The organism is Dinoroseobacter shibae DFL 12 = DSM 16493, from assembly GCF_000018145.1.
In the GTDB taxonomy this organism is placed as follows: domain Bacteria; phylum Pseudomonadota; class Alphaproteobacteria; order Rhodobacterales; family Rhodobacteraceae; genus Dinoroseobacter; species Dinoroseobacter shibae.
This window is the reverse complement of record NC_009952.1, coordinates 1,967,163-2,082,505: the sequence shown is the minus strand read 5'-3', so window position 1 is coordinate 2,082,505 and position 115,343 is coordinate 1,967,163. Positions and strand designations below refer to the sequence as shown.

Annotated in this window: 84 protein-coding genes, 2 tRNA genes and 1 pseudogene (2 of these 87 cut by a window edge); 49 read left to right on the top strand and 38 right to left on the bottom strand. The window is 66.2% G+C overall.

The window, feature by feature from the left end; genetic code table 11:
* The 16 genes from DSHI_RS10040 to DSHI_RS21375 all read left to right on the top strand — a co-directional run.
* Positions 1 to 663, top strand: the final stretch of a protein-coding gene (locus DSHI_RS10040; protein ID WP_012178640.1) for a TRAP transporter large permease subunit. Its footprint begins 1,404 nt before the window's first position; only the last 663 of its 2,067 coding nucleotides appear in the window; the start codon falls outside the window, past its left edge; it ends in the stop codon at positions 661 to 663.
* A gap of 14 nt (positions 664 to 677) precedes the next feature.
* Entirely contained in the window at positions 678 to 2,378 is a 1,701-nt protein-coding gene (gene dld / locus DSHI_RS10035) for a D-lactate dehydrogenase (protein WP_044027754.1), read from the top strand.
* 228 nt (positions 2,379 to 2,606) lie between these two features.
* The gene (gene aceE, locus DSHI_RS10030; protein WP_012178638.1) at positions 2,607 to 5,264 is read left to right on the top strand and encodes a pyruvate dehydrogenase (acetyl-transferring), homodimeric type; all 2,658 of its coding nucleotides are present in this window, start codon (positions 2,607 to 2,609) and stop codon (positions 5,262 to 5,264) included.
* An 81-nt stretch (positions 5,265 to 5,345) separates the two neighbouring features.
* Complete coding sequence (gene aceF, locus DSHI_RS10025; protein WP_044027752.1) at positions 5,346 to 6,620, top strand: dihydrolipoyllysine-residue acetyltransferase; 1,275 nt, start codon at positions 5,346 to 5,348, stop codon at positions 6,618 to 6,620.
* Positions 6,621 to 6,632: 12 nt separating this feature from the next.
* Positions 6,633 to 8,375 carry a dihydrolipoyl dehydrogenase gene (gene lpdA / locus DSHI_RS10020; protein ID WP_012178636.1) on the top strand — a complete coding sequence of 581 codons (1,743 nt, stop codon included), beginning with the start codon at positions 6,633 to 6,635 and terminating at the stop codon, positions 8,373 to 8,375.
* Positions 8,376 to 8,634: 259 nt separating this feature from the next.
* The gene (locus tag DSHI_RS10015) at positions 8,635 to 9,567 is read left to right on the top strand and encodes a sulfotransferase family protein (protein WP_012178635.1); all 933 of its coding nucleotides are present in this window, start codon (positions 8,635 to 8,637) and stop codon (positions 9,565 to 9,567) included.
* A gap of 105 nt (positions 9,568 to 9,672) precedes the next feature.
* A complete protein-coding gene (locus DSHI_RS21390) occupies positions 9,673 to 11,391 on the top strand; it encodes a hypothetical protein (protein WP_012178634.1) in 1,719 nt (572 codons plus the stop codon).
* A 566-nt stretch (positions 11,392 to 11,957) separates the two neighbouring features.
* Positions 11,958 to 19,625: a type I polyketide synthase gene (locus tag DSHI_RS10005; RefSeq protein ID WP_044027750.1), complete on the top strand. Its 7,668-nt coding sequence runs from the start codon at positions 11,958 to 11,960 to the stop codon at positions 19,623 to 19,625.
* Entirely contained in the window at positions 19,622 to 24,517 is a 4,896-nt protein-coding gene (locus DSHI_RS10000; protein ID WP_012178632.1) for a type I polyketide synthase, read from the top strand. Before DSHI_RS10005 ends, DSHI_RS10000 begins: the two co-directional genes overlap by 4 nt.
* Before the next feature lie 19 nt (positions 24,518 to 24,536).
* Positions 24,537 to 24,827 (top strand): acyl carrier protein, encoded by a 291-nt coding sequence (locus DSHI_RS09995; protein ID WP_012178631.1) that lies wholly within the window; start codon positions 24,537 to 24,539, stop codon positions 24,825 to 24,827.
* Between the two features lie 14 nt (positions 24,828 to 24,841).
* Complete coding sequence (locus tag DSHI_RS09990) at positions 24,842 to 26,446, top strand: alkaline phosphatase family protein (RefSeq protein ID WP_012178630.1); 1,605 nt, start codon at positions 24,842 to 24,844, stop codon at positions 26,444 to 26,446.
* A 3-nt stretch (positions 26,447 to 26,449) separates the two neighbouring features.
* Positions 26,450 to 27,367 (top strand): alpha/beta fold hydrolase, encoded by a 918-nt coding sequence (locus DSHI_RS21385; RefSeq protein WP_012178629.1) that lies wholly within the window; start codon positions 26,450 to 26,452, stop codon positions 27,365 to 27,367.
* Positions 27,364 to 30,015: an NAD-dependent epimerase/dehydratase family protein gene (locus DSHI_RS21380; protein ID WP_203426274.1), complete on the top strand. Its 2,652-nt coding sequence runs from the start codon at positions 27,364 to 27,366 to the stop codon at positions 30,013 to 30,015. Before DSHI_RS21385 ends, DSHI_RS21380 begins: the two co-directional genes overlap by 4 nt.
* Before the next feature lie 58 nt (positions 30,016 to 30,073).
* Entirely contained in the window at positions 30,074 to 31,501 is a 1,428-nt protein-coding gene (locus DSHI_RS09975; RefSeq protein WP_012178627.1) for a tetratricopeptide repeat protein, read from the top strand.
* 68 nt (positions 31,502 to 31,569) lie between these two features.
* Positions 31,570 to 32,532, top strand: a complete 963-nt coding sequence (locus DSHI_RS09970) for an NAD-dependent epimerase/dehydratase family protein (protein ID WP_012178626.1) — start codon at positions 31,570 to 31,572, stop codon at positions 32,530 to 32,532.
* A 25-nt stretch (positions 32,533 to 32,557) separates the two neighbouring features.
* A complete protein-coding gene (locus DSHI_RS21375) occupies positions 32,558 to 34,354 on the top strand; it encodes an NAD-dependent epimerase/dehydratase family protein (protein ID WP_012178625.1) in 1,797 nt (598 codons plus the stop codon).
* Positions 34,355 to 34,358: 4 nt separating this feature from the next.
* On the opposite strand, the gene DSHI_RS09960 is transcribed toward DSHI_RS21375, so the two are convergent.
* From DSHI_RS09960 to DSHI_RS09950, 3 genes are read right to left on the bottom strand one after another with little or no spacing between them, the layout of a single operon-like run.
* Positions 34,359 to 35,162, bottom strand: coding sequence for an SDR family NAD(P)-dependent oxidoreductase (locus tag DSHI_RS09960; RefSeq protein WP_012178624.1), 804 nt, complete (start codon positions 35,160 to 35,162; stop codon positions 34,359 to 34,361).
* 31 nt (positions 35,163 to 35,193) lie between these two features.
* Positions 35,194 to 36,120, bottom strand: coding sequence for a CE1 family esterase (locus tag DSHI_RS09955; protein WP_012178623.1), 927 nt, complete (start codon positions 36,118 to 36,120; stop codon positions 35,194 to 35,196).
* Positions 36,121 to 36,173: 53 nt separating this feature from the next.
* Complete coding sequence (locus tag DSHI_RS09950; RefSeq protein WP_012178622.1) at positions 36,174 to 36,905, bottom strand: hypothetical protein; 732 nt, start codon at positions 36,903 to 36,905, stop codon at positions 36,174 to 36,176.
* A 394-nt stretch (positions 36,906 to 37,299) separates the two neighbouring features.
* On the opposite strand from DSHI_RS09950, the gene DSHI_RS09945 reads away from it, so the two are divergent.
* Positions 37,300 to 40,593, top strand: a complete 3,294-nt coding sequence (locus DSHI_RS09945; protein ID WP_012178621.1) for an efflux RND transporter periplasmic adaptor subunit — start codon at positions 37,300 to 37,302, stop codon at positions 40,591 to 40,593.
* Between the two features lie 52 nt (positions 40,594 to 40,645).
* On the opposite strand, the gene DSHI_RS09940 is transcribed toward DSHI_RS09945, so the two are convergent.
* Complete coding sequence (locus tag DSHI_RS09940) at positions 40,646 to 41,224, bottom strand: sulfotransferase domain-containing protein (protein WP_044027747.1); 579 nt, start codon at positions 41,222 to 41,224, stop codon at positions 40,646 to 40,648.
* Positions 41,225 to 41,409: 185 nt separating this feature from the next.
* On the opposite strand from DSHI_RS09940, the gene DSHI_RS22305 reads away from it, so the two are divergent.
* From DSHI_RS22305 to DSHI_RS09885, 11 genes are all read left to right on the top strand, one after another.
* Complete coding sequence (locus DSHI_RS22305) at positions 41,410 to 42,993, top strand: hypothetical protein (protein ID WP_012178619.1); 1,584 nt, start codon at positions 41,410 to 41,412, stop codon at positions 42,991 to 42,993.
* A 225-nt stretch (positions 42,994 to 43,218) separates the two neighbouring features.
* The gene (locus DSHI_RS09930; protein ID WP_012178618.1) at positions 43,219 to 44,238 is read left to right on the top strand and encodes a BMP family protein; all 1,020 of its coding nucleotides are present in this window, start codon (positions 43,219 to 43,221) and stop codon (positions 44,236 to 44,238) included.
* Entirely contained in the window at positions 44,238 to 45,782 is a 1,545-nt protein-coding gene (locus DSHI_RS09925; RefSeq protein WP_012178617.1) for an ABC transporter ATP-binding protein, read from the top strand. Before DSHI_RS09930 ends, DSHI_RS09925 begins: the two co-directional genes overlap by 1 nt.
* The gene (locus tag DSHI_RS09920) at positions 45,772 to 46,821 is read left to right on the top strand and encodes an ABC transporter permease (RefSeq protein WP_012178616.1); all 1,050 of its coding nucleotides are present in this window, start codon (positions 45,772 to 45,774) and stop codon (positions 46,819 to 46,821) included. The genes DSHI_RS09925 and DSHI_RS09920 overlap by 11 nt, the downstream gene beginning before the upstream one ends.
* A 1-nt stretch (position 46,822) precedes the next feature.
* Positions 46,823 to 47,767 (top strand): ABC transporter permease, encoded by a 945-nt coding sequence (locus DSHI_RS09915; RefSeq protein ID WP_012178615.1) that lies wholly within the window; start codon positions 46,823 to 46,825, stop codon positions 47,765 to 47,767.
* 31 nt (positions 47,768 to 47,798) lie between these two features.
* A complete protein-coding gene (locus DSHI_RS09910) occupies positions 47,799 to 48,530 on the top strand; it encodes a class I SAM-dependent methyltransferase (protein WP_012178614.1) in 732 nt (243 codons plus the stop codon).
* 7 nt (positions 48,531 to 48,537) lie between these two features.
* Positions 48,538 to 49,806, top strand: coding sequence for an amidohydrolase family protein (locus DSHI_RS09905; RefSeq protein ID WP_012178613.1), 1,269 nt, complete (start codon positions 48,538 to 48,540; stop codon positions 49,804 to 49,806).
* A 47-nt stretch (positions 49,807 to 49,853) separates the two neighbouring features.
* Complete coding sequence (locus DSHI_RS21370) at positions 49,854 to 51,215, top strand: GSCFA domain-containing protein (RefSeq protein WP_012178612.1); 1,362 nt, start codon at positions 49,854 to 49,856, stop codon at positions 51,213 to 51,215.
* A gap of 155 nt (positions 51,216 to 51,370) precedes the next feature.
* Positions 51,371 to 52,384, top strand: coding sequence for an ABC transporter substrate-binding protein (locus DSHI_RS09895; RefSeq protein WP_012178611.1), 1,014 nt, complete (start codon positions 51,371 to 51,373; stop codon positions 52,382 to 52,384).
* A 50-nt stretch (positions 52,385 to 52,434) separates the two neighbouring features.
* Positions 52,435 to 53,235 carry an ABC transporter ATP-binding protein gene (locus tag DSHI_RS09890; protein WP_012178610.1) on the top strand — a complete coding sequence of 267 codons (801 nt, stop codon included), beginning with the start codon at positions 52,435 to 52,437 and terminating at the stop codon, positions 53,233 to 53,235.
* A gap of 39 nt (positions 53,236 to 53,274) precedes the next feature.
* Entirely contained in the window at positions 53,275 to 54,096 is an 822-nt protein-coding gene (locus DSHI_RS09885; RefSeq protein WP_012178609.1) for an ABC transporter permease, read from the top strand.
* 116 nt (positions 54,097 to 54,212) lie between these two features.
* Here the strand turns inward: DSHI_RS09885 and truA are convergent, their stop codons facing one another.
* Complete coding sequence (gene truA, locus DSHI_RS09880; RefSeq protein ID WP_012178608.1) at positions 54,213 to 54,986, bottom strand: tRNA pseudouridine(38-40) synthase TruA; 774 nt, start codon at positions 54,984 to 54,986, stop codon at positions 54,213 to 54,215.
* 116 nt (positions 54,987 to 55,102) lie between these two features.
* On the opposite strand from truA, the gene DSHI_RS09875 reads away from it, so the two are divergent.
* Genes DSHI_RS09875 through DSHI_RS09865 form a run of 3 tightly spaced genes read left to right on the top strand, consistent with a single transcriptional unit; the run spans position 55,103 to position 59,161 of the window.
* Positions 55,103 to 56,515, top strand: a complete 1,413-nt coding sequence (locus DSHI_RS09875) for a YcjX family GTP-binding protein (protein ID WP_012178607.1) — start codon at positions 55,103 to 55,105, stop codon at positions 56,513 to 56,515.
* Entirely contained in the window at positions 56,512 to 57,528 is a 1,017-nt protein-coding gene (locus DSHI_RS09870; protein ID WP_012178606.1) for a YcjF family protein, read from the top strand. Before DSHI_RS09875 ends, DSHI_RS09870 begins: the two co-directional genes overlap by 4 nt.
* Positions 57,529 to 57,541: 13 nt before the next feature.
* The gene (locus DSHI_RS09865; RefSeq protein ID WP_012178605.1) at positions 57,542 to 59,161 is read left to right on the top strand and encodes an FAD-dependent oxidoreductase; all 1,620 of its coding nucleotides are present in this window, start codon (positions 57,542 to 57,544) and stop codon (positions 59,159 to 59,161) included.
* A gap of 28 nt (positions 59,162 to 59,189) precedes the next feature.
* Here the strand turns inward: DSHI_RS09865 and DSHI_RS09860 are convergent, their stop codons facing one another.
* Positions 59,190 to 59,861: a hypothetical protein gene (locus DSHI_RS09860; RefSeq protein WP_012178604.1), complete on the bottom strand. Its 672-nt coding sequence runs from the start codon at positions 59,859 to 59,861 to the stop codon at positions 59,190 to 59,192.
* A gap of 351 nt (positions 59,862 to 60,212) precedes the next feature.
* Between DSHI_RS09860 and ileS the strand changes: the two genes are divergently transcribed.
* The 4 genes from ileS (at position 60,213) to DSHI_RS09840 (ending at position 65,307) form a co-directional block, all read left to right on the top strand.
* Complete coding sequence (gene ileS / locus DSHI_RS09855) at positions 60,213 to 63,188, top strand: isoleucine--tRNA ligase (protein ID WP_012178603.1); 2,976 nt, start codon at positions 60,213 to 60,215, stop codon at positions 63,186 to 63,188.
* A 99-nt stretch (positions 63,189 to 63,287) separates the two neighbouring features.
* Entirely contained in the window at positions 63,288 to 64,157 is an 870-nt protein-coding gene (yghU, locus tag DSHI_RS09850) for a glutathione-dependent disulfide-bond oxidoreductase (RefSeq protein ID WP_012178602.1), read from the top strand.
* Complete coding sequence (locus DSHI_RS09845; RefSeq protein ID WP_012178601.1) at positions 64,154 to 64,405, top strand: DUF3253 domain-containing protein; 252 nt, start codon at positions 64,154 to 64,156, stop codon at positions 64,403 to 64,405. Before yghU ends, DSHI_RS09845 begins: the two co-directional genes overlap by 4 nt.
* A 62-nt stretch (positions 64,406 to 64,467) precedes the next feature.
* Complete coding sequence (locus DSHI_RS09840) at positions 64,468 to 65,307, top strand: DMT family transporter (protein WP_012178600.1); 840 nt, start codon at positions 64,468 to 64,470, stop codon at positions 65,305 to 65,307.
* A gap of 19 nt (positions 65,308 to 65,326) precedes the next feature.
* Here DSHI_RS09840 and DSHI_RS09835 read toward each other — a convergent pair whose 3' ends face one another.
* Genes DSHI_RS09835 through fsa form a run of 3 tightly spaced genes read right to left on the bottom strand, consistent with a single transcriptional unit; the run spans position 65,327 to position 67,675 of the window.
* Positions 65,327 to 66,253: a tyrosine recombinase XerC gene (locus DSHI_RS09835; protein WP_012178599.1), complete on the bottom strand. Its 927-nt coding sequence runs from the start codon at positions 66,251 to 66,253 to the stop codon at positions 65,327 to 65,329.
* 3 nt (positions 66,254 to 66,256) lie between these two features.
* A complete protein-coding gene (locus tag DSHI_RS09830; protein WP_012178598.1) occupies positions 66,257 to 66,964 on the bottom strand; it encodes a DUF484 family protein in 708 nt (235 codons plus the stop codon).
* 57 nt (positions 66,965 to 67,021) lie between these two features.
* On the bottom strand, positions 67,022 to 67,675 hold the full coding sequence (gene fsa / locus DSHI_RS09825) for a fructose-6-phosphate aldolase (protein ID WP_012178597.1): 654 nt from the start codon (positions 67,673 to 67,675) through the stop codon (positions 67,022 to 67,024).
* 77 nt (positions 67,676 to 67,752) lie between these two features.
* Here fsa and DSHI_RS09820 point away from each other — a divergent pair, with 77 nt between their 5' ends.
* Positions 67,753 to 69,936 carry a primosomal protein N' gene (locus tag DSHI_RS09820; protein WP_012178596.1) on the top strand — a complete coding sequence of 728 codons (2,184 nt, stop codon included), beginning with the start codon at positions 67,753 to 67,755 and terminating at the stop codon, positions 69,934 to 69,936.
* A gap of 87 nt (positions 69,937 to 70,023) precedes the next feature.
* A complete protein-coding gene (locus DSHI_RS09815) occupies positions 70,024 to 72,273 on the top strand; it encodes an ExeA family protein (RefSeq protein WP_012178595.1) in 2,250 nt (749 codons plus the stop codon).
* Between the two features lie 29 nt (positions 72,274 to 72,302).
* On the opposite strand, the gene DSHI_RS09810 is transcribed toward DSHI_RS09815, so the two are convergent.
* Both DSHI_RS09810 and DSHI_RS09805 read right to left on the bottom strand, forming a co-directional pair.
* A complete protein-coding gene (locus DSHI_RS09810; protein WP_012178594.1) occupies positions 72,303 to 73,355 on the bottom strand; it encodes a TAXI family TRAP transporter solute-binding subunit in 1,053 nt (350 codons plus the stop codon).
* 34 nt (positions 73,356 to 73,389) lie between these two features.
* Complete coding sequence (locus DSHI_RS09805; RefSeq protein ID WP_157865312.1) at positions 73,390 to 74,559, bottom strand: coiled-coil domain-containing protein; 1,170 nt, start codon at positions 74,557 to 74,559, stop codon at positions 73,390 to 73,392.
* 410 nt (positions 74,560 to 74,969) lie between these two features.
* On the opposite strand from DSHI_RS09805, the gene DSHI_RS09800 reads away from it, so the two are divergent.
* On the top strand, positions 74,970 to 75,188 hold the full coding sequence (locus tag DSHI_RS09800; protein ID WP_157865311.1) for a hypothetical protein: 219 nt from the start codon (positions 74,970 to 74,972) through the stop codon (positions 75,186 to 75,188).
* Here DSHI_RS09800 and DSHI_RS09795 read toward each other — a convergent pair.
* Positions 75,160 to 76,479, bottom strand: a complete 1,320-nt coding sequence (locus DSHI_RS09795; RefSeq protein WP_012178591.1) for an ATP-binding protein — start codon at positions 76,477 to 76,479, stop codon at positions 75,160 to 75,162. The genes DSHI_RS09800 and DSHI_RS09795 overlap by 29 nt on opposite strands.
* Before the next feature lie 45 nt (positions 76,480 to 76,524).
* Between DSHI_RS09795 and DSHI_RS09790 the strand changes: the two genes are divergently transcribed.
* Positions 76,525 to 77,430: an MBL fold metallo-hydrolase gene (locus DSHI_RS09790; RefSeq protein WP_012178590.1), complete on the top strand. Its 906-nt coding sequence runs from the start codon at positions 76,525 to 76,527 to the stop codon at positions 77,428 to 77,430.
* A 69-nt stretch (positions 77,431 to 77,499) separates the two neighbouring features.
* Positions 77,500 to 77,574 (top strand) — tRNA-Asn (locus DSHI_RS09785).
* A gap of 510 nt (positions 77,575 to 78,084) precedes the next feature.
* Here the strand turns inward: DSHI_RS09785 and DSHI_RS21715 are convergent.
* The 6 genes from DSHI_RS21715 to DSHI_RS22290 form a co-directional block, all read right to left on the bottom strand.
* Positions 78,085 to 79,815, bottom strand: coding sequence for a protein NO VEIN domain-containing protein (locus DSHI_RS21715; RefSeq protein ID WP_012178589.1), 1,731 nt, complete (start codon positions 79,813 to 79,815; stop codon positions 78,085 to 78,087).
* A 70-nt stretch (positions 79,816 to 79,885) separates the two neighbouring features.
* Entirely contained in the window at positions 79,886 to 81,127 is a 1,242-nt protein-coding gene (locus tag DSHI_RS22300) for a site-specific DNA-methyltransferase (protein WP_157865310.1), read from the bottom strand.
* Complete coding sequence (locus DSHI_RS22295; RefSeq protein ID WP_157865308.1) at positions 81,128 to 82,474, bottom strand: hypothetical protein; 1,347 nt, start codon at positions 82,472 to 82,474, stop codon at positions 81,128 to 81,130.
* A gap of 177 nt (positions 82,475 to 82,651) precedes the next feature.
* Complete coding sequence (locus DSHI_RS09775; protein ID WP_012178586.1) at positions 82,652 to 83,383, bottom strand: hypothetical protein; 732 nt, start codon at positions 83,381 to 83,383, stop codon at positions 82,652 to 82,654.
* Entirely contained in the window at positions 83,368 to 84,150 is a 783-nt protein-coding gene (locus DSHI_RS09770; RefSeq protein WP_012178585.1) for a terminase large subunit domain-containing protein, read from the bottom strand. The genes DSHI_RS09775 and DSHI_RS09770 overlap by 16 nt, the downstream gene beginning before the upstream one ends.
* Positions 84,151 to 84,390: 240 nt before the next feature.
* A complete protein-coding gene (locus DSHI_RS22290) occupies positions 84,391 to 84,576 on the bottom strand; it encodes a hypothetical protein (protein WP_157865306.1) in 186 nt (61 codons plus the stop codon).
* 80 nt (positions 84,577 to 84,656) lie between these two features.
* On the opposite strand from DSHI_RS22290, the gene DSHI_RS09760 reads away from it, so the two are divergent.
* A protein-coding gene (locus DSHI_RS09760) for an IS3-like element ISDsh2 family transposase (protein WP_076611556.1) occupies positions 84,657 to 85,768 on the top strand; the annotation gives its coding sequence in 2 pieces (ribosomal slippage) (positions 84,657 to 84,912 and positions 84,912 to 85,768; 1,113 coding nt in all).
* On the opposite strand, the gene DSHI_RS09755 is transcribed toward DSHI_RS09760, so the two are convergent.
* From DSHI_RS09755 to DSHI_RS22785, 5 genes are all read right to left on the bottom strand, one after another.
* Positions 85,763 to 86,170 carry a hypothetical protein gene (locus DSHI_RS09755; protein ID WP_012178584.1) on the bottom strand — a complete coding sequence of 136 codons (408 nt, stop codon included), beginning with the start codon at positions 86,168 to 86,170 and terminating at the stop codon, positions 85,763 to 85,765. The genes DSHI_RS09760 and DSHI_RS09755 overlap by 6 nt on opposite strands.
* Positions 86,171 to 86,172: 2 nt before the next feature.
* Positions 86,173 to 86,568: a hypothetical protein gene (locus DSHI_RS09750; RefSeq protein WP_012178583.1), complete on the bottom strand. Its 396-nt coding sequence runs from the start codon at positions 86,566 to 86,568 to the stop codon at positions 86,173 to 86,175.
* On the bottom strand, positions 86,555 to 87,238 hold the full coding sequence (locus DSHI_RS09745) for a hypothetical protein (protein ID WP_012178582.1): 684 nt from the start codon (positions 87,236 to 87,238) through the stop codon (positions 86,555 to 86,557). Before DSHI_RS09745 ends, DSHI_RS09750 begins: the two co-directional genes overlap by 14 nt.
* A gap of 202 nt (positions 87,239 to 87,440) precedes the next feature.
* Positions 87,441 to 87,668: a hypothetical protein gene (locus DSHI_RS09740; protein ID WP_157865304.1), complete on the bottom strand. Its 228-nt coding sequence runs from the start codon at positions 87,666 to 87,668 to the stop codon at positions 87,441 to 87,443.
* A 113-nt stretch (positions 87,669 to 87,781) separates the two neighbouring features.
* The gene (locus DSHI_RS22785; protein WP_245532994.1) at positions 87,782 to 88,072 is read right to left on the bottom strand and encodes a hypothetical protein; all 291 of its coding nucleotides are present in this window, start codon (positions 88,070 to 88,072) and stop codon (positions 87,782 to 87,784) included.
* On the opposite strand from DSHI_RS22785, the gene DSHI_RS09735 reads away from it, so the two are divergent.
* A complete protein-coding gene (locus DSHI_RS09735) occupies positions 88,059 to 88,547 on the top strand; it encodes a hypothetical protein (RefSeq protein ID WP_245532993.1) in 489 nt (162 codons plus the stop codon). The two genes, DSHI_RS22785 and DSHI_RS09735, sit on opposite strands and share 14 nt — an antisense overlap.
* A gap of 674 nt (positions 88,548 to 89,221) precedes the next feature.
* On the opposite strand, the gene DSHI_RS09730 is transcribed toward DSHI_RS09735, so the two are convergent.
* From DSHI_RS09730 to DSHI_RS09685, 10 genes and pseudogenes are all read right to left on the bottom strand, one after another.
* Positions 89,222 to 89,866, bottom strand: coding sequence for a hypothetical protein (locus DSHI_RS09730; RefSeq protein ID WP_044027737.1), 645 nt, complete (start codon positions 89,864 to 89,866; stop codon positions 89,222 to 89,224).
* Positions 89,867 to 89,884: 18 nt separating this feature from the next.
* Positions 89,885 to 90,079 (bottom strand): annotated as a pseudogene (locus DSHI_RS23100) (primase-helicase family protein); the annotation flags it as partial.
* 12 nt (positions 90,080 to 90,091) lie between these two features.
* Positions 90,092 to 91,549 carry a TOTE conflict system archaeo-eukaryotic primase domain-containing protein gene (locus DSHI_RS09720; protein WP_012178579.1) on the bottom strand — a complete coding sequence of 486 codons (1,458 nt, stop codon included), beginning with the start codon at positions 91,547 to 91,549 and terminating at the stop codon, positions 90,092 to 90,094.
* Positions 91,550 to 91,664: 115 nt separating this feature from the next.
* Positions 91,665 to 91,943, bottom strand: a complete 279-nt coding sequence (locus tag DSHI_RS09715) for a helix-turn-helix transcriptional regulator (protein ID WP_044027735.1) — start codon at positions 91,941 to 91,943, stop codon at positions 91,665 to 91,667.
* A 190-nt stretch (positions 91,944 to 92,133) separates the two neighbouring features.
* Positions 92,134 to 93,291 carry a tyrosine-type recombinase/integrase gene (locus DSHI_RS09710; protein WP_044027734.1) on the bottom strand — a complete coding sequence of 386 codons (1,158 nt, stop codon included), beginning with the start codon at positions 93,289 to 93,291 and terminating at the stop codon, positions 92,134 to 92,136.
* A 551-nt stretch (positions 93,292 to 93,842) separates the two neighbouring features.
* Complete coding sequence (locus tag DSHI_RS09705) at positions 93,843 to 95,153, bottom strand: alginate O-acetyltransferase AlgX-related protein (protein ID WP_012178576.1); 1,311 nt, start codon at positions 95,151 to 95,153, stop codon at positions 93,843 to 93,845.
* Complete coding sequence (locus DSHI_RS09700; protein ID WP_012178575.1) at positions 95,150 to 96,163, bottom strand: alginate O-acetyltransferase AlgX-related protein; 1,014 nt, start codon at positions 96,161 to 96,163, stop codon at positions 95,150 to 95,152. Before DSHI_RS09700 ends, DSHI_RS09705 begins: the two co-directional genes overlap by 4 nt.
* Positions 96,164 to 96,174: 11 nt before the next feature.
* The gene (locus DSHI_RS09695) at positions 96,175 to 97,551 is read right to left on the bottom strand and encodes an MBOAT family O-acyltransferase (RefSeq protein ID WP_012178574.1); all 1,377 of its coding nucleotides are present in this window, start codon (positions 97,549 to 97,551) and stop codon (positions 96,175 to 96,177) included.
* 1 nt (position 97,552) lies between these two features.
* Positions 97,553 to 98,143 carry an alginate O-acetyltransferase AlgF gene (locus tag DSHI_RS09690; protein ID WP_012178573.1) on the bottom strand — a complete coding sequence of 197 codons (591 nt, stop codon included), beginning with the start codon at positions 98,141 to 98,143 and terminating at the stop codon, positions 97,553 to 97,555.
* Positions 98,144 to 98,317: 174 nt separating this feature from the next.
* On the bottom strand, positions 98,318 to 99,688 hold the full coding sequence (locus DSHI_RS09685; RefSeq protein ID WP_012178572.1) for a phosphomannomutase/phosphoglucomutase: 1,371 nt from the start codon (positions 99,686 to 99,688) through the stop codon (positions 98,318 to 98,320).
* 215 nt (positions 99,689 to 99,903) lie between these two features.
* Between DSHI_RS09685 and DSHI_RS09680 the strand changes: the two genes are divergently transcribed.
* From DSHI_RS09680 to DSHI_RS09660, 5 genes are all read left to right on the top strand, one after another.
* The gene (locus DSHI_RS09680) at positions 99,904 to 101,310 is read left to right on the top strand and encodes an HlyD family secretion protein (RefSeq protein ID WP_012178571.1); all 1,407 of its coding nucleotides are present in this window, start codon (positions 99,904 to 99,906) and stop codon (positions 101,308 to 101,310) included.
* Positions 101,297 to 102,889: a glycosyltransferase gene (locus tag DSHI_RS09675; protein ID WP_012178570.1), complete on the top strand. Its 1,593-nt coding sequence runs from the start codon at positions 101,297 to 101,299 to the stop codon at positions 102,887 to 102,889. Before DSHI_RS09680 ends, DSHI_RS09675 begins: the two co-directional genes overlap by 14 nt.
* A 118-nt stretch (positions 102,890 to 103,007) precedes the next feature.
* The gene (locus DSHI_RS09670) at positions 103,008 to 104,438 is read left to right on the top strand and encodes a mannose-1-phosphate guanylyltransferase/mannose-6-phosphate isomerase (RefSeq protein WP_012178569.1); all 1,431 of its coding nucleotides are present in this window, start codon (positions 103,008 to 103,010) and stop codon (positions 104,436 to 104,438) included.
* Positions 104,439 to 104,654: 216 nt separating this feature from the next.
* On the top strand, positions 104,655 to 106,064 hold the full coding sequence (locus DSHI_RS09665) for a nucleotide sugar dehydrogenase (protein WP_012178568.1): 1,410 nt from the start codon (positions 104,655 to 104,657) through the stop codon (positions 106,062 to 106,064).
* Between the two features lie 28 nt (positions 106,065 to 106,092).
* Positions 106,093 to 108,645 (top strand): calcium-binding protein, encoded by a 2,553-nt coding sequence (locus tag DSHI_RS09660; protein ID WP_012178567.1) that lies wholly within the window; start codon positions 106,093 to 106,095, stop codon positions 108,643 to 108,645.
* Between the two features lie 18 nt (positions 108,646 to 108,663).
* On the opposite strand, the gene DSHI_RS09655 is transcribed toward DSHI_RS09660, so the two are convergent.
* From DSHI_RS09655 to DSHI_RS09640, 4 genes are all read right to left on the bottom strand, one after another.
* A complete protein-coding gene (locus DSHI_RS09655) occupies positions 108,664 to 109,278 on the bottom strand; it encodes a response regulator (protein WP_012178566.1) in 615 nt (204 codons plus the stop codon).
* An 11-nt stretch (positions 109,279 to 109,289) separates the two neighbouring features.
* Positions 109,290 to 112,052: a PAS domain S-box protein gene (locus tag DSHI_RS09650; RefSeq protein ID WP_012178565.1), complete on the bottom strand. Its 2,763-nt coding sequence runs from the start codon at positions 112,050 to 112,052 to the stop codon at positions 109,290 to 109,292.
* Positions 112,053 to 112,073: 21 nt separating this feature from the next.
* Positions 112,074 to 113,222: an FIST signal transduction protein gene (locus tag DSHI_RS09645; protein WP_012178564.1), complete on the bottom strand. Its 1,149-nt coding sequence runs from the start codon at positions 113,220 to 113,222 to the stop codon at positions 112,074 to 112,076.
* A gap of 76 nt (positions 113,223 to 113,298) precedes the next feature.
* Complete coding sequence (locus DSHI_RS09640; RefSeq protein ID WP_012178563.1) at positions 113,299 to 113,727, bottom strand: globin family protein; 429 nt, start codon at positions 113,725 to 113,727, stop codon at positions 113,299 to 113,301.
* Positions 113,728 to 113,928: 201 nt separating this feature from the next.
* Between DSHI_RS09640 and DSHI_RS21710 the strand changes: the two genes are divergently transcribed.
* Complete coding sequence (locus DSHI_RS21710; RefSeq protein ID WP_012178562.1) at positions 113,929 to 115,050, top strand: SEL1-like repeat protein; 1,122 nt, start codon at positions 113,929 to 113,931, stop codon at positions 115,048 to 115,050.
* Here DSHI_RS21710 and DSHI_RS09630 read toward each other — a convergent pair.
* Positions 115,029 to 115,105 (bottom strand) — tRNA-Ile (locus DSHI_RS09630). The two genes, DSHI_RS21710 and DSHI_RS09630, sit on opposite strands and share 22 nt — an antisense overlap.
* A 112-nt stretch (positions 115,106 to 115,217) precedes the next feature.
* Between DSHI_RS09630 and purM the strand changes: the two genes are divergently transcribed.
* A protein-coding gene (gene purM / locus DSHI_RS09625; RefSeq protein ID WP_012178561.1) for a phosphoribosylformylglycinamidine cyclo-ligase crosses the window boundary here: on the top strand, positions 115,218 to 115,343 show its start. Its footprint extends 936 nt past the window's final position; 126 of the gene's 1,062 nt are visible here — the first part of the coding sequence; its start codon is at positions 115,218 to 115,220; the stop codon falls past the right edge of the window.

The window sequence follows — 115,343 nt, the reverse complement described above, 5'->3', positions numbered from 1 at the left end:
CCGACGCTGGGCCTGATCCTGGCGGTGTTGGGGTCGATTTTCGCAGGTATCTGCACGCCGACCGAAGCTTCGGGCATCGGCGCGCTGGGCGCGACCCTGCTGGCGCTGGGGTATCGGAAGCTGACCCTGCACAAGCTGGTCAATGTGCTGGTGTCGACCTTCAACACCACCGCCTATATCTTCGCGATCTTCCTCGGGGCGACGGTGTTCTCTTACGTCCTGCGCGAGCTGGGCGGGGACGCGTTGATCGAGCACATGATCGCGGCCACGGGGCTGGGCCCCAACGGCACGATCCTGTTCATCCTGTTCATCGTGTTCCTGTTGGGCTTCGTTCTGGACTGGATCGAGATCACGCTGATCGTGCTGCCGCTGATGCGGCCCATCGTGAACGCGCTGGGCATGGATATCCCCGGTTTCGGGGTGCTGGATGAGCCGACGCTGGTGTGGTTCGTCATTCTTGTCGCAGTCACCTTGCAGACATCATTCTTGACTCCGCCGGTCGGGTTTGCCCTGTTCTATCTCAAGGGAGTTTGCCCGCCGGAGATCAAGCTGCTGGACATCTACAAGGGGATCATCCCGTTTGTCCTGCTGCAGCTCACGGGGTTGGCGTTGGTGTTCCTGCTGCCTGCGCTCGCAACCTGGCTGCCGTCGGTGGCCTACTGATGGAGGCTGGACGCATGACCGACGCAGATCTGATCGAAACCCTGCGCGGGATCGTCGGGGCCCGGCACCTGATGACCGACCCGCGCAAGACCGAGCGGTTCCGCAAGGGGTTTCGATCGGGCGAGGGCGAGGCGCTGGCCGTGGTCCAGCCCGGCACCATCCTGGAGCAGTGGCGCGTCCTGCAGGCCTGCGTGAAGGCGGACAAGATCGTCATCATGCAGGCGGCCAATACCGGGCTGACCGAGGGGTCGACCCCCAATGGCGGGTATGACCGGGACGTGGTGCTGATCAACACCCGGCGGATGGACCAGCTGACGGTGCTGGACGGTGGGCGGCAGGTGGTGAGCCTGCCGGGTGCGACCCTGTTCGCGTTGGAGAAACTGCTGGCCCCCCTGGGCCGGCAGCCCCATTCGGTGATCGGGTCGTCCTGCATCGGGGCGTCGATCGTCGGCGGGGTGTGCAACAATTCGGGCGGCGCGCTGATCGAGCGGGGGCCGTCCTATACCGAGCTGTCGCTTTTTGCGCAGATCACGGCGGATGGGCAGCTGGAGCTGGTCAATCACCTCGGCATCAACCTCGGCGAGACGCCCGAAGAGATCCTGACGCGGTTGCAGGAGGGCAGGTTCGCCGACGCAGATGTGGAGTATTCCAACAAGCAGGCCTCGGATACCGAATACGCCACCCGCGTGCGCGATGTGGAGGCCGACACGCCCGCCCGGTTCAACGCCGACAAGCGGCGGCTTTACGAGGCGGCGGGATGCGCGGGCAAGCTGGCGGTGTTCGCCGTGCGGCTCGACACCTACCCCAAGAACGACGCCGAGCAGGTGTTCTATATCGGCACGAATGACCCCGATGAACTGACCGAGCTGCGCCGGCACATGCTGGCGGAGTTCAAATCCCTACCGGTGTCGGCCGAATACATGGCCAGAGAGATTTTCGACATCTCCGAGAAGTACGGGAAAGACACGGTGATGATGATCAACTGGCTCGGCACCGACAAGCTGCCGATGTTCTTTGCCATGAAGGGGGCGGTGGATGCGCGGCTGAACAAGTTCGCGTTGACGCGCGGGTTCACCGACAAGTTCATGCAGCTTGCCAGTGCCGTGGTGCCCCGGCTGATCCCCAAGCGGATGATGGCGTATCGCGACCGGTTCGAGCATCACCTGATTCTGAAGATGCGGGACGAGGGGATCGACGAGGCGCGCGATTTCCTGGGCGCGTTCTTCGCGGGGCGGGGTGGCGATTATTTCGAGTGCACGGCCAAGGAGGGCAAGATCGCCGGGCTGCACCGGTTTGCCGCCGCCGGTGCGGCGATCCGGTACCAAAACATCCATGCGGACCAGGTGGAGGATATCCTTGCGCTGGATATTGCCTTGAAGCGGAACGAGCGTGCCTGGCTCGAAGAACTGCCGCCGCATATCGCGGACAAGCTGGTGCACAAGCTCTATTACGGGCACTTCATGTGCCACGTTCTGCACCAGGATTACATCGTCAAGAAGGGCGTCGACGTGAAGGCGCTGAAGGCGGAAATGCTTGAATTGCTTGACAAACGGGGTGCGGAATACCCCGCCGAGCACAATGTCGGACATCTTTATGGAGCCAAACCGGACCTTGCTGCGTTCTACAAGAGCGTGGATCCGACGAATTCCATGAATCCCGGGATCGGGAAGATGTCGAAGTGCAAGCATTACGGCGCAAAACGGGAGGAAGTTTAATGTTGAACCATTGGTATGCATCAGCTGCGTAGCGCTATGCATCTGGCAGGGGTTCTGACCTAACGACCCCCGTGTTATCCACATATCATCACGCGGCATGCGTTGATCGCACGGCCCCGGTGGGGGTCGAGCGGGAGGGAGGAGGAAATTCCCATCCGGTTACAGCGATTAATTTAATGCTGAACGAAATGGCTGGGCCGCAGAGTCCGGACCAAGGGACAGAGGATCATGACGGACACCAAGCACGATATCGACCCGGTGGAATCCCAGGAATGGCAGGAAGCCATCGAGGATGTGATCGCCCGGGACGGCGCGGATCGCGCCCATTACCTTCTGGACAAGGCGGTGCAGCAGGCCCGCGCGGCGGGCGCGACCCTGCCGTTCTCGGCCACCACGCCCTACCAGAACACCATTCCCGCCGATGACCAGTACGACTTCCCCGGCGACCTGGAGATGGAATGGCGGATCCGCACCATCAACCGCTGGAACGCCATGGCCACGGTCGTGCGCCGCAACAAGGTCAGCTCGGAATATGGCGGGCATATCGCGTCCTTTGCGTCCTCGGCGGTGATGTATGACGTGGGTCTGAACCACTTCTGGCGCTCGAAATCGGCGATCCACGGTGGGGATCTCGTGTTCTTCCAGGGCCATGTGATCCCGGGGATCTATGCGCGGTCCTTCATGGAAGGCCGGATCAGCGAGGAGCAGCTGGAAAATTTCCGCTCCGAAGTCGACGGGTCCGGCCTGTCATCCTATCCGCACCCTTGGCTGATGCCGGACTACTGGCAGTTCCCGACCGTGTCGATGGGGCTCGGCCCGCTCATGGCGATCTACCAGGCGCGGTTCATGAAATACATGCACAGCCGGGGCCTCATCGACATGGCCGACCGCAAGGTGTGGTGTTTCCTGGGCGATGGCGAGATGGACGAGCCGGAAAGCCGGGGCGCCATTGACCTCGCGGTGCGCGAGGGGCTGGACAACCTGATCTTCGTGATCAACTGCAACTTGCAACGGCTCGACGGACCGGTGCGCGGCAATGGCAAGATCGTGCAGGAGCTGGAAGGCGACTTCCGCGGCGCGGGCTGGAACGTCATCAAGCTGCTCTGGGGCAAGGGTTGGGACGAATTGCTGGAGAAAGACGTCTCGGGCCGGTTGCGCCAGCTGATGGACGAGACCGTGGACGGCGATTACCAGACGTTCAAATCCAAGGACGGCGCCTATATCCGCAAGCATTTCTTTGGCAAGTATCCCGAGACCGCGGCGCTGGTCGAGGACTGGACCGATGAGCAGATCTGGGCGCTGCGCCGGGGCGGGCACGATCCGCAAAAGGTCTATACCGCGTTCAAGAAGGCGACCGAGACCAAGGGGCAGCCGAGCTGTCTGCTGGTCAAGACCGTGAAGGGTCACGGGATGGGCACGGCCGGCGAGGGCCAGAACACCACCCACCAGCAAAAGAAGATGAACGAGGAGCAGTTGCGCGCCTTCCGCGACCGGTTCAAGATCCCTGTCAGCGACGAGGATGTCGGCAAGGCCCCGTTCGTGGCGCTGAACAACGCGCAGAAGGCCTATATCCTGGAGCGGCGCAAGGAGCTGGGCGGCGAGTTCCCGAAGCGCGAATGGCGCGACACCCCCAAGCTGGAGATCCCTGCGCTGGAGGCGTTCGGCAAGGAGCTGAAATCCACCGGCACGCGTGAGATTTCGACCACCATGGCCTTCGTGCGGATACTGACGACGCTCTTGCGCGACAAGAACATCGGCAAGCAGGTCGTGCCGATCGTGCCGGACGAGAGCCGCACCTTCGGGATGGAAGGCTTGTTCCGCTCGGTGGGGATCTACAACCCGATGGGGCAGACCTACATCCCCGAAGACCGGGACCAGATGTCCTATTACAAGGAGAGCGAGACGGGACAGGTCCTGCAGGAGGGCATCAACGAGGCCGGGGCCATGGCCGACTGGATCGCGGCGGCCACGTCGTACTCCAACCACGGCGTGCCGATGATCCCGTTCTTCATCTACTACTCTATGTTCGGGTTCCAGCGGATCGGCGACCTGGCCTGGGCCGCGGGCGACAGCCGTGCGCGGGGCTTCATGCTGGGCGGCACCGCCGGGCGCACGACGCTGAACGGCGAGGGGCTGCAGCACGAGGACGGGCATTCCCACATCCTGGCGGGCACCATCCCGAACTGCATCAGCTACGATCCGACCTTCAGCTACGAGGTGGCGGTGATCGTCCATCACGGGCTCAAGCGGATGTATGTCGAGCAGGACGACGTGTATTTCTACCTGACGCTGATGAACGAGAACTACACCCATCCGGACATGCCGATGGGTGTAGAAGAGGACATCATCAAGGGGCTTTACCGGTTCTCGAAAACCGCCAAGCCGAACAAGAAGCATGTCAACCTGATGGGGTCGGGCACGATCCTGGTGCAGGCGATCAAGGCGGCCGAGATGCTGAAGGAAGACTTCGGCGTGACCTCGGACATCTGGTCGGCGACCTCGATGAACGAGCTGGCCCGCGACGGGCAGGATTGCGCACGGGCCAACCGGCTCGACCCCCTTGGAGATCAGAAGGTGCCGTTTGTCACGCAACAGCTTGAAGGGGTGACCGGACCGGTCATCGCGGCCACCGATTACATGAAGAACTATGCCGAACAGATCCGCGCGTTCGTGCCGCAGGACTTCACGGTCCTGGGCACCGACGGGTTCGGGCGGTCCGACAGCCGGGTCAACCTGCGCCGGTTCTTCGAGGTGGATTCCAACCACATCGCCGCCGCGGCCATGGTCGCGCTGCACAGGCAGGGGACCGTCACCGATGCGGTGCTGAAAAAGGCGCTCGCCCGGTACGAGATCGACAGCAACAAGCCGAACCCCCGTCTGGTGTGATCGGGACGCGTCCGTCCGGCCCGGCCTGCGCGCGGCGCGGGACAGGGCCGGCGGATGCCAGGGAATGAGAAGGACAAGACAATGGCAATCGAAGTAAACGTGCCCGATATCGGCGATTTCACCGATGTTCCGGTGGTCAGCATCCTGGTTTCGGTCGGCGATGTGGTCGCCGAAGAAGACCCCTTGCTGGAACTGGAGAGCGACAAGGCGACCATGGAAGTGCCCAGCCCCGTTGCGGGCAAGGTGGTCGAGATCAAGGTGGCCGAGGGCGATACCGTTTCCGAAGGTACGCTGATCATGATGATGGAGGCCGAAGATGGCGCGGCGGGCGCCTCGGAGCCGGCGCCTTCGGCACCAGCCGCCTCGGCGCCCGCGGCCCCGTCCGCTGCCGCGCCCGCGGCCCCCACCGACCCCAAGCCTGCGCCGGTGACCGATGCGGGCTTCGGCAAGGCCCATGCGAGCCCCTCGGTGCGGGCCTTCGCCCGGTCCCTGGAGATCGATCTGAGCAAGGTCAACGGCACCGGCCGCAAGGGGCGCATCCTGCGCGAGGATGTGACCGCCTATCTGAAATCCAGCACGGCGCCTGCACCCGCCAAGGGGGGGGCTGCGTCCGGGGGCATGGGTATTCCGCCGATCCCGGTGGTGGATTTCTCGAAATTCGGCCCGGTCGAGGACGTGGAGATGCCGCGGATCAAGAAGATTTCCGGCCCTGCGTTGCACCGGTCCTGGCTGAACATCCCGCACGTCACCCATAACGACGAGGCGGACATCACCGATCTCGACAAGTACCGCAAGGAGATGGACACCCAGGCCAAGGAAGACGGCTACCGGGTGACGCTTCTGTCTTTCGTGATCAAGGCGAGCGTCTCGGCATTGAAGACCCATTGGGAATTCAACAGCTCGATCCATCCCGACGGCGACAAGCTGATCAAGAAGGCGTTCTACAATATCGGCTTTGCGGCGGACACGCCCAACGGGCTGATGGTGCCGGTGATCAAGGATGCGGACCGCAAGGGGCTGGTGGAGATTTCCAAGGAGCTGATGGAGCTGTCGGCCAAGGCCCGTGCGGGTGAGTTGAAGGGGCCGGACATGCAGGGCGCGACCTTCACCATCTCGTCGCTCGGCGGGATTGGCGGGACGTCCTTCACGCCCATCGTCAACGCACCCGAGGTGGCGATCCTGGGCCTGACACGCTCGAAGATGGCGCCGGTCTGGAATGGCGAGGAGTTCGTGCCGCGCCTGATGCAGCCGCTCTCGCTGAGCTATGACCACCGGGCGGTGGACGGGGCCCTGGCGGCGCGGTTCTGCGTGACGCTCAAGACCCTGCTCGGCGATATGCGCAAGTTGATGTGGTAAGGAGACGGACCGATGGACATTAAAGTACCCGATATCGGGGATTTCACCGATGTGCCGGTCGTCTCGATCCTTGTGGCCGTGGGCGACACGGTGGCCGAGGAAGACCCGCTGATCGAGCTGGAGAGTGACAAGGCGACCATGGAGGTGCCGTCACCGGCCGCCGGTGTCGTCAAGGAGATCAAGGTGGCCGAGGGCGACAACGTCTCGGAAGGCACCGTGATCATGGTGTTCGAGAGTTCAGGCGCCGAAGAAGCCCCGAAAGGGGCTGATGAGGCCCCCGCAGCCGCCGCTGCCCCCGAGGCCGTGGCCGCGACCGGTACCGCGACCGGCCCGGGGGATGTGCATGGCGAGGTGGTGGTGCTGGGCTCCGGCCCCGGGGGCTACACCGCGGCGTTCCGGGCGGCGGATCTGGGCAAGAAGGTGGTTCTGATCGAGCGCTACCCGTCTCTGGGTGGGGTCTGCCTCAACGTCGGCTGTATTCCGTCCAAGGCGCTTCTGCATGTCGCCAAGGTCATCACCGAGGCTGAAGAGATGGGCGCGCACGGCGTCAGTTTCGGCAAGCCGAAGGTGGATCTGGACGAATTGCGCGCCTTCAAGGACAGCGTGATCGGTCAGTTGACCGGCGGCCTGAGCGGTTTGGCCAAGGGCCGCAAGGTCGAGGTCGTCACCGGCTATGGCAAGTTCACCGGGCCGAACATGATCGCGGTGGAAGGCGAGGATGGCGTCACGACGGTCAGCTTCGACCAGTGCATCATCGCGGCAGGCTCCGAGCCGGTGAACCTGCCGTTTCTGCCCGAGGATGACCGGATCATCGACAGCACCGGCGCGCTGGAGCTCAAGGACATCCCCAAGCGGATGCTGATCCTGGGCGGCGGTATCATCGGGCTGGAAATGGCCTGTGTCTATGATGCGCTGGGCTCGGACATCACCGTGGTCGAGTTCATGGATCAGCTGATGCCGGGGGCCGACAAGGACATCGTCAAGCCGCTGCACAAGCGGATCGAGGGCCGGTACGAGAACATCCTGCTCAAGACCAAGGTGACCGGGGTCGAGGCGCTCAAGAAGGGGCTGAAGGTCACTTTCGAGGACGCCAAGGGTGAGCTCACCACGGACACCTTCGACAAGGTGCTCGTGGCCGTGGGGCGCAAGCCGAACGGCGCGCTGATCGATGCCGAGAAGGCCGGGGTCGCCGTGGACGAGCGCGGCTTCATCGCCGTGGACAGCCAGCAGCGCACGGGTGTTGCGCATATCTTCGCCATCGGTGACCTGGTGGGCCAGCCGATGCTGGCGCACAAGGCGGTGCATGAGGGCAAGGTCGCGGCAGAGGTCTGCGCGGGTCACAACCGCCATTTCGATGCGCGGCTGATCCCCTCCGTGGCCTATACCGACCCTGAGGTCGCCTGGTGCGGCGTGACGGAGACCGACGCCAAGGCCAAGGGCATCGCCTACGAGAAGGGGGTCTTTCCCTGGGCGGCGTCGGGGCGGTCCCTTTCCAATGGCCGGTCCGAGGGGATTACGAAGCTGCTGTTCGACCCCGAGGACGACCGGGTGATCGGGGCCTGCATCGTGGGCACCAATGCGGGCGATCTGATCTCGGAGGTGGCGCTGGCCATCGAAATGGGCGCGGATGCGGTCGATCTGGGCCACACCATCCACCCGCACCCGACCCTGTCGGAGACGGTGAATTTCGCCGCCGAGATGTTCGAGGGCACGATCACCGACCTGATGCCGCCGAAGAAGAAAAAGGCCCACTAGGCTCTCTTAGGGTCAAGACCCGGACGCCGTGCCCCCCGGGGCGCGGCGTCTTGCGTTGGGGGTGCGGGGATTTGTTAACCGGGGCGTGCCAGAACCGGCAGTGCGGCGCGGTCCGGGCGCGCGGGGCTGCCACAGTTTGTCCCGTTTGCCGCGAATTCCGGTCCCGGCGCTTTGCGCAGCACGGGGGCTGTGGTTCTGTGCGTTTATCCAGGATTTTCGGTGCCCGGCCCCGGTGCGCCCCATTTCAGAGGTTGATTTCATGCCCGATCCCGTCGTTCTGCTTGGCCCCGGCCGCTCTTTCACGACCGTTGCCGCGGGGATGCTTGGCCAGCATCCGCAACATTACGGGATGCCGGAGCTGAACCTGGCCTTGGGCGACACGGTGGGGGAGTTTCTGGCCATGACCATGGGCGGTCGCAACGGGCTGGCCCACGGGATTGTGCGGGCCATGGCGCAGCTGGAGTTTGGCGAGGTCACCGCAAGGGGCGTGGAGGAGATGCGCGCCTTTCTGCACGCAAACCGGGACATGACCACGCGGGAGTTGATGGCGGCGCTCCAGGACATGGTGGCGCCGAAAGCGATCGTCGAGAAAAGCCCGGCAATCGCGGCGGATGCGCATTTTCCGTTCCGGCAGGAGCAGATCCTGCCCGGGGCGAAATACATCCACATCACCCGCCACCCGATGTCCGCCGGCCGGTCGATGATCGACGCGAAGTGGTACACGATGATCCTGCGCTCGCCCGTGGGCGACTCCTGGGACCGGCGCATGGACCCGCCGGTTCTGGATCCGCAGGTGCATTGGTTCGAGGCCCATGAGCGGCTGCTGAACTTCCTCGACACCATTCCGGCGGATCGGCAGATGCGGCTGCGCGGCGAGGACCTGCTGGCCGATCCCGACACCTGGCTGGCGCGGATCTGCGCCTGGCTCGGGGTGGATACGGGCCCTGCGGCGATCGAGGCGATGAAGCACCCCGAAACCTCGCCCTTCGCCCGGCCCGGGCCACAGAATGCCCAATGGGGGGGCGACCCGAGCTACCAGGACAACCCGGCCCTGCGGCCCTACACCATCAAGCCCGAGCGGCTGAGCGGGCCTTTGCCCTGGCGCGAGGATGGGGTCGGGTTCGCCGATCACGTGATCGAAATGGCGCAATTTTTCGGCTATGAGGATGGCGGGCCGGCGCAGGGGGGCTGAAACCCGCGTCGGGAAACCATTGGTTTGCAAATTCGTGTCAAACCGTGGTTGAGTTTGGCAGGCCCGGTCGGGACCTGACCACGCACGCATGAGAGGAACGGATCGGTGAGCACGGGATTCGAGGCGATAACGGCGCAGGTCAAGCTGGTGATCTGGGACCTGGACGAGACCTTCTGGCAGGGCACCTTGTCCGAAGGGGGCATTACGCCGATCCCGGCCCATGCAGAGATGATCAAGACGCTCGCGGATCGCGGGATCATGTCGTCGATCTGTTCCAAGAACGATTTCGACACCGCCAAGGCGGAGTTGGAGAGGCTCGGCGTCTGGGACTACATCGTGTTTCCCCATATCGACTGGACCCCGAAAGGCCAGGCGATCAAGACCATGCTGTCGGCCATGGGGTTGCGGGCGCCGAACGTGGTGTTTCTCGACGACAATCACATGAACCTCGAAGAGGCCGCGTTCTTCAACGAGGGGCTGATGTGCGTGGATGCGACCCAGCCGCTCGCCGGGCTGCTCGATCTGCCGCAGATGAAGGGCAAGGACGACCGCGCCCATTCCCGACTGGCCCAATACAAGATGCTGGAGACCAAGCAGGCCGCGCAAGCCGAGGGCGCGCTCGACAACATGGCGTTCCTGCGCCAATCGCAGATCCGGGTCGAGATCCTGACCGATCTGGAGCCGCATATGGACCGGGTTCTGGAGCTGATCAATCGCACGAACCAGCTGAACTTCACCAAGAATCGGGTGGAGACGCCGGAGGCGCGGGCGGAGTTGGACGCGCTCCTGGCAACCTCGGGGGTGCATGCGGGGCTGGTGCGGGTGACGGACCGCTACGGCGATTACGGGATCGTGGGCTTCTTTGCCGCGCGGGTGAAATACAGCGGCACAACCGTGCATCATTTCTGCTTTTCATGCCGGACGCTCAACATGGGGGTGGAGCAGTTCGTCTGGCAGCGGATCGGTGCGCCGGAATTCGACTTCAAAGGCCCGGTGGCAAGCCAGCTGGACGCAGGCGCGGAGGTGGACTGGATCGCGGAGGCGTCGTCGTCGGACCAGGTGTTTTCCGAGCAGGACGATCGGACCCTGTGCCTTGTCGGCGGGTGCGACCTGCTGCAGGTGTCGTTTTACTGCGGCACCAACCGGCATGAATTCGTCAACAAGGAGGATCGCGGATACCTCGTGCGCTATGACGATCCGGGGTTTTTCCTGAACCCGCGCAAGCCTTTGAAACATGATCAGACGTTGAAGAAGTTTCCCACCTGGTCCTGGCAGGACATGGAGGATCTTGATGTTGCCCTGGCGGACTCCGATGTCGTGCTGCTGTCGCTCTATTACGCGGTGCCGGGGGACACGTTCTTTACCTTCGGCGGCAAGGAGTGGGGCGGGGAATACCTGGTCAAGGTGCCGCCGCGCACGCTGAAGAAGTTCATCAAGTCCGACCAGGCGTTGTGGTTTGCCAAGTCCTTCTATCACCGGCGCTACACGCTGGAGGAGAGCCTTGAACTGACGCGCCGGAGCATGGAGCGGGCGATGAGCCTCGTGAAGCCGGACGCACAGGTCTTTGTGCTGACGGCGGCGACCAAGACCGGGATGCAGGCAGAGCGGACGGGCGAGATGCGCGCGGCCTATAACGCGATGTGCAAGGCGTTCTGCGCGGGCCACGCCCAGGCCCATCTGGTCGATCTGGACGAGGTCCTGCTGGAAGAGGATTTCCAGGACAGCGACCACTACACGCGCGCGGGCTATTTCAAGATCGCGAAATGCGTGAACGACTACATGGCCGACCAGTCGGGGGCCGCCGCGGATGTCGCGGCGGAGTAACACGCCTGTGCGGTCCGCTGCCGGGAAAGTGGCTCCCATGATGTGATTAATTCCTGGGCGCCTCGCGCAATTTGCTCGCTTCCTGTGCGCCCTCGGGGGGAGATTTCTTGACAAGGGTCAAGGCTATCCATCAAAGGGGGGCATGTGTGGGATCGAGTTTACGAATGCGTAACCTTTTACCGTCAGGCAGATCTGCAGAAGGAAAGGGGCCGCACGTGATCGGGACATGGGCGCGTTTTGGCCAAGTTGCAGCCTCTGTGCAGGTGCGAAACTTGATAGAATTGCGCCGAAGCGATAGGCTGTCAGGATTGGTTTTGCCAAGATATGCTGCATTGCAATATACGCGGGGCCTTCGGGCGCTGATGGAATTTGATCTTCGCGGGCGGTGGTCCGCTAACGTTGCGGTAACGCGCCGGTGGATAGACAGTCATGGTGCTGAAAGCGCGCAAGTGTGAGATGGGGGGTCTTCTGGCCCGTCCAAGGGTGTAGACAGAGCACGGTGGTTGCGCCCGACGAGCGGGGCAGAAGGCCGAGTATTTGTGAATTTCATTGTAGGAGTGACCTGTATGCCATTGACGAAGAGTGATTTTCTGATCTTCGCCAGTTCGGTTCCCAACAAGATCACTCCGGGGATTGCGATTTCCGCCAGCCGTGCGGGCCATTGGGGGATTCTCGACCTCGAGTTTGCGGATGCGGCTGCGCCAGCGGTTCGCCGGGCACTGACGGACGTCGCGGCCAAGGCCCGCGGACGCTGGGGGCTGAAGCTGTCCAGCGGATCCGCGGCGGAGTTTGTTGCAGGTGCAGCACAGTCCGTGTCGGAGCCCGCTTGTGTCATTCTCGTTCCCCAGGACGCGACCTCGCTCGCCTGCGCCGTGGACGCTGTGCGCGCCGCGGTTCCGGACGCAAGTGTTCTGGTGGAGCTCATCGATACCACCTTCCTCGCCGCGGCGGAGGCTGCCGGGGTCGACGGGGTCGTGGCCAAGGGGCACGAGGCGGGCGGACGGGTCGGGGACGAGACCACGTTCCTGCTGCTCCAGCGCTTGACGAAAGCAACCGATTTGCCGGTGATCGCGGCCGGCGGAGTGTCGGTCAACACGGCGGCCGCGCTGAAGGTGGCCGGGGCGCGGGGCATTCTGCTGGACTGGCCACTTTGCGCCTTCGAGGAGGCGGAGTTGCCCTCGCCGATGCTGCGCGCGATCACGCGGATGGATGGCAGCGAGACCAACTGTCTGGGCCAGGATTTCGGCGCCGGGCATCGGGTGTTCTGGCGGGCCGACCACAAGCCTGCGCGGGCGTTGGACATGCTCGACATTCCCGGCAGCGATCCGGTGGCGTTTCGCGCCGCGGTGAAGGCGGCGGTGAATGCCGACGATCCGGTCTGGCTCGTGGGGCAGGACGCGGCTTTTGCCGCCGGGCTCAAGGCGCGGTTCGGCACCTTGCCCGCGCTGCTCGACGGGCTCGCGGCGGGCGCCGAGGCGCTGGTGGCCCAGGCGCGCGCGACCACGCCGCTCGCCGAGGGCAGCCCCCTGACGGAGGTGACGGGCACGCGTTATCCCATCATCCAGGGTCCGATGACCCGGGTCAGCGATGTGGCGGAGTTTGCCGTGTCGGTGGCCGAGGGCGGGGCGCTGCCGTTTTTGGCGTTTGCGCTGATGCGCGAGGCGGAATGCGCTGCGCTGCTCGAAGAGACCAAGGCGCGGATCGGCGGCAAGCCCCTGGGCGTGGGGATCCTGGGGTTCGTGGACGACGCCTTGCGGGCCGAACAGACAGCGGTGATCGCCGCCCATAAACCCGATTTCGCCCTGATTGCGGGCGGACGGCCCGACCAGGCGCTGGCGCTGGAGGCCGAAGGCATCCCCACCTGGCTGCACGTGCCGTCGCCGGGGCTGCTGGCGCTGTTTCTCGAAAGCGGCGCGCGGCGGTTCATCTTCGAGGGGCGCGAATGCGGCAGCCATGTGGGCCCGCGGTCCAGCGCCGTTCTGTGGCAGCAGGCCATCGACGCGCTGGAGGCTTACTACGGCCCGGACGCGCCGATCGATTGCGAGCTTCTTTTCGCGGGCGGGGTGCATGACGCCACCTCCGGCGCGATGGTCTCGGCGCTCTCGGCGGGGCTGGCGGCGCGGGGGGCGAAGATCGGTGTCGTGGTCGGCACGGGCTATATCCTGACGCGCGAGGCGGTCGCCAGCGGCGCGGTGCTGCAGAAGTACCAGGAGCTGGCGCTGACCTCGGCCAAGACGATGCTGCTGGAATCCGCGCCGGGGCATGCGACCCGCGTGGTCGAAAGCCCGATCGTGGACGAGTTCTTCGCCGAAAAGGCGCGGCTGCGCTCGGAAAAGGTCGACCCGGACGAGATCAAGGACCGGTTGGAGCGGCTGAATGTCGGCCGGTCGCGGATCGCCTCCAAGGGGATCGACCGCAACCCGGATTACGGCAAGGTCGCGGGGGCGGAGAAATTCGTCGCCATGACGCCGGAGGCGCAGGAAAAGCTCGGCGTCTACATGATCGGGCAGGCGGCGAGCCTGCATTCCGAGCCCACGACGATTGCCGCGTTGCACGGCGCGATCTGCACCGACTCCGCGGCGCTGTTGCAGGCGGCCGCACCCGCGCCCGCGGCCCGGCCCATGACCCCGCCCGAGGAAGGCCCCGGCGCGCGGATCGCGATCACCGGGGTGGGCACGATCCTGCCCAAGGCGCGGGATTTCGCGGCCTATTGGGAGAACATCCTCGACGCGGTGGACGCGATCGAGGAGGTGCCGGAGCGACGCTGGGACTGGCGGCGGTATTTCGACGAGAACCGCGACGCGCCGGACAAGATCTATTCCAAATGGGGCGGTTTTCTCGACGAGATCGATTTCAACCCGGTCAAATACGGCATACCGCCCAAGACCATGCCGAGTATCGAGCCGCTGCAGCTTCTGGCGCTGGAGACGGTGCGCCAGGCCCTCGAGAACGCGGGCTTCAAGGACGGCGTGATCGAGGATGCGGAACTGCGGCGCAAGACCTCCGTCATCATCGGTGTGGGCGGCGGCGCGGGGCCCTTGGGCCAGCGTTACGCGGTGCGCTCGTCCATGCCCGCGATCAATGGCGCCATGACCGAGGTGGCCGATGCCCGGCTGCCGACCTGGACCGAGGACAGCTTCCCCGGGATCCTGCTGAACGTCATTGCCGGGCGCGTGGCGAACCGGTTCGATCTGGGCGGTGTGAACTTCACGGTGGACGCGGCTTGTGGCTCGTCGCTCGCCGCCGTGATGATGGCCTCGCGGGAGTTGGAGAACCATACCTCGGACATGGTGATCGTCGGCGGCGCCGACAGCTTCCAGAACCCCTTTGATTTTGTGGCGTTTTCCAAGACGCGGGCGCTGTCCCCCCGGGGCCGCTGCCGGACTTTCGATGCCAGCGCGGACGGGATCGCGATCTCCGAGGGCCTGGCGATGATGGTGCTGCGGCGTCTTGATGCGGCCGAGGCGGCGGGCGACCGGATCTACGCGGTGCTGCGCGGGGTTGCGGGGTCGTCGGACGGCAAGGATTTGTCCCTGACGGCGCCGCGGGCCGAGGGCCAGCAGGAAGCGCTGCGCCGGGCCTATGCCCATGCGGGGATCTCGCCGGGCACCGTGGGCGCGGTGGAGGCGCATGGCACCGGCACCGTGGTCGGCGACCGCACCGAGATCCAGAGCCTGTCTAAGGTCTTTGCCGAGGCCCGCGACGACCGGCAGTTCTGCGGCGTGGGGTCGGTCAAGTCGATGATCGGCCATACCAAAGCGGCGGCGGGTTGCGCAGGCATGATCAAGATGGCCATGGCGCTGCATCACCGGGTGCTGCCCGCGACCCTCAATGTCACCGAGCCGAACCCGTCGGCGGATTTTCCCAACAGCCCTTTCTACGTGCTGACCGAGACGCGGCCCTGGCTCAACCCGACCGACACGCCGCGCCGGGCGGGGGTGAGTGCCTTCGGCTTTGGCGGCACGAATTTCCACGTGGTGCTGGAGGAATATACCGGCGGCTACCTGCCCCGGCACCAGGCCCCGTTCCGGCGGGACTGGACCCATGAGCTGTTCGTGTTCTCGGCCGCCTCGCAGACGGATCTTGCCGACGCGCTGAAACGGGCCTCCGCGGCCATGGCGCAAGCCCCCAGCGGTGTGCGCGCGGCGGATGTTGCGGCGAGCCTGGCCAAGCGGTTCGACCCGAGCGCCAAGGCGCGGTTCGCGATCGTGGCGGGCTCGCTCGAGGATGCCAGCGCGCGCATTGCCCGGGCGGCCGAGGGGCTGCGCTCGGACGCGGGCGATCTGCGCTCGGTCGATCCCATGGGTGCGTTTTTCTCTGCCGAGGCGCCGGTGACGCCCGAGCAGGTGGCGTTCCTCTTCCCGGGGCAGGGGTCGCAGTATCCCGGCATGGCGGCGGACCTGACCATGACCTTCCCGCAGGTGCGCGAGGACCTGGAGGCGGCGACACGGACCCTGTCGGCGCGGCTGGACACGCCCCTGTCGGAGCGGATCTTCCCGCGGCCCACCCTCGATCCTGAGGAGCGTGACGCGCAGATCGAGGCATTGAAGCGCACGGACGTGGCCCAGCCCGCGATCGGGGCCGTGTCGCTCGCGCTGCTGAACCTGGTGCGGAGCTTCGGTCTGGAGGCCCACCGGATGGCCGGGCACAGTTTCGGGGAATACACCGCGCTCCACGCGGCGGGCAGTTTCGATGCGGCGACCCTGCTGGGGCTGGCCCATGCGCGCGGCGATGCCATCGTGCAGGCGGGCGGCGACGACCTGGGCACCATGGCGGCGGTCAATGCGGGGCCGGAGGCGGTGCGCGCGGCCCTGGGCGATGCGCCCGAGGTGACGCTGGCCAACATGAACGCGCCGGATCAGACGGTGATCGCCGGGCCGACCCAGGCGGTTCTGGCCGCCGAGCAGCGGCTGAGTGCCGCGGGGCTGAGTGCCAGGCTTTTGCCCGTGGCCTGCGGGTTCCATTCGGATTGTGTGGCCCCGGCCCGCGACCGGCTGGCCGCCGCGCTGGAGACCGCCGAGATCGCCGCACCCGGGCGCGTGGTCTATGCCAATGCCACCGCACAGGTGTATCCCGAGGTGCCGGAGGACGTGCGCGCGCAGCTGGCCCGGCACCTGGTCGATCCGGTGGATTTCCTCGGCAGCGTCCGCGCGATGCACGACGCGGGCGCGCGGCTTTTCCTTGAGATCGGGCCGGGGGCCGTCCTGTCGCGCCTGACCAACCGCATTCTGGAGGACAAGCCCCATCTCGCCCTGACCGCAGACATGAAGGGACGCTCCGGTATCCAGCAGTTCCTGTGCCTGTTGGGTGGCTCTGCCGCCGCGGGGCTGGAGATCGACCTCGCGCGGCTCTGGGACGGGCGGGAGACGCGCGATCTGGACGTGACCGGTTGGAACCTGAGCCTGCCCGAAGATCCGCAGCGCGCGATGCTTTGGAAGCTCGATGCCGCCAATGCCCGCCCCATCGATGGTGTGCCGCCGCGCAAGGGTTTTGCGGCGCGACTTGAAGAGGACCCCATGCCCCAGACTGCCCCCGTCCCGACGCCGCCCCCGGCTGCCGCCCCTGCGGCGAGCGCGGATCCTGCGCAACTAGACGCCCCTCGGCCCGCGCCCGTGGTGGCCCCGGCGGGGCCCGCGACGGCCCTTGGGGCCGCGTCGCAGCCGGTCTCCGCGGCCTTGGCCGACAGCGTGATGAAGCGTCACCAGGAGCTGATGGCGAAGTTCCTCGACAACAATCGCGCGGTGATGATGCAGTGGCTGGCCGCCGGTCAGGCCGCGCCGGGTGTTGCTGCGCCGATGCCCGTGCCGCATGCCGCCGCGCCGGTCGCACCTGTGCCGACCCCGCCTGCGGTGGCCCCAGCCCCCGCGCCGTCCCCCGCGCCAGCACCGCAAGCTGCCCCGGCGGCGGCGCAGCCCCAGCCCGTGGCGACGCCCGCACCCGTCCCGGTGCCGGAACCTGCGCTCTCCGAGACGGCGGTGACCGACGCCCTTCTGGCGCTGATCTCGGACCGCACGGGGTATCCGACGGACATGCTCGACCCGGACCTCAACCTCGAGGCCGATCTCGGGGTCGACTCGATCAAGCGGGTGGAAATCCTCGGCGCCCTGCGCGGCGACCTTCTGCCCGATGCGGGCGAGGCCGCGCGGGAGAAGATGGGCCCGGTCTCGCGCGAACGCACCGTGCGCGGGATCGTGGCGAAGTTCATGGAAGTGGTTGCGGAGTTCGCGACCCCGGCTACGGCCCCCGCGCCAGAGGTAGCCGCGTCTGCGCCCGCCACGCCGGCCCTGTCCGAGACGGCAGTGACAGACGCTCTCCTGGCGCTGATCTCGGACCGGACGGGGTATCCCACGGACATGCTCGATCCGGACCTGAATCTCGAGGCCGATCTCGGGGTCGACTCGATCAAGCGGGTGGAAATTCTGGGCGCCCTGCGCGGCGACCTTCTGCCCGATGCGGGCGAGGCCGCGCGGGAGAAGATGGGTCCGGTGTCGCGGGAACGCACCGTGCGCGGGATCGTCGCGAAGTTCATGGAAGTGGTCGCGGAGTTCACGGCGCCGGCTACAGCCCCCGCGCCCGCAGCGGCGGCGACCCCGGTGGCTGCGCAGGCCGAAGCCCCCCTCGCGGTCGATCCCGACAGTTGGCGTCCGCGCTTCATCATGTCCGCGCGCCCAGTGCCTGCGCCCGCGGCGGAAAACTGGATCGTGCCCGGGGCCACCTATATCCTGACCGATGATGAGGCTGGCGTGGCCGAGGCGGTCGCGGCCCATCTGCAATCCCAGGGTGCCGGTGTGCGGCTCCTGTCGCCCGCGACCCTCGACTTTTCCGACGACGCGCCCCTGCGTGCGGCGGTGCGGGAGATGGACGGGGCGGTGGCCGGGGTCTTCCATCTGGCCCCCCTGCGCCCAGAGCCGCTGTTCGAAGAGATGGACCGGGACGCCTGGCGGGCCTCGGTCGATCGCTGCACGCGGGCCTTCTACAGCTTGCTGAACGAGCTGGGCGAGGGGCTGAGCGCGCGGACGGACGCGGTCGTGGTCTGCGCCTCGGCCATGGGGGGCGCGTTCGGCTTCGATGGCACCGTGCCCGCGGCGCCGGCGGCGGGCGGGGCGCCCGGGCTGCTGAAGACCGTGGCGAAGGAATGGCTGGACGTGCAGTGCCGCGCGGTGGATTTCGCCCCGGCGCTGGAGGCCGCGCGCAAGGCCGAGCTGGTGCTGGCCGAGGCGGGGTTCCGGGACGCGCCGGTGGAGATCGGCTATCTCGACGAGGCGCGCCATGGTCTATTTGCCGAGCCTGCGCCGCTCGGGGCCGAGGATCCCGTGACGCTGGACTTGCCACCGGGGGCGGTCGTCCTCGTGACCGGGGGCGCGCGCGGCATCACCGCCAAGATCGCCCGGCATCTGGCCGAGCTGCACAAACCTCATTTCGTGCTGGCCGGATCGACGCCGCCGCCCGAGGGGCCCGAGGCGCCGGAGATCGCCGGGATCGCCGAGGACCGGGCGCTGAAGGCCGCGCTGATCGCGGCGGCCAAGGCGGCGGGACGGCCCATCACGCCCGCGGCTATCGAGGCGGACTATCGCGCGACCCTCAAGGCGCGTGACATCCGCAGCGCCATGGCGGCCATCGCGGCGGCGGGCGCGACGGCGGAATATGTCGCCTGTGATGTGCGCGACCAGGATGCGCTGGAGGCGATGGTGGCCGACATCTACGCGCGGCACGGTCGGATCGACGGGGTGCTGCACGGCGCCGGGGTGATCGAGGACAAGCTGGTGCTCGACAAGACCGTCGAGAGCTTCGACAACGTCACCCGCACCAAGACCGAGAGCGCCTTTGCCCTGAGCCGGGCGCTGCGGCCCGAGGGGCTGAAATTCCTGGTGTTCTTCACCTCTGTCGCGGGCCGGTTCGGCAATCGCGGGCAGGGGGATTACGGTGCGGCGAACGAGACCGTCTCCAAGCTCGCCCGCGTGCTCGACGCGCGCTGGCCGGGCCGGGTGACCGCGGTCAGCTGGGGTCCCTGGGACAGCGGCGGCATGGTCTCGGCCGAGATCAAGGCCCAGTTCGACGCCATGAACATCGAGCCCATCGATCCCCGCCTCGGGGTTCGGGCGCTGGAGTTCGAGATCACCCGCGGCAGGGCGAGCGCCCCGGAGGTGGTTTGGGGACGCGGCCCGTGGGAGACGGATGCGGAGACCTACGCCCGCACCTACGGCGCAGGCGGCACCAGAGAGGCGGCGGAATGACAGCAGACGGTGCCCACACGCGCCACGCTGACAACGAACCGATTGCAATCGTAGGCATCGCCTCGATCTATCCCGAGGCGCCGGACACGGCCACCTATTGGCGCAACATCACCGACAAGGTGGATGCGGTGGCCGATGCGCCGGCCGATTGGTGCGCGGATCTGTTCTTTGACCCCGAGAGCGCGGATAACGACCGGATCTACACCAAGCGCGGTGGGTTCCTGCGCGATCTCGCGGTGTTCGACCCGCTGCGCCACGGGGTCATGCCGACCTCCATCGACGGGGGGGAGCCGGACCAGTTCCTCGCGTTGCAGGTGGCCGCCGACGCGGTGGAGGATGCCGGTTTCGCCGCGCGCCCCGTCCCCGGCGAACGGGTGGCGGTGATCCTGGGCCGCGGCACCTATATCAACCGCGGCTTCACCAGCGTGGTGCAGCACGGGATCATGGTGGATCGCTTCCTGTCGATCCTGAAAAAGCTCCATCCCGACACCGACGCGGAAGAGCTGGCCGAGGTCAAGGCGCAGCTCAAGGCCTCCCTGCCGCCCTTCAATGCGGAAATGGCCCCGGCCCTGGTGCCGAACCTGGTGACGGGGCGGATCTCCAACCGGCTGGACTTCAAGGGCGCCAATTACATCGTGGACGCGGCCTGCGCCTCGTCGCTCATCGCCATGGATCGCGGGGTTGCGGACCTGCGGGCGGGGCGGTGCGACATGGCGGTGGTGGGCGGTGTGCATGCCTCCACCCCCGCACCGATCTACCAGATCTTCTGCCAGCTCGAAGCGCTGTCGCGGAAGGGGTCGATCAAACCGTTCTCGGCCAATGCCGATGGCACGCTTCTGGGCGAGGGCGTCGGGCTGATGTGCATCAAGCGGCTTTCCGATGCGGAGGCCGCGGGCGACCGGATCTACGCGCTGGTGCGCGGGGTCGGCGTGGCCAGCGACGGCAAGGGGCTGGGCATTCTCGCCCCCCGGATAGAGGGGGAGACACTCGCGCTCCAGCGCGCCTATGAGGATGCCGGGGTCGATCCGGCCACCGTGGGTCTGATCGAGGCCCATGGCACGGCGACCGCCCTGGGCGACGCGACGGAGGTCGAGGCGCTCGTGGGCCTGATGGGGACGCGCGACAGCGACGCGCCGTCCTGCGCGCTGGGCTCGGTGAAGTCGATGATCGGGCATTGCCTGCCCGCCTCGGGCTCGGCCGGAATCATCAAGACCGCGCTGGCGCTCTATCACAAGACCCTGCCGCCCACCTTGCTGGACGAGGCGAACCCTGAGTTGGGGATCGAAGGCTCGCCGCTCTACCTGAACACCGAAACCCGACCCTGGATCCACGGGCTGGACACGCCCCGGCGGGCGGGGGTGAACGCCTTCGGCTTCGGCGGGATCAATGCCCATACGGTGCTGGAAGAATATCGCGGCGGGGCGGAGCCTGCACCGAACCTCACCCGGTCGAGCGAGCTTCTGGTGGCGGGCGCGCCGGATGCGTCGGGACTGAGCGCACGGCTGGAGGCGCTGAAAACCGCGCTATCTGGCGACATGCCCCCGGCAGAGGTCGCGCGGGTCGAGAATGCCGCCCCGTGCCCCGGCCCCTGGCGCGCGGCCATCGTGGCCCGGGACGCGGGCGATGCCATGGCCAAGATCGACAAGATCCTCGGCCGGATCGCCAGCGGCAAGGACCGGCTCAGGGATCGCAAGGGGGCGTATCTGAACGCGGCACCGCTGGCCGCCACGGGCAAGGTCGCCTTCATGTTCCCCGGGGAGGGGAGCCAGCATCTGGGCATGCTGCGCGAGATCATGCTGCATTACCCCCGGATGCGGCAGTGGTTCGACCTGGTGGACGGGGCCTTCGCGGGCCATGGCCGCAACCTGCTGCCGAGCCAGGTGATCTTCCCGCCCCCCGGCACCGCCGAAGAGGGCGGCGCGCTGTGGCGGATGGATATCGGGCCAGAGGCGATTTTCGCCGCAAATCAATCGGTTGCGGCGCTGTATGAAAGCATCGGCTTGCGCCCGGACATGCTGGTCGGCCATTCCACGGGGGAATACTCGGCGCTCTTTGCCGCCGGGGTGACGCGGCGCGAAGATCCGGCCGTTCTCCAGGCGGAGATGCGCGCGCTCAACGCGGAATACGAGGCGATGGCGGCCGAGGGGCTGATCGCCGAGGGCGCGCTGGTGGCGCTCGGCGCGGTGGATGGCGCGGCGCTGGAGGACAAGCTGGCCGGGCGCGACGATGTTTATCTGGCCATGGACAACTGCCCCAACCAGAAGGTCGTGGCGGCGTTTTCCGACGCGGGCCGCGACTATGCCCTGAGCCTCGCGCCCGCGCTGGGCGGGTTCGACGAGCTCTTGCCGTTCTCGCGCGCCTATCACAGCCCGGCCTTCGCACCGTTCAGCGCGCGGCTCGAAGGGTTCCTCGCGGGGATGCAGGTCGCGGCCCCCGAACGCCCGGTCTATTCCTGCCTGAGCACCGCGCCCTTTCCAGACTCGCCCGACGCGATCCGCAAGCTGACCGCCGACCAATGGTCCGGGCGGGTGCGTTTCGTCGAGACGGTGGAGCGGATGTATGCGGACGGGGCGCGGGTCTTCGTCGAATGCGGGCCGCGCAACAACCTGTCGGCCTTCGTGAACGACATCCTGCGCGGGCGCGATCATGTGGCGGTGGCGGTGGACACGCCGTCCTTGCAGGGGCTCGACCAGCTGCACCACATGGCCGCCCAGCTGGTGGTGGAGGGGGTGACGCTCGACCTCGGCGCGCTGGCGGCCCCGGTGCGGGCGGTGGCGAAGCCGGCCGGTCCGAGCCGTCCGCAGGTGCTCAAGATGGGGGTGCAGCCCATGGATATCGCGTCGGTTCCCAAGCGGGCGCAGAGCGCGCCGTCCAAGGCACCGCCCGCGCCGAAACCCGCCCCCGCGGCACCGCCCCCCGCCGCGTCGCAAACCCGTCCCACCGCCAACTCGCCCGCCGCCCCGACACCGCCGAAGATGCCGGTGACGGTCGCCGCGGCACCCCGGCCGCAGCCCGCGCCCGCCGCGCCCCCGGCAGAGGCCGAAGCGGTGGTCGACGCCTATTTCGACACGCTGGAGGGCTTCCTCGCCTCCGAGACCGAGATCATGGCCGCCTATCTCGGCACGGTGCCGGGACAGGCGGACGCGGCCCCCACGCCCATGCCCACTCCACAGACCCAAGCGCCCCGGCGGTTCCCGATGCTCGGGGCGGTGACCCCGGCCCCCGACGGTCGCAGCCTGACCGCCCGGATCGAGATCGACCCGGCCCGCGCGCCCTACCTGCGCGATCACAGCTTCGGCCACGGCATTTCCCAGCGCGACCCGGAGCTGACCGGCCTGCCGGTGGTGCCGCTGACCTTCTCGATGGAGGCGCTGGCCGAGGCCGCCGCGGCCCTGCGCCCGGACCTGGTGGTGACGGGGATGCGGGAGGTGCGCGCCTCGCGCTGGTTCGCCCTGGATCGCCCGCCCCTGGTGGTGGAGGCTGCGGCGGAACTGCGCGAAGAGGGGCCCGTGACCGTGGTGCGCGTGCGGATCCGCGCCGCCGATGGCCCGGCGCTGCGCCCGACCCTGATCGAGGCGGATGTGACCCTGGCCCAAGCGCGCCCGGAGGCGCCCCTGGCCCAGCCCCAGAGCTATGGCGCCCTGCGCGACGCGCCCTGGTCGCTTGCGGATGTCTACGGCAAGATCATGTTCCACGGTCCCAAGCTGCAGGCGGTGGAGGCCATGGATGTGGTCGGCGCAGGCGGGGTGGAAGGCACCCTGATCGGGCTGCCCCATGACGCGCTCTATGCCGGGGTCGCCGACCCGGGCTTCGAGACCGACGCGATCACCCTTGACGCGGTGGGCCAGCTGGTCGGCGTCTGGTCGGCGGAAATGCTGCCCGAGGCGTTCCACATCTTCCCCTTCCGGGTCGAGGCGCTGGAGATCTTCCGCGACCGCCTCGCCCCCGGCGAGCGCGCGCGCTGCCGCGCGACCATCGATCTGGTGGGCGCGGACGAGATGCGCGCCGATATCGACGTGGTCTCGGCCGACGGGCGGCTGCAATGCCGGATCGCGGGCTGGTGGGACAAGCGGTTCAACCTGCCCGAGCGGTTCTTCCGGGCCCGGCTCGACCCGCCGCGCAATCCGCTCTCGGCGCCCATCGTGCTGCCGGGGGGCGCGCCGTTGCCCGAGGGCTGCGCGCTGCAGCTCTGTGACGAGATCGGTGACGATCTGCTGGACGGCTCCGGTGGGATCTGGGCCAAGGTGCTGGCGGGGCTTGTCCTGTCCCGGGCCGAGCGGGCGGAATTCGCCGCCATGGACGGGGCCACGGACAAGCGGCGCTGGGAATGGCTGCGCGGGCGCGCGGCGGCCAAGGATGCGGCCCGCGCGGTGCTGGGCCGCGCGCTCGCGCCCGCGGACATTCCCCTGGTCGTGCCGGGGGAGGATGCAGGCCCGGTGATCGACCCGACCCTGCCGCCCGCCTGGGGGCCTGCGCCGCTTATCTCGATCGCCCACAAGGGTGCGCGCGCCCTGGGCCTGGCGGCCGATCCGCGCCGCTATGCCGGGGTGGGCGTGGATCTCGAAGAGATCGCGCCGCGCACGCCCGCGTTCCTGCAGACCGCCTTCACCCCCGCCGAGCGCGCCTCGATCATGGCCCTGCCCGAAGGACAGCCGCGCGATACGGCAGCGACCCGCTATTGGTGCGCAAAGGAAGCAGTCGGCAAAAGCTTCGGGCTCGGCCTCGCCCAGGCCCTTGATCGTTTCGAGGTTCAGGGTGATGGAACGGACGCCCCGCCCGTGATTGTTCGGGATCTGTCAACACACACCGATATTGCGGTGACCGCGATGGCCGAGCTTGCGCCGGGCCTGATCGCCGCCGTCGTGCTCAGACCGCAGGACGCAGGAAATTGAAAGGCCAGAGGATAAAACCATGACACCCGTGAGCTATGATGACGCCTACAAGGTGATGCAGGAGATTTTCGAGGATCTTGCCGACGACCTGGGCGAGGACGAGATCGACCTGAAACCCGAGAGTAAGGTGCTCGACCTCGGGGTGGAATCCATCAGCCTCGTCTACCTGATTTCCGAGTTGCAACAGAATTACGGGCTGGGCGACCAGCTGTTTCGGAAGATGCGCGAAGAGGATCAGCTTCTCAAGGATATGACCGTAGACGATATCCTCAAAGCGGTGGTCGCGCTCAGCGCCCGGCAGAACGCCTGAGGAAGGACCCGGAGATGTCACAGACGAAAATTCAGACGGTTATCATTGGCCTTGATGGGGCGACCTACGACATGCTCGACCACCTGGTCGCGGAGGGGGTCATGCCCAATTTGGGGCGTATCATGGCCGAAGGCGCGCGCGGGATCCTGGCCTCGACGATCCACCCGCTGACCCCGCCGGCCTGGGCCACGCTGATGACCGGGCGCAGCCCCGGCAATCACGGTGTGTTCGACTTCATCCGGGTCGACCGCGAAGGGTCCAAGCCCAGCTACACGCTGGCGACCTCGGCGGATGTGAAGGTGCCGACCATCTGGCAGATCGCGAGCGCCGCCGGCAAGCGGGCGACGACCCTGAACTACCCGGTGATGTTCCCGGCCAAGCCGATCGACGGGGTGGTGATCCCGGGCTATGTGCCCTGGTCCTATCTCGGCCGCGCCATCCACCCGCGCGAGACCTTCAAGATGCTGAAGGCCAAGGGGGTCTTCAAGGCCTCCGAGATGTCCACCGACTGGCAGCATGAGCGCAAGGCCGTGCAGGGCCTGTCGGAGAACCAGCTGACCGATTGGGTGCAGTTCCACATCACGCGGGAACAGCGCTGGCAGGACATCCTGCTGACCCTGATGGAGGAAGAGCCGTCAGAGCTGACAGCCGTTCTGTTCGACGGCGTCGACCGGATCCAGCACCTCTGCTGGCACCTGATCGACCCGGTCAGCCGGGACGACTACACCACGCCGGAGTCGGTGGCGGCACGGGAGCTGGTGCTGCAATATTTCCGCAACGTGGACGACTACCTGGTGCAGATCATCGACAAGGCCGGGCCCCAGGCGCAGGTCTTCATCGTGTCCGATCACGGCTTTACCCGCTCGGGCACGCGGATCTTCTATGCCAATACCTTCCTGGAACATGCGGGGCTCCTGACCTGGAACGCGGGCGTGGCAATGGACGACCAGGGCCGCGTGGCGCTCGACGAGAATACCGAGGCCAGCACCCTGATCGACTGGGCCGAGACCAAGGCTTATTCGCTCAGTTCCTCCTCCAACGCGATCTTCATCCGCCGCGCGGCCAAGCCGGGCGATCCCGGCGTCACCGATGCGGCGTACGAGGCGTTCCGCGACGACCTGATCGCGCAGCTTCTGGCCTTCACCGACCCCGAGACCGGCAAGCCGGTGATCAAGTCGGTGTTCAAGCGCGAAGATGCCTTCCCCGGCACCCAGACCGAGCGCGCCCCGGACCTGACCCTGCAGCTCCATGATTACAGCTTCCTGTCGGTGCTGCGCGCGGACCAGCCGATCAAGGACCGGCGCGTGCCCTATGCCACCCACCACCCGGACGGCATCTTCGTGGCCACCGGGCCGGGGATCGCGGCGGGCACGGCGCTCGACCGGCTGCAGATCGCCGACGTGGCGCCCACGGCGCTCTATTCCTGCGGGGTCGAGGTGCCCTCGGAGATGGAGGGCAAGGTGGCCGAGCAGGCCTTCGCCGAGGCCTACAAGGCTGACAACCCGATCCGTTATACCGCGGGCGAGGGGGCGGCGGCGGGCGATACCGACGACGCGGCCCTGACCGGCGACGCCGAAGAGCAGATCCGCGAACGCCTGAAATCCCTCGGGTATCTCTGAGCCATGCCGAGAGCTTCCCTGCGCGGGCATACGATCCATTACCAGCAGATCGGGGACGGTCCCGATGTGGTGCTGATCCATGGGTTGTTCTGCAACATCGCCTTCTGGTGGTTCCGCGTGGCGCCCCAACTGGCCGAGCGGTTCCGCGTGACCGCGCTCGATTTGCGCGGGCACGGGTTCTCGGCGATGTCCGACGAAGGCTACCGCACGGTGGACCTGGCGGGCGACGTGGTCGCACTGATGGACCATCTCGGGATCGAGAAGGCCCATGTGATCGGGCACAGCTTCGGCGGGGCCGTGGCGCTCGCCGTGGCCACGATCGGCTCCGACAAGGTCCGGCGCCTGAGCCTCGTGGATGCCTGGGTGCCCTCGCTGCAGAAGATGCCGCCTTTGTCGGATACCAGCTCCTGGCCCGCCCTGCAAAAACGCCTGCGGGAGCGGGGCATCGTCATCGAGGGGGAGCTGCCCCGCGTCGCCCACGGGTTTTTCGAGGAACTGCTGGAGACCGATCGCGGCCCCTCGCGTGGGCAGGCCCGCGGCTTCGGCGATGCGGCGGTGCTGGCGGCCATGCCCGTGAGCGCGGGTCGGGACCGGCGCCCGTCCCGCGCCATGCGCCGCTGGCGCGAGTTGATGGCGCGCACCAACGCCCATGAGGAGCTGCACGATCCCACCGGGCTCGAAGAGGACCGCATCCGCAGCTTCACGCGCCGGGTCGACCTGGTTTACGGCGCGCGCTCGCGGTATCTCGATACGCGCGACGGGCTGGCGCGGTTGATGCCCGAGGCGCGCAGCATCACGGTGCCCAATGCGGGGCACTTCTTCCCGTTGCTGAACCCGGACGCGCTCCTGAGTGCGCTGGAGACACCGGACCCTCCGGCGCCCGGGCGGCGCTGGGCAAGGAATGAGCGAGCGAGTTTGTGACCGATTTGCGTAAAGAAGGCGGCTCAGACGGGGTCGATCCGCTGCGGGGTGTGCGGCCGCACCCGGAGGCGGGCCCGGCCCTGACCGCGGGCAATTTCCGGCGTCTGGCCAAGAACGGCATCGGCGATCCGGCCAATGCCTATGTCCACGGCATGGAGTATTTCGAGGGCCGTCTTTATTGTGGCATGACCCGCAACTCATTCAAACTGCTCAACCTTTTCCCGCCGATTGACCCGCCTGCGCTGGACCCCTGGCCGGTGGACGTGCCCCCCAATGTGCGCGATCTCGACATGCAGGGCCAGATCTGGCGCTGGACCCCCGAAGACGACAGTTGGGAAATGGCCTATCGCTCGCCGCTGATCGAGGGCAAGACCGGAGAGGAGGCGCCGCGCGACCTCGGCTACCGCGGCATGCGGGTGTTCCAGGGCAAGTCCGACCGCAAGCCGAACCTTTATGTCTCGACCATGTCCACGGTGCTGCGCGGCTGTGCGGCCCATGTCCTGCGCTCCGAGGACGGGCTGAATTTCGAGCCTGCCTGCGAGCCGGGCATCGGCAACGACAACATCTCGACCTTCCGGGAGCTGGTGGATTTCGACGGCTACCTCTACGCGCCCCCCGCGGGCGAGGGGATCCAGTTCAACTCCAACCGCACCGGCGTGCTGAAACGCTCCAACGACCCGCGCCCCGGCAACTGGGAGACCGCCTGCGACCTGGGCTTCGGCGACAAGACCAACAACGGCATCTTCATGATGGCCAAGGCCAACGACCAGCTCTATGCCGGGACGTTCAACAATTACGAAGGCTACCAGGTCTGGACCACGCCGCGGTGCGGCGACGGGCCCCTGCAATGGCGCCGGGTGATCGAGAAGGGCGCCTATCGCGGCCCGCTGTCGGAGATCGCCATGGGCATGGTGGAATTCAACGGCGCACTCTATGTCGGCTCCTCGATCCAGAACGGCGGCTATGACCGCACCAACCTGGTGGGTCCCGGCGCGGGGGAAATCATCCGCATCTGGCCCGATGACAGCTGGGATCTGCTGATCGGGATGCCGCGGGACACGCCGCAGGGGTTCAAATACCCGCTCTCGGGGATCGCACCGGGCTTCGACAACATCTTCTCGGGCTACACCTGGCGGATGTGCGTCCATGACGGCTGGCTTTATGTCACCACCTTCGACTGGTCGGTCTTCCTGCAATACGCCCACCGCCCGTCGCCCACGGCCAAACGACTGGTCGACGCGGTCAGCTTCGAGCAGCTGGCGGAGGTCGGCGGCGGCTTTGAGCTCTGGCGCACCAAGGACGGGGTGAACTGGCAGCCGGTGACGATCAACGGGCTCAACAACCCCTACAATTACGGCGGCCGCACCATGGTCTCCACCCCGCACGGCCTGGCGGTGGGCACCGCCAACGTGTTCGGCGGCAAGAGCCCGGCGCGCTTCGCCTCGGGCTGGCAATATGTCGAGAACCCCGATGGCGGCACCGAGATCCTGCTGGGCGATCACAACATCAAGCCCTACGAGACCCCCGCACCCGTGCGCAGCGCCGAGGTGGCCGATATCGCCGCCCCCAAACGCACCCGCCGCTGCGACATCGCGATCACCGGCTGCACCGGGTTCATCGGCACCAACCTGATCCCCAAGCTGTTGGCGAAGGGCTACACCATCCGGGCGCTGGTGCTGCCGGGCACGGGCGACGTGCTGCCCGACAGCCCGCAGATCGAGCTGATCGAGGGCGGGCTGGGGGATACCGACGCGCTGGCCCGGCTGGTGGAGGGCGCGCGGGTTGTCCTGCACATGGCCGCGCGGCTGGCGGGGTCCTGCACCCTGGTCGAGCTGCGCGAGACCAACGTGGAAGGCACCCACAACCTGATCCGGGCGGTCAACGCTGCGGGCGCCTGCGCGCGCTTTGTGTTCTGCTCCTCGGTCGCGGCCTACCAGAACCAGTTCGCCGAGGCGGAATGGCCGATCCACGAAAGCTCCGCCCTGCGTGTGGATGGCGGGCACGACCTGTCCGATTACGGCATGACCAAGATCGCGGGCGAGAACCTCGCGCGGTTCTACGGCCGCAAGTTCGGCTACGAGCACGCCATCCTGCGCTTTGCCCTTGTCTACGGCGTGGGCGATCCGCTGGTCGATCCCATGGTCAAGACCGAAGCGCCCAAGCCGGAGTTCGGCAAGGGCCAGCAGGGCGAGCAGCCGCGCCAGTTCGTCCATGTCACCGACGCGGTGGAGGCGATCCTGCGCGCCTGTTTCGAGCCCGGCGCCCGGAACGAGACCTTCACCGTGGCGGGGCCGGACGTGATCACCTATCGTGACATGGGGCGGATGACCCGCATCGCGATCGGCAAGGCCAGCAAGGATGACCTGGACCCGGACCGCACCCGCGTCTGGCGCCGCTACGTGCAACAATACGATATTTCGAAAGGGAAGAATAAACTCAAATTTTATCCCTCAGTCCCGTTTGCAGAGGGCTTGCGGGAGATTGTCGAGGCGGCCCAGGCCAAGGGGGAGCTTCCGCGCCCCGGCCAGGCGCCGCGCCTGGCCAGACCGGGTGTCGACCGTCCCCAGCGCGTCCTGACCGAGGGGCAGGGCGCGGATGCGGCGGACCTGCCACAAGAGACAAGGGGCGCTGCGATCAGCGCCGAGTAACACATTGAAAGAAGCGGGGTGCAGAATGCAGTCCGACAACAACAGAGGAGCAACGTCTATGTCCGATACTCAGGAATGGACACCGAACGTTCAGCAAGTTGGTGGCAATCAGAACGAAGCCATGAACTACGTCCGCAGTCTGCTGCGCGAGGGCCGCACGGACGAGGCGCGGGCCGAGTTGCAGATGATGATCGAGGCAGACCCCCAGGACACCCGGGCGATGATGGCCTTCGCGATGTCGCTGGTGCGCGAGCAGCGGCTCGAAGAGGCCGCGCCGTATGTCGAGCGCGCGCTCGAGGTCGAGCCGGGCAATACCACCGCCGCCCTGATGGGCGCCCAGATCGGCGTGCGCGGCGGCAATGCCGAATATGCCGAGGCGCATTACCACAAGGCGCTGCAGGCCGATCCGCGCAACATGCGCGCGCTGATGGGGTTGGCACGGCTGCACGGCCAGAACCAGAAGCCCGAGGCGGCGATCGAGGTGCTGCAGACCGCGCTGGAGGTGGATCCGCAATCCGCCCGTGTCCGGCGCCAGTTGGCCACACTGCTGCAGCGGACCGAGAAGACCGAAGAGGCCAAGGCGCAGCTGCGCGCGGCGCTCACCGCGAACCCGAACGACCAGGGCGCGTCGGTGCAGCTGGCCAATATCTGCATGCGCGCCGGGGATACCGCCGAGGCGATCCAGGTGCTCGAGACCGCGCTCGAAGCCCAGCCCGACAATCGTCGCCTGACCATGTCGCTGGGCCGGATGCGCCTGCGGGCGGAGGATTACGCCGGGGCCGAGGCGACCTTGCGGCCCCTGACCACCGGGCAGCGCGGCGGCATGGCGCGGATCGCGCTGGTCCAGGCGCTGATCCCGCAGGGCAAGCTGACCGAGGCGCGGACGCTGCTGGCAAGCTCCTCGCGCGGGGCGCGGACGCCCTCGCTGGTGCATCGTCTCTATGGCGACGCGTTCGTGGCCGAAGAGAAATGGAGCGCGGCGGAGAAATCCTATCGCGCGGCGGTCTCGGCCCTGCGCGAAGGCGGCGACGAGATGCTGGCCAGGATCGACGCCCAGAAGGCCGCCAACCCCAAGGCGACGGGCGCGGACCTGATGAAGATCTACACCGACGCGTTCGAGGCGCGCCGGGCCGAGCAGGTCGCGCAGCGCCAGGCCCAGGATCCGGCCGAGGCGCGCGAACGGCGCAGGGCCGCCCGGGCGGAGCGGCGCGACGGTCCCAATGCGGAGCGGCGTCGCCAGGTGTTGCAGCGGCTTGCCCAGCAGCGGCGCGCCAACAATGCGACCGGCACCGCGGCGGGGCCCCAGGCCGGCGGCGGATTGCGCGCCCGCATCCAGGAGCGGCGCGCCCAGCAAGCGGCCGGGACCGCCCCGGCGGCCGCCGGCGGCGTGACCGGGGAGGTGATCCCGCCGCGCGGTGGCGGGGGCGGCCGGTTGCGCAACCTGATCGCCCGGCGGCGGGGCACCCCCCCGGGCGCCCAGTCCTGACCGGAACCACCTGAGCCTCGAACCCGGGCGCAGCCGCGCCCGGGGCAGACTTTTGCGGAGAGATCCAAGTGCGCATTCTCGTGACCGGACCGACCGGCGCCATCGGGCAATATGTCCTCGAAGGACTGATGCAGACCGACCATGACGTGCGCGTGCTGTCCCTGCCGGACAGCCTGCACCGCATCAATTTCCGCGACCGGATCGAGATCGTGATGGGGGAGCTGTCGGACGACATCTCCCTCGCCGAGGCGGTGGAGGGGGTCGACATCATCTACCATTGCGCCCTGGTGGGCCCGCCCCCGGCGATGTCGGCCGATCACATGATGCATGTGAACGCCGAGGGCACCCGCAACCTGCTGCGCCATGCGGCGGGCCGGGTGCAGCGTGTCGTGCTGTGTAGCTCGAACAACGTCTACACCCCGCACCGCGCGCCCGCCATGTGGCCGCTGCTGGACGATGCCCTGCGCGAGGCCCATGGCAACCCGCAACAGGTGGCGCTGGGCGAGTCGCTGATCGCCGCCGAGGATGCGGTGTTCGAGGCCCAGGCCCGCGACGGCCAGGACTATGCCATCCTGCGCCCGACCGTGGTGGCGGGCCGCAAATGCCCCTTCGTGGAGCAGATGATCATCTCGATCCTGCAGCAACCCGAGACCATCGAGGTCCAGCGCCGGATGTGGGACACGATGCAATGGGCCCACGGCTCCGACATCGCGGCGGCGGCGTTGCTGGTCGGCGAGCATCCCGAGGCCGCGAACCAGTGCTTCCTCGTGGCCGGCAGCGAGCCGATCACGATCTACGACGTGCAGGCCCATATCTGGGACATCATGAATGTCGGCAAGAGCGACAATCCTCACCGGGACATCGCCGAGCGCAACAATCTCGGCCTGTGCAAGTTCGAGCCGCGCAAGCTGCGCGCGCTTGGCTGGGCACCCCGGGTGGACGTGAAATCCTGCATTACCGAGGTGCTCGGCCGGTTGGAGTTCTACTCCTCGGCCAGCATCAAGCTGCCGGCGCACATGGTCGGCGACTGATCGAGATGAACGGGGAAAACAGGCGATGAAATACCTTGTGACGGATGCGGCGGGCGCGGTCGGGCATCGCCTCGCCGCGACCCTTGTGGCCGCGGGGCACGAGGTGCTGGCCTTCTCGGACAGCCCCGTCAATGGGGTGGCCAGCCGGGCCTGGCCCACCCGTGCGGACGTGCTGGCCAGGGCGCTGGCGGGGGTGGACGTGATCTGCGCGGTGGACCTGGCGACGGTCGCGCCGGACGCGGCCCCGGCGCTGCTCAAACGTCTGGACAAGCTGCGGGTTGCGGCGGGCAAGGCCGGGTGCGGCCGGTTCGTCCTGCTGGGGCGCGCCGATATCTACGACCCCGCGCTTCTGGCCGACAAGACGCTGCTGGAACGCTCGGCCACCGCCGCGCCCGCCGACCTCGCCCCACCTGCGGCGGCGGCCCTCGCGCTGGAGGAGAGCCTGCGCGCCGGCGCGGGGCTCGACTGGACAATCCTGCGCGCGCCGATGATCCTCGCCCCCGACAGCGCCGAGGCCAAGGCCCTCTTCCGCCGCATCCTGATCGACGACGCCCCGTCGCCCGCCCGGTTCCACCCGGTCGATGCCCGGGACGTGGCCACGGCCCTGGCCACCCTCGGCACGCACGACCGCGCAGGGGGGCAGGTGTTCAACATCGCCGCCCCCGCGGCCCTCGCCGCCCGGACCCTGGACCAGGAGCTGGGCCGGCTCGCGCGGCTGCTGAACGACGAGGCCACGCCGCAGGACAAGCTCCGCCCGCCCCACCAGGTCGCGGACCCGGTGCTGGCCACGGACAAGCTCGCGCGCCTGACCGGCGTCACCCCGACGCGGCCGATCTGGGTCAGCCTCGCCGAGACGATGCAGCAGGTGATGAAGGACCTGCGCGCCGACGGCACCCTCCCGCCGCTGCCCGAGAAGATCAACCCGGTCGTCAAGGCAGTGGAGTTGGGGCAAAAACTGCTCGCCGGCAAGACCGCGGTGATCACCGGCGTGACCTCCGGCATCGGCCGCGCGACCAGCCTGCTGCTGTCGCGGCTCGGGGCCACGGTGGTGGGCATCGCCCGCAATGCCGAGGCCGGGGAAGCCTGGGAAGCGGCCCTGGCCGAAGGCCGCCACACCGTGCCCGGCCATTTCATCCAGGCCGACCTGATGTCCTTTGCCCGGATCCGCACCCTCGCCGCCGACCTCGCCACGCGCTTTCCGCGGATCGACATCCTGATCAACAATGCGGGCGCGAACTTCCCCACCCGGCGCCTGACCGAGGACGGGGTCGAGGCCACCCTGGCGATCAACCATTTCGCGCCCTTCTTGCTGACCAACCTGCTGGCGGGCCCGCTGAAGGCGGCCCCGGCGGCGCGGATCATCATGGTGAATTCCGACTGGCACCGCCGCTCCCTGCCGGACATGCACGACCTGCAGATGGAGAGCGGCTATCGCACGGGCGAGGCCTATTGCCGGGCCAAGTTCATGAATTTGCAGATCACCTACGCCATGGCCGCCCTGCTGGACGGCACCAACGTGACCGTGAACGCGATCCATCCCGGGGTGGTCCGCACGGGCATCTCGACCCGCAACACCGACGGCGCGCCCCAGGTCCCCGCCCAGGCCCGCGAACGCGCGCAACAGCGGATGATCTCGCCGGAGTTTTCCGCCGTCTACCTCGCCAGCCTCGCCACCGCACCGGACTACGAAGGCCAGAGCGGGCTCTACCTCGATACCGACGAGATCAAGCAGTCTCACGAGGCCACCTATGACGAGGATTGGGCCTGGCAGATCTGGGAATGGAGCGCGCAGATCACCGGGCTGACCCCGGCCTCCGCCTGACCGCTCAGGCGGTCAGGACCGGCGTGCCGATCTGGTAGCGCCCGAGGAAGTCCTGGAACGCCGCGCGGGTATTGGGGTGGTTCCAATAGATGAATTCGCCGGTCACATCCGCCGTCTCCGGCGCGCAGAGCCACAGCAGCAGCCGCGCCGCCACATCCGGGCTCTGCGGCGCGGTCTGCTGGTTCTGCGCGGTCAACTCGATCGAACTTGTCATCTCGCGATAGCTTTCCGTGTCGATCGGGCCGGGGTTGAAGACATTGGCCGTCACCCCGCGCGCGCCGACCTCCTCGACCAGGGTCTGCACCATGTGGTTGGCCACGGATTTGGCCGAGGCGTAGCAGGCGGTCTTCTCCTTCGGCACCAGCGTGGCCGAGGTCGTCAGGAACTGCATCCGCCCGTGACCCTGGTCGATCATCACCGGCGCCACGTGGCGGATCAGGTTCAGAACCCCGGTCGCATTGGCATGGAAGCTGGTCTCCCACTCCTCCGGCGTGATCTCCCACAGCAGCTTGCCCAGCCCGGCGATATTGCCGCCGCAATTGAGCAGGAAGTCGATGCGCCCGAACCGCTCCACCGCCGCGGCCACCGCCCAGGCCACATCGGCATCCGCGCCGAGATCGGCCGCCACCGCAAGGCAGGCGCCGCCATCCTCCGCAATGTCCCCCGCGACCGCGTCGAGCCCGGCCTGGCTGCGCGCAACCAGCACGACCGACGCCCCCGCACGGGCCAGAAGAAGGGCGGTCGACCGGCCAAGGCCGCTGCTCGCGCCGGTCACGATCGCGACGGTCCCGTCAAGAAATGGCGTCATCTGAAATCCTGCTTGTTGTCGCGTGGCCGCCTCAGAAATGAGAGCGGAAGAACCGGACCACCGCCGCCGACCCGTTCAGATCGCCCCGCGACGGTCCGAGGGCGCGTTCGCCCGCCCGCGATCCTTCATGGCCCGGCCACCAATGGCCCATCTCGGGGACCGGGCAGATCACCACCTCGGTGCCGCCGGTGCAGCCGGTATGGGTCGTGCAGCTGACACCGTCCAGGTTGGAGGTCGTGCGCGTCCCCGAACAGCGGTTCTGCCGCTGCCAGAAGGTCTCCACCGTCTGGACCGAGACGCGAAAACCCGCCCGCTCGATCTTGCTCTGGCCGCCGTCAAAGGGCGAATGCTCGTCGATCAGCCCGTGCATCACCATGACCGAGATCGGTTTGGGGTTGGCGCATTGCTTGCTGGTGTCCTTGACCCCGCCGCCGCCTGCAATGGCGGCGAAACTGTCGGGCAGGTTGCAGGCCAGGTGTTGGCTGAAGGCAAACCCGTTGGAAAACCCGGTGGCGAAATTGCGGTTGGGGCTGATATTGCCGAACCGCCTGAGATCTTCGAGCATCGCCTTGACGAAACTGATGTCGTCGATGCCGCGCCGCATGGCCGGACCGCAGCAATCGCCGCTGTTCCACGACCGCCGAAACCCCTCCGGATAGACCACGATGAAACTGTCGGCCCCCGGGGCGCGGTGGATGTTGATCTGACCGCTGAAGGCGTCGGCACTGCCGAAGCCCGGATGGAAGGCGAACAGCACCGGAACCTCCGCGGCCGAGCGCGCGCTGTCGGGCACATAGGCGATATAGGACCGCTCCATCCCGCCGACGGAGATCTTGCGCTCGACCTTCTGGGTGGCGGCCTCCGCGCCTGCCGCGCCCAGCACGAGGACCAGACCCGCCAGCAAAAGGCCGCCGCACCGGGTCAGCCAGCGGGACAGGGGGGTAGAAACGATCACCATTACAGAATCCTGCTCTTTTATGTGATGCCCGACAGATAGGGGCGGGTCGACTGCTAGACGATAGCAGCCTCCGGGTCGAGCGACAGCAGCTGATCCGTGGGCGTCGCGAAATCCCGCGCAAGCGTGCCGTCCCTCACCAGCTGCAACGCGATGTAGCGGTGCGAAGTTCCCGGCCGGGCGATGGCCCGGACATGGGGCAGGCGGGCGACGTGCAGGGTTTGCGTCGAATCCACCTCGTCATCGGGCGAGTAGTACATCTTCACCGCCGTGACCTTGTCGGCGTTCTTCTCGATCAGCGGCCAGGTATCGAGGTATTTCGGCTCCACCCCGCGGCTGGCGAACCAGTCGACGCCCCATTGCATCGACATCGGCACCCGCTCGCCCGCGCCGCCCTTGGCATCCCGGGTCGCCGGATCCACATAACTCACCGTCCCGGCGGTGATGATGTCGTCCACACCCAGAAGGAAGCCGTGCATGAGCGCGCCATACCCGCCGATCGATGTGCCGAACATGGTCACCCGCTTCGGCCCGATCTTGTCGATGAAATAGCGCAGGAATTCAACCGTTTCATCAGGATTGCTTGTCAGGCCATTGATTCCGTTGTGATATCCGGTCCGGACGTCATCATCGCGCAAGAACAGGATCGTCTGTGGCAGATCCTTCGAGAAATCCTTGAAATCGAAATCGCCGCGCCGAACCGCGGTCGTCGAGCTGAACATGATGATCAGGTGATCTGGATCTCCATAGGAGACAGCGGCGCAATCGGAGATGACTTCCAAACTCATGGGGGGACCTGTGTTTTGTTCTTGAAATACGCGTGGGTAGTAAACCCAGTATTCGCTGCGGCTGCAAGTTGCAGGTGATTTCGTTAAGGTTTCGCGAACACCCGGCGCATTTGGTCCTCTCGCAGGCAGCGCGCGACGGAGTGTGGCGCGAATTTGACCATGTCGCGAAGCCCGCGGGCGGTTTCGTGGCGGCGCGGGGCGGCGTGCGGGGCAGTGTCCCGGGGGCCGGGCCCGAGGGCTGTGACCGATGCGCACGGCCCGCGCCGGTCGCGGCATAACCCCAGGGGGAGCCGCGCAACACGGCGCAACTGCAAACTGTCCGTGAGTTGAAAATTTCTTAGCATTATGGGAGATATGGAAGATCGATATCGAGTAATTTTTCAGGCGGGACCAAATGCCCCCAAGCCATGCAGCGTTGGTGCCCGATGGCACGCCGCGCAAGCGTTACAGACTAAGCCCAGATGCAAAGCTCACCCGCGCGCCTGTCGAGGAGGGCAAGCCGCGCCACGGGTTTTACAAGGACGCGAAATCCGGGCGGCTGTTTCGTCTCGGGGCGGAGGAGTTCTTCCTGCTGACCCAGCTGGAGCGGGGCGAGGATTTCACCGCCGCCGGCAAGGCGTTCCGCGCCCGGTTCGGCACCGGCGTGCGCGAAGCCACGATCGCGGGGTTTGCGGCACAGATGGTCGCCGCCGGCGTGCTGGTGGAGGCAACCGGCACCGACCCCCGCGCCGAGGCCCCGTCCCCGAGGCCCGACCGGGCCGCGCCGCTGCGTCCCCCCATCGACCAAAGCCGGGCGCATAACGCCGACCGGGACGAGTTCGACGCGTTCGAGGACCTGCTGCCGGAGGCGGGCTCTGCCTTCGATGGCCCTCCCGAGGACGATATCGACGGGCTCGAAGAGCTGATCTTTTCCGACGCGCCGGACGACCGTGCCGATCCTCCCAAGCCCGCGCCGGAGCCCGCCTCCGGGGAGACGCCCGCCGCGCCCAGTTTCCGGGCGGCCGCCGCCGCCGCGCGCGTCGCCAAGGGGGCCGCAGGCACCGCGCGGCCCGACCCGGACCAACCCGCCGAAAGCCCCCCCAAAGACTCGCAGGCGCCTTCGACGGACAAGGCCGCGTCCCCCGCCGACACCCCCGCGCCCGACGGCAAGGCCGACACATCCGCGACCCCCGCCCCGGGCCCCGGTCCGCAACCGCGCCGAAAGCAGACCTTCTTTCGCAAGACCGGCCTGCATGACGGGGTGGCCCGCAAACCCGCCAAGAAAGACGACACCCGGGACGCCGCCGACACCGCCCCGCAAGACCCGCCCGACGCACCCGCCGATCGCGCCGCCCCGACCGCACCCGGCCCGGAGCCCGCCAGGGCCCGCGCCGAGGCGACGGCACCCCGGGCGGCCTTCGGCACCGGGCCCGACCCGAAGGACAAGGCCCCCGGCACCGGCATCATCAAGCTCTTCGCGCCCAACGGGCTTTTCGCGGTGCTCAACGCGCTCTTCGGCTGGATGGCCTGGTTCAAATGGCTGCTCTGGCCGCTGACGCTCTTTGCGTTCATGGCCGTCTTCACCCGGCTGTCGGAATACGGCACCAGCATCTCCAACGCCCGCGGGGCGATCGACCTGGTCTGGCGGCTGGTGATCTCGACCCTGACGGTCAATTTCTGCGCGGCCTTCTTCACCGGCTGGGCGATCCACCGCCAGGGGGCCAAGGTGCCCGCCTTCGGCATCCGCATGATCCTCTATGTCATCCCGCGCTTCGCCGTGGACGAGCAGGCGGTCTACAAGCTGCCGCGCGAAGCCAAGCTGGCGGTCTATTCCACCACCATGCGCGCGCGGCTCTTCCTGTTCGCGGCAGGCACCACCCTGTGGGCCTTCACGCGCCACTCCCAGACCGTGATCCCCGACATGACCCTGCTGGTGTCGCAGATCGCGCTCCTGACCCTGGTGTTCACGGCCTTCCCGCTGATGTCCGGAGACGGGTACAAGTGGCTCACGACCTTCTTCGGCCAGGAGATGCTGAAGCAGCGCGCCCATGCCTGGCTGTTCAGGAACAACCAGAGCAAGATGGGCTTCACCTATCCCGAGCCGAGCGCGGGCGAGAAACGCGCCTTCATCTTCTACACGGTCGGCTCGCTTCTGTTCATGGGGCTGGTGCTGTCGTTCCTCTTCGTGTGGGTGTCGGGCGCGCTGGTGGGCCGCTATGGCGGCTCGGGCGCGGCGCTCTTCTTCTTCCTGCTCGTGGCGATCGGCTTCTGGGTGATGTCGATGAAATCGAAGCAGCACAAAGCGATGGAGCATGGGGTCAAGACCATGATGGCCGAGAAGCAGGCCGCGCGCGCAGCCCAGGGCGGCGCGGGCGGCTTCGGCGGGGCCGAGGGCTTTGCCGCGCAGGGCGCGGGCGGCGGTTTCACACGCGGCGCCGGCGCCGGCGGCGGCTTCGGCGGCGGGCCGGGCGGCTTCGCTGCGGGCGGCGCAGGCGGCTTTGCCGCGCCGGCCGGGAGCAGGGCCGGGGCGGGCGTCGCGGCCGCGCCCGGTCAAAGCCGGGCCATGGTGCCGGTGCCGCAAACCGGCCGGGCCCTGGCGCTCGGCCAGTCGCGCGACCTGACCAGGCTCGGCTCCCGGCCCCTGCCGGGCGTCCTTGCCGAGCCTGCGCCGAAATCGCGCCGCTGGGCCTGGATCCGGCGGCTCACGCTGTTGGCGGCGGCGGGCGCGCTGATCTACGCGGCCTTCCAGCCCTATGCGTTCGAGGTGGGGGGCGATTTCACCATCCTGCCGGACACCCGGATCGAGGTGGGCGCGCGCGTGGCGGGCGAGCTGGTCGAGATCCATATCGACGAGGGTGACGTGGTCAGCGAGGGCGACCTGCTGGCGCGCATGTCCGACTGGGAACCGCGGCTCGAGGTGGATGTGCGCGTGGCCAAGCTCGCCCAGGCAGAGGCCCGGCTGCAGGACCTGCTCGACGGCGCCACCGCCGAAGAGATCGCCATCGCCGAGGAAAACGTCGCCCGGGCCGAGGCGGAGCTGCCCTTCCTGCGCTCCCAGGCGGAGCGCGCGGATGAGCTTTTTGCCCGCAACGCGATCTCCCAGGTGGAATACGAACGCCTGCGGCTGGAATACCAGACCGGCCAGATCGACCTGCGCTCGGCCCAGGCGGTGCTGGCGGATGTGACCGCGCCGCCCTCGGCGCCGGACGTGGCCGTGGCCGAGGCGGAGATCGAGCGGCTCAATGCCGAGCTGGCTTTCTACCGCGACCAGCTCGACAAGGTCGAGCTGCGCGCCACCGCCGACGGCCGGATCGTGACCGAGAACGTGCAGCTTCTGCGCGGGAAATACCTCCAGGTGGGCGAGCTGTTCGTCGAGATCGAGGACCACGAGATCGCCCGGGCGGAGGTGCTGGTGTCGGAAACCGATATCGGGCTGGTCGAGGTCAACGACCGCGTCCGGCTCAAGGCCTGGGCCATCCCCGACGAGGAACGGATCGGCACCGTGGTCTCCATCGCGCCCTCGGCGGAGGCCGAGGAGTTCGGCCGCGTGGTCCGCGTCAAGACCCAGTTTCCCAACGAAGAGGGCTTCTTCCGTCCCGAGATGACCGGGTTCGCCAAGATCGAAGGGGCCGAGATGAAGACCTGGGAGGCGTTCTCCCGCCTGATCGTGCGGTTCTTCCAGATCGAGGTCTGGGGCTGGATCCCCTGAGCGGGCCGGGCCCAGGCCAGGCCGCCTGGCCGGACCCCGCGGCAGAGCGCGCTCAGGCGCGGTTGCGGTAGAGCGTCGGGTCCACGGCCTCGGCCATGGCGCGCACATCGAGACCGCAATCGAAGAACTCCGCGATCTTCTGCGCCGCCGCCTCGGGCTCGGTGACGATGGCGCTGTAATCCACGAACAGGATCTCGATATTGCGCTGCGCCCTGGCCCAGGTCTGGAAATCCAGCACCTCGCCCTGGAACAGCTTGATCATCAAGTCGCGGTCCACCGCATGGGGGTCGCGCCCCTCGCGCTCCAGCATCTTTTCCTGGCTGGCCACCACCTCGCCCAGGTCGCGCTGCAAGAACACGATCCGGTAGGGCACGTCGATGGGCAGGTCATAGACCAGCTTGTAGATCACCTTGACCACCTGGCCCTTCGATTTCGCGACCCAGCTGTCGTCCTCCTTGAGCGCCTTGACCGGCTCGAACTCGAAATATCCATGGGGGTTGTCGTCATTGGCGGTGCGTTCGTGGTCCACCACCGGGGGCAGCCCACCGGCCACCAGCATGCGCATCATCATCGATGTGCCCGATCGGGGCAGGCCCGACACCACGGCAACGAAATCTCTTTGTTCAATCATCTGTCGTCCTTCAGGAGGCATCCCGGGCCCCAGGGGCCCGTCAGGGGGCGGAAACGCTCAATTTCTGTTTACACGCAAAGCCCGCACGCGGCATACCCTTCGGCAGGGACCGTGCGTTTCTGCGCGCTCGTGTCACATCAAACCAGCTTTGGATTATAAAAACGCATTCCCAGGGAGCATTCCGCATGACAAAACGCCCGACCCGCAAATCCACCAAAGGTGCGGCCGGTTCTGCACCCGACACCGCGACACCCGATACGGCGGCACCCGAAACCGAAGCGGCCGAAACCGAGACCGCGCCCGAAACCGCCGCCCCCGCGACCGGCTTCGGGGGCCGCGCCCAGGCCCGCCCGGGACGATTCGGGCGCGGCCGGTTCGCCGCACCGCCACCCGACGAAGGCGCCGAGGCGCCTGCCGCCTCGCAGGGCGGGTTCGCCGGTCGCTTCGGCGGCGGGCAGGCGGGTCAGGGCGGCTTGCGCGGACGCTTCGCCGGCATGGGCCAGCCCGGGCAGCCCGGACAGCCGGGGCCGGCCGGACAGGCCGCCGGGGGCCAGGGCGGCGGGGTCGGCGGACGCTTCGCCGGTCCGCGCGGCGCGCCGGGGGCCGCGGCACCCGGCGCCGGTCAAGGCGGCTTCGGCGGCCGCTTCGCAGGGGCCCGCGGCGGTGCGGCGGCCGGAGCGGGCGCAGGACAGGGCCGGTTCGGCCAGGGCGCCGGTGCCGCCCCCGGCGGTGGCCGGTTCGGTCAGGGCGGTGGCTTCGCCGGCCGGTTCGGCCAGGGCGGCGGCTTCGGCGGTTCGCAGCGCGCCGGTCAAGCCGGGCAGGGCGCGGGCTTCGGCGGGCGCTTCGCGGGCGCGCAAGGCGGCGGCGGTCAAGGTGGCTTCGGGGGCCGCTTTGCCGGGGCAGGCCAGGGCGGCGCGGCCCAGGGCGCTGGCCAACAAGGCCCGGGCGCAGGCCGTTTCGCCGGTCGCTTCGGCGGCGGCCAGGGCGGTGACGCTCCGGCAGGCCAGGGCGGGCCGGGCGGACGTTTCGCGGGTCGCTTCGGCGGTGGCCAGGACGGCAACGCACCGGCAGGCCAGGGCGGCGCGGGCGGTCGGTTCGCAGGTCGTTTCGGCGGCGGCCAAGGCGCTGGTCAACAAGGCCCGGGCGCAGGCCGTTTCGCCGGTCGCTTCGGCGGCGGGCAGGGAGACAACGCCCCGGCGGGCCAAGGCGGACGGTTCGCCGGTCGTTTCGGCGGCGGGCAGGGTGGCAACGCCCCTGCAGGCCAGGGCGGACGGTTCGGCGGGCGTTTCGCCGGCGGCCAGGGCGGCGAGGCCCCGGCAGGCCAGGGCTTCGGCAGGCGCTTTGCAGGGGCAGGAGCCCCGGCCGCCGGGGACGCACCCCAGGGCGGCGGGCGATTCGGCGCGCGCTTCGGCACCCGTTTCGGCGGTGCCGGGGCCCAGCCAGCCGAGGGCGCGCCCCAACCGGGCGCGGGCTTCGGCGGTGGTCGCTTCGCAGGCCGCTTCGGGGCAGGGGCGGCCCAGGGCCAGCCCGGCGCAGGGGGCCGCTTTGCCGGGCGGTTCGGCGCTGGCGCCCCGGCCGAGGACACCCCGGCCCCCGGGGGTGGCGGCCTGTTGCGCCGCGGGGCGCTGGCATCGCGCCACGCCGCCCCGGTGCCCAGCCGGGACACCGCCCAGCCGCCCGTGCCGGATGCCGAGGTGCTCCCGCCCGCGGAATCCAAGGCCCCGGAAGGCGGCTGGAGCAACTGGAAGGCGGACGCCAAGAAGGACTGAACCGACCACCGGACCCAGGCCGCGGCGCGACCGACGCCGGCCCGGGCCCGCCCGCAGGCGGATGCCGCACTCTTGAGCGCTCCGGCAATCCGTGCCTATTGTTTCAGCGGCCAAGGGCCGAGCCCGCGCCCCGCCGTCCGATCCGCATGAAATAGATCTTGAACGGGCCGCGTCTGGACCGTTTGGTCAAGGACAGAGATAAAAACCGAGCTTCAGGGAGCCACCATGTCACAGCCACCAGCCAGGACCGGCCTCAGCCGCCGCGCCTTCGTCTCCTCCGCCCTTGCGCTGGGCGCTGCGGGCGTCCTCGTCCGCCCGGCCGCCGCCGCCGACCCGATCAAGGTCGCGGGCGTCTACACCGTCCCGGTGGAGCAGCAATGGGTCAGCCGCATCCATATCGCCGCTGAAGCCGCCGCCGCCGCGGGCCAGATCACCTACACCTTCTCCGAAAACGTCGCCAATACCGACTACCCCCGCGTGATGCGCGAATACGCCGAGAGCGGGATCGAGCTGATGATCGGCGAGGTCTTCGCGGTCGAGGCCGAGGCCCGCGAGGTCGCCGCCGACTACCCCGAGGTGGCCTTCCTGATGGGCTCCTCCTTCCTTGAGGACCCGAGCCTGCCCAATTTCGCCGTGTTCGACAACTACATCCAGGACGCGGCCTACCTGACCGGCCTGATCGCGGGGGCGATGTCCGAGGCGGGCAATATCGGCATGGTCGGCGGCTTCCCGATCCCCGAGGTCAACCGCCTGATGCACGCCTTCATGGCCGGCGCGCGCGAGATCAACCCGGACGTGACCTTCCAGGTCAGCTTCATCGGGTCGTGGTTCGACCCGCCCAAGGCCAAGGAAACCGCCTTCGCCATGATCGAGAACGGCGCCGACCTTCTCTATGCCGAACGCTTCGGGGTGTCGGACGCGGCGCAGGAACGGGGCCTTCTGGCCATCGGCAACGTGATCGACACCCAGGCGGATTATCCCGACACCGTGGTCGCCTCGGCCCTGTGGCATTTCGAGCCGACCCTGCAGGCCGCCATCGCGGCGGTCAACGCGGGCGAATTCGAGGCGGCGAATTACGGGGTCTTTTCCTACATGCGCGAAGGCGGCAGCAGCCTCGCGCCGCTGGGCACCTTCGAGGACAAGGTCCCGGCCGAGATCAAGACCCTGGTGCAGGAACGCCAGGACGCCATCAAGGCCGGCACCTTCACCGTCGAGATCAACGACGAAGAGCCGACCTCCTCCTGATGACCGAGACCAACGGGGCGCGGCCGGTACTGCGCCTCGATCAGATCACCAAGCGCTTCGGCGCGCTCACGGCCAACGATGCGATCAGCTTCGATCTGCACGCGGGCGAGGTCGTGGCCCTTCTGGGTGAGAACGGCGCGGGCAAGACCACGCTGATGAACATCCTCTTCGGCCACTACACCGCCGATGAAGGCACAGTGGAGGTGTTCGGCCAGACCCTTCCGCCGGGGGTGCCCCGCGCCGCGCTGGCCGCGGGGGTGGGCATGGTGCACCAGCATTTCACCCTGGCCGACAATCTCAGCGTGCTCGACAACGTCATCCTCGGGACCGTCCCGCTCTGGCGCGCGGGCCTGGGCAGCGGCGCGGCCCGGCGCAAGCTGCGCGCGCTGGCCGAGGATTTCGGGCTCCAGGTCGACCCGGAGGCCCGCGTCGGCACGCTCTCGGTGGGCGAACGCCAAAGGGTCGAAATCCTCAAGGCGCTCTACCGCGACGCGCGGATCCTGATCCTGGACGAGCCGACCGCCGTGCTGACCCCGCAGGAGGCCGAGGCGCTCTTTGCGACCCTGCGCCGGGCGGTGGCGCGGGGCATGTCGGTGATCTTCATCTCCCACAAGCTGCACGAGGTGATGAGCGTGGCCCATCGCGTCGTGGTGCTGCGCCACGGCCGCGTCGTCGGCCGGGTCGCCACGGACGAGACCGACCGCCACGCGCTGGCCGAGATGATGGTGGGGGCCGAGATCACCGCCCCCGCGCCCCGCCCGGCGACCCCCGGCGCGGCCCTGATGACGCTCGACCGGGTGTGCACCGACGCCCGGGGCACCGCCACCGGGCTGCGCGACGTGTCGCTGACCCTGCGCGCGGGCCAGATCACCGGGCTTGCCGGGGTCTCGGGCAACGGGCAGGCGGCGCTGGCGGACCTGATCGGCGGGCTTATCGCGCCCGTCGCGGGCGCTCTGCGCCTCGGCAACGCAGAGGTCGCCGACTGGTCGCCCCGCGCGGCCCTGGCCCAGGGCATCGGCCGCATCCCCGAGGACCGCCACAAGACCGGCACCATCGCCGATTTCACCCTGACCGAGAACGCCATCCTGGAGGCTTACCCCAAGGCGCAATTCTCCCGCTCGGGCTGGATGCGCTGGGGCGCCGCCGAAAGCTTCGCGCGCGACGTGATCGCCAGCTACGATGTACGCTGCCCGGGGCCGGAGACGCCCATCCGGCTGCTGTCGGGCGGCAACATGCAGAAGCTGATCCTCGGTCGCGTGCTGGAGGACGGCCCCCGCATCGTGCTCGCCAACCAGCCGGTGCGCGGGCTCGACATCGGCGCGGTGACCTATGTGCAGGAGCAGTTGATCGCCGCGCGGGACGGCGGCGCGGCGGTCCTGCTGATCTCCGAAGACCTCGACGAGGTGCTGGCGCTGTCGGATGTCATCCACGTCATGTCCGAGGGGCGGCTCTCGCCAGAGTTTGCGCGCGGCTCCATGACCCCGGCGCAGCTGGGCGTCTGGATGGCGGGCGACGGCTTCGCGGAGGATCCCCATGCGGCTTGAAGCCATCCCGGCCCCGACCCTGACCCGCACCCTCGGCCTGCCCGCCGTCGCGCTCACCCTGACCGTGATCGCGGCCTCGGGCCTGGCGCTGGTGGCAGGCGGCGATCCCTTCGCGGTGCTGGGGCTGATCGTGCAGGGCGCCGTCGGCTCCAAATTCGCCCTGCTGGAGACCCTCAACCGCGCCACGCCGCTGATCTTCACCGGCCTCGCGGTCGCCGTCGCCTTCCGCGCCAAGCTGTGGAACATCGGCGCGGAGGCGCAGCTTTACGGCGGCGCGGTCATCACTGTGGTCCTGGGCACGGGCTTTCTGCCCTGGCCCGCGGGCGTCCTGCTGCCGGTGCTGGTGATCGCGTCGATGCTGACCGGCGCGCTCCTGCTGCTCGGCCCCGCGTATCTCAAAACCCGGCTCGGGGTGGACGAGGTGGTCACCACGCTACTGCTGAACTTCATCGCGCTTCTCTTCGTCTCCATGCTGCTCGAAGGCCCGCTGAAGGACCCCATGGGCATGGGCTGGCCCAAGTCCGAGCGCCTGATCCCCGAGGCCCGGCTGCCGCGCCTCGTGGACGGGCTGCGCCTGCACTGGGGCTTTGCGCTGGCCCTGATCGCCGCCGCCGCCGTCTGGGTGATCCAGACCCGCACCACGCTGGGCTACGAGATGCGCGCCGTGGGTCAGAACCCGGACGCCGCGCGTTTCGCGGGCATCCCGGTGGGCGCGGTGATCCTGAAAACCGCCTTCCTGTCGGGCGGGCTCGCGGCGCTGGCGGGGTTTTCCGAGGTGGCGGGGCTCAAGGGCTCGCTCACCCTCGATCTCAGCCCGGGCTTTGGCTACACCGGCATCATCGTGGCGATGCTCGCCCTCCTGAACCCGCTCGGCGTGGTGGTCTCGGCGCTCTTCGTGGCGGGCGTCTTCGTCGGCGCCGACAGCATGAGCCGGGCGGCCGACGTGCCCACCTATATCGCCGACATCCTGCTCGCACTCGCGCTCCTGTCCATGGTCCTCGCCATCCTGCTGACACGCTTCCGGGTGGTGCGCGACTGACATGGAAATCCTCGACATCCTCCTGTCGGCCAGCTTCTGGGCCGCCGCCATCCGCATCGCCAGCCCGCTGATCTTCGCCACCATGGGCGAGCTGATCTGCGAACGCGCCGGGGTGCTCAACCTCGGGATCGAAGGGATCATGGTCGCGGGCGCCTTCGCGGGCTGGATGGCGGTCTATACCGGCACGGACCTGTGGACCGGCGTCGCCGTGGCCTTCGGCGCGGGGATGCTGTTCGGCCTCCTGCATGCCACGCTCACCGTCCCCTTCGGCCTGAGCCAACACGTGGTCGGCCTCGGCATCACGCTGCTGGCGACCTCCGCCACCTATTTCGCCTACCGCGTGGCGCTGCCCGAGGTCTCCTCCCCCCCGCGGATCGAGGCGTTCCAACCCTACGAGATCCCGCTTCTGTCGGACCTGCCGCTCCTCGGCCCGGCCCTCTTTTCGCAAACCCCGCTCACCTATCTCGCTTTCGCCGTCGCGGGCCTGACCGCTTTCACCCTCTACCGCACGCCGCTGGGCCTGGCCCTGCGCGCCGCGGGCGAAAACCCCTCCGCCGTCGAGGCCCAGGGCCTGAGCGTCACCGGCCTGCGCATGGGCGCGGTCATCGTCGGCTCGGGCCTGATGGCGGTGGGCGGCGCGTTCCTGACCATGTCGGCCTTCAACTCGTTCTTCTTCGAGATGGTCAATGGCCGCGGCTGGATCTGCATCGCACTGGTTGTCTTCGGCGCCTGGCGCCCGGGCAAGGCGCTGCTCGGCGCACTTCTCTTCGCGGCCTTCGATGCCCTGCAAGTGCGGCTGCAACAGACCGGCCTCGGCGCGGACATCCCCTACCAGGTGTTCCTGATGCTGCCCTATATCCTGTCGATCCTCGCCCTGATCGTCATGTCGCGCCGCGCAGAGGTTCCCGCCGCCCTGATGGTGCCCTATAACAAGGGCACCCGTTGAGGCGGTGCGCGCCCACCAGATAGGCAAGCCTATGAAATTCAAAGACTATTTCTACACCCAAGACATCTATGCCGGGTTCGACATGGACCAGGTTGCGCCCGACACCCAGGGCTGGGGCAGCACCGCGGGCATCTTCGCCAAGCTGCTGGACGAGCTGAAACCGGCCAAGATCGTCGAGGTCGGCACCTGGAAGGGCGCGTCGGCCATCCATATGGCCAAGCTCTGCGCCGAGGCCGGGATCGAGACCGACATCCTCTGCATCGACACCTTCCTCGGGGCGAGCGGCCTGTGGCTCCGGCCCGGCTATGCCGAGGAAATGCTCAAGACGAAGAACGGCATGCCGACGATCTTTCCCACCTTCCTGCGCAACGTGATCGACGCGGGCCTCACGGACGTGATCACCCCCCTGCCGCTGCCCTCGCGGGAGGCGGCGACCGTGCTCGTGAAACGCCGGATCCGCGCCGACCTGATCTATATCGACGGCGACCATTCCTACGAGGGCTGTCTTGAGGACCTGCGCAACTACCGCCCGGCCCTGGCCCCCGAGGGGCTGATGCTGGCCGACGACTACACCTTCGACGGGGTCAACCGCGCGATCACCGAGTTCGTGGACGAGACCGGCTGCGAGATGCTCGACACCGGCAACAAGGTGGTCCTGAGCTTCGGCCGCGACATCACCGGCCTGCGCGACTGGCAGGCGGAGATGGCCGAGAAACGCGCCGCGATGGAGGCGCGCAAGGCCGCCGCCGCCGCCAAGGACTGAGCCGCCCATGGTCGACATTCTGGTCAAGGGCGGCACGCTGCCCGACGGCACCCAGGCCGATATCGCCATCACCGGCGACCGCATCGTCGACGTCGCGCCCGGGATCGCCGCCAAGGCGGGCGAGGTGATCGACGCCACCGGCGATCTGGTCAGCCCGCCCTTCGTGGACCCCCATTTCCACATGGACGCCACGCTCAGCTACGGCATACCGCGGATCAACGCCTCGGGCACGCTGCTCGAAGGGATCGCGCTCTGGGGCGAGTTGAAGCACGAGACGACCATCGACGCGATGATCGACCGCGCCCTGCGCTATTGCGACTGGGCGGTCTCCATGGGGCTGCTGGCGATCCGCTCCCATGTCGATACCTGCGACGACAGCCTCAAGGGCGTGCAGGCGATGTTGCAGCTGCGCGAGACGGTCAAACCCTATCTCGACCTGCAACTGGTGGCCTTCCCCCAGGACGGGCTCTACCGCGATCCGACCGCGCGGGAAAACACCCTGCGCGCGCTGGATATGGGGCTGGACGTGGTGGGCGGCATCCCGCATTTCGAGCGCACCATGGCCGATGGTGCCGCCTCCGTGCGCGATCTGTGCGAAATCGCCGCCGACCGGGGCCTGCCCGTCGATATGCACTGCGACGAGAGCGACGATCCGATGTCGCGGCATATCGAAACCCTGGCGGCGGAAACCGTCCGCTGCGGGCTGCAGGGCAGGGTGGCCGGATCGCACCTGACCTCCATGCATTCGATGGACAATTACTACGTCTCGAAACTGCTGGCGCTCGTGGCCGAGGCCGGGATTTCGGCGATCCCCAACCCGCTGATCAACATCATGCTGCAGGGCCGCCACGATACCTATCCCAAGCGCCGGGGCCTGACCCGCGTGCGCGAGATGCAGGCGCTCGGCATCCCCGTGGGCTGGGGCCAGGACTGCGTGCGCGACCCGTGGTATTCGCTGGGCACCGCCGACATGCTCGACGTGGCCTTCATGGGGCTGCATGTGGCGCAGATGTCCGCGCCGGAAGAGATGGCGCGCTGTTTCGAGATGGTGACCGAAACCAACGCCGCGATCATCGGGCTGCCGGATTACGGGCTGCGCAAGGGGGCGCTGGCCTCGCTCGTGGTGCTCGATGCCGCCGACCCGATCGAGGCGGTGCGCCTGCGCCCGGACCGTTTGTGCGTGATCTCCAAGGGCAGGGTGGTCTCGCGCAAGGCGCGCAACGATGCGGCCCTGACGCTGCCTGGCCGCCCCGCCACGGTCCACCGAAGGCATTGAGACGGCGCGGCCCTTGCGCTCCGGCTCCAGCACGTCACACTGCCGCCATGACATCCAACCCGATCGAGACCGGCCCCGCACCAGAGGTGCTGCGCCGGGCGTCCCGCAACCCGCTGCGCCGCTACCCCACGCCCGACGCCGGGGGGGACCGGCTCTACCCGCTGGCCATGCCCGCGCCGACCCCGTCCTTCGAATTCAGTTCAAAAGAAACCGTCTTCGCCCTCGGCTCCTGCTTTGCCCGCAACATCGAGGACGCGCTGGCCGCCGAAGGCTTCCGCGTGCTCAGCCGCGAGTTCGACCTGGGCGAGATCGGCGCGAGCCTCGATGATGCCGCCAATTTCTTCAACAAGTATACCATCCACTCCATGCTGAACGAGCTGCGCTGGGCCTTCGACCGCGACAGCTTCCCCGGCGCGGACATGCTCTACCCCCTGCGCGACGACGACACCGCCTACCGCGACCTGCAACTGGGCTCGGCCAAGCTCGCCTTCCCGCGCGACCGCATCCTCGCCTTCCGCCACCGGTTTCTGGATGCCGTGGCCCAGATCGCCGAGGCCGACGTGGTGGTGATGACCCTGGGCTATGTCGAAGGCTGGCGCGACACCCGGCTCGACCTGGCGCTCAACACCGCGCCCCCTCCGGCACTCTGCGCCCGCGAGCCCGACCGCTTCGCCTTCGAGGTGCTGAGCTACGAGGATGTGCTGGGCGGACTGCGCGCCTTCCACGCGCTGCTGACCGCCCACCGCACCAAGCCGCTCAAGATGCTGCTGACCGTCTCGCCCGTCCCGCTCCTGAGCACCTTCCGCGACATGGACGTGCTGGTCGCCAACTCCTACTCCAAGGCCGTGCAACGCGCCGCGGTCGAAACCTTCGTCGCCGAAACCCCCGGCGTCGACTACTTCCCGTCCTACGAATGCGTCACCCTGAGCGACCCGGCCGCGATCTGGACCGAGGGCGACTTCCGCCACGTCGCCCCCGATCTGGTCACCCGCATCATGTCCAGCGTCCTGACCGCCTATGTCCCCGGCTGGGGCGATAAGGGCGCGCTTACCCGCGCGGCGACCCGCGCCACCACGCGGCTTCTGCTCGGCGCCGGACGCCATGACGAGCTTCTGGCGCTGCTCGACGCCCACGGCCCCACGGACGATGCCGAGCTGACCGCCGCCCACGCCCTCGCCCTGCGCCGCACCGACCGCACCGCGCAAGCCGTGGCCCTGATGTGCGAGGTGGTCGAACGCACCCCCGACGACCCCCAGCCCCTCGAACGGGTGATCCGCTGGTGCGAACAACTCGACCGCATGGCCGTGGCCCGCGACTACCTCGACCTGCACGCCCAACGCTTCCCCAAGCGCCGCAAGTTCCGCCGGGGCCGCAAGTGCCGCAAGGCCGCCAACCGGGGCCGCGGCTGACCCAAGGGCACCGCCTGTTTTTCGGGCATCTGCCACCCGGACCGGCAAAAAACCCCGGACCAGACCTTGACCTTGCCGGGCGTCTCTCGGACCCTTCGCCCAGATACCGCCCGGCGCCGGTGCCGCCCCGGGCATAACCAAGAGGGAGTTCCCGCGTGTTCCAACGCTTCACACAGATCTGCGCGGCCGGGGCCGTGCTGGCCGCCGCCACCGCCGCCGGGGCCGAAACCGAGGTGCCCTTCGCCCTCGACTGGAAATTCGAAGGCCCCGCCGCCCCCTATTTCGTCGCCGTCGACAAGGGCTATTTCACCGATGCGGGCCTGTCGGTGGAAATCGCCGCCGGCCAAGGCTCCCTCGACGCGATCCCCAAGGTCGCCACCGGCGCCTTCCCCGTGGGCTTTGCCGACATCAACTCGCTCATCAAGTTCCTCGACCAGAACCCGGGCGCGCCCGTGATCGCGGTGATGATGGTCTATGACAAGCCGCCCTTCGCCATCGTCGGGCGCAAGTCGCTCGGCGTCGAAGCCCCCGCCGACCTCGAAGGCCGCGTGCTCGGCGCGCCGCCCCCCGACGGGGCCTGGGCGCAATTCCCGATCTTCGCCGCGGAAAACGACCTCGACACCGACGCCATCACGGTCGAACCCGTGGGCTTCCCGACCCGGGAGCCGATGCTGGCCCAGGGCGAGGTGGCCGCGGTCACGGGCTTCTCCTTCTCGTCCTACCTCAACCTCGTGCGCCTCGGCGTGCCGGAGGACGACATCTCCACCATCCTGATGGCGGACCACGGCGTGGACCTCTACGGCAACGCGATCATCGCCAACACCGAATGGGCCGCGGAAAATGCCGAGCTGCTGACCGGCTTCCTCGGCGCCGTGGTCAAGGGCTGGGCCGATGCCATCGCCGACCCGGCGGCCGCGATCCCGTCCCTGATCGAACGCAACCCCGCCGCCGATGCGGAGCTTGAGACCCGCCGCCTGCAACTGGCGATCGACGCCAACGTGGCGACCGACTACGCGCTGGCCAACGGCATGGGCGGGATCGACGCGGACCGCATGGCCAACGCGATCGAGCAGATCAAGCTGACCTACGAGTTCCAGAACGCGCCCGACATGAGCCTCTATTTCACCGACGCCTACCTGCCCGGCGCCGAGATGCGGATGCTCAAGTGACCCCTCTGCCCGGGGGCACCCCCCCGGGCGACCAGCCGGAAGGACGCGCCATGACCACCAGCATCGAGATCGCCGGCATCACCCATGCCTATGACACCGCGTCGGGCAAGCTGCCGGTGCTCCACAATCTCGACTTCACCGTGCCCTCGGCGGCCTTCTGCGCCGTGGTCGGCCCCTCGGGCTGCGGCAAGTCCACGCTCACGCGCCTCGTCGCGGGCCTGCTGATCCCCGACGAAGGCGAGGTGCGGCTCGACGGCCAGCCCGTGAAGGGCCCGCGCGCCTCGGTCGGCATGGCTTTCCAGAACCCGGTCCTGCTGGAATGGCGCACCATTCTCGACAACGTGATCCTGCCGCTGGAAATCGTGCCCAATTCCCTCTCTCGCGCCCAGAAAGAAGACCGCGCCCGCGAACTGCTGGCGCTGGTCGGCCTCGAAGGCTTCGAGGCCAAGCGCCCATCCGAGCTGTCGGGGGGCATGCGCCAGCGCGCCTCGCTCTGCCGCGCCATCGCCCACAAGCCCGACATCCTCATCATGGATGAACCCTTCGGCGCGCTCGACGCCTTTACCCGCGAGGATCTGTGGCAGACCATGCACCGCCTCCGCGCCGAAGAGCCGTTCACCTGCATGCTCATCACCCACGACCTGCGCGAATCGATCTACCTCGCGGATCAGACCATCGTGCTCTCGGACCGCCCCGCGCGGGTGCAATACACGCTCGACACCTCCTTCGGCGGGCGCACCGATCTCGACATGCTGTTCGAGCCCGAGGCGGTCGAAATGCTCCATGACCTGCGCAACCAGATCAAGGTCGCCCAGGGCCGCCAGGACGCACCCGTCCAGGCCGCCGAATAGCGCCCCGAACAGCCCGCTGCACAGAAAGACCTCTCCGCCATGGCCTATGTCCCCGATCCCTTGCCCCGCGACAGCCGTGGCCAGAGCCTTGTGAAAACCCTGACCTCCCGCGCGGTGCTGGCCCCCCTGGGGGCGGTCATCGTGTTCCTGCTGTTCTGGGAAGGGCTGGTCTGGATCAACGACTGGCCGAATTTCGTCATGGCCTCCCCCTCGGACCTGCCGCCCGCCTATGCCCGCTACTGGGAGCTGTTCCTCATCATGGGGTGGCAGACGCTCTGGCGCACGGTGGTGGGCTTGTTGCTCGCCGTGGTGGTGGGCGTCGGCATCGGGATGCTCATGGGCTTTTCGCGGGTGATGCGCGACGCGCTCTATCCGCTGCTCGTGGGGTTCAACGCGATCCCCAAGGCGACCGTTGTGCCCATCGTCGCGCTTCTCTTCGTGGGCCAGCACGATTTCAACACGATTCTGATCGCCTTCATGATCTCGTTCTTCCCCATCGCGGTCTCGATCTCCATCGGCCTGTCCACGCTGGAGCCGGAATACCGCGACATCCTCCGGTCACTTGGCGCCTCCAAGACCACGATCTTCTGGAAGATCGCCCTGCCGAAAACCCTGCCGGAGTTCTTCGGCGCCCTGAAGGTCTCCGTCACGCTCGCCTTCATCGGCACCAACCTGATGGAAATCGTCTCCCCCCATGGCCGCGGCCTCGGCGCGCTGTTCGACAGTGGCAAGACGAACTCCGACTACCCGCTGATGTTCGCGGTGCTGATCGCCTTGGCCTTCCTCGGCATCGTGCTCTACTACATCGTGGTGGCGCTGGAGCGGATCTTCGCCGGCTGGGCCGAACGCGCGGAAAGCTGAGCGGCGTCAGGGGTGCCACGGGTTGTATACAATTTTGGCCCGATTGTTCCTGATAGGTGCCATACACTTGCCCGACACCTTGCCGACAGGGGTCCGACGCCGATCCGATGCGGGGTTTACGCCGGTTTGAACGGGTCTTCGGGGTAGCGCACGGCGCGCAAATAGAGCCCCTGGGGCGCGCAGACCGGCCCGCAAGCCGCCCTGTCCCTGGCCTCGAGCGCGGTCTTCACATCAGCCGGATCCCACGCTCCGGCGCCGACGCGCTCCAGGGTGCCGACGATGCTACGGACTTGATTATGCAGGAAACTTCGCGCCCGAAGGTGGAACCGGAACTCCGTGCCCGCGTCCCGGGGGCTCTCCTCGATCGTGATCTCGTCGAGCGTCTTGACCGGCGAGGCCGCCTGGCACATGGTCGACCGGAAAGTCGTGAAATCATGCTTTCCGATCAGGTACTTGGCCCCTTCGCGCATGGCCTCGACATCCAGCGGATTCATCACCCGCCACACCAGCCCCGCGTCATGGGTCGCCGGCGCGCGCCGCACCAGGAGACGGAAGAGGTACGACCGCTCAAGTGCCGAGAATCGCGCATGAAAATCCTCCCCCACCCGCGCCGCCGCCAGCACCGCCACCGGCGCCGGTCGCAGATGGGCGTTCAGCGCCTCGGACAGCCGGAACGGATCCCAGTCGCGCGCCAGATCCACATGGGCCACCTGACCCAGCGCATGCACCCCCGCATCCGTCCGCCCCGCCGCCGCGATCCCGGCATGATCGGGCTGCAGACCCCTTAACGCCGCCTCCACCGCGCCTTGCACGGAGGGCTGTTCGCGCTGGCGCTGCCAGCCCGCGAAAGGGGCGCCATCATACTCTATTTTCAGGGCAAATCTCGGCATGGGGCCTGTCCTAGCGCGCCGCGCGCGGCAAGACAATCGGCTTGGCGCCACCCGCGGCCTCTTTAACTTTCGGGGGGACAGCCTCTATGTAGAGGCCGAGCACGAAGGACACGGATTTGGTTTTCTCCACACTGACCGACACGATCGAGCGCGGGGTCACAGGCCTGGGCAGCGCGGTCTCCGAGACGTTTTTCGAGCCGGTGATCCGGCTCGGCGTGACGGGCCTGAGCCGGTCGGGCAAGACCGTGTTCATCACCTCGCTGGTGGCCAATTTGCTGGACCGGGGCCGGATGCCGCAATTCCAGGCGGCCGCCACCGGCGCGCTGCAATCCGCCTATCTGCAGCCCCAGCCCGACGACACGGTGCCGCGGTTCGATTTCGAGACCTCGCTGGCGCAGATGACCGGGCGCAACCCCACCTGGCCCGAAAGCACCCGCGCGATCTCGGAGTTGCGAGTCTCCCTGCGGGTGCAGCCTCAGGGGTTTCTGGGCGCGCTGTCGCGGCCCCGGACGGTGCATCTCGACATCGTGGACTACCCCGGCGAATGGCTTCTCGACCTTGCCCTGTTGGACAAAACCTATGCCGAATGGTCGGCGGACATACTTGTGCGGCTACGGACCCGGCCCGGGGCGGAGGCGTTTCTGGCCGCGCTTGAGGCCGCCGATCCCGCCGCCAAACTGGCCGAGCCGGACGCGCAGGCGCTGGCGCGGGCCTACACCCAAGCGCTCCACGCCGCGCGGGCGGCGGGGTATTCGGACTGCACCCCGGGGCGCTTCATCCTGCCCGGGGAGCTGGAGGGATCGCCGGTGCTGACCTTCGCGCCCTTGCCGCCGGGGCCATACCCGCGCGGCGCGCTCGGGCGGGAGTTCGAGCGGCGGTTCGAGGCCTACAAGCGCGAGGTGGCCAAGCCCTTCTTTCGCGACCATTTTTCCCGGATCGATCGGCAGATCGTATTGATCGACGCGCTTGGCGCGCTCCATGCGGGGCCCGGCGCGGTGGAAGACCTGCGCGCCACGATGCAGGACATCCTGAGCGCGTTCCGTCCCGGCGCGAACAGCTGGCTGAGTGCCGTTCTGGGCCGACGGGTGGAGCGCATCCTGTTTGCCGCCACCAAGGCCGACCACCTGCATCACAGCCAGCACCCGCAACTGACCGCGATCATGGAGGCGCTGGTGCGCGATGCGCGCCGCCGGGCGGATTTCGCCGGGGCCGAGACCGGGGCCATGTCCATCGCCGCCCTGCGCACCACGGTGGAGGAGACCCGCGTCCATGAGGGCCGGAGCCTCGACCTGGTGCGGGGCACGCTGCTGGAGACGGGCAAGCAGGCGGCGTTCTTCGCCGGCGAGTTGCCCAAGGACCCCAACCAGGTGCTGGGGCCCGCGCGGGACGGAGAGACCAGCTGGCTCGACGGGGACTACGCGGCCATGCGGTTCGCGCCCGCCAGGATCAGCCTCGCGCCGGGGGAGGGGCCGCCCCATATCCGGCTCGACCGGGCGGCGGAGTTTCTGTTGGGGGACCGTTTGAGATGACCGACACACGCAAATCGTCGGTGGTGATCGACCTCGAAGACGCCCCGCAAGGGGCGGAGGAGAGCCCGGCGACCGCCCCGCCGGTGCCCGACCTGCCCGGTGTGCTGCCCCAGGGCCAGGCGATGCAGACCGCCGCCCGGCTGGCGGCGCGGCGGCCCTCGCGGCTGGTGCAACTGTTTTTGTCCTCGGCCTTGGCGCTGTTGCTGTTCATGGCCGGGGTGGCGGCGACCGATTTCGTCACCGGCCTGCTGAGCGCGACCCCCATTCTGGGGGCGGTGGCGGGGGGCTTGCTGACGCTCGTGCTGCTCAGCGCGCTGCTCATCGCTCTGCGGGAATGGCTGGCCTACAGGCGCCTGGGCAAGCTCGACGCGATCCGGTTGCAGGCCGATGCGGCCCTGTCGGGCGGCAGCCTGCCCGAGGCCAGGGCGGTGGCGGGGCGCATCGCCGCGCTTTACGCGGACCGGCCGGAATTGCAGGCGCCGCGCGCCACGCTGGACCGGGCGGTCAAGGACCAGTTCGAGCCGGACGCGGTCTTTGCCCTGCTGGAGCGCGAATTGCTGGCCCCGCTGGACCTGCGCGCGGAGGCCGAGATCGCCGCCGCCACCCGCCAGGTCGCCACGGTCACGGCGCTGGTGCCGCTGGCGTTGGCCGATGTGGTGGCGGCGCTGACCTCGAACCTGCGGATGATCCGGCGGATCGCCGAGATCTATGGCGGGCGCGCGGGCACGCTGGGCAGCTGGCGGCTGACGCGCTCGGTGCTGACCCATCTGGTGGCCACGGGGGCGGTGGCGGTGGGCGACGACCTGATCGGGTCCGTCGCCGGGGGCAGCGTTCTGTCGAAAGTGTCCCGCCGGTTCGGCGAGGGCGTGGTCAATGGCGCGCTGACCGCCCGGGTCGGGGTCGCGGCGCTGGAAGTGTGCCGCCCGCTGCCCTTCGGGCCCAAACGCAAACCGTCGGTCACGCGGCTGGTGAAACAGGCGTTGGGCGGTCTATTTTCCTCGAAAGACACATAACGGCGGAGACCCCATGGACACCCTTGCCCCCGACCTGCGGACCATGGTGCGCACCCCCCTGACCGAGGCCCATGTGGCGGCGATGCGCCGGATCGGGGTCGAGCGCGCCTATGCCGCGGGGGCTGCGGTAACCGCCCTGGGTGCGGCCCAGGACCGGTTCCAATACGTGCTGGAAGGGGAGTTGGAGGCGGTTGATCCGGTCACGGGCGGGCGCTATGGCGGGGCGAGCCTGGGCCCCGGGCAGTTCGTGGGCGAGATCAGTTTTCTCAACGATGGCAAGGTGATGCTGGCCAGCCGGGCCTGCACCGACAGCGTTCTGCTGGAGGTGCCGCGGGATGCGATGCTGCGGCTGATGGCGGACGTGCCGGAGATGAGCGACATCATCGTGACCGTGTTCGCCGCGCGGCGACGGCGGCTTCTGGAGAGCCAGCAGGCGGCGCTGACCCTGCTGGGCGCGGACAGGGACCGGCAGATCCGGCAGATCGCGGCCTTTGCCAGCCGCAACCGCATCCCTTATCGCAGTCTCGATCTCGACGATCACGAAGCCGAGGATATCGCCCAGGCCTGCGCGCTGCTGCCGCGGCATCCGGCGGTGATCTTCGGCACGGACACGGTGGTGGAGGACCCCAGCCCGCGCAAGATCGCGCGGTTGCTGGGCATCGACATGGCCCTCGGGGCCGATCATGTGTTCGACGTGCTGATCGTCGGCGGCGGCCCGGCGGGGATCGCGGCGGCGGTCTATGCCGGGGCCGAGGGGCTGAGCGCGCTCGTGGTGGAGGATCTGACCATCGGCGGGCAGGCGGGCACCTCCAGCCGGATCGAGAACTACATGGGGTTCCCCACGGGCATCTCGGGCGCGGACCTGTGCTGGCGCGGCGAGGTGCAGGCGATGAAATTCGGCACGCGCTTTGCCGTGCCGCGCCGGGCGGTCCATGTGGCGCCGCTGGCCGCGGGCGGGTTTTGCGTGACGCTGGATGACGGCGAGGAGGTCCGCACCAGGGCGATCGTGATTGCCACGGGCGTGCAGTACCGCAAGCTGCCCATTCCCCGGCTGGAGGAGTTCGAGGGGGCGGGCGTGTACTACGCCGCCACGGATGTGGAGGCGCGCTATTGCCGGAACACGGATGTGGTGGTGATCGGCGGGGGCAACTCGGCGGGGCAGGCGGCGATGTTCCTGTCGCGCAGCGCGCGCCATGTGCATGTGCTGATCCGGGGCGACGGTCTGGCGGCGTCCATGTCCTCCTACCTGTCGGAGCGGCTGGACCGGGACCCGGCGATCACCCTGCACCGGCGCACCCAGGTCACCGGCCTGCACGGCACCGACCGGCTGGAGGAGGCGACGATCCGCGACGGCGTGATGGGACAGGACTGGACCCTGCGCACGGGGGCGGTGTTCGTCATGGTGGGGGCCGCGCCGAACACGGGCTGGCTCGACGGGTTGGTGACGCTGGACGACAAGGGGTTCGTGCATACCGGGCCGGAGGTCGGGGGGCGGTCGACCTACGAGACCTCCTGCCCGGGGATCTTCGCCGTGGGCGATGTGCGCGCGGGGTCGGTCAAGCGCGTGGCCTCCGGGGTCGGCGAAGGCTCGGTCGTGATCTCGAAGGTGTGGGAGCATGTGAACGCGCCCTGAGCGAGGCCCGGGGCGCGTTTGGGATCGGTCAGGCGGGCTTGCGGCGGGCGCGGCGGCCAGCGAAGGCCAAGGCGCCGAGGCCAAGCGCCCCAAGGGCCAGCGACGGCGGCAGCGGGATCGGAGCGACGTTGACAAAGGCCTGTGCTCTGGCCAAAGCCCCTGTGGTGGCCCCCTGGTCGAACACCGTCAGCCCGATCTCGTACTCGCCCGGCGCGAAGGGGTCGAAGGGCTGGTAGTTCGGCAAGACGGCCCAGAACCCGAAGCCGAGGTTCTGCGACTGCTGGTTGATCTGCTGGCCCGCTTCGAGGAAGGGTGTGCCGTCGAGCAGGAAGGTGCTCACATCGCTGTTGCCGGCCGCGGTGTTGAAATCCACGGTGAGGTAGACGTCATAGTCGTCGATCGTCTTGCCCGCGCCCAGATCCACCGACCAGTCGATGTTCCAGATCGCGAGGCCCGGATCGCTTTCGCCGGCTTGGGTGTTGTAGACATTGCCCACGGGCGTGATGTCTCCGACAAAGCGGTTCTTGGCCTTGATGCCGATCTCGATATCGTTGCCCGCGTCGTTGTTGCGGTCGATGGTGAACTGCTCGTTCGAGTTCCCCGACCCGATGCTGAACGGAATGTCCAGCGTGCTGGCGTGCGCAGCGGTGCCCAGGGCAAGTGCTGTGGCAGTGCCGAGCAGAATGGATGTGATACGCATGTACGTCCTCCCGAATTCGTTACATGCTCGCGAACGTAACGGAGCGATGAGCGGTGGCAATGGGCCGGGCCGCCCGACAGCACAAATTTATCGTAACTTTTCATAAATTTTTCTTGGATTGATTTAATGTGTGAATGAATTGGATCCGGGCGCTCGATTGTTTCCCGAAGACAGGTTGCGATTGTGGCCCTTGGGCAAGGGGCCTATAACGCCCGCATGACATGGCTTTTGGCACCCATTCCCCGAATTAGCCGCCCGGCGCTCGCCTGATCCGAGCTGCCGGGACAAGGCGTCTGGAAACCCGCGCCGCCCTCCTTTTTTGACCGACATGACCATACAGGATGCCCGGACATGTGCGCCGACACGCCGACTGCGAACCAGTACAAAGACACGCTGAACCTGCCGAAGACCGATTTCCCGATGCGCGCGGGCCTGCCCAAGCGGGAGCCCGAATGGCTCGCCCGGTGGGAGGAGATGGGGATCTACGACCGCTTGCGCGAGAAGGCGAAGGCCGAGACGCGGCCTGCCTTCACGCTCCATGACGGGCCTCCCTATGCCAACGGGAACCTGCATATCGGCCACGCGCTGAACAAGATCCTCAAGGACATGGTGGTTCGGTCCCAGCAGATGATGGGCCGCGACGCGCGGTACATCCCCGGCTGGGACTGCCACGGCCTGCCGATCGAGTGGAAGATCGAGGAGAAATACCGCGCCAAGGGCCGCGACAAGGACGAGATCCCCGTGATCGACTTCCGCCAGGAATGCCGCACCTTCGCCGAGGGCTGGGTCGATGTGCAGCGCGAGGAGTTCAAGCGCCTCGGCGTGACCGGCAACTGGGAAAAGCCGTACCTGACCATGGACTTCCACGCCGAGCGGGTGATCGCCGAGGAATTCATGAAATTCCTGATGACCGGCACGCTCTACCAGGGCTCCAAGCCGGTGATGTGGTCGCCGGTGGAGAAGACCGCGCTGGCCGAGGCGGAGGTCGAATACCATGACCGGCAGACCGACGCGATCTGGGTGAAGTTCCCGATCACCAAGGCGCGCGTGGGCGAGAGCCCGGTGGACGAGCCGGACGACCATATGGGGGCGGGCGCGCAATTGCTGGCCGAGCAGTTGGAGGAGTCGGCGGTCATCATCTGGACCACCACCCCCTGGACCATCCCGCAGAACCGCGCGATCTGCTTCGGGGAGGGGATTTCCTATGGTCTGTACGAGATCACGGCGACGCCGGAGGAGTGCTGGGCGTCCGTGGGCGATACCTACATCATGGCCGACGCGCTGGCCGAGGCCGCGCTGACCCAGGCGCGGGTCGAAGGGTTCACCCGGCGGCGCGATGTCACCGCCGGGGAGTTGAGCCGCGTGACCTGTGCCCATCCCTTCGCCGGGGCCGAGGGGGCCGGGGGCGAGTGGGATTTCGACGTGCCGCTTCTGGCCGGGGACCATGTGACCGACGATGCCGGGACCGGCTTCGTGCATACCGCGCCCAGCCATGGCGATGACGACTACGCCATCGGAGTCAAGCACGGGTTGCCGATGACCTATAACGTGCTGGATGACAGCAGTTATCGCGCCGATCTGCCGTTCTTCGGCGGCGAATGCATCCTCAAGCCCAACGGCAAGCCCGGCGGGGCCAACAAGGCGGTGATCGCCAAGCTGGTGGAGCTGGACCGGTTGCTGGCGCGCCAGCGGATCACGATCTCGGACGCGCATTCCTGGCGCTCCAAGGCGCCGGTGATCCGGCTCAACCGCCCGCAATGGTTCGCGGCCATCGACAAGCCCGTGGGCGACGGCAACGACACCTATGGCGAGACGATCCGCCAGCGCGCGCTGACCTCGATTGACCAGCTGGTGACCTGGACGCCGCAGACCGGGCGCAACCGGCTCTATTCGATGATCGAGGCACGGCCCGACTGGGTGCTCAGCCGTCAGCGGGCCTGGGGTGTGCCGCTCACCTGCTTTGTGAAGAAGGGTGCGCAACCTGCTGATCCCGATTATCTTCTTCGCGATCCGGCGGTGAATGCACGGATCGTCGAGGCGTTCGAAAATGAAGGCGCGGATTCCTGGTATGCCGAGGGCGCCAAGGCACGGTTCCTGGGCAACGAGCATGACCCGGAGGCCTATGAGCAGGTCTTCGACATCCTGGATGTGTGGTTCGATTCAGGATCCACCCATGCCTTCGTGCTGCGCGACCGCGAAGACGGGTCCGAGGACGGTCTGGCCGATCTCTACCTCGAAGGGACGGACCAGCATCGCGGCTGGTTCCATTCCTCGATGCTGCAGGCCTGCGGGACCATGGGGCGCGCGCCCTATCGCGGGGTGCTGACCCACGGCTTCACCCTGGATGCCAAGGGCAACAAGATGTCCAAATCCGTCGGCAACACCGTCGCGCCCGAGAAGGTCGTGCAGCAATACGGCGCGGACATCCTGCGGCTCTGGGTGGCGCAGTCGGATTACACGGTCGACCTGCGGATCGGGGACGAGATCCTCAAGAACGTCGCCGACAGCTACCGGCGGCTGCGCAACACCATGCGCTACCTTCTGGGGGCGCTGAGCGCGTTCGAAGAGGCCGACCGGGTGGCGCCCGAGCAGATGCCGGAGATGGAGCGGGTGATCCTGCACATGATGGCCGACCTCGACGAGCGGGTGCGCGCGGGCTACGCGGCCTATGATTTCCAGGGGGTGTTCCAGTCGGTCTTCCACTTCGCGACGGTGACCCTCTCGGCGCAGTATTTCGACATTCGCAAGGATGCGCTCTATTGTGATAAGCCCGACAGCCTGCGGCGGCGCGCGGCGCTGACGGTGATGGATGCGATCTTCCACCGGCTCACCGCCTGGCTCGCGCCGATCCTTGTGTTCACCTGTGAGGAGGTCTGGCTGGAGCGGTTCCCCGGGCCCGACAGCTCGATCCACCTGCAGGACTTCCCCGCGCCGCGCCCGGACTGGCGCCACCCGGAGGCCGTGGGCCGCTGGGAGGTGATCCGGGGCGTGCGCCGGGTGGTGACTGGCGGGCTGGAGCTGGAACGGCAGGCCAAGACCATTGGCGCTTCGCTGGAGGCGGCGCCGACCGTCCATGTGCCGGCCCATGTGGCTGGGATGATCGATCCGGAGCTTTTTGCCGATACCTGCATCGTCTCGCAGCTGACGGTGTCCACCGATCCGGTGCCCGAGGGGGCCTTCACCCTGCCGGATGTGCCCGGGGTCGGCATGGTCTTTGCCCGCGCCGAGGGGGAGAAATGCCAGCGCTGCTGGAAGATCCTGCCCGATGTGGGCACCCATGCCCATCCGGGCACCTGCGCGCGTTGCAACGACGCGTTGGACGCCTAGGCGCGAGGAACTGCCACAGCCGATGGCCCGCTCCTGCAGGGGAGTGGGCCGAAGCGGTTTGGGCGCTACATTCGCCCGCAGAGAGAGAAGGCCCTGAACATGACTGAACCCACCTATACCCCGCCCGCCGTCTGGACCTGGGAGACCGAGTCCGGTGGCAAGTTCGCCAGCATCAACCGTCCGGTCGCGGGGCCGACCCATGACAAGGCGTTGCCCGTGGGGGAGCATGGCTTGCAGCTTTATTCCCTGGCGACGCCGAACGGGGTGAAGGTGACCGTGCTGCTGGAGGAATTGCTCGCCGCGGGGCACACGGGGGCGGAATATGACGCCTGGCTCATCCGGATCAACGATGGCGACCAGTTCGGGTCGGGTTTTGTCGAGGTCAATCCGAATTCCAAGATCCCGGCGTTGATGGACCGGACCGGGGAGACACCCGTGCGGGTGTTCGAATCCGGTGCGATCCTGCTGCATCTGGCGGAGAAGTTCGGCGCGTTTCTGACCGGGCCCGAGGCGCGGGCGGAGATGCTCTCATGGCTGTTCTGGCAGATGGGCAGCGCGCCTTACCTCGGCGGCGGGTTCGGGCATTTCTATGCCTATGCGCCGGAGAAGATGGAATATCCGATCAACCGCTTCGCCATGGAGACCAAGCGCCAGCTCGACGTGCTGGACCGGCATCTGGCGGAGCGCGACTGGATGGCCGGCGGGGTCTATACCATCGCGGACATGGCGATCTGGGCCTGGTACGGGCAGCTGGTGCTGGGGCGGCTTTACGAGGCGGCGGAGTTCCTGGATGTGACCAGCTATACCCATGTGCTGGACTGGGCTCAGCGGATCGATGCGCGCCCGGCGGTGCAGCGGGGGCGGATGGTCAACCGCACCTTCGGGGACCCGGCGATGCAGCTGCATGAGCGGCATTCGGCGGCGGATTTCGACACCATGACCGAGGACAAGCGCGCCGCCGCCGGGTGAGCCCGGGCCGCGCCGATATCCGGGCGGCCCTGCTGGCGCTGGCGGCGCGGCGCGGGCCGGGCAAGACCTTCTGCCCGTCGGAGGTCGCGCGCGGTCTTGCCGCCGACTGGCGCGCGTTGATGCCCGAGATCCGGGCAGAGGCCGCGCGGCTGCAGGCCGAGGGGCATCTGCAGGGCTTCCAGCGCGGGCGTCCGGTCGATCCGGCAACCGCCCGGGGACCGATCCGGCTGGGCCTGCCGCGCGGCTGAGACCGCTTTGCGGGCGCGGGCCTGCGTGCTAGCAGGGTCCGTCACCCGGTCCGGATCCCCCCATGCCCCTCGATGTCTTTCTTGCCGTTCTGGTCGCCGCCTTCCTGCACGCGGCGTGGAATGCGGTGATCAAGACCGGCGGCGACAAGATCGCCGTGATGCTGATCATGACGCTGGTGCAAGGCGGCTTGGGGCTGGCGATTGCCCTGACGCGTCCCCTGCCAGGCCCGGAGGTCTGGGGCTGGCTGCTGGCCTCGGGGGTGTTTCACAGCCTCTACAAGCTGGCGCTGGCCTCTGCCTATGAGCGGGGGGATCTGAGCCGGGTTTATCCAATCGCACGCGGCGCGGCGCCGGTGCTGGTGCTGGGGATCGGGGCTGTCGCGCTGAGCGATGTGATCACCGGCCTCGAGGCGGCGGCGGTCGTGGTGCTGGGATGCGGGATCCTGCTGATGGCGCGGGGCATCTTCAGCCTTGGCGAGAACCGCGCGCTCTTGCCTTTCGCGCTGGGATCGGCCCTGGCCACGGCGGGGTATTCCCTTGTGGACGGGATGGGCGCGCGGGTCTCCGGGGATGCGGTGGGGTATGTCGCGTGGCTTTTCGTGCTGGACGCGGTGTTTTTCGCCCCCGTGGTGCTGGCGTTGCGGGGCCGGTCGCTGCTGGCGGGGCCGGGGCGGCAGGACTGGCTGAAGGGCGGGGTGGCGGCGCTGGCCTCTTACGGGGCCTATGCGATCGCGGTCTGGGGAATGACCCGGGCGCCCATCGCATTGGTCGCGGCGCTGCGCGAGACCTCGATCCTGTTCGCGGTGCTGATCGGTTGGCTGGTCTTCGGCGAGCGGATGGACCGGATGAAGCTGCTGGCGGCCGGGCTGATCGTGACCGGCGTGGTGCTGATGCGGGTCTGAGACACCGGGCGAGCGGGGCTCAGGCCTTGGGATGGGCGGCGTTGTAGACCTCCAGCAGCCGGGTGGCGTCCACCGCCGTATAGGCCTGGGTGGTCGAGAGCGAGGCATGGCCCAGCAATTCCTGGATCGCGCGCAGATCGCCGCCCGCGGCCAGAAGGTGCGTGGCGAAGGAATGGCGCATGGCGTGGGGCGTGGCACTCGAGGGCAGGCCGAGCTGCATCCGGGCCTGTTCCATCACCTTGGCGATCACACGCGGGTTCAGCTGCCCGCCACGTTTGCCGCGAAAGAGCGGCCCGTCCTTTTCCAGCGGATGGGGGGAGAGGCGCAGATAGGTGTCGACAGCGGTGCGGGCGGCGGGCAGGACCGGCACGATCCGTTCCTTGTCGCCCTTGCCGCGGATGGTCAGCACCTCGGGCAGGGGCGCGGCGGCCCCGGTGAGCCCCAGCGCCTCGGAGATTCGCAGCCCGCAGCCATAGAGCAGGGTGACCACCGCCACGTCGCGGGCGGCGATCCAGCTGTCGGCGGCTTGCAGCTCCACCTGGGCGATCATCTCGAGGGCTGCGTCCTCGGCCAGGGGGCGGGGCAGCTTGCGCTGGTATTTCGGGCTGCGCGCAGCCAGCACCGCGGTGGGTTCGAACCCGTCGCGTTCGCCCACCCAGCGGAAAAACGACTTCACCGCCGAGAGCGCGCGGGCCAGCGAGCGCGCGCCGAGCCCGCGCCGCCGCTCCGCCGCCATCCAGGCGCGCATGTCGGACTGGGTGATCCTGCGCAGCCGCGCGGGGCTGGCCAGCCCGCCGTCATGGCGCGCGAGAAACCCCAGGAACCCGGCCACGTCGCGTTGATAGGCGCTGAGCGTGCTGGCCGGTGAGTCGTCCAGCGCGCGCAGATGGGTCAGCCAGGTCTCCAGCTGGTCCGCGCAGGCCGGGCTGAGGGCTGCGTGCGCCACGGCTCAGACGATCCAGCGCAGGATGGCGCGTTCGACGACCTTGGCGAAGAAGGACAGAAGGTCGGTGCCCTGGTTCGGGGTGAACTGGCTGGCGTCTTCGGCCCCCAGGGCCATGAGGCCGGGCAGGCGGGCCTCGCCGAACTCCAGCCGCAGAAGCGCCTCGGACGCGATATAGGGCGCGGCCTCGCCATAGATCGGGGCGGTGTGTTTCTGCACCGCCTGCAGCGTCACCTTGCGCGCGGGCAGGCCGTTGGGGGTGCCGATCAGCGTGTCGATCCGGCCCCGGGGCACGATGCTCAGCACCTCGTCGAGAGCAGCGAGCGCGGGGTCGGGCGTGGCCTCGTCGGTCTCCAGCACCAGCCGGATCGCGTCCACCTGCAACAGCGACGCGACCTCGCCCCCGAGATTGTGCATGAAGGCCGCGAAATCATGGGGCTCCAGCAGGCTGAGCACCGCGCGGTGGACCTGGTTGGTGCCGGCGAGGTTCTCGTAGGCCGCCGCGATCACGCTACGATGGGTGTCCTCGAGCCGGCCCAGCCGGGCTTGCAGCCGGTCCATGGCGAGCCCGCGCAGATCGACGATATTGTCGCCCATCCGCTGCGCGTCCGCCGACAGAAGCGCCCGCATCAGGTCGGGATCCTCCAGGATCACGTCCGGTTCGGCCATGATCCGTTCCTTGAGATCATGGCGCTTCAGCGCGGGGTCTGTCATGGGCCTGCGATCCTCTTTATAGCCTGCTCTGGCTGTTATGGACCGCAGGTTACACGATTAGAGAATCTTCTGACCAGTCTTTTCCCAATCGGACAGGAAAGCCGCCAGTCCCTTGTCGGTCAGCACGTGGTTCGCCATCTGCTTGATCACGCCCGGCGGGGCGGTGGCGACGTCGGCGCCAATCAGGGCGGCCTCCTTCATGTGGTTGACCGTGCGGATCGAGGCGGCGAGGATCTCGGTCTCGTAGCCGTAATTGTCGTAGATCGTGCGGATGTCTTCGATCAGTTCCATCCCGTCGACGTTCAGATCGTCGAGCCGCCCGATGAAGGGCGAGATGAAGCTCGCACCCGCCTTGGCCGCCAGCAGCGCCTGGTTGGCCGAGAAGCAAAGGGTGACGTTGACCATCTTGCCCTCGTCCGTGAGCGTCTTGCAGGCCTTCAGCCCGTCCCAGGTCAGCGGCAGCTTGACGGTGATGTTCTCGGCGATCTCGGCCAGCTTGCGGCCCTCGGCGATCATGGCGTCGGCCTGGGTGGCGACCACTTCGGCGCTGACGGGTCCATCGACCAGCTCGCAGATCTCCTTGGTGACTTCGGTGATGTCGCGGCCGGATTTCAGGATCAGCGACGGGTTCGTGGTCACCCCGTCCACCATCCCGAGGTCATTGAGTTCGGCAATGGCGGCCACATCTGCGGTATCGACGAAAAACTTCATGTGCTCGGGTCCCTCGGGCTTGCGGTTGTGTTACCGCTCTCATAACGCAGGTGCGGGATGCGCGAAAGGGGGGCGGCGTGCGGTTTGAGGCGGGCGATCTTGTGGCGGTTCTGACCACGCAGCCGCTGGACCGGACGCTGGACTACAAGGCCCCGGAGGGGGGCTGCGTGCAGGGCGATTTCGTCGAGGTGCCGCTGGGCCCGCGCAAGGTCGTCGGCGTGGTCTGGGGGCCGGGGCAGGGCGACTGGGACCCGGCCAAGCTGCGCCGCGTGCTGCGGGTGCTGGACACCCCGCCCATGCGCGACGAGATGCGCGCGTTCCTGACCCGGGCGGCGCGCTACACCCTGACGCCGATGCCGGCGATGCTGCGGCTGGCCACGCGCGCGCCGGGGCTGGGCGACGCACCGTCGATGCGCAAGGTGCTGGTGGCGGGCGAGGGGGAGCCTGCGCGCATGACCGAGGCGCGGATGCGGGTGATGGACGCGCTGGCCGCCTATGGCGGTGCGCCGGTCACGCAAGCCGAGCTGGTCGAGGCCGCGGGCGTCAGTGCCTCGGTGATCAAGGGGCTGGTGGCCGCCGGTGCGATCCACGAGCAGGACACACCCCGCGACCTGCCCTATCCGCCGCTGGACCCCGCGCGGCCCGGCAAGCCGCTGACCCCCGAGCAGGAGGCCGCGGCGGGGCATCTTCTCCACGGGATCGAGGCGGAGGCTTACGGCACCACGCTGCTCAAGGGGGTGACCGGGTCGGGCAAGACCGAGGTCTACCTGGAGGCGGTCGCGGCCTGTCTGGCCAAGGGGCGGCAGGCGTTGGTGCTGCTGCCGGAGATCGCGCTGAGCGCGGAGTTCCTGACGCGGGTGGAGGCGCGGTTCGGCGCGCGGCCCGCCGAGTGGCATTCGGGCGTGACCATGACCGAGCGGCGGCGCTGCTGGCGGATGGTGGCCGAGGGCGGCGCGCGGTTCGTGGTGGGCGCGCGTTCGGCCCTGTTTCTGCCGTTTCAGGATCTGGGCCTGATCGTGGTCGATGAGGAACACGACACCTCCTACAAGCAGGAGGAGGGCGTGCTTTACAACGCCCGCGACATGGCGGTGTTGCGCGCCTCGCTGGCCTCGGCGCAGGTGGTGCTGGCCTCGGCCACGCCGAGCCTGGAATCCTGGGCCAATGCGGAGGCGGGCAAGTACCTGCGCGTCGATCTGGGAGCGCGTTTCGGGGCGGCGGAGCTGCCCGAGATGGCCGCGATCGACATGCGCGCCGAAGAGGTGCCCTTCGGGCGGTGGCTGTCGCCCAGCCTGAAACGTGCGGTCACTGCACGGCTGGAGGCGGGGGAGCAATCGCTGCTGTTCCTGAACCGGCGCGGCTATGCGCCCGTCACCTTGTGCCGGGCCTGTGGGCACCAGATCGGCTGCGAGACCTGCGACGCGCGCATGGTGGAGCACCGGTTTCAGAAGCGGCTGATGTGCCACCAGTGCGGCGCGACCCGTGCCATCCCCGAAGCCTGCCCGTCCTGCGAGGCCGAGGGCAAGCTGGCGGCGGTCGGCCCGGGTGTGGAGCGGCTCGCCGAGGAAGCGGCGGAGGCGTTTCCCGACGCCCGGATCGCGGTGCTGTCGTCGGACCTGTTCGGCTCGGCGCGCGCGCTCAAGGCCCAGATCGTCGAGATCGCCGAGGGGGCGGCGGACATCATCATCGGCACGCAGCTGGTGGCCAAGGGGCACAATTTCCCGCTGCTGACGCTGGTCGGGGTGATCGACGCCGATCTCGGGCTGCAGGGCTCGGACCTGCGCGCGGCGGAGCGGACATTCCAGCTGATGCGGCAGGTGGCGGGGCGCGCCGGGCGGGCGGAAAAGCGGGGCGAGGCGCTGTTGCAGACCTACCAGCCGGACCACCCGGTGATCCGCGCGATCCTGACCGGCGACGAAGAGGCGTTCTGGCGCGCCGAGGCCGGTGAGCGTCATGCGGCGGGGATGCCGCCCTATGGCCGGATGGCGGGGATCATCCTGAGTTCCCCTGACTTGCAGGAGGTGTTCGACCTGGGCAATGCGCTGGCGCGCAACCACGCGCCGCTCTCGGCGGTGGGGGCGACGGTCTACGGCCCCGCACCGGCGCCCATCGCGCGCATTCGCGGCCGGCACCGGGTGAGGCTGCTGGTGACGGCCCCAAAAGGGGTGGCGTTGCAGGATGCGTTGGCGCGCTGGGTGGGACAGGTCAAGACCGGGCCGAACCTGCGCCTGGCGGTGGACATCGACCCGCAGAGCTTCTTCTGAGCCGGTCGCGCCGGGGGCGGTTGTTTACACAGCCCGAAAAAAAGCGAATGATGTTAAAGAGCTGGGGGGAATTGGCGACAATCGGTCATGTATCTGGAGCATTTCAACCTGCGCAAGCGCCCGTTTGCGACCTCGCCGGACCCGGCGTTCCTGATCTGGTCCGCACAGCACCAGTCGGTTCTCGATGCGGTTCTGGACACGCGCCCGGAGGCGCCGCCGGTGTCGATCCTGTTGGGCGATATCGGTCTGGGCAAGAGCACGCTGGCCCATGCCCTGCAGGAGCGCCTGATCGCCGAGCAGGGGGGGCGTGTCGGGTTGATCTCCGTCCAGCTGAACACGGCGGAGGAGGCGATCGCGCATGCCCTGCGCAGCCTCGAGGGGCAGGCCCTCGACGGCTCTGCCGAGGCGGCGCGCGCCCGTCTCGAGGCGCTTCTGGCCGATGGGACGGATGGGGGCTGCGCCACCGTGCTGATCGTGGACGAGGCGCAATCCCTGTCGGACGCGGCGGCGAGCGCGCTGCTGTCATTGGTGCGGGATACGGAGGGCGCCGTGCGCTGTCGGCTGCTGCTGGTGGGGCTGGGGGCGCTGGAGGCGCGCCTGGCGTCCCCGGCGCTGGAGCCGTTCGAGGCGGAGCTGCGCCCGCCGCTCAGGCTGCGGCCGGTGTCCAAGGACGAGGCCGCTGCCTATGTCTCCGGTAGGCTGGCGCGGGCGGGTCATGTGGGGCCTGATCTGTTCACCCCGGAGGCTGTCGCGGTGATCCACCGCCACGCCGAGGGTGTTCCGCGGCTTATCAACAAGGCGTGTGATCTGGTCCTGCTCACGGCGGCGCAGGAAGACAAACGCGTCATCGAGGCGGATCTCGTGCGCGAGATTCTGCGCGATGTCTCGCTGGCAAGCGGTGCGATGAGCTTTCCCGGGGCAGCAGGGGCAGTGGCGAAACCGCCGCGCGCGCCCGAGGCGCAGGCTGCGACGGGCCGTGCCGGTGGACCGTCGTCCGCGCGTCCAGCGCAAGCGCCCAAGGGCCGGGGCGGGCCGGAGATCGAGGTCAGTGCCTCGCAAGGCATGCGGCTGGAACGCGCGCTGATCGAGACCCTGAAGACCAGCACCCAGAGGTCCGCCGCGCCGCGCAAGCCCGCGGCCGCGCGCCCGGACCAGGCGGCGGCGTTGCCTGAGGCGTCGATGCCGGAAGCGCCCGGGGCCGGAGCGCTGCCGTCCAAGGTCGGAGCGGAGGTGCGGCCGGTCAGTTCCCGGCGCGTGGTCACGGGGGCGCTGGTCGCGGCGGCCTTGGTGGGCGGCGCGGCTATCCTCTACAGTCTGGATGTGTTCCCGGTCTTGAGAGACGGCGCCGTCACGGGTGAGGACCCGCGCAGTGGCGAGGTGTTGCCGGCTCCTGACGCCACCTGGATCGCGCAGGATCTGGCGCGGGATGCGGGGACAAGTGCCGAAGCCGCGGAGGCGCAGGCCGCTGTCGCGGAGGCGGAACAGAGGCTGCAGGCCTTGCAGGACGCCGCTGCCTCCGCGGAGGCGGAGCTGGCCGAGATCGCTGCGCGGCTGGATGCGCGGACACGCGAGCTTGCGACCGTGGAGGAGGCGGTGTCCGAGGCGCAGTCCGTTCGGATGGAGACCGACGCGGAGCTTGACGTCATGCGCACGCAGATCGACGCAGAGCAGGCCCGGCTCGCCCGGTTACAATCCGAGGCTGAGGCCGCGGAGGCGGCGCTGGCGACCCTGGCGGTCAGCGAGAAGATCGCCGACGATGCCTTCGCGGCGGCGCAGACCGTGTCGAACACGATGCCGGACCCGAAGGCGCCCGATCCGGTGCGCCTGCAGCCGCAAAAGCTGGATGCAGCGGAGGCAACGACCTTCTTTCTCGCCGCGCTGGAGAGCGACGACCCTGCCGAGGTTGCCGTGAACTACTCGCGCGCGGCCCTGCGGGGGCACACCCGCGCGGCATCCTTTCTGGCGCAGCTTTACGAGACCGGGGACGGGGTGCCGTTCGCACCGGATATGGCGGCGCGCTGGTACGCGGTTGCCGAGGAGCCCGCGCGCATTCTGGCCGAGGACAGCCGCGCTGCCGATGTGGTGCCCGCCGTGCAAAGCGTGGTGCCACTGGGGTCCGCGGTGGTGGCTGGTGCGCCGGGCGAGTTTGTCTGGCAGGGCGTGGGCGCGCATTTCATTCTGGAGCTCGCTGATACCGACGGCACGGCCATCGCCTTTGCCGAGACCCGCCTGAGCGCGGTTGCCGTTTCTGTCCCGGAGGGTACGGCGCAATGGCGGGTGCGGACCGACGGGGGGGCCGAGACCGCGTGGCAGCCCATCGCCGGGGCAGGGGATTAGACCGGTCCCGGCGCGCGGCCCGGTTTCGCTCAGCAGCCGATGACCGCGCAGATCCGGTTCCGGTAAGCTTCGTTGGCCGCGCTTTCGGGTGAGGTCATGGCGGGGCGCGCCCGGGTGCAGTTGGGCTGGTATGTCGCCACCAGACCGTCATTGACGCAGGAGGAGACATCCCATCCGGGGGGGATGTCGTTGAGATCCACCTGCTGCCATTTCGGATGGCCGCTGGCCTGCAACTCGGCGAACCCGTTCAGGATGAGGTTGGAGACATCCGACACCGCGGTGCAACTCGCCCGGTGATAGGCGTTGCGCTGCGGGATGTATTCGTAAGTCATCAGCACCGCCTTGACCGCGACCACGGGCACCGGCTCGGCCTGGAAGGCATAGGTTCCGGCGGGGATTTCGGAAGGCAGGTAGACCGCCTCCAGCAAGGGGTCATCGACCGGCACGAGGTGGAACCGGTTGGCATCGATCTCGGTTTCCGAGAACAGCCGCGTTGGGGCCCCCGCGACGTAGAAGAACGCGTCGATCTCGCCCGCGAGGAGTTGCGCCATGGCCGCGTCCGGCCCGATGGTCAGCAGTTCTCCGGCGTCAACTTCGAGAAGGTCGAGAAAGAGCGACGCGGTCAGGAAGGTGCCGCTGTCCCGAACCCCGATGGCCACGCGCTTGCCTGCGAGGTCCGCAGGCGTCGTGATGTCCCGCGTGGCCAGCAGGTGGACCTCCTCGTTGTAGAGCGGGAAGGCGATGCGTACCCCGGCGATGGCGCGCGCGATGTTCTGGTCGCTGGCGGAATAGGTCTTGAGGTATTCCAGCACGTCGCTCTGCACGATGCCGAACTGGGTGGCGCGCCGCTGCCGCACGCCGAGGAAATTTTCCAGCGAGCCCGCGCTTTCAACCACGTTGAGGGTCTGTCCGCATTGGTCCACCAGGTTGGAGATGTCGCGGCCGATCTGGATATAGGTGCCGGTGGGGCCGCCCGTGAGGATGTTCTTTTCGAACTCCTGGGCGGCGACCGCGCCGGAGCCGAGCAGCAGGGCGAGACCGGCGCGGAAGATCTGGAAGAGGCGACGTTTCAAAATACTCATGATGTGTCCTTTTATAGCCCGGGGCGATGGCGCCTCAGCAGCGACCGAGATCCCGCACCAGCGAGACCAGGGTCTGCCGGTTCACGGTGGTGAACACGCTAATAAGCGCGTCATGGGTGCAGACCCCGTCCGTCAGAAGGGTCCGCAGGCGTTGCAAATCCTGGGGGCTCGCGGCCTCCAGGCCGGGGGCCTGGGCCACCGCCAGGTTGACCCGTTGTACCGGTTTCGGAGTACCGCGCGCGAGAACCGCGTTCGCCGAACCCGTGGTCGGCGGTTCTGTCCGGGCCGGGGCGACCGGCTCCGGCGCGGGCGCAGCCGCGAGGGCGGCACGTTCCGCGCGCAATTCGGCGATGTCCGCGGTCAGGGTGGCCAAGGCTTGTTCTGCTTCGGATGTCTCCGTGGTCAGTTGTCGGAGGGTGGCGCGGGCGGCGGTTTCCTCGGCTTCGCGCTCTGCAAGGGCGGCGGTCGTCGTGCCAAGGCGGTCCTCGGTCAGGTCAAGCGTGGCCTGCAGGGTCGCGAGCCGGGCTTGCGCGGCGTCGTGCGCGCGCACCGCTTCTGCAGCACGGGCCTCTGCGTCCTGCGCCGTGGCTTCGGCCGCCTGCGCCGCGGCGAGAGCGGCTTGTTCCCGCGCCGCGGCCTGAGCGAGCGCCTCCTTGACCTCTGCCGCGCGCGCCTGTGCGCTTTGCAAGTCCTGTGAAGCTGTTCGCGCGGCGGCTTGTTGTGCATCGGCCTGTGCCGTGAGCGTGTCGAGCTGGGCCTGCGCCGCAATGACGAGATTTGCCGTGGCCAGATACTCGGCCTTTATCGCGTCGAGCTCGGTGTTGGCGTCGGCGATTGCGCTTTCCATTTCGGCGCGGGTCGCCCGCAGATCGGCCAGTTCGCGAGCCAGTTGGGCCTGCGCGGCTTCCGTGGTCGCCAGGTCCGACAGCACGCCTTCATGGGTGGCGCGGTCTGCGTTCGTCTGCGCGCGCAAATCGGACAGCGCGGCCTCTGCGACAGCTGCCTGCGCGTCCAGGTCCGCGAGCTGTTGTCGGGCGTCCGCCGCTTGCGCCTGCATCTCGGCCAGAGTGGATCGCAGGTCGTCTGCATTGCCTTGCAGCGCGGACAGATCCTGCTGCGCCAGGCTGCGCGCGGCTTCGAGATCGGCGATTTCGCCTTCCAGACCCGCAATCACCCGGCGAAAGGACGCGGCTTGCTCCGACAAGCCTTGCACCTCCGACGCGGTCTCTGTTGGTCCCGTCTGTGTTTGTGCCGGACCCATGGTGGTCATGGCGGCGAGGGTCACGGCTCCGAAAATCGCGTGGCGTAGCAGGGCGTAACTCCTCAACTTGTAAACAGTTTGTTAACCAAGAGCAGATTAGGCGCAGCTGCGCGCCCGACGCAAGGATTTCGGTCTTCGGGCGTCAGCCCGTCCCGGGGGGTTGCCGCATAACGCCTTGTGAAACGGGCCAGATCCTTGCCGAAGCTGTCGCACGCGTCCCCACGCGCCACCGTCAGCCGGATCGCCAGAATGCGCGACACCGGCTGCGCGCACGCCCGATGTTCGGCGCAATTCGGATGGAATCTGCGACAATCTGCCCTACCATTCTGCAGGTGGACGAGATGGAGGGGGAAATGAGGTTTCTCAGAACACTCGCATTCGCGCTGCGGAACCTGTCGCGCCTGGGCTACTACCACGCGGGTGCGGAGTTATGCGGCGGCACAGAACGGCGCGCCAAGGCGGACGCCTATCGCCACCTCAGGACCATGACCGGCGGCGCGGTGCGGGCGCAGATCGCAGAGGTTTTCGCGCGCAACGCGCGCTTTACCGTGCAATCAAAAGATCGGCCTTGAGACCGCCGAGCTTGTCCGAAACACCCAGCCGCAGCGCGCCCCCGTGGCTGCGCGCGACATCCGCGGCAATGGCCAGCCCGAGCCCGACGCCGGTCCCGGCGTTCTGATTACGGGCGGCATCGAGCCGCGCGAAGGGTTTGAGCGCCTGGCCGCGCTGATCGGGCGGGATGCCCGGGCCGTCATCCTCGACCGAGAACCGCACCGCAGCCTGGAAGAGATCCACCGAGACCTGCGCATGGGTGCCGTAGCGCAGGGCATTGCCGACCAGGTTGTCGAGCGCGCGCTCCAGCGCCATTGGGCGCAGGGATACCTGCGGCTCGGGGGCGCCTTCGGGCAGGGCCGGCCGCGTGAAGCTGACCTTGCCGCCCGTGCGTTTGTACTGATCCACGATCCCCTCGACCAGGTCGAGCGGGTTGACCAGCCTCGCATCCTCCAGCGCATCGGCCCGGGCGAAATCCAGAAACGTGGTCAGCAGCCGCGACATGTCCTGCACGTCCTGTTCCAGCGCGGCGACCTCGGGCGAGGGGGGCAGCATCGACAGTTCCAGCTGCATCCGGGTCAGCGGCGTGCGCAGATCGTGGCTCACCCCCGACAGCATCATGGTGCGCTGTTCGATCTGACGCTCGATCCGGGCGCGCATTTCGAGGAAGGCATGGCCCGCGGCGCGGACCTCCAGTGCGCCCGAGGGCTTGTAGGGCACCACGCGCCCCTTGCCGAAGGCCTCTGCAGCCTTGGAAAGCCGGGCAATCGGCCGCAACTGGTTGCGCAGGAAGATATAGGCCACCACCGTCATCAGCACCCCGACAAGGATCATCAGCACCAGCAGCTGATGCGGGTTGGAGGCCGACACGCGACGCCGGTCCAGCTCGATCATCACCGGCAGGACCTCGGTGTCCAGGCTGAACCGCAGCGCCCGGTCGTTATCCTCGAGATCCAGCAGACCGACCCCGTCCAGCTCCCCGCGCAGAACCTCGATCACCGTGCGGCCCGAGACATCATAGAACAGGCGCCGGTTTTCCACCGGCGGGGCCGCATCGAGCGGGGCCAGGGAAATCCGCAGCGCCCGTGCCAGATGCTGCGCCCGCAGCAGGCCCTCGGTTTCGATCGTCTCGCGCAGCAGGCGCGCCTCGATCACCACCGAGCGCGTCATCTGCCGGGTCACGTCCTCGAAATGGCGCTGCAAAAAGGTGATCGACACCACCAATTGAATCGTCACAATCGGCAGGATGAGGATCAGGGCGGCGCGCGCGTAGAGACGCCGGGGAAGAGAATTCTTGAGCCAACGGAACATGGACGAGAGCCTAGACCGCGCCGTCTCCGGGCGAAAGGGGACGCGATGAACCTGCCGCCACGTCCGCCGCGCATCGCCACGCTGGCGCCCGGCCTGCGGCGGGTGATCGCCGAGAACCCGTCGCCCATGACCTACTGGGGCACGAACAGCTTCGTGCTGGGCACCGGGCGCGTGGCCGTGATCGACCCGGGGCCTGCCGGGGGCGACCAGGTCGACACGATCCTCGGGCTGCTCGATCCCGGAGAGGTCGTCAGCCATGTGTTTGTCACCCATGCCCATCTTGATCACAGCCCCGGCGCCCGGGAACTCGCCGCGCGCAGCGGGGCCCCGGTGCTGGCCTTTGGCGATGCGTCGGCGGGGCGCAGCCCGGTCATGGCGGCGCTGGCAGAAGGCGGCGCATTGGAGGGCGGCGAAGGGGTGGACCACGCCTTCGAGCCCGACATCCGCATGGCCCATGGCGACCGGGTGGGCGGCGGCGACTGGACCCTGGAGGCGCTGTGGACGCCGGGACATTTCGGCAACCACCTGAGTTTCGCCTGTCCCGAACAGGACGCGCTGTTCTGCGGCGATCTCGTGATGGGCTGGTCGACATCCCTGGTCTCGCCGCCCGATGGCGATCTGTCGGCCTTCATGGCGTCGCTGGACTTGCTTGCGCGGCGGAGGGAGGCGACCTTCCACGCCGGGCACGGTGCGCCGATTGTCGACCCGCGGGCTCGCATCGCCGAGCTGGTCGCCCACAGGCAGATGCGCAGCGCCCAGATCCGTGCCGCCCTGGGCGAGGCGCCAGGCACCGCCGCGGCGCTGGCGGCGCGGATCTACACCGAGACCCCGCGTCCCCTCCTGCCCGCCGCCGCGCGCAACGTCCTTGCGCATCTCATTGATATGGCATCAAGAAATGAGGCCGATCACGAAGGCCCGTTGACATCGCAGACCGTGTTCCGTGCAGTATAGAAATAGTTGCCAGTTTTTCCCTGCACCCTCTGGACAGCCTCGCAGCGAGTTGCTACATCGCACGCCAGTTCCGGCGTAGCTCAGCGGTAGAGCAGTTGACTGTTAATCAATTGGTCGTAGGTTCGATCCCTACCGCCGGAGCCAAATCTCTCTTTTACAACAAGAGAGTATCAAGGCCGCCCTCCGGGGCGGTTTTTGCTTTTGCAACGATTTTGCAACGACATCGCGCCCTTGGACGACTTCATTTATCATTTTCTTCGCTGGTCGGCCCTATACCGCTCTTCGCAGTCGTAGCAGATGTCGTCTCCGGGCTTTCTACGAATCGACCCACATCGCCTGCAAGGGTGGTCGGGTGTTTCATAGAACACATTGCCAGTCGCCCAAGCTTTAGCTCGTTGGGGATTTGGTGACGGGACACCAAGGTCCCCTCTCAAGTACGCGTGCCATACCGCAATATTCGACATACCCAAGAAATCGGCAATCTCGCGGCACTCCTTGCTTTGTCGAAGGTGGCCCTTCTCTCGGTAAAACGCCCGAGCCATTTCTAACGCGGTAGGATACTCTTTTAGATCAACAAGGGTTTTTCGTCGGGTCATCACATTAGCTCTCAAATTCAGTCAAACCTTGGTTTTTTAACTTCGCCCAGTGCATTGCCTATACCACTCGAGCTCGATATGACGTTGCTTCGAGCTGAAGCACTTCGGACAAGCTTCCTGTTAACGAAAAGAACCTCGGTTTCTTCGAAAAATTAAACACTCTTACTAGACGGTAGGAGTCTCCTTTTTCTTCCGAAACAGCAACTTCGTTGTTAGATACAAAAAATGGTGTTGCTCTTCCGCTATTCGTTGTCTTCACCTCAAGAAAAACCTCATTGCCATCTTGATCGAAAGATCGAATATCATAGCCAAGGCCATCGCCTATATCCTTTGACACCCACTTGACGCGCTTGGCCAGATCCACTCTGCCCGCGGCGGTGAGTTTCATAACTTCATATTGGAATACAAAGTACTCGCCTGCTTCACCGAGCTTGCGGTTTCGCGCTTCTTTCGCAGCAAAGTCTGTTTGTGTCGCTCGAGGCTTTCCTTTTTTTCCTGAGACTTCTGTAGGTGCAGCAGTCACTGGGGGAGCTTCCGAAATTTCGTCCAGCTCGCTCTCGATAAATTCTCGAAGAGCTTCTTTCGTCGGCAATTCAATTTTCTTGCTTGGTTTCTTTTCTTGAGTACCGCTAGCTATGGAAACTTCGTCAGTAGCAGTAGTTGAGCCTTCAATTGCGGCAGTTTCTGCCTCAACCTCATCTACTTCATCGCTTCCGCTTTCGTCGTCGGACCCAGCTGGCACCGACCCACGTATCTCATGCTGCGAAGCTAGCCAGATCGGGGGCGCTGTGTCCAAGTCGACCGCTTCAACGGCTTTGTTGGTTGCGTCAAAAAGCTCGGCCTCAAGATCTTGCCATTCGCGCAGCAGACCCGGAAAATCTGTAAATGCGTCTTCTGCAACCGAAAAAATGCCCGGATTATTTTCGTTGTTTTGAATGGAATCCAAAACTTCGTTGAGTAAATTGCTCTCGCCTGATTGAGCAAGCCTCTGATCTACTTTGATCAATTCTTGAATTAGGCGAATTCCTCGCGATCTCGCCGCGCGCATATAGATTCCGCGAGAAGGATCCGCCCAGAAGAGAGCTGCTTTAGTTTTCTGAAAATCGTTTATCCCTACTTTCTTGTCTGAAACAATATCGGGAAGTCCGTTTAGGTCAAAATGCAAAGACTTTCCATCGTTCAAATCGAAGCGGAGGCTCTCTATTGGTAGGTCAGCAACATAGCGATCCAAAAGTAGATCATTCTCCTCACTGTCGAGTGTATTGATTACCGCAGCAGCTAGATATCTGACCTCATCATCGTTCAGCTGTCGTCCCAAGTAGCTTGAGAGTTGATTATTGGCATACTGGAAAAGCAGTACTGTATTGAACCAGCGACCATCAGATTGAAAGCCTATGTGTAGGATAAGAATACTTGCGAGGCAGTCTAGTGCTCGATCAAGATTCGGATCAGAAGGATTCTCGCGAAGCGCCCTTCCGATGACATAGGAATAGTAGCCAAGCTTAGTGGAGGGAACGCGACCCTCAATCACCGCCTGCCAACCAGATGGGAAAGACGCCCCCGCAATACGAGGACGAACAATGCGACCGGAGAGAATACCGAGTTGATAAGCTTCTCCAGCACGAGTTCGAGGACCTGCTCCAGTGTCCCCGACCGCCAGCTGGAATCCTCTCTCGCCTCTGTGCTCTTCGGATGGCACTTTGGCCAACGGGCCTTCCAACCAGTCTACCCAGTGGTGTTTAACAAGTTCATCGATATAGAAAAACAGGAACTGCGAGTTAACTGCCATCGTATCCTTGCCAGCGTGGAATCATCTACAAGAGACGATGCCACGCTATGGTCGACAAGGGAACGACCGGTTAAGGCTTCATGAGTCCAAGCGCATGTTCAAACTCGATTTTCCCCCCTCGATCCCCTCTGGGGATCGAAGTGCGGTGGTCTCTGATGCGATAGAGGAAATACTTGTCCCACTTGTAACCAAGTTGACCGGCAATCTCTGCGATTACTTGATGAGTTGGAACGTCTACACCTCGAATCCTACTGTTTCCGATGATGATATAGTAGAAACCTCCGGGCCTAAGCGCGCGGAAAACGGCTTCCATATTTCTCCTCATATCATCGAAGAAAACTACCGCAGTCTTGAACCTAGCTTCATCAATCGTTTCAAGTTCTCCAAGGTGTTGCCGCGAGATCGAATAAACGAAATCTTCCCGTACCTCTCGATTGCGGCGCACCCTTTCACCTAGCTGGGCATTGCGAACTGTCTTTATCGCATCGTCATCCGCGGTTCCGATCCATGCGCTCTCGAGTTTGATACATCGCGTATAATCCATGGCATTGATGTAGGGAGGTGAGGTTATAGCTAGATCGACCGACGTTGAAACGTCAAAATTAGTTGCATCAAAACCCTCCCAAACGATTCCATCAGATTTATGCTTTTGGCTTTCCGATACAGCATCAATATACTTAGAAGCTATTCTGAGGAACTCATCCAAAACCCGTTTAGGCTTCTTTTCATACTTTTTCGAAATATATGGCTTTAAAGACTGCCTTTCAGCTTTTGAACAGGCTCTGATGATATCGCCAAAGGCAGCCAGAAGGAATTCGCGTACTTTCCCCTCATCCGTAAGCTCAAAAATGGCAGACTTCAACTTCAACAGATCGGAAAAGTTTTCATCTCCAAACCAGTATTCGATGTTTGCAAGTCTAGGCTTCAAATCGTCATACAGGGATTGATGTTCAAACGCTCTCCCGATCTCGGAAACCAGGAATGAAATTTTTCCAATCTCATCTTCAGAATACTTCTGCGTTGCGACTGAAGCAATTAATCTGGCGTACGGGTCCACTTCCACACCGTGCACAGAATTCGCATAGCGGACAGCTTCAATTGCAGTCGTGCCCGATCCCATGAATGGATCCAACACACTTAAACTGTTTGAAGTTAACGAATGATCTTCGAGGATCATCCGCGGGACATAAGCGACACTCCTACAAGGGTATCGCCCTCCCACGAAGTGAGGCGTCCTTATCAGAGCTCGACTGTTCGGGAACTGGATCTCCGCGCCCCACTGCAATTCTGTCAAGGTTGATGCAGTCTCCATCTATGGCCTCCGAAGAACAACCATGCTTTCCCGCATGTACTTCCTGTTGTTTCCTAGTTTCTGGTACTGCTGCGAGGAAGGAATTACCCCCCGATAAACTCGAACTTCATCCACTTCATAGCCGCTCTGCCTGCCTAGGTCAGCTAGCAGAAGGTCCGTAGCGACCGCAACACCTCCGTAGAAAGAATTCCCAACAACAAATCCAAGTCGACCACCACTTCTTACTCTGCCTCTCAGGTTATCCAGAAGATTTCCTAGATCAGCAAAATAACCCGACAGCATGCTCCCAATTCTTGGCGACCAGAGGTCTTGCTGTTCGATGTGTCGTCGAATAACATCATCGACGATAGGAATTCCAAACTCATTGTACCTATCAGCCCACGTAGCATGCACGTGAGACCGAACGGAGGCTTGTCTAAACGCCTGTTGGTCCGTCTTGGACTTGAAGAAATCACCCAGCCAAAGCTCCGACATGTAAATCTTGCTGTAATCAAAGCAATTAGCATACGGCGGTGACGTTAAAACAGCGCTTACGTCTTCAACTTCGGCAGATAGAGCATCGCCTAAGCAAGATTCTTGGCGAAATTCTGGGGGGATAAATTCGGGCGTATGCTCAATATCCGCTGCGAACATTTCCAATTTCTGAATCATGAAACGCTTCACAGCAGACATGCAGTCCGCATCCGACACGGGCCAAGAATACCTAGTTTTCTTCTTTACACCATTCCCTGCCTTACGATGGGTTGAAAACGGCTCAATGGCAGAAAGGAACGCCAACTTAAAAAGTGCGTTGATCTTTGGGCAGTCTATTTCTTGAAAGAATGCTTTGCTCCTCAGAAGTGCCTCCAAAACCTCAGTCTCGAAGTAGCGTTGCACAGTGGCATTGTTTGGTTCCGGCGCGCGGCTCCTAAGCGGAGATTTGTCAAAATCGAAGATAACGTCTCTCAAAGAGCGCAGCTCAGCAGCACTCATGACCACAGCTTTTGTTTTCGCAACGAAGCTAGTCAATGGACTGACATCGAACCCGAGCCCACGCAGTCTGAGTTCTCCCGCCACCAGAGGAGTAGTGCCAGAACCCGAAAACGGGTCCAAAATCAAACCATCTTCGATTTTGACACTTGCTGAGAGGAATTCTTTTACGAAAGAAGGGGAAAACCCTTCTTTATAGGGGAACCATCGATGTCTAGGCATTTGCATCGACTCAATAAAATTTACTGGTGACCGGTAGGTCGTTCGCGTTGACTGCTCGTTTACCCGGATAGTCCGCTCAAGCTCACGGTAATGACGATATAGGTCCTCTGCCAGAGGGGCAGCATCCGATTGTGGGTCGATGCTAGACAGCGTCATTCTATCCTCGTTTTTAGTTATTTCTCTGACGCGTAACGAAAGCGCTTCGCACGACGTGTCACCCGTAGCACTACCAATATGACGCATCCATGAAGCGTGCACAACATGTCGTATGACGATATGAACCCTTGCTGCCTCGATTCTTCCCCGATGCCGACGCAGAGCTCTTCTTGAGTGTCAATGCCAACCCTTCAGACTCGAGACAACGATGTGCTGCCTGTGCAGGTAGTGGGATGCGAAGGCCCCGACGATCAGGGCAATGCCGAGGTCGCCGTGCCCAGCCGATGATCGCGACTGCGTGATGACCTGATTGCCCGCAGCCGTCGTCGCTGTCGTGAACGATCCAAGGTCATCTTCGATCTCCTGCCGTAACGGCAGGTCTTGGGCAAACTTAATGTCGCCGGAGGCGAACAGCACGGCGGTGGTCTCGATCATGAGCGTCTTGCCCGCGTTGACATAGCGGCCTTTCCGCGACCAATCCTGCCCGCCCGTCATCTGGATCGCATGGTGGTTCACATTCTGCTCCCAGAGCATGTCCGAGACGACGCGCCCAATGGACGTACCGTCGATACACAGGGCCGTCTTACCGGCGAACGGCGGAGCGTTCTTGAGGCGGATCAGATGATCGACCACATCGACGTAGGACACGCCACGGAAGCGGTCGGCGTAGACGACCGTCCGTTCGCGCGGGCCTACGATGCACTTGCCGTTGTCGATGATCGGCAGAGCCTCGTCCTTGAGTACCACGACCGCCGAGTAATCGTTTGCCTGCCCGAGGTCTGCGGCCAGCCAGTATCGCGAAAAGCCAGTGACGCGCGGCACGGCAGGATCGTTGTTGGTCTCGTTCACTACGCGTCCATCCGGGTGATAGACGAGGTTCAATTCGGGTTTGGTTACAGCCTCGGACATATTGCCTTCTCCGTCTTGCTGGTGGCCTGTTCGATGATAGAGAGGTCAAAATACGCCTGACCGTCGGCCAGCATTTCGACCAAAATTTCCTGCCGAAACTTCGTCGCGGAGAGCGTGCGGCGCATCCGCTCCACCTTGTCCGCCAGCCTCGGAATGTCCGTCCCGCGCACAACGATGCGGTGGATACCGTCACCCGGCTTCGCATCAAGGAACAGCCGGGCGAAATAGTTGTTCTTGCCTGCGGGTGTGCTGCTGAAGAACACCTGCCCGTCTTCGGTAAGCATTGGCAGCACGGATGAAATCAGGTCTTCGCCGCCTCCGTCGCCTTGCAGGAAGGCACATTCGTCGATGATCAGGCAGGACACCGCAGGAAAGCCCCGGATCGTGTCCGAGGTCGATGGCAGCGCAATGACCCGCGCGCCGTTTGCGATCTCCAGTTCGGTTTGAGTTGGGCGGTTGATCACAAGCGATGTCCGCTGCAACTGCCGCCCAATCTCGCGGGCGATGATTTTCGCCTGCCGCTCGGCAGGTGCGACACACAAGGTCAGCGATTCCGGCACATGCAATTCCTCGACCGCTCGCGCGGCGAGAACCGATGTCTTACCCGACTGACGCCCAACCCGCAGCGCAACCTCAGTCGCCCGGGTGGTGAACGCCTCGACCTGCCAGGGATCGGGCGCGTGCCCCATCCAGTGCGTGAGGCGCGAGACGGGATCGAGCCGGCGCTCAAGGTCTTCCGCCCAAGGGATGAGAGCGTCAAAAGGCATTCTTCTTCCGATCATAGAAGGCGCGCATGTTGACGACATTGCACTGAGTGCAGCAGCGGTTTGCGTCGCGCGGCGATACGTGGCCGCGTTTGCACGGGCGTCCTGTGAAGTAGAGTCTACCGCCCTCTGCCAGCATGACCGCCTCGGTTTGAGGGAGGCACACCCATTCAGGCGATCCGGCGGCTGTGGCCGCAGCAAGGCGGCGTCCATATTCCTCCCATCCCTCGAACTCGCGACAGGTCATAGCGGGCCACCTTCCTCTTTTGCTACCGACAACACTTCATGACGCATTCGGCGAAGGAACGGTTCACGGGCAGCGGGCACCTCTTCACACACCTCCGAGATGATCCGTTTCAACGTGACCCATTCCGGCGATTCCGACAGCGTGACTTCGACGGACAAGCTGGTTGCCATCTTGCCGTGCATGGTGGCGATGTCCCGTGACCTGCTCCCCTGAAATGTCCTCAAATTTTGGTTAGCCTGTTCTCTAAGTGAGGAGACAGACGATGAAGAGAAGCCGTTTCAGTGAAGAACAGATCATTGGCATTCTTAAGGAGCACCAGGCTGGGTTGGGCGCGAAGGAGTTGTGTCGCAAGTACGGGATCAGTGACGCGACCTTCTACAAGTGGCGATCCAAGTATGGTGGCATGGAAGTGTCAGATGCGCGACGTTTGAAGACGCTGGAATCTGAGAACGCCAAACTGAAGAAGATGCTGGCTGAGCAGATGATGGATGTTGCGACGCTTAAGGAAATGCTTGGAAAAAACTTCTGAGGCCCGGTTCAAGGAGGAATGCCGTGGACTGGGCCATGAAGACAAAAGGCTACAATCAGCGCCGGGCGTGCGCGCTGGCGGGGATCGATCCGCGTGTGTATCGGCGTCGGTCGAAGCGCCTTGCCGACACGGAACTGCGGGTGAGGATGAAAGAACTGGCGTCCGAGCGGCGTCGGTTCGGTTATCGCCGCCTGCACATGCTGCTGAAGCGTGAGGGCTGGGAGGTAAACTGGAAGAAACTGTACCGGCTCTACCGCGACGAAGGGTTAACCGTTCGTAAACGGGGCGGACGCAAGCGCGCAGTGGGCACCAGGACGCCCATGGCGATCCCGCAGGGGCCAAACCAGAGGTGGTCCCTCGACTTCATGTCGGATGCGCTGGAAGACGGGCGTCGGTTCAGGGTGCTAAACGTGATTGATGACTTTAGCCGGGAATGTCTGGCCGCTGTGGTCGATACATCCATCAGCGGCGCACGTGTCGCCCGCGAGTTGGATCGGATCGCCGAGCTGCGTGGGTACCCCTGCCTTGTGGTCAGCGACAATGGAACCGAACTGACAAGCAACGCGATGCTGAAATGGCAGGAAGACCGTAAAGTCGACTGGCACTACATCGCGCCCGGAAAGCCCATGCAGAATGGCCTCGTCGAAAGCTTCAACGGGAGGATGCGAGAGGAATGCCTGAACGAACACCTGTTCCCGTCACTGCGCCATGCCTGCCGCATGATTGCGGCATGGCGCGACGACTACAACCACCACCGCCCGCACTCGAGTCTCGACGGGCTCACCCCGCGGGAGTATCACCAACGGTCAAGAGAGGACCAAACCCTGAACAGAGCTAACCTATAAACGCGGACTCAAAGGGGAGCAGGTCACCCGCAACACCTTGCGCAGACCTTCCATAGCCGCGAGCGCGAAAACGTCATCCTCGATTTCCTCCGCTTTTGTGATCAGCGTTTCGACCCGCCGCGCCAACTTTTCATAGGTCCGGGCAACGTCCATCCGTTCCTCGTTCACGATGGCGGTGTCCGCCTCGATCCCTTCGATGCGATTTTCAGCAATGATGCGGCGGCGCGTTTCTTCCGTGATCTTTGTGTCCCGATATCGGCGCACAGTGTCCGGGTGGGTGCCAATCCGGCGGGCGATGTCTGTCAATGACCGCCGCCCAAGCACGATATCCTTGATGATCGAAGTTTTCTCCGGGTGGTTGTCGATCACGCCATGCCGCCCGGACGCCTTGTTGCCCGCCATTTTCAGGTGTCTCCTGACTTGTCGGTTGGGGCGGCGATGGGCTGGGCGTTATCGTTGCGATACCATGCCGCGCGCTCGCGCAGGCGTTTCCATTCCTCAACGGAGACATCGACCAGATGATCATGCACGCGATTTGCGAATTGTTCCCCAACGCCCGACCGCAGGAGGTCGTCGCGCAACTGTCCAAACGGGACGCCGCCGAGGTGGAGTTTCATCATCGCCGTGAGCGTGGCTATTACGGCATCGGTCGGGTCGCCTGACGGATCGACGGTGATTACATCATGGCCGGTGGCGTATCTCTGGCCGTCGCGCAGAACATAAAGATCGTCTTCCGGGCCAAATCCGAACACGACATTCAGCGCGAATTGCAGGCAGGCTCTATCCTCAGGCGTTGCCATCATTCGCCTCCACTTGCTCGCGGATGTGGTCGGGAAGATCCGACGGATCGCTCCACGTCACGGGCACGAAACCGGCGGCGCGCAGGTTGCTATACTGCTGCCGGAAGTTGGACGATCCCATTACATCGCGCCGGACATAGACGCGCTTGTTGTCCGCATCCTTGATCACAGCGGAACGCGTCTGCGCGATCTCGGGCCGTCCTTGCTGGGCCGGGTCGAAGTGGTTGGGATTGTCCACGACCCGCAACGTCGTGCCGGCCAGAGCAGCAAGTTCGCGCATTTCGCGGTAGCGGTGCGTATCGCGCGCCTCCGCCCGCGTCAGTTCGACGACCGGATTGTTCGGGTCGATCCCAGAGGCGCGAAGGCGCGCAAGCCGCTGGCGTTCCGCCTGATCCTTCGCCGCCTTCTCCGCTGCCTGTTTGGGCGTCAGGTTGTCGGGTTCAGCGCGCTTTGGGTTGTTGATGGCGTCGAGCAGGCGGCGCGTTTCTGTCACTTCGTCGTTGGCGGGTGGAGATGCGAGTTTGCGTTGGAGGTCTTTCTTCTCGTCCAAGATGCGGGTGTTAAAGTCGTGCAAGCCGTCGAGACGTTTTGACTGCGCCTCGACTGTCTCGGTAAGCGTTATCACCTGCTTGATAAGGGCTTGGAGAGCGGCGTTGGTGTCGTCTGCCATTGGCTGTTCCTTTCATGTCTCAATCGAAGCGGGCGCGGCTGGATGCCACGCCCGCTTCTTGATTGGGACATGACAAGATCGCCGATCCGTCATGCACAATGTATCAACCGCTTATTGCTGCTCCGACCGGAGAATAAGGTGGAACACATTGATCTAAGGAGTTTTTTAGGTGGAGTTGGCGTCCCACCCGTCTGGTGTTTTGTCAGGCTCGAAGGTCATTGATGACGGGGATGATCCAGCGCCACTGCAGATCGAACGATCCCGTTTTGGTCGACACCTTGAGGCCGCTGCCCGCCGCCGTGATGGCGTAGGATGAACCAAAATGGTCATCCGCCTCGGGATCAGACAGAAACGCGTCCAAGTCGTCCGCCAGATCGTGGGCGTCGTCAATGGACAACTCGGATGAGCTGCTGAGGGTGGTGACGGTCAAGATTGCCCGTCCGTCCGCAGATTCGGCTTCTATCCGCATGTTCTGCTCCGCGTTTTGAGTGCGCGCGCCCCGGCCATCCAGTGAGCCTGATCAGGGCGCGCGCAGGTGTATGGTCAGGCTCGATTTTTCGTATCACCTGGCTTGGGAGCGTTGGCATTTACTTTAGGTGGAATGGTGGGAAAATGAGGTGTTGGTTTACTGCCCGATTGATTGAAGGAGATTGCGTTGCCACCCTTGCCCAACTCGCCCTTGAGGTCGCTTCTTGCCGAGGCGTATTCACCCTGCCGCTTCTTCGGACAGTGCAGAGAGGCGCAATGGAATCCTGCTAGCGGCCATATTCCGAGGGGGTTTGTTGGAGCGACTGGCACGCCGGAAGATGTGGAGTTGGTGATGGTGTTTTCCAAACCCGGCCACCCGCATGATGGCGAGCGGTATGACCCCGAAATTAGTGCAGACGGGCTAATGCAGGCATGTGTTTCGCACGCCTATTACAGCTTCAAAAACGGCACAGATTTGTTCCACCGCAACACGCGCTGGTTCATCGACCAACTCTATCCCGACCTGACCTTTGACGAACAGTTGCGGCGCGTCTGGCTGACCGAGGGGCGGTTGTGTTCCATAGACAACGAGATCGGGCGCACCACGGATCGCAGCTGCGCATCGAACTTCTTGGTGCGGCAAGTTGCGTTGCTGCCAAATGCAACCGTTGTCGCCTTTGGCGGAAAGGCGAAGCACTACCTGACCGGCATCGGCATCGACTATGTCAGCGCATATGCCCTCGCCCCTCCCGGCGCGAACCACAGACCAGCGCGCCCGAGTTGGGAAGCAGCGATTGCTGAAGTCGCTGCCCGCCGTCAGGCACGCAGAGCGGGCGGCTGACAGGCATCATTGCGATGGTGGTGCGGATGCGCGGATATGCCGGTCATACCGCTTCACGCTCGCGTAGAGGCGCACTGCTGCTTGGCAGTGTCGGTGCGCTTGGTTTGTGGCACGCCGCGCCACGAATAGGCGGTGTGCAGATGTGCGCAGTCATGTAGGATTTGCCAACCATCTGCGCGCGGATATGCCCATGCAGGAAGGCGGCGTTGCATAGCACGTTGCAAAACCGGGCTATCGATCCCACAACCGATTGTTATATTATAGTTTTTTCGGGCCGATCGCTTCATTAACGATCAATCGGCCTTCGCAGATCGACCCAGTTGCGACCGCGTCGCAACAAATCGGCGGAGAAAGCGGGAACGGATCACCTCGGGAGCGCGCGTCCCACGATGATGTGTCGCCCTGTGTCACCAGCGGATCGAACCGACACACCAGCAAACCATTGCAGAAATTGCATTTTTGTCAGTTGTGTCAGGTGTGTCAGTATATTCTGAAAAGCGGCAAAGCCGCGCATCAGCGTCGCATCCGCCCTCGGGCAACAATTAAGCAGAGACAAAACTGCACCGCGTCACAACCGACGCAACCGACACGTTCGCCCCTAACCGCTTCGCCCGAAAGCAAAAAAGGCCCGTCACCCCCTGACACGCCTTTCTCGACCGTGACACGCCCGCCTGTCAGAACGGAATATCTTCTTTGTCTGTGCCCACGCTCTCAGCGTCATGGACATCATCGGGCGGACACCATGCGTGCCACTCTTCCTTCCCATCGGCATAGTCGGCTTGGGTGACGTGCGCGACCGCCTCGCGGAATTCGGCCAGCGCGCCGAGCTGACGACCGCGCTGCCGCGACTCTGCCACCGCCTTGACTGTCACCATGCCATCATCGACCCGCTGGGCATATCCCGTCACATGCTGCGCGTTGCGGACGTTTGTTGCGAACGGGATCAGGCGGTCGACACGCGCCGCGATTTCCTCCGCGCCCATCCGCCGCCCACCGGGTTTTTTGTGAACCTCCCGCATGAGCGTTTTGACAGACACGACGCCCGCCGCCTTCACGTCGTCCGGGCAATATCCGTCCTCCGCGATTTCATGCAGCACGGCAATGACCGGATCGGACATCACCTTGTCCCGCGCCTTCGCCGCCGTCCCATAGGCGAACGTCAGCGCCTTCCTATCGACCGGGTAGTCGAGCAGATAGCGCAGTACGATGCCTGGGCCGTCGTCCGACCGCATAAAGGCATGATAAGGCTCCCAGAAGGCATAGGCCGCATCCTGCCCTTGCTTGGTCGTCATGTCGAACGGCTGGGCAACCTCGATCACGGTCCAGCGGCGGTCATCGCGCTCAACGTGGACGGCATGTTCGTTGTTGGTCGTGGCGATCAGGCGGTGGACATTTTTGGCGCGAAACGTCGCTTTGAACTTTTCCTCATACGACCAGCCCGGCGACGAAATGAACGATTTCAGCGTATCCGCGTCCTTCTTGCTGCCGTGGAAGATCGACTCTTCACAGGCAACGATGGTGCACCCGAACAGTGAACGGTTGAACTAGGAGAACAATCGGCTGCTTTCATGAACCACCGTGATTTGGCGGTCGTGAAAAATCGACCCAAGCACCTTTTCTTGAAGGAATGATTTGCCTGCGCCTTGTGGCCCGCGCAGTGCGATAGCGGTCGACACAGACGGCTCAGTGGGGCGTTGAACGGTATCCGCCAACCACATCGTCACCCAGTGCGCAAGATCGGCGTCACCGCCGCAGAGCACGTTCAGAACGTACTCCTTGAACACCGTGGCGTCGCCGTCGCGTGGTGCGCACTTGAACCCACGGAACACATTGTATCCCGGGCCGTCATATCCTTCGGGTTCGCACACAACGCCTTCATATTCCGCGCGGTCGGGATCCTCGATCCAGAGTTTGGCAATAGGCACCTGACCTTTGCCATACTGAACGCGCTGCGTCGCCGTTTTTGCCATCAGATCATCGCGGGAATAGGTGGTGAATTCCGGCGCGGATTTGCGCAGGTATTCGATCTTCCCATTAAGGTCGATCACAGCCCACTCGCGGTTGAACTTTTCGACCATGCGGTAGTGCAGCGGCGTAGGCGTGCCTTTTTCGCGCTTCTTGGCCGACTTGAGCAGGTTTGCGATCTCGGCTTCGGGCAGCGGACCATCTCCGAATAGATGATGGAAATTCGTATCGCCATTCAGGCGGCGAATCTCGGCATCCATTTCCGTGTCCGGCCAGCCGCGCGATTGCATGGACATTGCGATCCGCATCAGCAGGTCGTTACGCCCAGCCGGGTTGTCAGGCACCTTGTATCCCATATCCGAATGATCGAGCGTCGGCTGTTCACGGGCGATTTCCTCGACCGTGGACGCCGACACACGGCACCCGTTCTCGATCATGTCGAGGATAACCGACTTGTCCGCTTCGTCGATCACGCCCATGTGCTGGTCAGTCAGAACCCAAGCGAGTTCACGCTGGGAACCGTAGAGCGGAAGATTGATGGAGGTCGGCTCGTTGTCGGGCGTTACGACCGTCTGTGTCGACTTGGGGAAGATTTCCGTCTTTTGCTGGACCTTTTTGGGCAGGCGACGACGCAACGAAGCAAGGTAGTCGTGCATAAGTTTCGCCCGCACGGGTTGATCCGTGAAAACGTAGATGTGCAGCCCACGCGACTTCGAGCGGAAGGCGGCGCAGCGCGTGCGCATCCGCTTGACCAGCTCGAGCACTTCATCCTCCGGCATGTCATACCAGTCGACATCGAGCACGCCGAAGCGGCATGTGCTGTCCGCGCGAACGGGTGCGACACCGATAGACGTCTCGCCACTAATGTGCTTCCACGCAAGCGCTTCGGTTAGCGGACCATCTTCGGTCGTGACCTTGGCCTCGACTTTACCGTTCTCATTTTTGACACCACGAGAGCGGAGTTCGAGATGGCGGTTTTCATACCCGTTCCACAGATTGAGGAATGCACGGGCGGTTTTCGATTTGAGTTCGTCCATACCATTTCAGGTTGGACCTGCTTTCCCGGTTCAGAGCGCGCGGACGACCATGTATAAGCGACTTATGACCCGATAAGTCGCGCTCGTCCTTTCGCGCGCTGAGCCAGGGGGCAGGTCACGCACCTGCCCCCTTTTGTTCGTTCAGCGCAGCCGCACCGACTTCCATTTGCTTCGCCCATGTCAGCACGGCGTCGCGGTCATACCGAACGGTGCGCTGGCTGAAGTAGATGGCCGGCGGTGCGTTGCCTTCACGCTTCCACGCATACAGTTGCGCCTCCGAGATACGGAGCAAGTCGCACACTTCACGCGGCGTCATGATTTTGGGGTTGGTGATTTCGAACTCAAGCTGTTCGATGCGCTGTTCCAGCGCGCGGAGATTGTCTGGGGACTCCATCAACGGTTCACTCCTGTCTTGTCCCTATCGAGACAGCAGGACCCATCCGTTGATACTCGCTGGGTTCGGGTCGTCACCTTGGCCCGCTTCCCAACGCGGCGCTGCCGAGGCTATCTGGCATCCGCCTGAACGGCGCGCGCGTCTCACGACGGGCGTTGATGCACGAGTACAGTTAGTTGTGCTCCTTGCTTCAATCAAGATCGAAAGCAGGTCTTACCTTAATCCGCTCGAAATAGACCTTTTCTATTTCGTCAACAGCGCGGCGGTTGCCCATCCGCTTGAGGTATTTCATCGGCATGTCGCTACCCTCGCCCGCCTTTTTATCGCCGCGGAGAAAATGGGCGACGTAGTCGGGCAAGAATGCCTCGGCTGCGGCCTGCATGAAGTGTCGCCTACCGTCATGGGGCAAAAACACGCGAACCCGATTTCCGTCGATCTCTGCGAACGTGCCCTTGGGGTCGGTGATGTATCCCGTCGCGGACGACGCCGGGAACACCCATTCGCTGCCCGAATTGCGGATCGCTTTTAGCAGATCAACCACCGTGTCCATCACCGGCAGCGTGCGCGCCAGCTTGTTCTTCATTTTCGTCAGGTGGATCGTCTTGTTCTGCAAATCGACCTGATCCCATGACAGAGAGCAGACGTTTTCGGAGCGGATGCCGGTCAGGAACATGACGGCGACCGCTGTGCCGACAATCACGTTCTTCTCGCGCCGTGCCATGATGGCGGACCAGATCGTTGACCAATCGTCCGCGTCGAGGTCGTGCTGCCGCGCTACTGCCGTCCACTGCGCCTCGGTCTCGTCGCTCTTGGCAACCCGCGTCCGTTTCTGGTTAACCGGGTTCACGACAGGCGCGAAGTTGAACGCATTGCCGATCCCGATCCGCACCGCCCGTGCGGTCGCCTTCTTGCCTTCGGCCATGAGGCGGTTGAGGACGGCCTGAACATTGGCCGAGGTCACATCGGCCACGTTACTGTCCATGATCTCCTTCGCGTGCATTTCAAGCTGGCGGGTCATGCGCTGGCGATGGTCGTCAGACATACCGCCCTGCGCCTGCGATGTATCGCACCAGAATATCCAACCATCCCGAACGGTCTGGATGTCGCTCTTGGCAACCCCCGTCTTGGTGTCGCCTTGCTTGAACGCAGCAACAGCATCGAGCGCAGGGAATCCGCCGACCTTGATCGACTTCGTTTTCCCATCGACCTTTCGTTTGATGTACCATGTGCTCTTGGTCTTGCCGACGTTCAGGTAGAGGCCGGGAAAGCGGTCGCCGTCATGGCGGTACATACCCGGCGGCGTTTTCAGCAAGCGAGCGGGTTTCGTGAAGTCGATGGCGGCGGTCATGTGGCGGGCTCCATTTTTGCAACGTTTTGCAACGCATCACGTCACTATCATGCGCTACCATGCACTGTAAACCGATTGATTATCGTTGCAAAATAGGTGTAAACCATTGTTTTTTATGACAACTATAATCACCATGCACCAACCGAATAAATATCGTCGCTTGACTGTTAATCAATTGGTCGTAGGTTCGATCCCTACCGCCGGAGCCAAATCTCCTTGAGATTACAACACGATAGAGGTCGTCCGATAGGGCGGTTTTTGTCGTTTTCGGCACCCTCTACAACAACTCTACAACATTGGCGCCTCTACAACGAAAAAGGCCGCGCCTTGCACGGAAAGAGCCGTGCGCGGCTGCGACCATGCTTTCGGACATGATGGTACGCCTCAGAAGAGGGGGCTTGGGCAGGGGTGTCCGTGCGTCCGGGATGATTTGGCGTGTCCGGCTGTTCGGTCCGGGGGAGGCCGTTTTCGGATTTGGCCGAGGGGGCCGCGCAAGCTGTGGCGTGATGACCCCCGGCCGTGTGCAAGTGCGCCCGGGGGCCGTTTCGAGATCAGAACAGTTGGATGGTGATCATTTCGGTGCCCTTGAGGGGCGTTGCTGTGACCGTCTTGGGGGTTCGATCGCCGAAGGGGCCCAAGACGCCGAATAGGTGTGTGCCACGCAGGTCAACCGGCACCGCGGGGCGGCGGCGCAGGGTGACACGCTGGGCGGAGCCATCGACAAACTCCACATCGACCCGGATATTCTGGTGCTCCAGGCTTCCGGTTTCGATCCCGATCCCGGACAGGCCCGACTGTGCAACCTCGATCTCGAGTGGCGCGCCCGCATCGCGCACCGCATGGGTGTCGCCGGTCCCGCTGGATCGATATTTCAAAGCGCCAAGAAGTTGCCGCAGGAAGGAGACCGAGTTGAAATTCTCGGTATAGGGCAATTCCCAGATCACCATGGGATGGTCGCGCCGGTCGAGGGCACCGGACAGAATGTAGCCTTCCAGCGCGCCAATGGGCCCGCCACCGGAAACGGAGAAGTTCTCAACGTCCAGATCGAAGGCTTGGGACAGCGCATCTGCGAAGCGGTAGTGGTCGGTCTGATAGCGGTCGGAAAAGCTGCTGCCGAGAAGGGCCACCCGGGGCGCATCAGTGACATCGGCCAGCAGCCCTGCCGCTGAGGCGCGGGCGTAGTTGTAAAGCGGGGCGGTTTCGCGCCCCGGCTCGATGTCGCACACGTCGCGCAGGATCCGGGCGAGGGAGCCTTTTTCCTCGATCGTGGTTTCGAGCGGTGCCATCGCGGGCGCATCGGCCGGCATGTCCGGGAAAAGATCCGATCTTGCGGTCGCGGTGGCTTGTGCCACGGCGCGGGCGCTGGCCAGGGCGCCCGTGGTCGTCCAATGGGTGTCACGTTTGAAGTAGAACGCGGCGCGCAGGTCCGCATCGCTGAGGGCAAGCTCTTGCAGATTGGGCACGATGGCCCCGGTCGCGGCGAGCCCCGTGATGAGGTCGCCGAAGGAGGCTTGTGCCGCGTCGAGGTCATGGTGCGCCTCGCCCATCGCCGCGTCAAAGTGCGCCTGGCCTGCGATGATCGGGCGAGGGGGCGGGACCACGATGGCAAGTGCGACGTCGCGCTTGTCGAATTCCCGCACGATCTCGGCGACCAGCGCCTGGGCGGCGGGTTTCATCGCGTAGCGCTCCTTCAGCTGGTCCTGGGTGAAGACCCAGCCGCTTGCCGCATCGCTGTAGATCGGGGCGTTACGGGCGTATTTGGCAGGCAGGCGCTCTGCCTCCAGCAGATCGGCGCAATATGGCTCGGCCTGCGCGCCGGTTGCGAGCAACAGGGCGATGCTCAGGAAGGGAAGGGGTTTCATTGTGTAAGGCTCCGACTTGTCAGGTACCGTTCCGGGATTTCCCAGATCACGAGGGTTGGCAGAGAGGCGAGATCGCCGATATCGGCCAGAAAATCGTCCATGGGCACGAAGGGCCCTAGTCCAATGCGGCTGGCGTTCAGGACATCCGCTTGCAGGGCGTCCTTCAGGAACCCCTCGAAATGGAACGCGGGCTTGGCGGAGAAGCTCGTCCCGACCAGGGCGACAGGAAGGACCGCTTCGCCAAAGAGGTCCTCGGCGGCGTCCACCCGGGTTTCGAAGGTTTCGATGACCTCCGGCGCGGGGCCGATCCAGGGCCGCCAGGGGCCCGTATCGGCAAAAACCGTGAGATCGCCTTCGAAGGGCACCACGCCGGTCACGGTCGTGGTGACGGCGGCCCGTGGGAGTGCGCGGTCCTGCAAAGCGGCGGCAATTGCCAAGGCACTGGCCCGCGCGCCCCGGGGGCTCCAATGGGTGTCTGTGCGCATGTATCCGTCGCGGATCGACAGCGCCGGGCGCAGGTCGATAACCGGCAACCCGGCTGCCGCGACGCTGCCGAGGGCGCGATCGAGGCGCAGGGCAAACCCCTCGGACCGGCTGCGTGGCAGGCGGTCGGCCTGCATCCGGGCCTTGTCGGGTACGATCACCGGGATCAGGTCGATGCCGTGCCCGCGCAGGGTTTGGGCCACGCGGCGCAGTTCGGCGTCGAGGTCGCGCGACGGTGCGGGTTCGATGAACTCTTCGCGGGTGAAGAGCCATCCGTCCCGCCCCTTGATCGCGCCCTCGGCGGTCTCGTCGAACACCTCCCAGCGCAGGGCGGCCCAAAGCGCGGCCGCGTGGTCCCGTGTGGCGATCCCGTCGGTGAAGCGGTCCTCGAAGCCGCGCTGGTAAAGACCCGTGCGCCACCCGGTTTGCCAGTTGCCGAGATCGACCTGGGCGAAGGAGGTCAGGGACACGCCCGCCACGGCGGTGGCAAGGGCCAGGGTACTGATCTTGTCGGTGATGGACTCCATGTCGGTGGTCCTCAGAACTGGAAATACAGGAAAGGGCTGACCGTACGAGCCTGCACCGCGATAAGGCAGAGCATGGAAAGTGCGGCTGGTTGCAGGCGCGCAGCCCAGGCCACGGGGTGCAGGGCCGGGCGCGGGGCCATGGACAAGACCATTCCCAGGGCGAGGCAGATCACCTCGGTCGGCGCCGTCAGCAGGACAGTTTCCGCCCGAAGGGGCAATCCATGGGCGCCGAACATGCCCGCATACATGGTCATTGCCTCGCCGAGGCTCGCAGCACGGAACACGACCCAGCCGAGGACCACGCAGATCATCGTCACCGGCCAGGCGAGCAACCGGGGCCAGACGGTGTCGCGGTGTTTCGCGCCGAGCGCGCGCTCCAGCGCCATCAGCCCGCCATGCCAGAGCCCCCAGACCACGAAGGTCCAGTTGGCGCCATGCCAGATCCCGCCCAGCACCATGGTCAGCACCAGGTTGCGGTAGGTCCTGAGCCGTCCGCCCCGGTTTCCGCCGAGCGGCACATAGAGGTAATCGCGCAGCCAGCGCGACAGGCTGATATGCCAGCGGCGCCAGAACTCGGTGATCGAGCGCGAGGTGTACGGCGCATCGAAGTTCTCGGGGAAATGGAACCCGATCATCAGACCCAGCCCGATGGCCATGGCCGAGTAGCCTGCGAAATCGAACAGCAGCTGAATGCTGTAGGCAAGCGCGCCGAGCCACGCCTCGGCGACGGTGGGATCAGACAGGGCGAAGATGCGATCGGCAAGGGGCGCCACGCTGTCCGCGATCAGCAGCTTCATCGCCAGGCCCTCGATGAACCGGCGCGCGCCTCGGCAAAACAGGGCGACCGAGTGCTCCCGCGTTTCGAACTGGTGCGCAAGGTCCTTGTAGCGCAGCACCGGCCCCGCGATCAGTTGCGGAAACAACGATGAAAAGGCCAGGAAATCCGACAGCTTTCGCGCAGGCGGCGCGTCACCGCGCGCAACATCAAGGATGTAGCTGATGGATTGGAAGGTCAGGAAGGACAGCCCGATGGGCAGGATGATCTCGGGCACCGTCAGGGCGTCGCCGCCAAGGGCGGTGTTCAGGTTCCCCAGGATAAAGGTGGTGTATTTGAACCACCCCAGGATCGCGAGGTTCACCGCCACACCGGCGCGCACGGCCCATGTCTTGACCGTTGCATCGCGCGTCTGCGTGGCGAGCTTTGCGGCAGCATAGCTGCTGCCCGCCACGACGTAGAGCACGATGAGCGCGTCTGTCCGCCACCAGGCATAGAACAGCGTCGAGGCCAGCAGGATCAGCCAGTTTCGCCCCGCGCGCGGCACCAGGTAATAGGCGGCGAGAAACACGGGCAGAAACCCGAAAAGGAAAATGGGGGTCGAGAAAACCATCTCACGACCCGCCGAGTGTCGCGCCGAACCGGTTCTCGATCAGGTCGGCCCCGTCCGGGCGGGCCACGAAGGTCAGGTTCTGCCCGCGGCGCAAAGACACCTCGAAGGCACCAAGGCTGCGGCCGTCGGCGGTCTCCACTTCGAGCGTGACGGCCACCGGGTTGACCGCCCGGGAGGCTGCACTGTTGATGCTTGTGTCACCGACCACCGCGACCTCTTGGTCCGGCAGCACGAGGCGCACGGTGTCTTCCGACAGGTTTACCAGCGTCAGCAGGACCTTGGTTCTGTCCGCGCGCGCGGGTTCCTCGATGAGGACAACCTCGCCGTTGGCGCCCATGGCGGCGGTGTAGAACACGCCCGCGCGGGCCCCGTCGGTGCGGGCCGCGGACACCGGGTGGAAGGCATCGCCGTCCTGCCCGAGGTCGGACACGCCAAGCACCACGGGCGCCGCGGCAGGCTCGATCCAGCGCAGGAAGGCCGCGTCATCGGGTGGCGGGGCGTCGTAAAGCGTGTTGTCCCCGGCCCATGCGGACCCGGCGGCTGCGAGCAAGACTGTGAGCGCGGTGAAACTGGGAAATGTGCGAACTGGCATGATGGGCTCCTTTGCGCTCCGGATATCGGAGCCCGCGCGCCCTGCGGGGGCGCAAAGGTATATGCCCGGCGCTCCGAAGGCTAAGCCGCGCCGCGTTCGGTCAGGACGGACAACGGAACGCAAAGCGCCCGGCGGGATGCGCCGGGCGTTCACGACTTTGCGTGGGCGGCTGCGTCAGGCGGCGGCTTCGATCATGGATCTGATCTCACCGACGCGCCGGTCGAGCAGCGCCGCACTTTCAAGCGTCTCGACATTCAGGCGCAGCAGCGGCTCGGTGTTCGAGGCGCGCAGGTTGAAACGCCAATCGGCAAACTCCATGCTCACACCGTCGAGGGTATCGATGTGTTCGGCGCTGTCCGCGTAATGCTGCCGGAGGGTGGCCATCACCCGGGCCGCGTCCGAGACCCGGAAGTTGATCTCCCCCGAGGAGGGGTGGCGACGCCGCATCTCCGCCACGGCCGCAGAAAGCGGACGCCCGCTCTTTGACAGCCGCTCCAGCATCAGCAGCCAGGGGATCATGCCGCTGTCGCAGAACATGAAATCCCGGAAATAGTGATGCGCGGACATCTCGCCGCCATAGGCCGCGTCGTTGCGGCGCATCGTGTCCTTCACGAGCACATGACCCGTCTTCGACAGCACCGCGGCGCCGCCAGCGGCCTCGACGATCCGGCGTGTGTTCCACACCACCCGGGGGTCGTAGACGATACTTGCGCCCGGGGTCTGCTCCAGGATCGCCTCGGCCAGCAGGCCGACCACGAACTCGCCCGGGATGAAGGCACCGGTCTCGTCGAAAAAGAAGCAGCGGTCGAAATCTCCGTCCCAGGCGATGCCCAGATCGGCCCCGGCCCGTGTGATCGCCGCGGAGGTCGCGGGCTGGTTCTCGGGCAAGAGCGGGTTGGGGATGCCGTTGGGAAACCGCGCGTCCGGTGCGTGGTGCAGCCGTGTGACCTCAATTTTCGCGCCCCCGGCTTCGAGAGCGGCGATCACCGCGTCGAAGGTCGAACCGGCACAGCCATTGCCCGCATTCGCGACCACGTGGACCGGCCCGAGCGCGGCGGGATCGACGAAACTGCAGACCCGCGCGACATAGGCGGCGCGCGTGTCCGCCTCCAGGTGCGTGCCGGATTGCGCGGTCGGGGCCGCGAAGGCGCGCGTTGCCGCGAGCCGTTCGATCGCGCGGAATTGCGCGTCGGGCAGGGGACGTGCCCCGCGACCGACGATCTTGAACCCGTTATAGTCGATGGGGTTGTGCGAGGCGGTGACCATCACACCGGCGCAGGCGTCCAGGTGGTCGGTGGCGAAATACACCTCTTCGGTGCCGCAGAGCCCGATGTCGCGCACATCCGCGCCCGCCGCGCGGAGGCCCGCGCCGAGTGCCTCGCACAGGGCGGGTGAGCTGTCGCGGATATCCCGGCCCACCACGACGCACCGCGCACCCAGCACCTCGGCCACCGCGCGCCCGACATCTTGGGCGATCTCGGTATCGAGGGTGTCGCCGATCCGGCCACGCACGTCATAGGCCTTGAAACACGCCAGTTTGCTCATCGACTCGTACTCCTCTCGAACTGTCGCCGGTCATAGGGCCCGGGAGGCCCCCTAGGGAACCCCCTTCGACCCGCTCTATGCCGATGCCGGGCGCCTATACTTTCGAGACGGCGAATATACGGCGGCGGCGCAGCCTGCGGCAAGTTCAGATGATAGGACGCGATCAGTTCCAGTTTGCAAGGCCTTGTTCGGTGAAAATTCGTCACGAAAGACCCATGTCAGACCTGTCCTTCCAGGTCCGCGCCCCGCTGGGCCTGGAGCTGGTGACCGGGGACGTGGTGACCGTGGACGCCTGGTCGTTGAGCGGGCTGGAATTTCCCGGAGACAGCGACGTGTTGCCGAGCCAGGGCCAGTTGTCCATTCCGTTCCAGGGTGTCGATATCCGGTTCCCGGTGAAGTTCCGGCGCGGCGACGGGCCCCGCGCGCTCCTGTTCGACGGCTTGAGCGGGCGGCAGCGCGAAACATTGGCGGTGTTCTACCGCTCGATCCTGTCGGGTCGCATGGCCAGCACCGAAGAGGTGATCACCAGTCTCGACACGCCCGTTGATCTCGTCCCGATGGGAGAGACCGAGGAAGAGCAGACAGAGGCAGTCCGCGGAACGACCCCGCGCGCCTTGCGGGCGGTTTGGAACGTCCTGTTCTATGGGGTGATCGGGCTTCTGGTCTTCGGGGTACTCGGCCAACAGATCTGGGCGCGGCTCAGCAGCATCGATGTGGGGCAGGCCCGCGTGGTGGCCGAGCTTGTGGTCCATCCCGCACCCACGGGGGCGTATGTGGACGAGATCCGGGTCAAGCCCGGCGACCGCGTCCGGCAAGGCCAGACCCTGGTGGTGCTGTCGAGCCCCGGGCACAAGGCCGTCCTGACCGATATTCGCGCCGATCTGCGGCTGGCCGAGGCACGGGCCAGCCGCACCCGCGCGGCGCTCGCGCTCCATGCCGAAGGGAAGGCCGATGCCCGCCGCCCTCTTGAGGAGGCACTGGCCCGGGCCATCGCGGCGCGCAGACCTGCGGATTTCCTCGGCGGTTACGACCTGCGCGCGGTACGGCAGGCGCTACACGGTCTGCAGATGTTCGACGCGGGGGTGTCCCAGGCGCCGGACGATTTTCATGGCCAGCACGCCTATCTGATGGAAACCCTGCGCGACCAGAAGAGCGAAATCGCCGCCCTGAAGCGCGCACTCAGCGCCGAGAAGAGCATCGCGGGCGCGGCCGATATCGTGGCCATGGCCGATGGTGTGGTCAATGAGATGGCGATTTTCGAGGATCAGTTCCTGTCCCGCGGCGATGTCGCCGTGACCGTCGAGGCCGAAGGGCCGCGCCATGTGGTCGGGTGGCTCGACGAGGCGATGGCGGCGGCGGTCTATCCCGGCATGGGCGCGCGCATGGTGGCGATCTCGGGCGGCCAAACGCGCCAGATCCGCGGCACCGTGCAGGAGGTGGTCGCCATGGCGCACCCGGACCGGGGCGGCGCGTTCGGGCTGCGCGTCCTGGTGCTGCCGGCGGATTGGGTCGCGAGCGAGGCGCCGGAGCTGTTGCGCCCGGGCGCGCCCATGGACCTGTCGCTGGACCGCAACCTGCCCTGGGTCACTGCCCTGCAAGACCTGTTCGATGTCCGCCCCTGAAAATGACTACGCCTTCGGCAAGGACCTGACCCGCCGTTTGCGCGGCTTCCAGGGCCCACCCCGGCGCGGCCTGGCCAAGTGGCAGGCAAGGCAGATCTTCTTGCTGGCGGTGGCGCTGACGGGGCTCTTCTATCTTCTGGTCAGTACCCAGAACCGGTTCTTCCAGCCCGATGTTCTGCAAATCACGCTGGTGATCGGAGCCCTCGGGACCTGGCGCTTCGGATGGTGGTTCACCCATGCGGTACGGGCCGAGATCTATCGCCGCGTCAAATGGCCCGGCATGCGCGCCCGGGCCAATTGCGTGTGGCAGGCGGGGTGGCGGCCCCGGCGGCTGCACATCCAGATGACGACGTATTTCGAGGAACCTGCGATCACCAAACGCGTGATCGGCTCGATCCTGGGCCAGATCCGGCGCGAGCGCATTCCCACGACCCTCTATATCGGGACCGGCTCGGCCTATGACGAGCTCATCATCCGGTCGTTCGTGGAAACCCATGCCCAGGACATCTCTGATGATCTGGCTGAACTGGTCTTCATCCGGCAGAACCAGCCGGGCAAGCGGATGGCGATCGGGCTGATCCTGCGGGCGATCAACCGCAACGGGGTCCACCCGGACGATCTGGTGATCTTCATGGACGGGGATGCGCTCTATGGGCAGGACGTTCTGGAAAAGACCCTGTCGATGTTCGGCGCCGATCCCGAGTTGCAGGCGCTGACCACCGATGAAGAAGTGATCTGTTACGGCCCGAAATGGATCGCCAACTGGCTCGATATGCGATTCGCGCAGCGGCGTCTGGCCATGCAGAGCCACGCGATGTCCGACAAGGTGCTCACCCTGACCGGGCGGATGAGCGTGTTCCGGGCCCAGCACATGCTCAGCGAGCGGTTCATTCGCACGATCGAGGCGGATCATCTCGACCACTGGCTCTGGGGGCGGTTCCGGTTTCTGTCGGGCGATGACAAGTCGACCTGGTACCATATGCTGACCCGCGGATCGAAAATGACCTATGTCCCCGACGCCACGGTCTTCACCATCGAGGTGATCAAGGAAAACGGGCTGGAGCGGATGATCCAGAATTTCCGCCGCTGGTCGGGCAACATGCTCCGCAACGGCAGTCGGGCCATCGCGCTGGGCCCGCGGCGGGTCAAACCGTTCATTTGGTGGTGCATCGTCGATCAACGCATCGCCATGTGGACCATGATGGTCAGCCCGACGCTGGCCATCCTCGCGGCGTTCGTCGATCCGCTCTATCTCTGGAGCGCGCTGATCTGGGTGGTTTTCAGCCGGATCGTGCTGTGCCTGTTCCTGTTCCGCTACAGCCGCACGGTCGATTTGTCCTGGCCCTTCATCCTGTATTTCAACCAGGTCATCAACGCATCGGTGAAGATCTTCATGATCTTCCATCTGTCCAAGCAGAAATGGTCGAACCGAGGCAACCAATCCGCCGGTGGGGGCGGGGGGCTGGTGGCGCGGGCGCAGAACTGGACCGCCAAGGCGCAGCTGATCATTGCCGTGGCGAGTTTCGTGACGGGGCTGGCGATCTATATCGGTCTGCTGCCGACCCCTGTCTGGTTGTGAGCCTATCCGTTGGGATAGCGCGCCTCTCGGAAGCGCGCGGTCCCGATCCTTGCGCACAGACGCGTCGTGCGCGCGCAGCCCCTAAGCTCCGGGCAATGTTAAAGATTGGAGTTGCGTCATGATTATCCCCGTCATCCTCGCCGGAGGCTCCGGCAGCCGCCTGTGGCCTGCCTCGCGCAAGAGCTACCCCAAGCAATTCACCGAGCTGGTCGGTGCCCGCAGCCTGTTCCAGGATACGCTTGCCCGGCTGCAGGGCCCGCACTTCGCCGCGCCGACCATCATCACCGGCGACGATTTCCGCTTCATCACCGCCGAGCAGTTGGACGATGCCGGGGTTACCGGCGCCGACATCCTGCTGGAGCCTGCGGGCCGCAACACCGCGCCGGCGATCCTCGCGGCTGCCCTGCGCCACGAGGCAACGCCGGACGCGGTCCTGCTGGTCTCCCCCTCGGATCACCGGATCGCTGACGGCGCCGCGTTTCTCGATGCGGTCGCCGCAGGGAAAGCGGCGGCAGAGGAGGGGCATCTGGTGACTTTCGGCGTCACGCCCATCGCGGCCGAGACCGGTTACGGGTATCTCGAGTTGTCGGGCACGCCGGTGCCCGGTCAGCCGCAAGTTCTCAAGTCCTTTGTGGAAAAGCCTGACGCGGCGCAGGCGGCGCAGCTTCTGGCGGCGGGGCGGCACCTTTGGAACGCGGGCATCTTCATGTTCAAGGTTGGGACCATAATCGATGCGTTTGAACGCCTGGCCCCGCGGTTGGTGATGCCTGTGCGCGCGGCGATGGCCGCGGGCGAGGATGACTTGTGCTTCTATCGCCTCGGTGCGCAGGCCTACGCGCGCTGCGAGGACATTTCCATCGACTACGCGATCATGGAGGCGGCCGAGGCCCTGCGGGTGATCCCGGTTTCCTGCGGCTGGACCGACCTGGGCTCCTGGCGGTCGGTGCACGGCGCGTCGGACCAGGACACAGAGGGTAACACGGTGCAGGGCAGCGCCTTGCAGATCGACTGCCGCAACAGTCTGCTCAAATCGACCGCACCCGGCACCAGACTGGTCGGGCTGGGGCTGCAGAACATCGCCGCCATCGCCACCGATGATGCGATCCTCGTGGCCAATCTCGACGACTCCGAGCGGGTGAAAGAGGTGGTCGCCGCCCTCAAGGTGCAGGGCGCCTCCCAGGCCGAGAGCTTCCGCCGCTGTCACCGGCCCTGGGGCTATTTCGAGACGCTGTCCCTGGGCGAGCGGTTCCAGGTCAAGCGCATCATGGTCAAGCCGGGGGCCGCGCTCAGTCTGCAAAGCCATTTTCACCGGGCGGAGCATTGGGTCGTTGTCGAAGGCAGCGCCCATGTGACCGTGGACCGCGATGTCTCGCTAATCAGCGAGAACCAGTCGGTCTACATCCCGCTCGGCGCGGTCCACCGGCTGGAGAATCGCGGAAAGGTGCCGCTGAACCTGATCGAGGTGCAGTCGGGGGCGTATCTTGGCGAGGACGACATCGTCCGCTACGAGGATGTTTACGCCCGCGCCCCCAAGCAAAACGTCGCCTGACCCCACTCACGGATGCAGGCCCAGCCCGCGGTGCCCCACCGGCACTGCGGGCTTTTTTCGTGTCTGCGCGCGATGGGCGATACGGGCCTATCCGAAAGCACATCGCGGGGCGCCTTTTGCCGCCGCTTCTAGCCATTCAGTCGAAATACTTATCATTTTCAGAAGATTAGAACCATCTCAACGACATTTCAGAGTTCTTGAGAAAAGGGTCCCCACATGTTGGATATCGCCGCGTTCGATCGCGCCCGTGCAGGCCTTGTCGCTGCGCAACCCGTCCCGCCGAAAGCGGCCATTTCCGTGGTTGGCTTGGGCTATGTAGGGGCGGTCTCGACCGCCTGCCTGTCCAGCCTCGGGCACGAGGTCGTGGGCGTGGATATCGACCTGGCCAAGGTGGCCGACATCGCCGCAGGCCGTGCCCCGATCCACGAAAGGGATCTTGGCAGCCTTCTGCAGCAGGGGGTTTGCAAGGGGTTGATCACGGCTACGGACGACCTTGCCGGGGCGGTACGGGACACCGATGTGACCTTCGTATCCGTGGGCACACCGACCGCGCCGGACGGCGGCTGCGACTACCGGTTCATCGAGGCCGCAGCGCGCTCCATGGCCGAAGGCTTGAAGGTAAAACCGGGGTTCCACGTCTTCGTGATGCGCTGCTCGATCCCGCCGGGGACCACGATGAAGGTGATGACACCGATCCTGGAAGAGCTCTCCGGCAAGAAACTGGGCATGGATTTCGGGGTTGCCTTCAACCCCGAGTTCCTGCGCGAAGGCGTGGCGGTGGCGGATTTCTACGCGCCGCCCAAGACGGTCATCGGCGCGACCTGCGACCAGACGGCGGATGTGTTGCGCCGGATCTACGCGCCGGTAGACGAGGCGCCGATCCTGACCTCGATCGAGACCGCCGAGATGGTGAAATACGTCGACAATGTATGGCATGCAACCAAGGTATGTTTTGCCAACGAAGTCGGGCGCTTGGCGAAGTCTCTTGAGGTGGACAGCCACGCGGTGATGGATGTCTTCTGCCGCGATACCAAGCTTAATCTTTCACCCTATTACCTCAAGCCCGGTTTCGCCTATGGCGGCTCTTGCCTGCCCAAGGAGGTCCGCGCGGTCGCCCATATCGCCAAGGCCCAGGGCGTCTGCCTGCCGATGATCGAGAACCTCGGCGCGTCCAACCGTGCCCAGATCGACAGCGCCATCCGCCTCGCGCGCGACACCGGCGCGAGGCGGATCGGAATTCTCGGCCTCGCCTTCAAGCCCGGCACAGATGATCTCCGCGAAAGCCCGATCCTCGAAGTGATCGCCGCCTTGCGTGCCGAGGGCATCGAGATCCTGATCCACGACCCCGCCATCACCCGCGACACCGCCATCGAAAGCCAGCTGGGCTATGTCCGCCACGGCAGCCCCGGCCTTGCCGCTCTTGCGGGCGAGTTGCGCGGTTTTCTGGTGGATGACCCGCGCGAGGTCGCCCGGCGGTCCGACGCCATCATCGTGACACAGCGCAACCTGGTCTACTCGGAGATCGTCCAGATGGCCTCCGAAGACCTCCAGACCCCCATCATCGACGTGGTGCGTCTCTATGACGAGTGCCCGAAAATCGCGACCTATCGCGGCATCGGCTGGTGAGTGACAATTTCAACGAGAAAGAAAAGACATGCCTGAACAAACAGTCACCGACCGCACCCAGATCCTCGGCAGCGGCCAGGCGGACAAGATCGTCGCAACTTCCGGAGCCGACCTGGTGCTGGGACTTGCCGGCGACGACGTGATCGAGACCGGGGGAGGGCGGGACCTGATCTATGGCGATTTCGTCGGTGAGAACCTGCTCGACGGCACCGACACCGCCACCAGTTTTGCCCAGTATGGCGAGACCGGCGCCTGGACCGTGCGCGACGAGGGGGCGGGGCATACCAGCATGTCCCAGTCCATCGACACACGCGCCGGGGCCACCTACGAGATCAGCTTCGAGCTGGCCACGAATTATGACGCCAATGTCCTGAGCGGCGCGGTGGAGGTGCTCTGGAATGGCGAGGTCATCTCGGCCTTCGATACCAACAGCGCGGTCTTCGCCGACCACGTGGTGGGGTTCCAGGGCAATGGCGGTCCGGGGGAGCTGACCTTCCGCTCGGTTGCGCCCCAAAGCAGCGAGGGCCCCGAGATCTTCACCGACCTGCCGGTGTTCTACAGGAAAACCGAGAAACAGATCGGCGAAACGCTGGTCACGGTCAAATCCATCGCCGAGGGCCAGTCGCATATCTACCAGGTGCTGAACGGCAAGCTGCACCTTTTCGACCCGGTTTCGGAAAGCTACACGCCCGCGGGCGCCGAGGCGACGGTAGTCGTCAATGCCATCGGTTTCAACCAGCAGGACAACCTGATCTACGGCATTGCCGTGAAGCCGGGCGAGGATGCCTTGGGCAACGCGGTCGCCGAGGCGGATCTCGTGATGTATGACGCCGGTGGCGATGCCTACCGGATCGGCGCGACCCCCTATCGCAGCTGGACCGCCGATATCGACGCCGATGGCAACCTTTGGGCGTTTCATTCCAGCATGGACCGGGTCACCCGGATCGACCTCGATCAGGTCGATGCCGACGGCAACCCGGTCACCGAAACCTTCAAGTTCCCCAAGGAGATGATCACCGATCAGGTCTGGGATGTGGGCTTCGACGCGGCCAGCAACACGTTCTACGGCATCGTCAAGCCAAGCGCGGCGGGCCAGCCCGCCAAGCTCTTCGAGATCGATATCTCCGAGGTCGCAAGCGGCGGCGCGCCGATCTTCTCCACGACCCCGATCGTCGAGACCGAAGTGGCGGGCCAGATGCTGGAGGGCGTGCCCGCGATCACCTTCGGGGCGTTCGTGGTCGATGGTGACGGAAATCTCTATGCGGGGGGAAATGGCGGCGATCACGACATGAACAGCGCCACCAAGTCGTCGGGCGGCATCTACAAGGTGCGCACCGATACCGAGACCGGCGAGATCACGCTGGAACTGGTCTCCGACGCGCCCAAGGCCAACTCCAATGACGGCGCGGTGGACCCGCGCACCATGGACCCGTTTACCGCCAAGGACAGGTCGGCCACCGTGCTGATCCGCTCTCCCGAGGTGGTCGCGGCCCCCGATGACAGCACCAGCTACGACGATAAGATCCATTCCGGCGCGGATGCCGATACCGTTCACGGCGGGCTTGGCGAAGACCTGATCATCGGTGCCGGACGTGGCGACACCCTGAGCGGTGGGGCCGATAACGACGCGATCTATGGCGGCGCAGGGCCGAACAGCACCGCCACCATGGTGTCGCGTTATGACGCGGATGGCACGCGCTATGACCCGTTCGGCAATGTCCTGCCCGAAGATGACGATCGGCTTTTTGGCGGCGAGGGCGACGACTATCTCAGCGGCTCCGCCGGACATGACAGCCTTCACGGTGGGGTCGGCAATGACACGCTCGACGGTGGCACCGGGTTCGACACGCTGTTCGGCGATTCAGGGGATGACATCCTGTCCGGTGGCAGCGACCAGGACACCCTGCACGGGGGCGCGGGTGCCGACGCGCTCAATGGCGGTTCCGGGCATGACGTGCTGCATGGCGATGACGGCGCCGACAACCTGATCGGCGGCAGTGGCGATGACACGCTCCATGGCGGGGCAGGTGCGGACGACCTGCGCGGCGGGCCTGGCGCCGATATCCTGCACGGTGATGGCGGCGACGACCGTCTCGATGGCGGCACCGAGGACGACCGCCTCTACGGCGGGGCGGGGGATGATTATGTCAAGGGCGCCGCGGGCGACGACCTGCTCTCGGGCGGCGACGGCAAGGACAAGCTGATGGGCTATTCCGGCGCGGATGTGCTCGATGGCGGGGCAGGGGCCGACCGGCTCTATCTCGGCGCCGGGGCGGATATCGCCACGGGTGGCACAGGCAGCGACCGGTTCATCTTCCGCGCCGACGATCTCGACGGCAGCACGGACCGGATCACGGATTTCCGCAATGCGGGAGGTGAGAAGGACCGGCTGGACCTGCGCGGACTGGATTTGCTCTCGGATGACATGACCGCGGATCTGTGGATCGCCACCTACGTGACCCAGGGCGCGGACCGGAGCGTGACGGTCGACCTCGGCGCCTGCACGATCAGTTTCGAGGCCCGGTCGGACGGCCCGGCGCAGGCGCTCTACCTGGAGCTTTGCGACGGCATCCTGTTCTGATCGCCACCGGGGCGGGCGTCAGAAGAGGCCCGCCTCCTTCCCGATCATGGCCGCATGGGTGCGGTTCTTGGCGTCGATCTTGCGGCACAGCGTCTTGACATGCAGCTTGATCGTCACTTCCTGCAAATCCAGCTCCCGCGCGATTTCCTTGTTCGACAACCCCCGGCACAGCCCGCCCAGCACCTGGTGCTCCCGTTCCGAGAGCTGCCTGGCCAGCGGGATGTCCGGGGTTTCTTCCACCGCATTGAGGAAATCGAGCGGGATGTAGGTCTCGCCCATCGCCATGAACCGCACCGCGTTGACCATGGATTTCGCCGCCATGGTCTTGGGCAGAAACCCGATGGCGCCCGCGTCGATCGCCTCCTGCGCGATGGCCTTGGAGGCGGTGCCGGACATCATCGCGACCGGGCGCCCGAAGGAGGCCGCGATGGCCTTCTTCAATCCCTCCAGCCCGTTCATCCCTGGCATTGTGTAGTCCAGCAGCACGAGGTCATAGGCGATGTCATTGCCGATCTTCTCGCAGGCCGCTTCGAGCGATCCGCAGGTCTCCACCTCGAAACCGCCCTCGGCCTTCAGGAAGGAGGCCAGGGTTTCGAGAACCAGGTCGTGATCGTCGGCAAGCAGGACACGCATCGCAGGGCACCTCAGTTGGAGCGGTGATGATACTGGGACAGAATTGAGGACAAATGGTCAAGGTCCGCCGGTTTCGGCAAGACCGCATCGATCGTGCCATCGGCGATGCGCGGGTCCGACAGGCGACGGGCCAGCGCGGTCACCAGCACCACCGGCAGGGCCGGGTTCAGGCGCTTGATCCGCTCGGCCACATCGCCGCCGGTCAGATGCGGCATGTCGTAATCGGTGACCACCGCGGACCAGGCCTCGGGGGCGTCCTCTACTGCCTCCACCGCGTCGCGCGGATCGATGCAGACGGCGACCTCCGCGCCCCGCGCCTCCAGGAACGCGGCGGCGACGGCCGCGACCTCCGGATCGTCATCGAGCAGGATGATCGTCTGTCCGGTCAGGTCATGACCCGCCCCGGTCGGACCTGATCCGGCGATATCCTCAGGCGAGGTGACGGGCCAGAATACCGAGACGGTCGTGCCAGACCCGGGGGCAGACGCGATGCCCACCGCCCCGCCGACCGCCTGGGCCTGCAGGGACACCATCGCCAGGCCCAGCCCGGTGCCGTGCCGCCCCTTGGTCGAAAAATAGGGCTCGAACACCGCGACCAGCTGATCCGCCGCGATCCCCGCGCCGGTGTCGGACACGTCGATGCGCGCGTACCGGGCCTGGGGGCGCAGCTCGCCCACCTGGATCTCTGCACCGCACTGACCGGTCACCGCCGAGATCCGCAGGTCGATTCGGCCCGCCCGGTTCCCGATGGCATCGCGGGCATTGAGCACCAGGTTCACGATGGCCTGGGACAACGAGCCCGGATCACCCGACAGGGTCAGCCCACCCTCGGACGCATCCATGCGCAGCGCGATGCTGTCGGGGAGGCTGGGTTCCACCAGCGCCGGGATGTCCGCGATCGCAGCACGCAGGTTGAAGCTGCCGACCGCCTCGTGACGCGCGCCGATGTCCAGCAGCCGGTTGACCAGCCGTGCCGCCTGTGTCCCGGCGGTCGAGATCCGGTTGACATGGGCCTTGAGCGTGTCCGTCAGATTCTCTTCGAGGCCGATCAGGGTGGCCGAGCCGTTGATCGCCGACAACAGGTTGTTGAAATCATGGGCAATCCCCGCGGTCAACTGCGCGGTCGCTTCTTGCCGTTGCAACTGGCGCAGCCCCTGTTTGAGCTCCGCCTCGCGGGTCTCATACTCCAGCCGGTCGGTGATGTCGCGGAACACGATCACCGTTCCGCCGCTGTCCAGCACGGTGCCGGTCACTTCGTGCGTCCGGGTGACACCGTCCTCGGTCCGCTCCAGGGTCATGTCGAACGGCTCCTGGTTGGCAGATCGCGAAGGTCCGTCATAGCGATCGTGCCACGGGCGCCCAAGGGCTCGTGCGGGCGATGGGAACCCCAGCAGCTGCGAGGCCGCACGGTTCAGGAAGGTCAGCCGACCGTCGCCATCGGTGACCGCTATTCCGTCCCGCGCGGCCTCAATCGCTGCAAGGCGTTGGGACAACAGCCGCTGAGCCATCTTCATCGGTGTGACATCGGTCGCCGAAAGGACCAGCCCACCATCGGCGAAGGCCGAGGCCCGGATCAGGATCGTGTGCCCGTCGGGCAGGTCGATCTCCCGTCCCTTGGGCAATTGCGCCAGCGTGGCGAGGTCCGGCGTTTCCAGTAGGCTCGTGACGCGCCCGGGCAGGTCTTCGCACGCCGCGAGATACGCCGCCCAGTTCGCATCGAAGGTGGAGCCGACCGCCCAGTCCACGTCCGGGGCGCAGAAGATCTCCCGCGTGGCCTTGTTGGCGAAGACCACGACATTGCCGGGCTCCAGCACGAGGAATGCATCCTCCGTCGCCGTCAGGGCCCGGGCCATCTGCGCCCGTGTGCGGTCCCGTTCGGCGGCGGCCTCGACCCGCGCGCTCACGTCGGTCTGGGTGGCCACGAGATTGACGACCTCCCCGGCCTCGTTTTCCACCGGAAACAGGGTCAGCTCGTTCCAGAACAGATCCCCGGACTTGCGCCGGTTGCGCAGCAGGAACTGGCCCGACCCGTTCGCCTGCACCGCTGCACGCAGCCGCTCGCGCTCGGCGCTGTCCGGCGGTTCGGCCGACAGGAACCGGCAGTTCTGGCCGAGCACCTCTTCGGCGGCATAGCCCGACAAACGCTCGAAGGCGCTGTTGACGTAGATCAACGGGCGCGCGGTGTCGGTGGCGTCCGCAATCGCGAAGCCCGAGGAAGAGCCCTGGATCGCCGCCGCCAGAAGCTTGTTTTCCGTGGCGATCTCGCTGCCCTGCAGCGCGCGCAGGGCCAGCCCGGCCAGCCGTTCGACCAGCTGCAGGCTACCCTTGGGGAAGGGCTGCGGGCCGCTGCGGAAGGCCAACAGGGCATGGCGGCGGCCATCGGTCTGCAGGGGCGCGCATTGCAGGGCGCTGTAACGGGCGATGTCCCAGGGGCCGTACCACGCCCCCAGCAGCGCCAGGTCCATGATGTCCCGGGGCCGCGCGGCGAGATCGAAGGGCGGCGCGAGACGCAGGCCGAGGCAGGCGGGATCGTCGCTGGCCGCGATCACCAGTGCGCCGTCCTGCGCGATCTCGCCCAGGGCGGTGAATTCCGCGCCGATCCTGTCGCGCAGGGAGACGAAAATGCTGTTGAGGGCGTCAGCCGGGGTGCGCGCGCTGGAATAGGCCTCCAGGCATTCCAGCAGCATCCGCGTCGCGCTGAGCGATTTGGCCTCCCGCGCGCGCAGAAGCTGCAATTCGAGCAGTGCCTCGCGCAGCCGCTCATCTTCGGCCATGATTTTCTGCCCCGAGTTTCGTTACCCGAACACTATGCAGGAAATCATCAAATTTCCATGGCGGTTTCCCGCCCCGAGGATCGCGCCCTGTTCCCCGAAGGTGAAGGCCCCGAGAAACGGCGCCCCGTCGAGGGAGGCCGTCACGCTGTCGACCACCGCGTCGAGCCGGTCCCGCACCGACAACATGCACCCGCCGCAATAGATCATCAGCGCCCCGGCGATGGGGGAGGTTTCCATATCGCCCGTGGCACGCGCGAGGCTCGCGACCCGGCCGGCGCGCTCGATCAGTCCTGCCTCGGTGCCTGTCATCGCCGTCAGCACCTCGCCCTCGGCCACGGTGGCGAACAGGTCGATCGCTCCGCCGGGCACCGCTGCGGCCGGGTGGGCCAGCAGGTATGCGGGTACCCCGTCCAGCTCGGTGACCTTGCGCCCCAACGGGGCGAGCGTGCTTTGCGACAGGATCGATTGCGCCCTCTGCGCGGTGGGGTCGACCGCGACGCGCCCACCGGACCAGCCCTGGTAGACTTCCAGCGCCGGGCGGTGGTCGATCTCGAAGACACGGCGGCCCTCGGTGCGGGTCACCGTGCCGGACTGTGCCGTGGGCGCGTACCCGTTGTGATAGGCGAAAGAGACCGGACGCGAGGGGAACATGACGGTCACCACCACCCCGGCGCTCTGGCGCTGCGCCTTGTCGAACACGAACCATGCGCCCGAGACGTCATCATCCGCGGCACTTCCGCCGATGATGGGCACGTCCTCACCCAGAACCGCCTCGATCCCTGCCAGCACCTCTTCCTCGGCACCCGGCGTGCTCGACAGCCAGACCAGTTCCGGCTTCTCGCCCAGCCGGTCCGCGGCAGCCAGCGCATTCACGGTGGCCGTCCGGGCCGCCGCGGCGGGGTCGGTGTCGAAGGGGGCCAGTGCCGTGCCATAGGCGCCGTCGGGATCCTCTATGGCGAAAATGGCCACACCATCGGTCACGCCGCCATCGCTCATCGCCCCGAGGCAGGAGGTCGCCCCATGCACTTGTCCCGGCACGGCGTCGAGGCCAAGCCTGCCGAGGTCGGTGGTGCAGGCGCCATGGACCGATACGAAGCTCGCCGCTTGCAGCGCGCGGGCTACCCCCGCGGGGTCGTCCCCCTCCGAGATCGCCAGGACCTTGATCTTCATCTGCGCCTCCAACCATGTGTTCGGACAGACATAGGAAGTCGCCGATGCGGTTGCGTGTATCCTGCAGGCTAGGCCGCTATACCTTCGTATAGGAGGTATCGGGATAGGCCGCCGCGATCATCGCCGCCGACAGCCCGCCATAGACCTCTGCCCAGGCGGCTTCATCTTCCGGCGAGAACGCCGTTCCGAGCAGTTGCCGAAGCGACTTCACCAACGCGGCCCCGACAGAGGCGTATTGCGTGCGCGTCACCCCGTAGCTCACATGCCGAACGGCCAACTCCTGCGCAGCGGGCAACAGCCGGTCCGGGTCTTCGAGGTGATCGACGATAAAGCCCAGCGTTTGCACAAGCTTGCGCCCCTGCAGGTCGATGTTGCCCGCAAAGAGCGGCTTGGTCGTCGGGTCCATCCGGAACAGGTTGGCATAGAACAGATCGCCCACCTGGTCCGAGATCGGCGCCACGAGGGCCCAGGTGTTTTGTACGCGAAGAGAAGCATCGGTCGGCACGGTCGCGCGGGCTCCGGGATCTGTATCCGTCCTGAACCGCTCTACACCAAGTGACGGCGCCTGCACCATGACAATCTGCCGCCGGGCCCCAAGGCTCTGTCCGGCGCGCTATCCGCCCGTAGCGCTGGCTATACCGATGCTGCGCTGCAGGCCTCGCGGCGTCCCGGTACCGAGGACGCCGAAGCACAACAGGAGCCTGCCATGACCCGGATGCGGACCGCAGCCCTCGCCTGCCTGGCGGGGCTCTTTCTCGGCACCCAGAGCGGTCAAGCCGACCCGCCCCGGGATGTCCGGGCTCAGTTCGCCGAGGCCATGGCCTTGCACGCCAGCGCGCCGCAGGACGGGATCGCCGCCCTTCTTGCGCTGGCACAGGCGGGTTACGGTCGGGCGTTGGACCGCCTGGCGTACTTTCACCTCACCGGGCAGTCCGTGCCCCGGGATCCGCACGCCGCCCGCGCACTCTATGCCGAGGCGGTCGCCGCGGGGCACAGCCGGTCGCTCGTGTCGCTCGCGAAGGTGGAGATGACCCTCGGCGCCTTTGCCGAGGCCCAGACCACGCTCGACCTGGCCCGCGCCGCTGGGGACGCGCGCGCAGAGCCGACCCTGGCCTGGGCGCATGCGACGGGCCGGCTTGGCCCGCGCTCCGACCCGGCGGCGGGGCTGGCGCGGCTGCGCAGCCTCGCGGCCGAGAACAACCGGGACGCGCAACTGCTGGTGCCCGCGGCGCTGATCTCCAACCCGGCCGCACCCGACCTGTCCGCCCCCCTCCGCGACCGGCTTGAGGACCGCGCGGCGCAAGGCGATGCCCGCGCGGCGGAGGCGCTGTTGCGCTACCTGCGGCTCCGGGCCGATCCGACCGGAACGCCCGAGGCGCGTGTCGCGTTGCTGGAAACCCCGGGCCTGCGCCCGAAGATCCGAATCGAAGAAGCCCTGCATCTGGCGGCCGTGCAACAGGCCCGCCGCTTCTGGCGCGCCGCCGAAGAGATCGTCGCGACAGCGCCCCCCGCGGTGCTGCCCCGCGCGCTGGTGGTCACGGCCCGGCTCAACCGCAACGCCTATCTGCGCCTGCTGCAAAAGGAACTCGACGCGCTGGGCTACGACACCGGCGCACCGAGCCCCTATCTGCGCGCGCCGCTGATCCGTGCGATCAACCGCTTCTGCCGGGACCGCGACATTGCCCTGGCCTGCAAACCCGGCCCGCTGAAATCCACCACGATCAAGGCGCTGGCCGCCGAGTTGGGCACAGCGCGCGCCGAGACGACGCCAGCGGCCCGACCGCAAGATCACCAAGAGAGGGGGGATGGTAGGCCCGGCAGGACTTGAACCCGCAACCAAAGCGTTATGAGCGCTCTGCTCTAACCAATTGAGCTACAGGCCCCCGGCGTCTGAGTATCAAACCCTGCGATCCGGTCAAGCGGTCCGGGCCTTGCGCGCGTGGACAGTCGCCCCGCGACCTGCTAGCAGGCGCGCAAACCAGACACGAGGCCCAGATGACCACCGACACACCGCCGCCGAAACCCGGTCTGACATATGCCGAGGCCGGCGTCGACATCGATGCGGGCAACACCCTGGTGGACCGGATCAAGCCCGCCGCCAAGGCCACCTCTCGCCCGGGC

What these genes read in the sequence shown, in the direction of transcription:
- fsa (WP_012178597.1), bottom strand. Translation starts at nt 67,675, where the DNA reads ATGAAGTTTTTCGTCGATACCGCAGATGTGGCCGCCATTGCCGAACTC.
- DSHI_RS22295 (WP_157865308.1), bottom strand. Translation starts at nt 82,474, where the DNA reads ATGACGCTGTCTAGCATCGACCCACAATCGGATGCTGCCCCTCTGGCA.
- DSHI_RS09705 (WP_012178576.1), bottom strand. Translation starts at nt 95,153, where the DNA reads ATGAAACCCCTTCCCTTCCTGAGCATCGCCCTGTTGCTCGCAACCGGC.
- DSHI_RS09905 (WP_012178613.1), top strand. Translation starts at nt 48,538, where the DNA reads ATGGTCGACATTCTGGTCAAGGGCGGCACGCTGCCCGACGGCACCCAG.
- DSHI_RS09750 (WP_012178583.1), bottom strand. Translation starts at nt 86,568, where the DNA reads ATGGCAACGCCTGAGGATAGAGCCTGCCTGCAATTCGCGCTGAATGTC.
- DSHI_RS09710 (WP_044027734.1), bottom strand. Translation starts at nt 93,291, where the DNA reads ATGACCGCCGCCATCGACTTCACGAAACCCGCTCGCTTGCTGAAAACG.
- DSHI_RS09995 (WP_012178631.1), top strand. Translation starts at nt 24,537, where the DNA reads ATGACACCCGTGAGCTATGATGACGCCTACAAGGTGATGCAGGAGATT.
- yghU (WP_012178602.1), top strand. Translation starts at nt 63,288, where the DNA reads ATGACTGAACCCACCTATACCCCGCCCGCCGTCTGGACCTGGGAGACC.
- DSHI_RS09860 (WP_012178604.1), bottom strand. Translation starts at nt 59,861, where the DNA reads ATGCGTATCACATCCATTCTGCTCGGCACTGCCACAGCACTTGCCCTG.
- DSHI_RS09920 (WP_012178616.1), top strand. Translation starts at nt 45,772, where the DNA reads ATGCGGCTTGAAGCCATCCCGGCCCCGACCCTGACCCGCACCCTCGGC.
- DSHI_RS09940 (WP_044027747.1), bottom strand. Translation starts at nt 41,224, where the DNA reads ATGATTGAACAAAGAGATTTCGTTGCCGTGGTGTCGGGCCTGCCCCGA.
- truA (WP_012178608.1), bottom strand. Translation starts at nt 54,986, where the DNA reads ATGCCGAGATTTGCCCTGAAAATAGAGTATGATGGCGCCCCTTTCGCG.
- DSHI_RS09695 (WP_012178574.1), bottom strand. Translation starts at nt 97,551, where the DNA reads ATGGTTTTCTCGACCCCCATTTTCCTTTTCGGGTTTCTGCCCGTGTTT.
- DSHI_RS09960 (WP_012178624.1), bottom strand. Translation starts at nt 35,162, where the DNA reads ATGACGCCATTTCTTGACGGGACCGTCGCGATCGTGACCGGCGCGAGC.
- DSHI_RS09925 (WP_012178617.1), top strand. Translation starts at nt 44,238, where the DNA reads ATGACCGAGACCAACGGGGCGCGGCCGGTACTGCGCCTCGATCAGATC.
- DSHI_RS09775 (WP_012178586.1), bottom strand. Translation starts at nt 83,383, where the DNA reads ATGTCCGAGGCTGTAACCAAACCCGAATTGAACCTCGTCTATCACCCG.
- DSHI_RS21710 (WP_012178562.1), top strand. Translation starts at nt 113,929, where the DNA reads ATGACCCGGATGCGGACCGCAGCCCTCGCCTGCCTGGCGGGGCTCTTT.
- DSHI_RS09680 (WP_012178571.1), top strand. Translation starts at nt 99,904, where the DNA reads ATGTCAGACCTGTCCTTCCAGGTCCGCGCCCCGCTGGGCCTGGAGCTG.
- DSHI_RS21715 (WP_012178589.1), bottom strand. Translation starts at nt 79,815, where the DNA reads ATGGCAGTTAACTCGCAGTTCCTGTTTTTCTATATCGATGAACTTGTT.
- DSHI_RS09660 (WP_012178567.1), top strand. Translation starts at nt 106,093, where the DNA reads ATGCCTGAACAAACAGTCACCGACCGCACCCAGATCCTCGGCAGCGGC.
- DSHI_RS09700 (WP_012178575.1), bottom strand. Translation starts at nt 96,163, where the DNA reads ATGGAGTCCATCACCGACAAGATCAGTACCCTGGCCCTTGCCACCGCC.
- DSHI_RS09810 (WP_012178594.1), bottom strand. Translation starts at nt 73,355, where the DNA reads ATGAGTATTTTGAAACGTCGCCTCTTCCAGATCTTCCGCGCCGGTCTC.
- DSHI_RS09650 (WP_012178565.1), bottom strand. Translation starts at nt 112,052, where the DNA reads ATGGCCGAAGATGAGCGGCTGCGCGAGGCACTGCTCGAATTGCAGCTT.
- DSHI_RS09945 (WP_012178621.1), top strand. Translation starts at nt 37,300, where the DNA reads ATGCCCCCAAGCCATGCAGCGTTGGTGCCCGATGGCACGCCGCGCAAG.
- DSHI_RS09790 (WP_012178590.1), top strand. Translation starts at nt 76,525, where the DNA reads ATGAACCTGCCGCCACGTCCGCCGCGCATCGCCACGCTGGCGCCCGGC.
- DSHI_RS09720 (WP_012178579.1), bottom strand. Translation starts at nt 91,549, where the DNA reads ATGGACGAACTCAAATCGAAAACCGCCCGTGCATTCCTCAATCTGTGG.
- ileS (WP_012178603.1), top strand. Translation starts at nt 60,213, where the DNA reads ATGTGCGCCGACACGCCGACTGCGAACCAGTACAAAGACACGCTGAAC.
- DSHI_RS09840 (WP_012178600.1), top strand. Translation starts at nt 64,468, where the DNA reads ATGCCCCTCGATGTCTTTCTTGCCGTTCTGGTCGCCGCCTTCCTGCAC.
- aceF (WP_044027752.1), top strand. Translation starts at nt 5,346, where the DNA reads ATGGCAATCGAAGTAAACGTGCCCGATATCGGCGATTTCACCGATGTT.
- DSHI_RS09670 (WP_012178569.1), top strand. Translation starts at nt 103,008, where the DNA reads ATGATTATCCCCGTCATCCTCGCCGGAGGCTCCGGCAGCCGCCTGTGG.
- DSHI_RS09655 (WP_012178566.1), bottom strand. Translation starts at nt 109,278, where the DNA reads ATGCGTGTCCTGCTTGCCGACGATCACGACCTGGTTCTCGAAACCCTG.
- lpdA (WP_012178636.1), top strand. Translation starts at nt 6,633, where the DNA reads ATGGACATTAAAGTACCCGATATCGGGGATTTCACCGATGTGCCGGTC.
- DSHI_RS21385 (WP_012178629.1), top strand. Translation starts at nt 26,450, where the DNA reads ATGCCGAGAGCTTCCCTGCGCGGGCATACGATCCATTACCAGCAGATC.
- DSHI_RS09950 (WP_012178622.1), bottom strand. Translation starts at nt 36,905, where the DNA reads ATGAGTTTGGAAGTCATCTCCGATTGCGCCGCTGTCTCCTATGGAGAT.
- DSHI_RS21370 (WP_012178612.1), top strand. Translation starts at nt 49,854, where the DNA reads ATGACATCCAACCCGATCGAGACCGGCCCCGCACCAGAGGTGCTGCGC.
- DSHI_RS09885 (WP_012178609.1), top strand. Translation starts at nt 53,275, where the DNA reads ATGGCCTATGTCCCCGATCCCTTGCCCCGCGACAGCCGTGGCCAGAGC.
- DSHI_RS09770 (WP_012178585.1), bottom strand. Translation starts at nt 84,150, where the DNA reads ATGCCTTTTGACGCTCTCATCCCTTGGGCGGAAGACCTTGAGCGCCGG.
- DSHI_RS09675 (WP_012178570.1), top strand. Translation starts at nt 101,297, where the DNA reads ATGTCCGCCCCTGAAAATGACTACGCCTTCGGCAAGGACCTGACCCGC.
- DSHI_RS09795 (WP_012178591.1), bottom strand. Translation starts at nt 76,479, where the DNA reads ATGTTCCGTTGGCTCAAGAATTCTCTTCCCCGGCGTCTCTACGCGCGC.
- DSHI_RS09990 (WP_012178630.1), top strand. Translation starts at nt 24,842, where the DNA reads ATGTCACAGACGAAAATTCAGACGGTTATCATTGGCCTTGATGGGGCG.
- DSHI_RS09745 (WP_012178582.1), bottom strand. Translation starts at nt 87,238, where the DNA reads ATGGCAGACGACACCAACGCCGCTCTCCAAGCCCTTATCAAGCAGGTG.
- DSHI_RS09955 (WP_012178623.1), bottom strand. Translation starts at nt 36,120, where the DNA reads ATGGTGATCGTTTCTACCCCCCTGTCCCGCTGGCTGACCCGGTGCGGC.
- DSHI_RS10015 (WP_012178635.1), top strand. Translation starts at nt 8,635, where the DNA reads ATGCCCGATCCCGTCGTTCTGCTTGGCCCCGGCCGCTCTTTCACGACC.
- DSHI_RS09800 (WP_157865311.1), top strand. Translation starts at nt 74,970, where the DNA reads ATGAGGTTTCTCAGAACACTCGCATTCGCGCTGCGGAACCTGTCGCGC.
- DSHI_RS22305 (WP_012178619.1), top strand. Translation starts at nt 41,410, where the DNA reads ATGACAAAACGCCCGACCCGCAAATCCACCAAAGGTGCGGCCGGTTCT.
- DSHI_RS09870 (WP_012178606.1), top strand. Translation starts at nt 56,512, where the DNA reads ATGACCGACACACGCAAATCGTCGGTGGTGATCGACCTCGAAGACGCC.
- DSHI_RS10000 (WP_012178632.1), top strand. Translation starts at nt 19,622, where the DNA reads ATGACAGCAGACGGTGCCCACACGCGCCACGCTGACAACGAACCGATT.
- DSHI_RS10005 (WP_044027750.1), top strand. Translation starts at nt 11,958, where the DNA reads ATGCCATTGACGAAGAGTGATTTTCTGATCTTCGCCAGTTCGGTTCCC.
- DSHI_RS22290 (WP_157865306.1), bottom strand. Translation starts at nt 84,576, where the DNA reads ATGCACGGCAAGATGGCAACCAGCTTGTCCGTCGAAGTCACGCTGTCG.
- dld (WP_044027754.1), top strand. Translation starts at nt 678, where the DNA reads ATGACCGACGCAGATCTGATCGAAACCCTGCGCGGGATCGTCGGGGCC.
- aceE (WP_012178638.1), top strand. Translation starts at nt 2,607, where the DNA reads ATGACGGACACCAAGCACGATATCGACCCGGTGGAATCCCAGGAATGG.
- DSHI_RS09910 (WP_012178614.1), top strand. Translation starts at nt 47,799, where the DNA reads ATGAAATTCAAAGACTATTTCTACACCCAAGACATCTATGCCGGGTTC.
- DSHI_RS09915 (WP_012178615.1), top strand. Translation starts at nt 46,823, where the DNA reads ATGGAAATCCTCGACATCCTCCTGTCGGCCAGCTTCTGGGCCGCCGCC.
- DSHI_RS22300 (WP_157865310.1), bottom strand. Translation starts at nt 81,127, where the DNA reads ATGGAGACTGCATCAACCTTGACAGAATTGCAGTGGGGCGCGGAGATC.
- DSHI_RS09735 (WP_245532993.1), top strand. Translation starts at nt 88,059, where the DNA reads ATGGTGTTTTCCAAACCCGGCCACCCGCATGATGGCGAGCGGTATGAC.
- DSHI_RS09715 (WP_044027735.1), bottom strand. Translation starts at nt 91,943, where the DNA reads ATGGAGTCCCCAGACAATCTCCGCGCGCTGGAACAGCGCATCGAACAG.
- DSHI_RS09645 (WP_012178564.1), bottom strand. Translation starts at nt 113,222, where the DNA reads ATGAAGATCAAGGTCCTGGCGATCTCGGAGGGGGACGACCCCGCGGGG.
- DSHI_RS09930 (WP_012178618.1), top strand. Translation starts at nt 43,219, where the DNA reads ATGTCACAGCCACCAGCCAGGACCGGCCTCAGCCGCCGCGCCTTCGTC.
- DSHI_RS21375 (WP_012178625.1), top strand. Translation starts at nt 32,558, where the DNA reads ATGAAATACCTTGTGACGGATGCGGCGGGCGCGGTCGGGCATCGCCTC.
- DSHI_RS09890 (WP_012178610.1), top strand. Translation starts at nt 52,435, where the DNA reads ATGACCACCAGCATCGAGATCGCCGGCATCACCCATGCCTATGACACC.
- DSHI_RS09755 (WP_012178584.1), bottom strand. Translation starts at nt 86,170, where the DNA reads ATGGCGGGCAACAAGGCGTCCGGGCGGCATGGCGTGATCGACAACCAC.
- DSHI_RS09665 (WP_012178568.1), top strand. Translation starts at nt 104,655, where the DNA reads ATGTTGGATATCGCCGCGTTCGATCGCGCCCGTGCAGGCCTTGTCGCT.
- DSHI_RS09690 (WP_012178573.1), bottom strand. Translation starts at nt 98,143, where the DNA reads ATGCCAGTTCGCACATTTCCCAGTTTCACCGCGCTCACAGTCTTGCTC.
- DSHI_RS09815 (WP_012178595.1), top strand. Translation starts at nt 70,024, where the DNA reads ATGTATCTGGAGCATTTCAACCTGCGCAAGCGCCCGTTTGCGACCTCG.
- DSHI_RS09975 (WP_012178627.1), top strand. Translation starts at nt 30,074, where the DNA reads ATGTCCGATACTCAGGAATGGACACCGAACGTTCAGCAAGTTGGTGGC.
- DSHI_RS09830 (WP_012178598.1), bottom strand. Translation starts at nt 66,964, where the DNA reads ATGACAGACCCCGCGCTGAAGCGCCATGATCTCAAGGAACGGATCATG.
- DSHI_RS09865 (WP_012178605.1), top strand. Translation starts at nt 57,542, where the DNA reads ATGGACACCCTTGCCCCCGACCTGCGGACCATGGTGCGCACCCCCCTG.
- DSHI_RS09685 (WP_012178572.1), bottom strand. Translation starts at nt 99,688, where the DNA reads ATGAGCAAACTGGCGTGTTTCAAGGCCTATGACGTGCGTGGCCGGATC.